Raw genomic sequence first — 113410 nt, 5'->3', positions numbered from 1 at the left:
AGATGCAGCCCGCCGTCGAGGCGGCTCTCGCCGCCCTCAACGGCGCCCTCGCCGGGCACCCCGTGCCATACGAGGTGCAGACCGGCGGGCGCAAGGGGCAGGTCATCGACTTCACCGCCTCCGGCGAGGTCGAATTGCCAAGCGGAGAGATCGCCCCGGCAAACGGCTTCATGGAATGGGAAATCCCCCGCGAGGCCCCCGACGGCTGGCCCGAGGCGGCGCAAGAGGCGCTCGCGGCCTTCTGGAAAGCGCGCATCGCCCGGCAGCGCGAAATCGACGCCAGCATCGCCGCGAAGGCCGATCACGAATACCTCTACGACAAGCCCTACGAGGACAAGAAGCGCGTCCGCGTCGCCGGGCCCTTCACGGTCGAGAGCCTATCGCCCCACCGCACCCAGGCGGTCAATGAGCATGGCGAGATCATCGACGAAACCGACGCCGCCGCTGGCCGCCGCAAGGCTGGCGAGCAGGAGGCCGAGAACTACCTCACCGCGATCCTCGAAAACCTGTCCAAGGCCGGGGTGCAGCAGGCCGGGCGGGAGGATCGCATTGATTTCACGTCCATTTCCGCCTGGCCCGGCGAATGGCTCGCCGCCGAAGGGCGCTACATGGAGGGCGAGACCGAGCGCCGCGCCGGCATCCTGATCGGCCCCGAATACGGCACCCTCCAGCGCGCCGACCTCGTGGCCGCCGCACGCGAGGCGGCGGATGCCGGGTTCGACCTTGTGATCGCTTGCGCCTTCAACTTCGACGCCCACACCGCCGAGTTCCAGAAGCTGGGACGCATCACAGTCCTGCAGGCCCGGATGAACGCCGACCTGCACATGGCAGGCGACCTGAAGGCTGGTGGTGGCAACCTCTTCGTGGTCTTCGGCGAGCCCGACATCGAGATCGTCGAAGACGGCGACCGGCTGCGCGTGCGCCTCCTGGGCGTCGACATCTTCCGCCCCGCGACCGGCGAGGTGTCGTCCTCGGACCCCGAGGACATTGCCTGCTGGTTCATCGACACGGATTACGACGAGCAGAGCTTCTTTGTCCGCCACGCCTATTTCCCGGGGGCCGAGATCCCCTACAAGCAGCTGAAAACGACGCTGAAGGCCGAGATCGACGAGGAGGCCTGGGAGAGCCTGAAACGGACGGAGTCGCGCGCTTTTGCCCGGCCGAAATCCGGCCGGATCGCGGTGAAGGTGATCAACCACCTGGGGGACGAGGTGATGAAGGTGGTGGGGGTTTGACGATGGGAAAAGGTAGCTATCTCGGCGGATCGACGATTATTCGGACCCGCCCAAAGCTGTCCAGACGGAAGGGCCCTCAGAAAGGAGCCCTCGAAGCCTGGACCGAAGACGCTTCCGCAGTAGGATTAGAAGTGCCCGAAGGTCTCAGGCTGGCACCAATTCAGCGATTTGAATCGCAAAAACGTAAGAAGAAAAGGAAGAAGTCTGCTTCCAAAAAGACAATTGTGTCTTCGAAGAAGAGCACTCAGATAAAGCGTGCCACTCGCAAACCGAATGAGCCCTTGACGGAGTATGCCGAGCTCGTTGCAGCCCTTCGATCCAAATACTCGAAATGACCTTCCGCATCGCCGACACCTTCTCTGACGCGCTCACCAAGCTTTCTGGCCAAGAACAGAAGGCAGCCAAGACTGCCGCCTTCGACGCGCAGATGAACCCGGATAATCCGGGCCTCCAGATGCACCGGGTCGAACGGGCCAAGGACCCGCATTTCTGGACTGCGCGGGTGAACCGCGACGTTCGGCTTGTCTTGCACAAAAAGGACGGCGCCACGCTGCTTGCTTGGGTCGGCCACCATGATGACGCCTACCGCTGGGCTGAGCGACGTCGGATCGATGTTCACCCCCGGACCGGTGCGGCGCAGATCGTCGAGATCCGCGAGACCGTCGAGGATGTAATTATCCAGCGCTACGTCGAGGAAGCGGTGAAGAAACCCCGTCTCTTCGCCGACGAGGCCGACGATGCGCTGCTGTCCTGGGGCGTGCCTGAGGATTGGCTGGACACGGTGCGCGATGCCACCGAGGACACGCTGCTGGACATCGCCGGCCACCTTCCAGCGGAAGCCGGCGAGGCGCTGTTGCAGGCGGCCACGGGCGAGCGCCCCGCGCCTGCGCCGCAGGCCGAGGATCCCTACGAGCACCCCGATGCCGTGCGCCGCTTCCGCCTCACGACAACAGAAGCCGACCTTGCCGCTGCACTCGAGGCGCCATGGGAGAGATGGGCTGTCTGGCTGCACCCGGCCCAGAAGGAATTCGTGGACCGGGACTTCAACGGCCCGGCCCGAGTGATAGGTTCGGCCGGGACCGGCAAGACGGTCGTTGCCCTGCACCGGGCGGCCCGTCTGGCCCGCGAAGATGCCGAGGCGCGCATCTTGCTCACCACCTTCAACCGGCGGCTCGCCGATGGCCTTTCGGCGAAGCTTCCCATGCTGCTGCCGGACACGGCAGTTCGAGACCGTGTCACGACCCGCGCGTTGGGGCCTCTGGCGCACGATCTTTACGGCGAAGCCTTCAGCCCGGTCGAGGAGGCAACGTCCGATGATGTCGCCAAGGCACTGGCCGACGCCGCCGCGGCGGCAGATGTGAGCGTGGACCTTGGCTTCCTAAATGACGAATGGCGTCTCGTCGTGGACGCCTGGGCGGTGACCGACCGAGATGCATACCGAGATCTGCCGCGCCTGGGTCGGCTCACGCGCATGGCGGCGTCGCGCCGGGATGCGCTGTGGGACGTCTTCTCCGATGCGCGCGCCGCGCTGGAGACACGGGGCAAGCGAACACGCGCCCAGATGCTCCACGCTCTCGCGGTCCATTATCGTGAAGGCGCGCGGCGGCCGTTTACCCATGCGGTGGTGGACGAGGCACAAGACATTTCTGTTCCGGAACTGCATTTTCTGGCCGCCATTGCCGGAGACCGGTCGAACGGCCTCTTCTTCGCCGGTGACATCGGCCAGCGGATCTTCCGTGCGCCATTCCCGTGGAAGGCTGCCGGGGTGGACGTGCGGGGACGATCACGCAGCCTGAAGGTCAATTACCGGACGTCTCAACAGATTCGTAGCCAGTCCGACCGCCTGCTGCCCCCCAGCTTGACCGAGGCAGACGGCAACGAGGATAGGCGCACCGGCGTCGTGTCGCTTTTCGACGGACCGGCACCGGAAATCGCTGAATTCCCTGATGCCGATGCAGAGATCAAGGCTGTCGCCGGCTGGCTCGCCGACTTGGCTTCACAAGGTTTCGAGGCTTCAGAGATTGCACTCCTGGTTCGCAGCAAGGATGAGATCCCACGTGCCAGCGCGGTCAGAGACGCATTCCGATCGCTGACAGGAAGCGGCGCAGAACCAGAGATCCGTATAATGCACGACGCAAAGGGAGCCGAGTATCGTGCGGTCGCGGTAATGGCATGTGATGAAGATGCAATTCCCAAAGAAGAGCGCCTTCTCGAGGCTCGCGACGAGGCGATGATTGGGGAGATTATGGCAACAGAGCGTCATCTTCTCTACGTTGCTGCGACAAGGGCGAGGGAACGCTTATGGGTGTCGGGTGCTGGCCGGGTTTCAGAGTTCCTTGAAGACCTCGTTTAGCACGTAGGGCTTCGCGTCTATCCTTCGCTTCAATACGATATTTGGTAAGCGCCCCGTTGAGACCGCAGGTTATGCGGCTTGACTGTCCGTCACAGATACCAGTGGTGCCCAATGCCAAGGCAGCAGTTCATCCAGCCGGTTGATCTTGTGATCATGGATGCGGTCGAGGGTGTCAGCGAGATATGCCAGCGGGTCGAGGCCGTTAAGTTTAGCGGTCTCGATGATGGTCATGGCGCGGGACAGGGTTTCCGCACCGGTGTCGGCCCCTGCGAATAACCAATTCTTACGTCCTATTCCAATCGGGCGCAGGGCGCGCTCAGCGGGGTTATTGTCGATGGCCACACGCCCATCGGTCAGGAACAGGCTGAAGGCCTCCTGCCGACTGAGGCCATAGCGGAAGGCCTTGGCCAGATCGCTTTTGCCTGGAATGCGCAGGAGTTGCTGTTCGGACCAGGCAAAGAAGGCCTCGACTTGCGGGCGGCTCAACTTTTGCCGCGCCGCATGACGCACGTCATCGGGTTGACCGTTGATGTCGCGCTCGACATCGTAGAACTTGCCGATCCGGTCGAGCGCCTCGCGAGCGATCTCGGACTTGGTCGAGATCCAGAAGTCGTGGAAGTCTCGGCGCAGGTGCGCCCAACAGGCCGCTTCGCGCAAACGGGGTGTGCCGTCGGGAGCAGGCTCATAAAGCTTGCCGTAGCCTGTGTAGCCGTCCGCTTGGAGGATGCCGCGGGCGTTGGCCAGGTGGCTCAGGACATGCTCTTTCTTCCAGTCTGGCGCGAACCGATAAACAGCACCTGGCGGCGATGCCCCCGTCCAAGGGCGTTGATCGCGCACATAGGCCCAGATCCGCCCTTGTTTGACCCCTTTGCCAAGTCCCTTGTCGCGCAATGACCGGTCCAGCACCCGGATCGGCGTGTCATCTGCGTGCAACAGGTCGCTGGCCATGATGTCCGCCTCGATCCGCTCGATAAGCGGCTGTAGGGTTTTCATGGCGCGGCCACACCAGCCCACCAGCGTGCTTTCTGGGATGTCTGCCCCCATGCGTTCGAAGATCTCGTGCTGGCGATACAAAGGCAGGTGATCGTCGAACTTTGAGACCAGCACATGCGCCAGCAGGTTCGGGCCTGCCATGCTGCCCGGGATCGGGCGGCTGGGGGCCGGTTCCTGCACCATCCGCTCACAGCGGCGGCAGGATTTCTTGATGCGAGCGACTTGGATCACCTTCATCTGGGCAGCAATCATGTCCAGCAATTCGCTGACATCCTCACCTACCACGCGCAGGTCACCACCACAGTCAGGGCAGCAGGCACCAGGATCAAGCTCGCGGCGCTCGCGCGGCGTCGCATCCGAGACACGTGGCCGACGCCGCAACGTGGGTGCATCAGAAGTCTCCGGCGACGGTTCGCTCGGACCTTCGTCGATGGGGGCTTCATCGTCTTCAGCCACCGCGACCAATAGGTCTTCCAGCGCCAGTTCCAGCTGTTCGATCTCACGCTCAATCTTTTCCGAGGATTTGCCGAAGGCCAGTTTCTGGAGCTTGGCGATCCGCAGGCGTCACGCCAGAGGCGTGCGTTCAAGCTGCGCACCTTTGGTGCGACGCCTGAACCAGCTGATCATGAACCCGCAATGTCACCGACATCTTGGCGTTCTCTGCCTCGATCCGGGCATTTTCTGCCTGCAACGCCGCAATCATCGCTCTCAATTCGGCGGGATCATCGGGGAGGTTTTCGGCAGGTTTCGACATGCGCCTGACTACCAAAAATCAGCCTGAAGCACCATATAAATAACGCATATTTGGACGCAAAATTACCCCACGCGCACCGGTGGCGCTCCCCAATCTGGACGCCGCCAGTCGATCCCCTCCCAAAGCATCGCAAGCTGTGCCGAAGTCAGCCGTACCGACCCATCCGCCGCACTCGGCCAAGGGAAGCGCCCTCGTTCAAGAACCTTGTAGTAAAGGCAAAATCCCTGACCATCCCAATACAGCAACTTGATCCGGTCCCCGCGCCGTCCCCGGAACGCAAATACCGCACCACTGGCGGGCTTCTGATGCAGAACATCCTGGGCAAGCGCCGCCAATCCCGCGATCCCTTTGCGCATATCCGTGACACCACAGGCTAGATACACGCGAACTCCGGTGCCAGGGCCGATCATGCGGCCTCCACGGCGCGGATGAGTGCCGTCAGGGCGACCGGCTCCACTGCACTGTCAAAGTGCAAACTGCGCCCACCCCGCAGGCGCAATTCAACCGCAATCGCTGGAGGCGCCTCAGCAGCCGCCACTGGCATGTCCAACGGAAAGAAAAGGGCCCCGGCATCAGGCGACCACAGACCCTTCTTCTTCAGCTCATGCCGCCATTTGTAAATCTGCTGCCGGGTCACCTCGTGGCGTTGCGCCACCTGCGTCACTGTCGCCCCGCCAACCCCAACCGACAGGACCATCTCGAGCTTGTCCTCATCACGCCAAAGTCGCCGCCGCTCAATCCCCAGAATTTCGCCCCGCATCGCTGATCCCCCATAAGACACGTCGCAAGCGACGTCGCTAAACACGTGTCTTAGAGCAGGACGCCAAGGTCAGGCAGGCGGTGCCAATGGCGCGGTTACGATATTTGTTATGGTTGACTATGATCGTCATCGCGTTGACTGATGCTCACAAGCAATCCTGCGCCACGGTGGCGATGCTCTCGACCCTCATTGACAAGGTTTCAGCCGAAGGACGACCAACAACTTTGTCGGCTCTATGTCGGTTGTGCCAAGAGGTTTTTTATGTAGTTATGTTAGTGGTTTAGAAAATTCCTGTCGGTCATCGTTTCCGCGCGGAAATCGACGGAAGCACTTCGTGTCTGCATCACAGGCAGAAGAGACCATGACCACATCATCAAAGCAACACGACACCGCAGACCACGTTCTTCTTGGCGAATTGACCGTGAAGACCCCGCAGGGAACACGCCGCCTTACAAGGGCCGAATGCGAAGACGCGATCCAGCTTTTCGCCGTCAAGGCAAACGCGCAGACCTTCGATATCCGTAACCTGATCTCGCGCGGGAGCATCCTTGATCTTATAGCGCGACATTTTGAGGACACGGACATCTCCCACGCGTTGCCGATCATGCAGATCGTCATGATTGCCGCGTCGTATCTGACCCAGAATGGAGCGACGTTACGAATTCCTGGGGTAGGAGAAATCTGTCCGACACTCTGGCTGGTGGGGCTTGCCGGTTCGGGATCCTCAAAAACCTTTGCTTCAGAAGAGATTGATCGGATCATTTCGAGAGGAACCACCGACACGGTCACCAGACTTGCAACCGGATGCACGGATGCGCAATGGATCGTCGAGTTGCACGAAAACAACGGCGCGTTCTGGTTTCAGGATGAAGTCGGAAAGACATTCAATAAGATTCTGACACAGGGCAGCTACGTCCGGATCAAGGAATGGGTTCTGAACGCCTATTCATACAATGCCATTGCAAACCGGCTGAAGAGCGAGAAAAACAAGCTGGTCATCGAAAATCCGCATTTTACGTTTCACGGCCTCTCCGTCGATGAGACCTGGCATGATGATATCGATCTCACCAGCATGCTTGATGGCTTCTGTCAGAGGTTCAGTTACTATATCGCCAATCCCCGCCAGGACACCGACATGTTCGACCATTTTCTTTATTTCGAGGGAGAGGAGGTCGAGGAACGCCGCCACCGTCTGGCTGACACATGGGATGCGCTTTGCACGCAGAAGGAGGCCTGTGGCCAATATACCCTGAACGATGATGTTCTGCCCTATCTGAAAGCATGGTGGAGCAGCCTGAGGGAATCCTGGGGAAAGACGGCTCTGCCGAAATCTTTTATCAGGAGAATCGGGTTTTCAGTGCTGCGTTATCTCATGGTGCTGCATTTTCTCCTCGGGAAATCGCGCAGGCCGATAGACCTTGAAACCGCCGAACTTGCGACGCGTTTTGCAGAGTACCATTTTCTTTCCGCCCTCCATGTGGTCCAGCAATACGATCGCAAAAACACATCTCGCATCCAAATCATCGCGGCCGCCGTCCGTCGGCTGTCCGACGCAGGCAAACCCGTCACTGGCCGTGAAATCAGTCGCATGCTGAGCAAGAAGCAGCGCGATCAATTCGTGCGCGGAGAAATCGCTGAGATCCTGCAGATTATTCAGAAGATCGAGGAGACGCCTGGACTTTTCGAAGATCCCAGCAATGAAAGTCAGAACCGGTTCGAGATGCAGGGGACCCGGGAAAAAATCCAGGCGCGACTTCTTCTCAACGAGCGCAAGCGAAACGAGCGGCGCTTGCGTGAGCTCCGCCGCGGCGCCGCACAGGATCCATCACGCAGCGGCGATCATGGCTCTTTGCAGGATCAGGACGACAACGTGGTTCAGATCATTCTGCCGATGACCGGGACAAGTTGAACCAAGGCGCTTTTTTTGCGTGTGTCCGGCAAGCAAGACCGCCGCAGAACATTATCTGCGGCGGCTTTTTGGATCTTCCGGTCATGTCCCTATTTCCGGTCATGCCGAACAAGGAGAGCCCGGAAATGGCACGAAAAATCTTTACGACAGAGGATCTTGCAAAGCGGTTTCATTGCACGCCGCGGTGCATCACCGACTGGATACGGCATGGCTGCCCCACAGGAGAGGGGAGGGTGACGCTCCCCGCGCGCAAGCTCGGCAGACGGTGGTTTGCGACCGAAGAAGATGTCGTCCTCTTCGAGCATCGATCCCGGCCTTCTGATGATGGAAGGCCGGATCTCGAGCTCGATGACGAGTGACGGTCGCAGAACTGCCATCAGGAGTGACCATGACCGTTCAAGACGAATTGCAAGCCCATATTTCGGAGACAGGTGAGTCCAGGCGCTCGCTGTCCCTGAGAGCCGGTCTCAGTGCCAAGGCTGTCTCCGACATCCTCTGCATCGAGGGCCTGAAGCCGCGATACACGACGCTTGTCGCCCTTTCAGAGGCTACAGGCAGGGATCTCCTGCGTGCCGCAAGTGGTGGGAAGCCTTTGACCTTCGGAGAGCTGGTCGAGAAACTCGAAAAGTCTGAGAAAGAGACCCAGGCAAGCCGGATCCGCTGGATTATGCGCAAGGCCAACTGGTACGATAACAAAATTGTCTGCCGACACGATGTCATCGACTTCTTCGCGCGTCACAATCCAGTAAGCCTTGGCATCTCGAAGGGAAGCCGGTCGACATACAAGAGCGACATCCTTTCGGCAATTGACCGCCATGGCGTGAGAAATCGCCCTCATGGTGTGGCTGACATCGGCGGTATCTGGGCTGATGCATACAAAGCCGCAAAAGAAGCAGATATTCCTGAGGATTGCAGGCTGAAAGCTGGGCCGTTCTTCGTCTTTATCCATGATCGTGGGCTCAAACCTGAGCAGGTGACGAGCGCGACCCTGGCGGACTACTACGCTCACCGGCTCGAAACCGGTACGGTGACGGAAGCAAAGTGTCGCAAGCATGTTGCCAACGTCGTCACGCTTCTTCGCCATCTCGGAACCAATCCGTCCACCACGCATCTCGGGTTTGCTGCCGTGGCCTCGCCACTCTCCGACCGCCGTGATAAATTTGGCGTTGGCACAGAACAGTTGGCGGATCTCCTCCACGAGTTCGACACCCGAGTCGTCCCCTGGGCGGCGGGAGAGATCTCCCGCGATGGATTGACCTACAACGCCTTCCTCGAAGCTTTGGATCGAGAAGAGAGGCAGGACGCGGATCAGCTTTCCGAGATTAAGGCCAAGCTTCAAAAGAGCATTGCCGAAAAGTCAAAGTTGCCTGGGCAATCCTCCAAGGCGGAGCGCGTGGAGCGCCGGGAATCCAAGATGCGGGAATACGGGTTCCTGACCGCGGATGACCGCTGGTCCCGCGATACCATCGCGACCCGCCGCGGCTATGTCATCTCCTTGGCAAAGGCGCTGGCAGCGTCGCACGACATCGTCGTGCCCGACATTCGTACTCTCACGGATTACCAGGTCTTGCAGGCGGCGGCCGCAGCTCTCTTCGAAGCCAACGGGGGGCGAAAGGACACCGGCTATCTCGTTTCCTTGCTCAAAGCGATGAAGAAGATCGCCGTCGGCTATGCCGCCGCTTCCGAGCAGGACGTCGAGGACATCCGTGCGCTGATCCGGTTCTACGAAACGGGCCGCCGAGGGATTGCGCCTAAGAACAAGACGAAGCTGCGGGAATTCACCGAGCCGCGTATCCAGGCGACGATTGATCTGTCTGGCACCGTGATGACGGGGATCAACGCCGAGATTGACCGGCGGCGGAAGGCAAAGAGGAAGAAGACCGGGATCCTGCCGGATCGCCTCGACGCAATCGACCTTGAATTGGCCCGCGACATCGCGGCCGTGCTGGCCCATGACATCCTGCTCACGCGCGCGCCGCGCAGCTCGAATGTCATCGAGGCGCGGCTCGACTGGATTGCGTTCCAGGACGGCAAGGCGGTTCTTTCGATTCCTGCGCCAGAGGTGAAAGGGCGGAAAGCGGGCGATCCGGACTACGTCGTTCGGCTGGGCGAACGCGCCACCCGGCTTATGCGAAATTATATCGAGAAGATCCGTCCGAAGCTCGTCCACCCTGACGACAAGGAAAATCCACACCTGTTTCCGCGTCAGGAGGGCGGCATGTTCGAGATCAACGCTCCGTATCGCGGGATCCTGAAACGGGTCACACGCCTGCTGCATCAGCATGTCGGGGTGCAGATCCATCCGCATCTCTACCGGCACCTCATTGGATGGATCTGGTTGAAGGAAAGCATGGACAACCTGCCGCGTGTCCAGCGCCTTCTGGGCCACAAGAGCCTGCAAACGACCGTCGAATACTATGCCGAGCTCGACGAGACACTCGTGATGGACGGGTGGCAGGCCTACCTCGAGATCGGGACGAAGACGGCCGCGTGAGCGGCCGTCCCGCGCTCAAGAAAATCATCGGAGAAAACATGTTGAACGACCATCTTGCACTGCTGCGCAAGCTTCGCGGAGCATCTCCCCTCGACCCGGTTCCCTCACGGGAGGCGTTGGCCGGCCATCTGGCGGCGCGTATGGATCAGGTCGGCGACACGGCCTTTGCGGAGTTCGCCTATCTTCAACGGGTAGCCGCCAAGGTCTGGGGCGCCGAAAAGACCGCGCATTTCGCACGCGTCCTGAGGGACGCAAAGGTTGCACCGAAGAAGCGCGACCGGTGCCCTTGGCAGATCGCGGAGCGCCTTGCCGGATCGCTGCCCGTCGAGTGGCGAGCGCCGCTGCTGGAACAGATCTCCATCTCGAGGACGGGGCAGGCGGTTCTCGGCAGGACGCTCTGGAGCGTCGAATACACGAAGTCGGTTCTGGCTGCGCTCGGGCGCTGGACCGCATACTGCGCGTCCCAAAGGCAGGACAGTCTCCCGACGGCCGCCTCGCTCCACACCTACGCCCTGAACCTCGTGCAGCCGAGTTCCGATGTACCGCCGACGACAACGGGGACGGCCGCGAACTACCTCCAGCGCATCATGACAGGTCTTGCGGTCGCCACAGGCGGGCGATTTCGATCCGATGCCTGCGATTTTGTTGTTGCGGACTGGCGCGAGCGGGGAAGAGCGGAGGGGGCCTCCACGAAGACTGGCAGCCAGCTGGTCGGTGCCAGCGCGCTCTACGCGTTCGGGTTTTCCTTGATGGCCGAGGCGCACGCGCGGCCCATGCGCGGCGTGGAAGCCGCCAAGATCTTCCGGAATGGGCTCATCCTTGCGCTCGGCTCCGCCCTCCCGGAACGGGCCCGCGCGCTGACTTGGCTCGAATTCGACCGGACGCTGACCTTGATCGACCGGACGCACATCCATGTGGAGCTGCCAGGGAAAGCCCTGAAATATCCGGAAGCGCGCAAGGTGCAGGAAGGCTATGACGTGATTTTCCAGAACAAGGGTCTCGCGGAGGCATTGCACGCCTATCGCAGGGACTTCCGACCTATCTTCGACGACGGTCTTCATCTCTTTGCCTCGGTCCATGGCAAGCCAGAATCCATCCAGGCCAGCCAGCTGGGGGTGTTGACCGGCAATTTGACAGAGCGTGAATTCGGGGTTCGGATTCCGATTCACCGGCTCCGAGACAACGTCGCGACCGAAGCATCGGAAAACATGATCGGTGGAGCATATGCCGCGAAGACACTTCTGCGCCATGTGGATGAGAGTATCACGCGGCGGCATTATGATCATTCGGAAGGGCTGAAGGCTGCTGCGGACTTCGAAGATTTCATCGAGACACGTCGCACCGTCCACGCGGAACTGATCCGCTGATCGTGTTCTGCCCACTTCCGCCCCTTGCCGTGTTTTCGCCTGTTTCCGTCGCCTGTTGAGAACGGGGCACCATCATCCGCACGGGATGGAATGGTCCCTTTTTCAACAATTTCCGCGGGCTGCTTCAATTTCTTTCAACCGCTGTCAAAATTGCTTCTGAGCATCAATTGAGCAATCTGTAGGTGTCCATCCGTGCGGGAAACCTTTCTACAATCCGCGTCGACGTCACTCAGCCCTGGGTTGGAAAAGCCTATTGGCCTTCGAGGTCCAGGCCGCATAAATGATAATCTGGAGCGGCACTAAAGCGTGACAGATCCAACCCGCCAGAAAAGGAGCACATGAAATGGGCGCCCGCGTCTTCATCTCTTACAGCCACGCCGACGAGGGCCTTCGGGACGAGCTCGAAGTCCACCTTGCGATGCTCAAGCGGCAGGGCCTCGTGGATGTCTGGCACGACAGGCGCCTGCTCGCCGGGGACCACCTGGATTGGACGATCTCGAAAGAACTCGATGAGTCAGATGTCATTCTGCTTCTTGTCAGCCCGAACTTTCTGGCCTCGGACTACTGCTATAAGATCGAGAAGGGCCGTGCCTTGGAGCGGCACCACGAAGGAACGGCACGGCTGATCTCCGTCATCCTCCGGCCTTGCGACTGGACGAATACCGATCTGGCGCAGTTCCTGGTCACACCCACGGATGGAAAGCCGCTTACCCAATGGCCGGACCGTGATGAGGCCTTTTTGGATGTCACGCGACAAATCCGCCGCGCGATTGAGGCACTGGAAGTCGCAGGAGAACCCAACGTCGTCCACAACTTCATCGAGGCCGCAGAAACCGAGATTGTCGAAGAGGCCCCGGAACCTCCGGCAATGCCCAGATCATCGAATCTCCGCCTCAAGAAGGAATTCTCGCAAGCTGACCGCGACACCTTCTTGTTTGAGACATTCAATTTTCTGGCGAAGTTCTTCAAGGGTTCTCTGGAGGAGCTCCAAGCCCGAAACGAGGGCATAGAAACTCGCTTTCGCAGGGTCAATGGCGACTGTTTCACCGCCACGATCTACCGCCATGGCGCCAAGGTAGCCGGGGGGACTGTCCGGGTCGGCAGCATAACCGGTACTGAAATCACATGGCTGGCCGAGGACAACCCATCATCAGGTTCTTACAATGAGAGCCTGTCTGTCGGAAACGACGATCAGAAGCTCTTCCTTTCGCCCATGGGGATGCCGTTCGGCGGCCCCGCTCGGGATGCGAGCCTTACCCAGGAAGGCGCCGCAGAGTATCTCTGGGAGCTTCTGATCAGTCCGCTACAGGGGTCGTAAAGGAGGGTCGTCTGTAGTCTACGACCCACGTTGGCCGCATTACCACTCCCGGTATAGATGAGAACGGGTATCCCGTACTCATCAAATACAAGCGCACGCATACCGAAAAAGTCATCAACAGAGGCCTGTTCGACCTGGCTGGTTCATGGGCCACCGGGGAGACTTCGAGCTTCTTGTGCGTGACGCTGTACCCATCGTCGGTCATGAATGGACACCATAGGAACCCAACCGCGCCTGAAATTGCGCCGGCAAGGTTCCCAGCTGTCTGATATCTGCTATACCTCGGGAAAGACTGGCAATTCGGTGCACATGAATCTCGCCTCAAAATCCTTCTTGGGGTTTCTCGTTGACCCTCTCGGCCGACATCCAAGGTCCCTGACCCTGCAAGAAGGGGGGATTGCGGCGCGCGGGGCGGGTTCGCCTTGGATAGGACTTGAAGCTATCGCGACGCGTCCATCTGTGAGGAAGGGCGTTCTCTCGTCTTCTCTGTGCCTCGATCTCGAGGGCGATCGAAACCTGTCATTGCCAGCGGTGAACGCGTCTGCGGCCAGAATCTTCGCAGACGCGGCTACGACCGCCTGGACGGAATTCAATCGGGCCGAGCTGGAAAAGGAGGAGGCCGCGGTCCGGCGCATCTTGCAAGCGCTCGATGCGCTCATGGTGCCGGATGCTTACCCCGCCGCATGCCACGTGGCCCCGCTGGCGCACGACGCTGTCTCTCTGAATAGCCGGGTGCTGTCCAAGCTTAACCCGGAGGCCGTCGGCGACAAGGTGATGTCACGAATTGCGCCGATCACGGCGTTTGCATCCGATCCGAATGCCGCCCGTGACGCGTCAATCGAGGCATTCGTGGAAGCTCAGCTGCTTCGATGGAAGGATTTCTTCGACACGGTCGAGTCCATGCCACTGACGCAGGAACAGCGGCTGTCGGTCGTCGTCGACGAAGACGCGACGCTGGTTCTGGCCGGGGCGGGATCGGGCAAGACCAGCGTGATCACCGCCAAGGCCGCCTACCTCGTGAAAGCGGGGATCAGAAAACCGAGCGAGCTCCTCCTGCTGGCCTTCGCGAAAGATGCCGCAACCGAGATGTCCGAGCGGATCGAGGCCAGGTGCGGAGTCCCCGTGACGGCACGCACCTTTCACGCGCTGGCCTACGAGATCATCGGGGAAGTTGAGGGAGAGAAGCCGCCCTTGGCGCCGACCGCGACAGACGACAAAGCATTCTTGTCGCTCATGAAGCAGATCCTGCGGCACGTCGTGGCGACTGCCAGTGACATCGCGCAGACGGTGATTGGCTGGTTCGCCGGTTTCTTCGACGACTTCCCATTAGAGTGGGACTTCAAGACGAAGCATGAATGGTACGCGCAGATCGAAAGCCGCAACCTGCGGACGCTGCAAGGCGAGACGGTGAACAGCTTCGAAGAACTGCTGATCGCCAACTGGCTGTTCCGGAACGGCATCGCCTACGAATATGAGCCGAGCTACGAGCACAAGCTCCAGAAGACCGGGCGCCGCGTCTACACGCCCGATTTCCGGCTGACAGAGAGCGGCGTCTACATCGAGCATTTCGGCGTGCGCAAGAAACGCGGCAGGGACGGCAAGGAGGAGCTGACGACGGCCCCTTACGTCGATCGTGAGGAATACCTCGAGAGCATGGACTGGAAACGGCAGGTCCATGCCGAGCACGGGACGGTGCTGGTCGAAACCTACAGCTGGGAGCGTGAAGAGGGCCGGCTGCTCGACGCACTTGCCGAGAAACTCGAGCCACACGTCACGCTGCGGCCGATCCCCGATATCGAGATCTACGATCGCGTCGCCGAGGTCGGGGTGGTGGACAGATTCACCTCGCTGATGGGCACCTTCCTGCGTCACTTCAAGAACGGCGGCTACCGGGTCGAGGACTGCTCCGACAAGGCGCAAACGCTGAAGATGGGCAAACGGGCAGAGGCGTTCATGACGATCTTCGGGGCCGTCTTCCGAGAGTACCAGTCCCGCCTGGGCGACCGGATCGACTTCGAGGACATGGTGAATCGCGCCACGTCTCTCGTCGAAAGTGGACGCTACCAGAGCCCGTTCCGGCATATCCTCGTGGATGAGTTCCAGGACATATCCACCGGACGGGCGAAGCTGATCCAGGCCCTCAAACGCCAACATTCCGACGCCAAGGTGTTTGCCGTAGGCGACGACTGGCAGTCGATCTACCGCTTCGCCGGGTCGGACATCCATATCATGCGCAACTTCGGCGCGGAGTTCGGCGGCACCTATGCAGGAGCCACCGGCGTTCATCGGATCGTTGATCTCGGTCGGACTTTCCGTTCGGTGGACAAAATCGCTCTGGCTGCCCGTCGCTTTGTTCTCCGCAACCCGGCACAGATCACCAAGACGGTAATACCGGCGGGCGAGGCGGACGAGCCTTCGATCAGGATCGCCTGGACGCGCCGCGACACCGGTGAGACGGTTTTGAACGACGCCGTGACTGCTATTGCCGCCACAGAAGGCAAGGGGGGCGGGAAACCGTCAATCCTGATCCTGGGTCGATATCGGTTCCTGAGGCCCGATGTCGGGCGGCTTCAGCGTCAGAACTCCGGGGCGACGATCACCTTCAAGACCATCCATGCCTCGAAAGGCCTCGAGGCTGATCACGTCATCATCCTCGGTGCCGACAACGCCAAGATGGGCTTCCCCTCGATGATCGTCGACGACCCCCTGCTCAGCATGGTATCGCCCGAGGCGGAACCATATCCGAATGCCGAAGAACGGCGCGTCATGTATGTGGCCGTGACCCGGGCCCGGCGGACCGTGACCATACTTGCATCCGAAGCGCGCCCCTCCGTCTTCGTCGAGGAGCTGATAAAAGAGCCCGAATTCGGCGTGGCCGTGCCCTTGGAGGCTCAGAAGCACACGCACACCTGTCCGGGTTGCGGCGGGCGTTTGCTCCACATGGCTGGAAAGGACGGTCGCGACTGGTATCGCTGTGAGCATGTGAAGCTGTGCGGCAGTCGCATGCCGGCTTGTCCGGCCTGTGGCGTCGGCCTTCCGGTCCGTTCCCGCACCAGTGGAGATCTGGTTTGCGGAGATTGCGGCGACGCCCAGCGGGCCTGTCCCAGGTGCGAAGCAGGATGGCTCGTCGAGCGCCGCGGCCGCTACGGCGCATTCCTCAGCTGTGTCCGCTTCCCAGACTGTGATGGCAAAGCCAAGCTGCAGAAAAGCGCATGACATAATTCAATCGCGCGACCCAGCCGCCATTGGTACGACCTGCGATGAACGCCCGCGGGCAGCACATTCCGTGCATTTATAAGCGCCACGACGAATGGTAGGTCCCCGCGCTGCTTTCTTCCGATGGTCGTGGCGGTCGCTGCAAAACTGAGTGCTCTCGGCGGAACAGGCAAAAATGTCCACCAAGCCGACCTATGGTGCAAGCGGCTCTCAAATATATCTTCGGGTTGCGTGTTTTGACAGGTCGTCATGCCTGCAATCAGTTCCGCCGCGAACTGCATCACGAATTGGAAAGGGCTGTTGGCCTGGCCGATGGTCCTTTTCGCACTGTGAGATAGCGAGCGGTATCACGATCTGCAACCAAGCGGTTGAGACGTCCGGATCTGCATTCGCTCGGTTCTTTGGAGTGGTGCTGATTAACAACGATAGCCGATTCATGAATCCTGCTGCCACAGGGTGTGGTCCGCGCGCTCTTCTTCGTGAGCGCGCGCGGACCACACGTCGCGGCGCTTGCCCGGACTGCCGGCGGATTTCCAATCCTGTTGCTGTCACGACAGCCGGTGGTCCCCTATCCCCGCCAACACATGAAAGGAGGCCATGGCGGGCTGACACTGCCACGAAGGGCAGGTCGATAGGAGACACATGATCGACACCCACTCAGACACAACAGGAGCCCGCACACGTGAGCAGGAGTTCCTGTCAGATCTGCGCGACTTCCTCGAGGAACACGGGGTCGCGCTCGAAAACGCCGCCGGCTTTCTGGGCGGGCCGAGATGGGCACGACGCGTGATGCAGCTTCGCTATGACATGTCCATCGGCGCATTGTCGCCGCGTGCCTGTCATCGCGAGATTACAGCGGTCCTCGTGCTTCTGCATGCTCACGTTGCGTGTGTCACGGAGCTTTGCGCGTCGCGCCGATGCCTGCACACGGATGGGTCGGATCCTCACGCAGAGGACATTCGGCAGCTTAACAACCGTCTGCAGTCCCTCGTCGGATCGGTCTCTTGCGCCGACAACTCACTGTTCCGCAACCCGGCATGATCGATGCCCCCGGCTCCCGCTTTAAAGCCAGGTCTGACGGCCGGGCATTCCGCCCGGCCATACTTGAAGGAACCGATCATGAATACACAGGACACGACTCTCGAAGACCTTCTCACCGAGGCCACAAGCCGGGCGCGACGGCTTTGCGCGGCCGCCCTTGGCATCGATTGCGGCAGTACCGCGCAAGAGGCCGCAACGGCGACGCGCATCCTTCAGGCGCTGCAGACTGGCAACATTCTGCGCGACGACCTCAATGGCGGCCTGCAGACGCTCCAGGCGCAACTCGAGGCGGCAATCCTGTCGGAGACCGTCGGGTATCGCCGCTGCTTCGAGGGTCACCACGATCCCGAAGCCGGGGATGTGGGCATTGTCCGCGAAATCCCGGTCCTGAGCGACCGTGGAGTTGTCCTGCACGAGGTGATCTCACTCCTCGAGGCGTTGCTTGCCGTGCGCGAGGAAGCACGTGATCGTCTCCGGGCCGAGCAAACCTTGCGCAGGCTCCTTTGAAGGAGGAACCGTGGGACGGCAGTTCTGCCGTCGCACGGCATCATCCCTCGCCGACGAGCCTAAGCCCATGCTCCTCGGCGCGTTTCCGCGTCTCGGAGGGGGCCGACGCGAACGGGCTCTTGATCATCGAGATGTCGATCTCGACATCGCAGATCCGTTCGTAGAGCACCTGGAGGCCAAGACCCTGGTCGTAGCTCCGGGCGCCCTCATCGCGCGCCTCGTGGCCCATGAGGCGGCACCGGATCTCGTCCGACTTGTCCCGGTTCATGAGATCGCCGTTGAAGGTGGTCCGGAAGGCGTGGAAATCGAGGCCGGGCCAGTAGCACTCGTTGGTCTGGCGGTAATAAGTGAAGGTCTTCGAGAAATTCTCGGAGAACTTGCCCTTGGTCTTGCCGCGCGTCATGTGCGGGAAGAGGCGGCTCTGGCCCTGCCGGCGGCGCATCTCGACCAGCTCGAGCAGCCCGAGCTCGAGCAGCTGCGGGTGGACAGGGATCCGGCGTTGGGACTCCTCGGTCTTGACGTGATTGGCATCGGTGCATTTCACGTCGATGAAGTGGATCCCGCGGTCGCTTCCGAAATCATCGGGCGACAACTGCGCCGCTTCCTCCTCGCGCAGCCCCATGAGCCGCGCAAGCAGCGGGAGCCAAAAGAGGGGTTCGCCGGGCTCCTCAATCTTGCCCTGGAAGACTGGCGAGGTGAACAGAGTGTAAATCCTGTCGTCCCAGACGGTCCGGGCCCGCTTCTCTTCGGAGGCCGCCATGCGCTTCTTGTCAACGTTCGAGACCGAGAGGATCTCGAACGGGTTCTTGTCCGCGAGTTGCAGCTCCATGCACATTGTGCCCACGGAGAGCAGGAACCGGCGATGCTTGATCTGCGTTTCCGCCCGCAGACGCTTTTGAAGTGCCTTACGCCGCGCATCTTCGCGATCTGCCTCGGTCACATCCGTGCGCGCCGCGAGCGCCTCAAGATTGATAATTGTATCGGATTCCTCTTCCGAGTCGATGCGTTCGACAAGCTCTTGGTAGCCGTTATCGGCGAGGTATTTCGCCTGGCCCTTGCCGTGCTTGGCGGGGATGCGCGGCAGAAGAGCCAAGGCGTCGCGGAGATCATTCTTTGCGATTTGCTCCACCGGGCCGGTGCCGAGGAACTCTGGCCAGAATGAGCGCGCGAATTTCGGCTTGCTGCCACTGTCGCGTTCCCAATTCCTTCCGGCTGCCGGGTCGGCCACCTGTTCCCTGGTGAAATCAGAGCCGTAGCCCGCGCATTTGAGTTCGCAGAAGAGGTCGATGGCCTCCTCCAGCGTGATCCCGCGGGGTTTCTCCAGGGCCTTCCGGCTTTTCTCGCTGAGAATCCGCAGGTCGATGTTCTCGAGGCGCGGCGGGCGCATTTCGACGCGGCGCGCGGTGTCCGCGTCGAGGCCGGTCCATCCGGCTGCCTCGTAGACCTGCGCGCCGTCCGGATCGGATGTCGGGACCGAGGTCGAGGCTTTCTGCATGTCGGACGTGGCAGCGGATCGCGTCGCCGCAACCGGGGTCGGCTGGAGCGGCATCGCGGGTGCGTCTGCCGCACAGTGATGATGCGCGGCGCTGGGGCTGCCGGACGTCGAACCATCGGTGCGGCGTGTGTGCGTATGTGTGGTGAATTCCATCGTTTTATCCTTTCCTGATGGGGTGAATGCAGATGCGGGTGCACAAGGCGCGCCCCGCGTGATCTCTGCGAGGGGCGCTGCAGCCGGTGCGGCTGCCGCGGAAGCCATCGCGCTCGTGACCGGGGCGGGGGCCGCCAGCGTCGAGGTCGTCTCGGCCGGGGCATGTGTGCCCTGCAGGCGCGTCGCGGTGGTGCGGGCCGAGATGAAGATGGGGCTTGGCGTCTCGAACTGTCCGAGTTCCTGGCGTTCGCGCTCCCGGCTCACATCGAGCAGGACCCGCGTGGCCTCGAAGGCCAGGACGCGCCAGTTGTCGCAGGACTCGTCGAGCGTGACACCGAGCTGCGCGGCCATGGCCCGCAGCGGGTCGCGTGCGATCTCGCAGTCGCCGGTGGCCAGTGCGCGGCGCAGGAGATCCTGTGTGGCCTGCTGGCTTGCGGCGGCCTGCCGGGCCGCCTGCTCCGACCGCGGCGCCGCGAGTGCGCGCGCGGCAGCGTGCGCCTCGACCTCGAACCGGGCCAGGTGTTCCAGCAGGCGGATCTCGGTGTCGCCCAGGTGCTGCATGTCCGTCTCCATCGCCAGGGCGAAGGTGAAATCGCAGAGCGCCGTCAGGCGGCTTGCGAGAGCCTTCGCGTCGGCGGGGACATGCGTTCGCAGAGAGACACACAGGCAGAATCCCGGACTGGTGTTGCGTGACGGGGATAAACTCCCGGCGTTTCGGGCGGTTGAGCGCAACAGACGCCCGGGGATGCGGCGCCGGTAGAGAAACCCGGGCTTGCGATGCTCGAGATAGGGGACATGTGCGATTCCGGTCATGGGCGGACGGCCTCCGATGCGATTGCAGGGCATCGTGGAGTCGGGCATGAACCGGGTCGTGCACGGGTCTGTGCACCGATTTGTGCACCATTTCGTGCACTAACCGGGCAGCAGAGGCGGAACCTGCGACTCCGCTTCTGGATTTCCCAATGAAATCAAGGGTGATTTTGGATATTGGCTCCGGCGGTAGGGATCGAACCTACGACCAATTGATTAACAGGCGATTTTTGACGACTGAATCAAGGCCCTGAAAAGGTGACAAATTTAGGAAATTCATCCCAGAAAGTATCATGTTTATAACGACATAACACGCAGACCAATTGACAGTTGACGACACAAGCTGCCATGCGCTACCTGTTCAAACAGTGACAAATCCGGTGACAAATGGTGACAAATCCGGTGACAAGCTTTTGACGGGCGACCAATTGCAAGGCCGAAGGTAGGGGAGGCCAAGGCGACCAACCCGACCCGAAAAACCGCCTGTTTCTGGATTTGTCACCGGATTTGTCACCTAAAGGGGGCTTAAATGGCAAAAATCACTGACGGAAACCGGGGCACGATTGCCAAGGCGGAACCGCCCGCCAAAGGGCAACGCCTGATCTTTGACGATCACCGGGACGCGCCGCGCGGCTTTGGCCTGCGCATCACCGCTGCCGGGGGCAAAGCCTTCATTCTGAAATACACCATCGACGGGCGCGAACGCCGCAAGACGATAGGCGACTGGCCGACATGGACCCTTGAAGCGGCAAGGGCCGAGGCGCGCGAACTGGCCCGCGACATTGCCCAAGGCAAAGACCCATTGGAAGCCAAGCGGCGCAGGCGCGAGGAACCGCTGCTGAAAGACCTTGCGGGGGAATGGCTGGACAAGCACGCATCCGGGCTGGCGAGCGAAAAGGCAATTCGCGGATACATTAACAACGATCTTGTGCCTGCCATTGGCAACATGAAGGTTTCCGACATACGCCGCCGCGACGTGATTGAGGTTGTCGAGGCCAAGGCCGAAAAGACGCCACGCGCCGCCGCTCAGGTATTGCTATACGCCCGCCGCCTGATGGATTACGCGACCGACCGCGATTATATTCCGGCGAACCCGCTGGCCGGGTTGAAACCGTCCAGTATCACCGTGAAGGGCAAGCGCGACCCGCTCAAAGCCAAGGTGCGGGGCCGCGTGCTGGATTATGACGAAATCCGCGCTTTCTGGACCAATGCCGAAACCTGCGATCTGCACCGGCTGACCGCCCTTGCCCTTAAACTGGTGCTGGTGACAGGGCAAAGGCCGGGCGAGGTTGCCGGGATGCGCGAGGATGAAATCTCGGGCCGCTGGTGGACCATTCCAGCCGACCGGCGCGGCAAGACTGATTCCGCGCATACCGTCTACCTGACCGATACCGCCTTGCAGATCATCACGGAGGCCAAGGCCGAGATTGACCGCTTGTCACGGCGTAGGGATGAACCTTGGCGCGGTTTCATATTCGAGGCCAGACCGGGCAGGGCGATCACAAACGCCGCCTTGTGCCGTGCGGTTGACCGCCAAAACGTCGCACTAGGCGCAAAGGTAGTGCAGCCTTGGGGGCGGTGGACCCCGCACGATCTGCGCCGCACGATGCGCACCGGGCTTTCCGCTTGTCGTGTGAGGCCGGACATTGCCGAAATGACTATCGGGCATGTGAAGGGCGGGATCATCGCCGTTTACGATCACCACAGTTTCGACGCCGAACGACAGGCCGCATGGGAGGCATGGGAGGCCCGCTTGTCGCGGATCGTGGCGGGGCAAGACCCGGACGCGGCGCAGGCCGACAACGTGGTGAAGCTGGAAGGGGCGAGGGCATGAAGGCCGGATGGGCAAGAGCACCGAGCGGATGGGCCGAACCCGTCAAGCTGACCGATGAACAGCGCGACATGATCCGTAACGAATTGTCAAACCGGCGGCTTGCGGTTTTCAAGGATCGAGACCGACAGGACGCTTTTCTAAAGCGGATCGAGGGGGCGCTGACCTACCTGAGCACGCGGAAGGACGCGCGCCCGGACCCGCACAGATCACAAGAGCGCATCGGGGCGCTACACAACGCGCTGATCGAGGCCGAGCGGGCGCTGAATTTGATGGAACAGCCCGAGCGCGCCGCAATCGAGCATGGGCGCAGCGGGCAGCTTGCCGCTTTCGCGCAGGACGTGAAGCAGGTGCGAGAACAAGCCGAGAGTGCGGCGGATGCTTTGAAAATGCCGCGCGGCGGGCACGATCCGCGACCGGGCGGACACGCGCGCTTTCTTGTGCATCATATGGCCGAAGGCTGGCACCGCATTTTCGAACGCAGGCCGAGCGCGAAAGAGGATGGCGCGTTTTTCGCCGTGGTCAACATTGCGCTGGGGCAGACCGACAAACCCGAGATAGGCAAGGACGCCCTGCGCACGATCCTAAAAGGGGCGGGTTTCAAGGGCTGATTTTCTGGAAATGCCCACCCGCTTCAAACCCCACCATTAAACGACATTCACCTCACTAACCCCGCAACCGGCGGCACAGTGAGGCCACAGAACGACAAGCCTCACTTGCCCCGCCACAAGTGAAAGTGAGGCATTGAATGACCATTCAAGACCTGATTACGGAAGCAGATTACGCCGCTGCGCGTGGCGTTTCCCTTCGCACGGTGCAGCGCGAGCGCGCGCAGCGCATCGGCCCGCCCTTCATCAAGCTGGGCCGCATGATCTACTACCGCCCGGCGGCAATCGAGCAATGGCTGCTGGCGCAGGAAAAAGCGCAACCCCGCGCAAAGCAGGGGGCCGCATGATGACCACAAATATCCCCCAGCACGTTCGCCACAATTACGAGGCAACCGACCACCTGCTATTTCAAACGCGCGCCATGCTGCGTGCGGTGGAAGCGATGGCCGAAGCCGCAAACCTGCCGAACTCGCCCGAAATCGAAAGCCTGTTTGTGCTCATCACGGCAACGCAAAGCAAGCTGATTGAAGCCGAAAAGGCGCACGGTTTGGAATGGGTGGGACATGGCGGCGAAAGCACCAGCGTAACACCCGAGGAAATCGCCGCCGCGCGCGGTGAAGCTGGGGAGGCGGCGCAATGAACTGGGAAAAACAGATCGTGCGCCGCACGCTGGAAGGCGCAGGCGACTTTCCGGGTATCCAGCTTCAATTCCTCTTGCAGCGTTTGGAGGCGCATCCCGAGGCCGTGCCCGCGATTGTCGACGCGATCCGCGATATGGGCGGCTGGTTTGAACAGCACGCGAAGGAACTGGAAGCGGAAGGCCGACGCCGCAACGGCGGGGCCGAGATCATCGAACTGGAAAAATAAAACCCGCCCGCGACAGGCACGCGGACGGGGCAGTTTTGGGGTAAGAAGCGGGGAAGCTTCAACCTTAAAGATAGCACCGCCGCGTGCCTCGGGCAAGAACCGAGGTAAGAGCGAATGTCACAATCCAAACGGCAGGCCCGCCGGGCATGGGCCGCAGCACGCCGCAAACATATCAAGCGCGGTCACGTCTATCACGTCCAATTCCATCACGATCCGGCCTGCGCGATCTACTCACAAGAGCGCATTTGCTGCTGCAATCCCGACCGCATCCTGATGGATGACCGGGGCCGCGTTCTGGCCCGCGTCCAAGGGGCGGGCTTTTACGATCCGCTTGAACTGGTGGAGGGCGCGCAATGAGGCAGCTTCAAATCAAATTCCTGATGCACCGCTACGGACTGACCGAAGGTCAGGCCCGGATCGTGGCCGCTTTGTTCTGGGGGGCGTCATGAACATGCAAGAAACCATTCTCACCCCTGACCTCGCCATGATCCGGCAGCACCTTGCCGCATGGGCCGCGCCCTACATCGGAACCGAATACGAGGACGGGCTTTGCGAGATTGCCTATACCGCACCGGGCGGCGCAGCACCCGACCGCGCCCGGATGTTCGCCCTTGATGACCTCGACGACGCCGCCAACTTCGCCGCGCAAGAGAACGCCCGAGGCGCAAATATCTACATCGGCGCGGCCCTGCGTGCGCCGGATGCAAACCCGCACAAGCGCGGCGCGACGCTCGACTTCTACGCCGCCGCCTTCGCGGGGTGCGAGGCGGACGAACACGCGGACAAGGTGGCCGAGCGGATCGAAGCGGCTGACCTGAAAGGCGCGATCCGCGTCAGGACGGGCCAGCAACCCGAAAAGCGCGTGCATCACTGGTTGCCGCTGCGCGAACTTTGCGACGATCCGGACGCCTATACCGAAGCCCTGGGCGCGCTGGTGGCGCATGTAGGGGCCGACGCGAAGGTAAGGGACAGTGCCCGCGTGCTGCGCCTAGGCGGCACGGTCAACTGGATCACCGACCCGGCAAAGCACGCGAAGGGTTACATTGACGAGCTGACCGCCGTCATAACTGAGGATGTGCCCGCCGCAGACCTTGACCGCCTCGCGCGCCTCGCCCCCATGCCGGGCTGGCAACCGGCACACAAAGGCGGCAAGGGCGGCAATGGCGGACCGGGCGAGATCATCCGCAACGCCGCCGGGCTGGTCACGGATGGCCGCGAAGCCTTCTGGCGACAGATCGTGATTGCCGAACTCGCAAAGTATCAGCGCAAGACAGGAGCGGACCCGACCGCAGAGGAAATCTTTGACGCCGCCTATTCGGGCTTTTGTCATAAGACCGAAGGCGATGATCGCTGGACCTCTGAGCGGGGGCAGCGGGAATTGCGCAAGCGCGTGCAGAACACGTTGCGCCGCCTGCGCCTCGGGCACCTCGCCCGGCATGGTCTCTATTCGGTCGAGACAGGGACGGGCCGCGACGAAGCCGAGCGCGTGCAATGGGAGCGCGACCAGAACCGCCTAGACCGCGCGGACCCAACGCCCCTGATACGCGAAATGCCCGAGGCCGGACCCTATCCGGTGGCGGCGCTGGGGCCGTTGCGCGAACCGGCAGAGGCCATTGCCCGCGCGACCGAGGCACCCGTTGCCATGTGCGCGGCTTCGGTTCTCGCTTCGGCGGCGCTGGCCGCGCAGGGGCATCGGGACGCAGAGACATTGAACGGCACCGCGCCTGCAAGCCTGTTTCTGCTGACGGTGGCCGAGAGCGGCGAACGCAAATCAACGGCTGACCGCCTCGCCATGCGGGGCGTGCGCGACTTTGAGGCTGAATTGCGCACAGACTACGATATTGAGCGCGATCATTGGCGCGATGCGCATGAAGTCTACAAGGCAACGCGGGCAAAGATCGTCGCGGATAAGAAAGCCGACAGCGCGGCAAAACGGGCTGACCTGCAAGCCCTTGGACAAGAACCGCCTGCGCCGCTGAAGCCGCATATCGTGGCATCCTCGCCTACTATAGAGGGGATCGTGAAGCACTTGCCCGAACTGCGCGCCAGCATAGGCATAATGACCGAGGAAGGTGGCGCGCTAATCGGCGGGCATAGCATGAAGGCCGAAAACCGCCTCGCCACCTGCGCCAGCTTCAGCGCCATGTGGGACGGATCACCGCTGGACAGATGGCGCGCAGGCGATGGCGTCGAAAGCTACACCGGGCGCAGGTTCTCAGCACATATCCTTGTGCAGCCGGTCGCCGCCGAGGCGTTGCTATCTGATCCGATGGCGAACGGGCAAGGGCTTCTCGCCCGCTTCCTGACGTGCCGCCCCGCCTCGCGCATCGGGACGCGCCTGCGCATGGAAAAGGACGCCGCCGCCGATGCTGAGATTGCCCGCTTCGCCGCGCGCATCCGTTCGCTTCTGTCTCGCGATCTGCCTCTTGCGGAGGGCACCCGAAACGAACTTGCGCCGCCGGTCCTACCCTTGTCGGCAGAAGCGCGGGACGTGCTGACCGACTTTGCGCGCGAGGTTGAAACAGCGCAGGCACCGGGCGGACCTTTCGAGGATGCGCGCGCCTTCGCCAGCAAGACCGCAGAGCACGCGGCGCGCCTTGCGGCGGTGCTGACGATCTACGCGGACCCGGATGCACACGAGGTAACGGGCGAGACAATGGCCGGTGCAACGGAGATTGCGACCTTCTACGCGAACGAGGCAGCGCGCCTCGCGGATGCTGCAATCGTGCCGCCCGAGGTGGCCGACGCCGAGCGGATACGCCTTTGGCTTCTGCGCTCATGGGGCGAGCCGTGCATATCGGCCCGCGCGGCGGCGCAGCGTGGCCCGTTCAAGGTGACAGATCGCGCACGCAAGGCGCTGCGCAAGCTGGAATCGCACGGCTGGTTGATCGAGGCGAACGGCGCAGAGGTGGAAGGCAAGCCGCGCCGCGAAGCGTGGCTGATCGTGCGCGAGGTGCAGTCATGACCGGCTTTGCTTTCGACGCAAAGGCGGCGCTGCATCAAGCGCGGAAATGCCGGGGCCTTCCTACACCTCCTACACTTCCTACAGATCACCCCGCCGGGACCGAAAAAGTAGGAACTGTAGGAAAAGTAGGAACGGTGCGCGCTTCCGATCATGAAGTTACGCCCGAGGAACTCGCCCGCGACCTTGCCTTCCATAAAGCCCGCATCGCCGCGCTGGCAGACCCGGACGGGGTAGCGCGGACGCCGGAAGCGATTGAAGCCGTCTGGGATCACGCCGAGGCGATGGCAGGGGGTGGGTCAGAAGGCTGAGGCCGTGGCTACTGAAATCGACCGCCCCGCTCAATTCACGCATCCGCAATTCAGAAATTTGAAACCACCACGAAAGGACCACGACATGACCGACACAACGCAAAATGAAATCCGCGCGCATCTCGCCGCCCGGCTCATGGAAACCGCAAACGGACTGAGCCGGGGCGATGTTCTGCCCGAGGCCGAAATTGCGACCGCTTTCGTGATGACAGGGGCAACGATTGCCGCCTGCCACAACGGCGCGGTTGGTGCAGCGGAATGGCTGCGCGATCTGGCAGACGCAATCGAACAAGGCGAGAAATCCTTGAACGGGCCAATGCAATGAGGTATTATGATACCACCAAGGCGCACGCAGGACGCTGCGCCTTGATCCCGTCACCGGAGGCACGCAGGACGCTGCCATTGATGACGAGGCTTGATTCGACAAGCGGCCCGCGCCGCGTCTGCCGTAGCGACAAAGCGCGCCCGTCAAATGCAAGATCAAGCGAAGCGCCTGCCGTAGCGGCGTCTAAATCCCAAAATCACAACGCCCCTCGGGGCATCATATGAGGTGTTCAGATGAAACATGAACGCAAAATCCGTGGGATTATGGCCGTGCGCGCTAACGCGTCGGGCGATCCCAAGCAAGTCCTGGCCGAAATGACCAACGCTTTCAGCCAATTCAAACAAGACCACAAGGCCGAGGTCCGCGAATTGCAGACCGGGCTGGATGAAGTCAACCAAACCCTTTCGGCGCTTCGCATCGGCGGCGGTGGCCCGGCATCGGGCGGCGCTTCTGAACGTGACCGCACCGAGGTCAACAGCGCCCTGCGCAAGCTGATCCGCGACGGTGACGATGCACCGCTGGCGTCGCTGCACACCGGGATCAACGCGGGCATGAGCACGGACAGCAACCCGGACGGCGGGTTTACCGTGGTGCCGTATCTATCGCCGGTGATGACCGAGCGCCTGCACGCGATTTCGCCCATGCGTCAACTGGCTCGAACCGAGGTTATCGCCACGGATGTTTTCGAGGAAATCGCAGACACGAGCTTATCCGGGGCCGAGTGGGTAACGGAACGCGAGGCGCGCGGCGATACGGCAAGCCCGACGCTGCATAAGCTTTCGGTGCCGGTGCATGAAATCAGCGCCATGCCGAAGGTCACGCAAAAATTGTTGGATGACTCTACATTTGATCTGGCAACTTGGCTGACCGGCAATATCTCGCAAAGCTTCGCGCGAAAGGAAGGCAACGCCTTTATCAACGGCGATGGCATCAACAAGCCGCGTGGCATCCTGTCCTATGACGTGTCTGACGACGACGACGATACACGGGACTGGGGCACGTTGCAGACCATCGCAAGTGGCGAGGCGGCGGACATTGACGAGGATTCCCTCATCAGTCTGATTTACGCGATCAAGCCCGAGTATCGCGCGGGCGCGTCGTGGATCATGAATCGCAAGACTGCCGCAACGGTGCGCAAGCTGAAAGACGGGCAAGGCCGCTTTCTCTGGGCCGAATCCCTCGCAGCCGGTGAACCGCCGCGCCTGCTGGGCTTCCCGGTCGCGCTGGACGAGGAAATGCCGGACATCGGCGCAGGCGAACGGCCCATTGCCTTCGGTGACTTCGCATCAGGCTACATCATTGTTGACCGGATCGGGCTGCGCCTGCTGCGCGACCCCTACACCGACAAGCCGAACGTGAGGTTCTACACCACAAAACGCGTCGGCGGCGCCCTCTACAACAGCGAAGCGATCAAGCTTCTGAGGGTTGGCACCTAATGAGAATTCGGGCGGCAGTCTTTCCATCTTGCTCTTGCCGTCCGGGCGCTGATCGTGCGCGGGCAATCTCCGCCCATGCGATCCGGTTTCAGTCGGGCAGTCACGTTAGCAACCCCGACACGGCACGGCGAACCTTGACCGGATCGCGCGGTGCCGACCTTCCCCACACCATAAGGGGAGGGGGCGGATCAGACTTCACAAAGTGCAATGCAGGAACCGGCGGTCCACGTTTAAGTTTGCCGATGCTGAAACCGAAGGAAAAAAGCCCATGCCACGAAAGCCGAAACCGACGCACCTAAAGGCCGTGACCGGCACAACGCGCGGTAAGGCCACACAGGCCACACAAGCGCGCCTGAGCGGCACAATGCCGCCCGCCTTTGTCTCGGATCGTGCAAGGGAACATTGGCCCGAACTGGCTGACCTGCTGACCGATATGAACGTAATCACCGATGGCGACAAAATCGCCTTGGGGCTGCTTTGTGAAACCTTGGCCGAATGGATCGAGGCCCGCGACACGGTGGCGGCGCAGGGCGCGACCTATGAGGCTACGACAGAGGCCGGGGCGGTGATGTATCGCGCGCATCCGGCGGTTGCGCAGCGCAATGATGCAGCCCGCCGTGTTCAATCGCTCTTGTCTGAATTTGGCCTGACACCATCGGCCCGCGCCAAGGTGCAGGGCTTGCCCGATCTGCCCGGCGATGATGCAGCGAAGGAATATTTCAAATGAATGACCACCTGCCACCCGACGCCCGCGCCGCGCATGATGCGATGCTAGACGCATGGGACGCGCTCACAGACAGCATTGTGAAGCGTGAAGGCGCGGCGATGGAGGCCAAGGCCCGCGCCGAAGGCAAGAGCGCCACAGAGGCCGCACAAGCGGCGCAGGATCACGTCAAAGGCCTGCTGATCCAGATGACCCGCGAACGTGCCCGGCTGGAAGCTGAGGGGGCGCGGCGGCAATGAGCGACTGCCCCGACTCCGCTATTGCCAAAATCGAAACGGAGCTTCGCGCGGACTTTGGTGCTACAAATGGCGACGGATTTTATCTGATATCACTTCCACCTGCGGCATTACCGAAAAACTCAAACTGGAAAATTCCGCGTTGGAAGTCGAGTGTAAGCACACCGGTTCGTAAAAAGTTCATGCCAAGTAAAAACGAGTAAGGCTGTCCACTGAAATCCGCCTTAAACGCCGGAACTTTGATCGCGTGTTTGGAATCAATAAGGAAAATTTGTGTGTCCATATCATATGTCTCACGGGTTCCAGTAACACCCCGATTTGAGACTACCTTGCCGCTGCTGTTTGTCAGATTCAAATGATCCGCAAGACCCGAGTCCACCAAGCAGTTATCTGCGCCCGTATCGATCAAAGCGAGTGATTTTCTTCTTTCATCGCCCCCCCAACAGAATCTCGTTCCCTCCGGGGTAGTTTCCGAGGAATGCGGATAGGCTATGCGGACAACAGGCTTCAATTGACCGGCTGGGGGCGTTGCCAGCACATCGCCGTTCTCGTGTCGGAATAGTATTTGCGTTACGTGCATTAAGAACCTCATGCAAACTGAGTAGAGAGACATCTCATATCGTAATCACCCTCCGCGCGTGGTCGGGCCGTTGGATGCACAAATTCTGATTCTGGCCCACTGAAATGCAGCACGAAATCCGGTGACAAATCCGGTGACAAGGCCAAAATTCCCCCAAGAGCCTCAACGCGACGAGGTTGTAACTTGTTGATTTTCTTGGGGTTTTTGGCTCCGGCGGTAGGGATCGAACCTACGACCAATTGATTAACAGTCAACTGCTCTACCGCTGAGCTACGCCGGAACACTGTGCGGTGCGATGTAGCAAAAGGGATTCCGCTCGTCCAGAGGGATTTGGTGATTTTTTCGGTTTTCATTGGGCGCACTAACCGTTCAGCGTGAAAACCGCCTTTTGCGACAGGGGCCCCGCCGGTGTGACGGCGCTTTTTTGAACGAGGTCAACAAGATGGGCAAAGACGTTCCGCTCGGCGGCGGGCAAGAGGGCTGCCGGCGTGTCGGTGTAGATCGCGCGTGTCAGCGTGGCGGGGTCAGTGGGGCCATCCGCCAGCGCGGCCAGAATCGCGGCCTCGCGCATGCGTCGGTGGCCCAGAAGCCAGTCGATCCGGGCTGCCGGATCGGCCACCGGGCTGCCGTGGCCCGCATGCAGCACGGCGCAGCCCTCGGCGCGCAGCCGCTCGCAAGAGGTCATGAAATCGGTCAGGTCGCCATCGGGTGGCGAGACGAGCGAGCTGGCCCAGCCCATCACCAGGTCGCCGGAAAACCCCGCGTCACCCCAGATGAAGGACAGGTGATTGCCGAAATGCCCCGGGGTCCAAAGCGCGCGCATCTGCCAGCCATCGCCCGCGACCACGTCGCCATCGGCAAGCATGATATCGGGCGTGAACGCAGTATCGACACCTTCACCGCCCCCGGCCAATCCCTGCGCGGCCAGCATGTCCATCACACGGCTGCGGCCCGCGCGTGCATCGCCGTAAGCAAGAACCGGCGCGCCGCTGGCCTGCGCAAGCGGGCGCGCCAGGGGGGAATGATCCAGGTGCGCGTGGGTGACAAGGATATGCGTGATGCGCTGGCCCGGGCCAATGGCCGACAAAATTGCCTGCAGATGCGCCGGGTCATCGGGCCCGGGGTCGATCACCGCGATTGCGCTGTCACCCACGAGGTAGGTGTTTGTCCCGCGCCATGTCATGGGCGACGGATTGGGTGCCACGATGCGGCGCAGCCCCGGGGCCAGCCTTTCGGCCACGCCGATGGGCGGGTCAAACTGTTCGGGCAGGTCCATGGCGCTTCCTCTTTTGCTCGGTCAAGGATAGGTTTAGCGCATGTCGTTCCAATGGCTCAAACCCTATATGCCGCGTGGCCTTTATGGCCGTGCCGCTCTGATCCTGGTGCTGCCGGTCGTGGTGGTGCAGCTTGTCGTGTCGGTCGTGTTCATTCAGCGCCATTTCGAGGACGTGTCGATCCAGATGACGCGAGAGGTGGCGCGCGAAATCCGTTTGTTGATGGCGCAGCCGCCCGGCCCGGCGCGCGAGGCCATGGCCGAGGCGTTGGAGTTCAGCCTGGCGCCGGCCGCACCCGAGCCCGTCGACGGGGCGCTGGTCTGGTATGACCTGACCGCGCCCATTGTCCGCCGCGCGCTTTACGATGCGCTGCCCGGGCTCGTGGCCGTGGCGCTGCCCGACACCAGCCAGGCGATACTGACGCTGCGGCCCGAGGAGGGCGGCCAGGCGGCGGTCGAGATCACGCTGCGCCGGGCGCGGCTGTCTGCCCGCAACCCCCACCAACTGTTCGTGAACATGGTGTTTTTCGGCGGGCTGATGACTTTGATCGCCTTCATCTACCTGCGCAACCAGTTGCGCCCGATCACGCGGCTGGCGAAGGCGGCGCAGGCCTTTGGGCGGGGGCGACATGTCGAATACCATCCATCGGGCGCGCAAGAGGTGCGGGCCGCCGGCAATGCCTTTCTCGACATGCGCGCCCGGATCGAGCGGCAAATCGAGCAGCGCACGCTGATGTTGTCCGGGGTCAGCCATGATCTGCGTACCCCTTTGACGCGGTTGAAACTGGGGTTGTCGTTTCTCGATGATGACGAGCGCGAACCGCTGGAGCGCGATGTCGAGGACATGCAGCGCATGATCGACGAATTCCTGTCTTTTGCCAAGGGTATCGCCGAGGGCGAGGCCGAGCCGACCGACCCGATTTCGCTGGTGCGCGATCTTGTCGACGATCACCGGCGCAATGGCGCGCCGGTCACGCTGATCGCGGCAGAAGGGCAGGGCGAAGTGGCGCTACGCCCGGTGGCGTTGCGGCGCGCGGTCGACAACCTGGTTTCGAACGCGGTGCGGTATGGTGACAGGGCCGAGGTCTCGGTCACGCTGTCCGACAAGTCGCTGCGCATTCGCGTCGAGGATGACGGCCCCGGTATTCCCGCCGACCAGCGGGGCGACGCGATCCGGCCCTTCACACGACTCGACAGCGCGCGCAATCAGAATCGCGGCTCGGGCGTGGGGCTGGGCCTGGCCATAGCCGCCGATATCGCGCGGGCCCATGGCGGTGTGTTGCGGCTGGGTGTAAGCGACCGGTTGGGTGGGTTGCGCGCCGATATCGTGATCGCGCGGTAACTTCTGCGGAGCTTGATTCATTGCGACATGACGGGGCCGCGCGGACGCGTCACCCACGGGTGGTTTCCTGGCGAGGTGGTAGGCCCGGAGGGACTCGAACCCCCAACCAAAGCGTTATGAGCGCTCTGCTCTAACCAATTGAGCTACAGGCCCGGCCTGCCGCTTTCGTATCAGGAAGCAGGCAGGCGTCAAGGCTTTGCCGTTGCCTTGGTCGCGGTGATGGATTACCTCGCGCTCAAACGGCAACAGGGGGGCATCCCATGACCAGTGGCAAGAATGGCATCACCTATGCGCAGGCGGGCGTCGATATCGACGCGGGCAATGAGCTGGTCGAGCGGATCAAACCCGCGGCAAGGCGCACCGCGCGCCCCGGTGTGATGGCAGGGCTGGGCGGTTTCGGTGCCCTGTTCGACCTCAAGGCCGCGGGCTACACCGACCCGGTGCTGGTGGCCGCAACCGACGGTGTGGGCACCAAACTGCGGATCGCCATCGACACCGGCCATTTCGCAACCATCGGGGTCGACCTCGTGGCCATGTGCGTCAACGACCTTGTCTGCCAGGGGGCCGAACCGCTGTTCTTCCTGGATTACTTTGCCACCGGCAAGCTGGAACTGGACGCCGCGGCAGACATCATTACGGGCATCGCACAGGGCTGCGAGCTGTCGGGCTGCGCCCTGATCGGCGGCGAGACGGCGGAAATGCCGGGCATGTATTCCGACGGTGATTTCGATCTTGCAGGCTTTGCCGTGGGCGCGATGGAGCGCGGCGCCGACCTGCCCGCGGGCGTGGCGACGGGCGATGTATTGCTGGGGCTGGCAAGCAGTGGCGTGCACTCCAACGGTTACAGCCTCGTGCGCAAGCTGGTCGAGCTGTCGGGCCTCGGGTGGGATGCCGACTGCCCCTGGGGCGAGGGGGCGCTTGGGTCGGCGCTTTTGGCGCCGACGCGCCTGTACGTGAAGCAGGCGCTGGCGGCGGTACGGTCCGGCGGCGTTCACGCGTTGGCGCATATCACCGGCGGTGGCCTGACCGAGAACCTGCCGCGCGTCCTGCCCGAGGGTATGGGCGCCGAGATCGACCTTGGCGCGTGGGAACTGCCGGGCGTGTTCCGTTGGCTTATGCAGACGGGCGACATGGACCAGGCCGAGATGCTGAAAACCTTCAACTGTGGCGTCGGCATGGTGCTGGCCGTGGCGCCCGACCGGGCCGAGTCGCTGGCGGCCCAACTGACCGAGATGGGCGAAGCCGTTTACACGCTGGGCCACGTACGCGCGGGCTCGGGCGTGACCTATAGCGGGGCGCTTGCGTGACGAAACGCGTTGCCATCCTGATTTCCGGCGGCGGCTCCAACATGGTCAAGCTGGTGGATAGCATGGTGGGTGACCACCCGGCGCGGCCCTGCCTGGTGTTGTCGAACGTGGCGGGCGCGGGCGGGCTGGCCCGCGCGCAGGCGTTGGGTGTGCCGACCGAGGTGGTCGATCATCGTGACTTCAAGGGCGATCGGGAAGGCTTTGAAAAGACGTTGATTTCGCGAATTGACGGCCATGCACCCGACATTATCGCGCTGGCCGGTTTCATGCGCATCCTGACGCCTTTGTTCATCGACCATTTCGCGGGCCGGATGTTGAATATCCACCCATCGCTTTTGCCGAAATATCGCGGGCTCAACACCCATGCCCGCGCGATCGAGGCGCGCGACGCCGAGGCCGGCTGCACGGTGCACGAGGTCACCGCCGAGCTGGATGGCGGCCCGATCCTTGGACAGGCGCGCGTGCCAGTGCTGCCCGATGACACGCCCGACAGTCTTGCCGCGCGCGTGCTGGAGCAGGAACACCGCCTTTACCCGGCCGTCCTGCGCCGCTTCGCCCAGGGTGAACGCGGCCTTTTGCAACTTTAGAAGGCACGGGTTTCCATTCCGACCCGGCTGTCCTATATGGACCCATCCAATCTGGCAGGGCGCGGATGACCCGCGCGACAGTATCGAGCGCGACATATGAAAACAATCACCACCACCGAAGACCTCGCCGCATTTTGCCAAGAGGCTGTACGCCACGATTACGTGACCGTGGACACCGAGTTTCTGCGTGAGCGGACATATTACTCGAAGCTGTGCCTGATCCAGCTGGCCATGCCCGGCGAGGGCGATGACAACGCGGTTCTGGTGGACCCGATCGAAGGCGCCGACATGTCGCTGGAGCCGCTTTACACGCTGTTTCGCGATGAGAACGTGGTCAAGGTGTTCCATGCCGCGCGGCAGGACCTGGAAATCTTTTACGTTGATGCGGAGGTCTTTCCGGTGCCGCTGTTCGATACCCAGGTTGCGGCGATGGTTTGCGGCTTTGGCGAGCAGGTGGGGTACGAAACGCTGGTGCGCAAGATCGCCCGCGAAAGCCTGGACAAATCCAGCCGATTCACCGACTGGTCGCGCCGCCCGCTGAGCGAGGCGCAAAAGACCTACGCATTGGCCGATGTGACGCATCTGCGCAAGATTTACGAGTTCCTGGCCGCCGAGCTTGAGAAAAAGGGCCGCGCGCCGTGGGTTGCCGAGGAACTGACCATGCTGACAAACCCCGAAACCTACAAGTCCCACCCCGAAGACGCTTGGCAACGGATCAAGACGCGCACGAATTCGGGCAAGTTCCTGGCCGTCCTGCGCGAATTGGCGCGGTTCCGCGAAGAATACGCGCAGGCGCGCAATATTCCGCGCAACCGTGTGTTCAAGGATGATGCCGCGGTCGAGCTGGCCTCGACCAAGCCGCGCAACCTTGGCGATCTGGCCAAATCGCGGCTGTTGCTGCGCGAGGCCCGCAAGGGCGATATCGCCGAGGGGATTATTGCCGCGGTCGAGGCGGGTGTGAATTGCCGCCCCGAGGATTACCCCGAGGCGCCCAAGGGCCGTGAAAAGCTGCAGGTCAACCCGGCGCTTGCAGATTTGTTGCGCGTGCTGTTGAAGGCCAAGACCGAACGGTCCGGCGTCGCGGCCAAGCTGATAGCCAGTGCGGCAGATCTCGATGCGATGGCCGCGGGCGAACGCGATGTGCCGGCGCTGCACGGGTGGCGGCGCGAGGTGTTCGGCGCCGACGCCGAGCGGCTGTGCAATGGGGAAATCGGTCTGACGGCCAAGGGCCAGTCGGTCAAGATCCTGCGGCTCGACGCCTGACAACAAGCCTTGATGCGTGTCGCCGCCGGGTGGCGCGCGCTGCGCCCCGTTCATGACCGTTGGTGAAAACGCGCGATCCGCTTGCTGGTATGACCCCGGTGCCTAGCGGCGGGTTTCGCGCGCGTTGCTGGCGGCGCTGACGCGGATACGGCGGATGCCGGCCAGGTCTTGCGTGGTCAGGTGTTCGGCCACCGTCACCGGGCGCGGCAGGCGCGCGGTGCTGCGTGTCATCTCGGGAAAGGCCCCCTGCAATTCAAAGTGCAGCTCGTCGGCCCGTTCGGTCGGCTGAGGCACGAGGCGAATGTCATAGGCATCGGCGCGTTGCGCCATGCCCTGCACCCGGACGATCGCCCCATCCGACACGCGCTCGATGCTGAGCGCGGTTACCTGCTCCAGCGGGGTGCCGACGAATTCCGCTTCGGGGCGACGCAGAAGATTGCGCCGCTGGGGAATCAGCGGGTTGGTGCTTTCCTGCGCCTGTGCGGGCACTTCGCGGCTGGCGCCGAACCAGTTGAACGGGTTGAGCCGCGACTCGCGCACCGTGCCGCAGGCGCTGAGGGTCAGGGTCAGGGTCAGGGCCAAAAGGGCCACGAGAGGTTTGCGCATGGGTCTGCCTATCCTTGCCTTGTCCCGGGTTTAGAGCATACGCGGCAGGTTGAAAAGCCGCATCACGTCTGGACCTTTTGCAGTTGGCAGCCTACCTGTCGGAAAACAACGCGAAATGACAGAGGGCAGCATGGCCACGCAAGCATTCGAAGAGATCGTGGAAGATTTCGAATTCCTGGAAGACTGGGAAGACCGCTATCGCCATGTGATCGAGTTGGGCAAGGCAATGGCGCCATTGGACGACGCGTTGAAAGTGCCTGCCACCAAGGTGGATGGCTGCGCCAGCCAGGTCTGGTTGCATATCACGCCGAAGGACGGAAAGTTCCATTTCGATGGTGACAGCGACGCGCTGATCGTGCGTGGGCTGATCGCCGTTTTGCGCGCGCTTTACAACGATGTGCCCATGCAGGATGTGGCGCGCATCGACGCTCAGGCCGAACTGGGCCGCCTGGGGCTGCAAGACCACCTGTCCGCGCAGCGGTCGAACGGGGTCAAGGCCATGATCCAGCGCATCCGCGAAACGGCCGCCGCCTGATCATTCGGCGCGATCGGCCTTGGCCTGGTAATGGGCCAGAACATACAGCCGAATGGCCGTGCCCAAACCTGTTCCGGGTGTGCGGGCGGCATCTATTTCCGCGGCCAGCGTGTTGACGGGTTTTCCCTTTTCGCGGGCGATGTCGCGGAAGGCTTGCCAAAACGGCTCTTCAAGCGACACACTAGTGCGATGCCCCTGCAACGTCACCGAGCGTTTTATGGGCCGGTCGCTCATTCGTCGCGCTTATGTGCGTCAAGCCGCTGGGCGTCACGTGCCGATTGAGCCGTGTCGCGCTGCTTCGCGGCCTTGCTGCGACCGTATTTCACCGCGTTTTCATCGGCCAGCGCCTTTTTGCGCGACTTGTCGCGTGCCTTGCGCGCCTTGTTGAGATTCACGACCTGCTTCATGGCGCCAGAGTGACGAAAAGCGCGCGCGCCGTCCAGTGGCACGCGCGCTGAGCGGGTGTCATCCCGCCATTGGGGCTCAGTCCTTGGGGCCGATCATCTGGTCTGGGCGCACGACACGGTCGAATGTTTCCGCATCGACAAAACCCAGCGCAATCGCCTCTTGCTTGAGGGTGGTCCCGTTCTTGTGGGCGGTCTTGGCCACCTTGGTGGCGTTGTCATAGCCGATTTCGGGCGCCAGCGCGGTGACCAGCATCAGCGATTCCCGCATGAGCTTTTCAATCCGGGGCTCGTTGGCCTCGATCCCCTTCAGCATCCGCTCGGTAAAGCTGTCGGCCGCATCCCCCAAAAGCTGGATGGATTGCAGCAGGTTGTAGGACATCATCGGGTTATAGACGTTCAGTTCGAAATGGCCCTGGCTGCCCGCAAACTTTATGGCAGCATCGTTGCCCATCACATGCGCTGCGACCTGCGTCAGCGCCTCGGCCTGCGTGGGGTTGACCTTGCCCGGCATGATCGAGCTGCCCGGCTCGTTCTCCGGCAGGATCAGCTCGCCCAGCCCCGAGCGCGGCCCCGAGCCGAGAAAACGGATGTCGTTGGCGATCTTGTAGCAGGCGCCGGCAACGGTGGAGAGCGCCCCCGACATGAATACCATCGCGTCATGGGCGGCCAGCGCCTCGAACTTGTTGGGCGCGGTGACGAAGGGCAGGCCGGTGATCTCGGCCATGTTGGCGGCGACCATTTCACCCCAGCCCTTTTTCGTGTTCAGGCCGGTGCCAACGGCGGTGCCGCCCTGGGCAAGTTCGTAGATGCCGGGCAGGGCGGTCTTGACCCGCGCGATACCCTGCCGAATCTGGTGGGCATAGCCCGAAAATTCCTGGCCCAAGGTCAATGGCGTGGCATCCTGCGTGTGGGTGCGGCCGATCTTGATGATGTCCTTGAACTCGTCCGATTTCTTTTCCAGCGTCTCGGCAAGCTTTTCCAGCCCCGGCAGCAGCACGTCACGCACACTCATCGCGGTGGCGATATGCATGGCGGTCGGGAACGTGTCGTTCGACGACTGGCCCATGTTGCAGTGGTCGTTGGGGTGCACCGGGTCCTTGGTGCCGATGGTGCCGCCAAGGATCTCGATCGCGCGGTTGGCGATCACCTCGTTGGCATTCATGTTCGACTGCGTGCCTGATCCGGTTTGCCAGACGACCAGCGGGAAATTGTCGTCGAACTTGCCTTCGACCACTTCGCCCGCGGCTTGGATGATGGCATCGGCCAGCGTGGCATCAAGGTTGCCCAGTTGCTTGTTGGCCTGCGCGCAGGCCATCTTGATCACGCCAAGCGCACGCACGATGGCCGTGGGCTGCTTTTCCCATCCGATGGGAAAGTTCATCAGGCTGCGCTGGGTCTGGGCGCCCCAATACTTGTCGGCGGGCACCTCTAGCGGGCCGAAGCTGTCGGATTCGCTGCGGGTCTGGGTCATGGAACGGCTCTCCTTTTCGGGTTTGGCTTCTCATACCTGACCGAACGGAAAGTTCAATGATGTATGCCGTGGGGTACCGCCCTGCGCCCGCGAGGGGCATGTCTACTTGCGGAAACTGTCCAGGCTGACGACCTCGGCATCGTGGGGTGCCTCTTCCGGGGTGTCCAGCGATGTGCCGTCGTCGGGGCCCGGATCGTCGTCTTCCTCGTCGGAATGGGAATCAAAGCGCAGGCCGAATTCAACGGACGGATCGACGAAGGTCTGGATCGCGTCGTAGGGGATGTACAGCGGTTCGGGGCTGTCGCCGAAATTCAACGTCACGGCAAACCCGTCATCGGTGACCTCCAGCCCATCGTACCAATGCTGGATCACAACGGTCATTTCTGTCGGATACCTGTCACGCAACCAGTCGGCCAACTGGGCCTCGGGGTGGGTGGTGTCAAAGGTGATGAAAAAATGATGCGCTCCGGGCAGGCCATGGGCCTGAACATCGCCCAGGACCTCCTGGATAAGGCCGCGCATGGCGCGGTGCATCAATCTGCCATAATCGATGGTATCGGACATCGGCGGTTCTTTCCTCGCTTACCGAGGATCATAGGGGATTCGGGGCGAAACAAAAGGGGGGGCTTGCGTGGAATGATGCCAGTCACGCCAGCGTGCTTGCCAGCCCGGCGGCGGCCATCGCGGCAAGGACCAAGGGCAGGGGCAGGCGCGCCAGTATCAAAAGAACCGCCGCCAGCGCGGTCAGCGCCGTCGCGGCGGGGTTGATGCTGGCCCAGTCGGGCAGGGGGCCGAATGCCGTGGTGGTGACCTGCGCGAAAAGCACATGCAGTGCAAACCACAGCGATAGCGACAGGATGACGCCTACGACGGCTGCGGTGATCGCCTTGAGCGCGCCGGACAGGCGCGGCAACGCGGCAAGCCACTCGATGTAGGGCGCGCCCGCAAAGATCCACAGGAAGCAGGGTACAAAGGTCATCCAGAGCGTCACGAGCCCCGCGGCGATGGCCAGGCCCCAGCCGCCCGCGCCATGCCCGGCCAGTATCCCCGCGAATTGCGTCACCAGGATCAGCGGCCCCGGCGTAGTTTCGGCCAGCCCAAGCGCGTCGATCATCTGGGCGGTGGTCAGCCAGCCATGATCGGTCACGATGGTTTGGGTCATGTAGGCCAGAACCGCGTAAGCGCCGCCAAATGTCACCACGGCCAACTGCGAAAAGAACAGCGCAAGCTGGGTCAGGAACGCGGCGCCCGACAGCCATAACGCGGCCAGCGGCAGCAGCCAGATGGCGCCCCAGATCAAAACCGTGCGCAGCGTGTCACGATGCGCCACTGCCGCGGGCGGCGCGGCCCGTGTCTCTTGCGAGGTGGCAAAACCCCACAATGCCGCCACCGCGATGACCAGTGGAAATGGCAGCCCAAACGCAAAGATCGCCACGAAAGCACCGGCTGCCAGCACCCATTTGTCGGGCGCGGTCAGCGTGCGGCGCGACAGGGTAATCAGTGCGTTCAGCACGACCACAAGAACCGTCGCCTTGATGCCCAGAAACATCGCCTGCGCCCAATCCTGGGCGCCGAAAAGGATGTAAAGCGCTGCCAATGCCGCGATGACCAGCGCACCGGGCAACACGAACAGTCCGCCGGCAATCAACCCGCCAAGCGTGCCGCGCAGCCGCCAGCCTGCGTAGGTGGCCAGTTGCATCGCCTCGGGGCCGGGTAGCATCATGCAGAAACTCAGCGCGCGCAGATAGGTCTGTTCATCCAGCCAGTCGCGCGTTTCGACCAGTTCACGGTGCATCAACCCGATTTGCGCGGCGGGCCCGCCAAAGGACAGCATGCCGATGCGGCCAAAGACGCGTGCAAGCTCGCTCATGCTCGGAGTGGCGGGCATCGGGTGCTCCTGGTTGGGTAGGGCCGCGCGAAAAGTAAGCCACGGGCGCTCAAGGACAAGCGCGGATCAGGCGTTTTCCAGCGCGGCGATGATCGGGCCGAAATCCGCGGCGGTCAGACTGGCCCCGCCCACCAGCGCGCCGTCGACATTCGATACCTGAAATATCTGCGCGGCGTTATCCGGCTTGACCGACCCGCCGTAAAGCAGCCGGGCGGACCGGCCCACGCCCGCGCCAAAGCGCCGTTCCAGCCGTGCGCGGATGAAATCATGCACTTCGCCGATCTGGTCGGGGCCGGGAACGTGCCCGGTGCCAATGGCCCATATCGGCTCGTAGGCAATAACCAGGTTTTCGCCCGTGGCCGTGTCGGGCACCGACGAGGACAATTGCCCATCGATGATGTCCAAAGTGTTCAGCGCCTCGCGCTGTGCCAGGCTTTCGCCCACGCAGATCACCGTCATCAACCCCGCCTCATGCGCGGCGCGGGCCTTGGCCCGTACCGTTTCGCTGTCTTCGGCATGGTCTACGCGGCGTTCGGAATGGCCCAGGATCACCGCGCGCGCGCCGGCATCGGCCAGTTGCCCGGCCGAGATGTCGCCGGTATGCGCGCCGGATTGCGATGAATGGCAATCCTGCCCGCCGATCATCATGGGGTGGGGCTGCGCCCGCGATGCGGCTGACTGGATCAAAGTGGCCGGCGGACACAGCAGCAAATCAACCTGCGGGTCGGGATGCGCGGCCATCAGCGCATCCACTTGCGCCAGGTCCGCCATAAGCCCGTTCATCTTCCAGTTGCCAGCCGCCAGTTTGCGCCTCATGCCGATCGTCCCCGCGTGATATTTTCGTTTCGGCGCATAATCGGCATAAGTTCGCAGCGGTCAAGCCGAAGGCTTGGATGCCTTCGATCTGTACCGTCGGACATGAACGGCCGGGGGCGCAGGGGGCCTATTGCTGGGCTTCGCGCTCGGCCTGCAAGTCGTCGACATCCTTGAACTTGATCGACTCGCCGCAGCCGCAGGCATCTTCGACATTGGGGTTGTTGAACTTGAACCCCGATTCCAGCAGCGACACCTCGTAGTCGATCTGGGTGCCGAACAGAAACATCTGTGCCATGGGCGCGATCATCACGCGCGCACCGTCCTGCTCCACGACCTCGTCATGGGGGTCGATCTCGGCGGCGTAATCCATGGTATATTCCATGCCCGCGCAACCGCCCTTCTTCACGCCGATGCGCAGGCCCTTGTGGCTGTCGCGCTCCATCAGCTTGCGAATCTGCGCCGCAGCCTTGTCGGTCATTGTCACGGCCTGTTTGCCGGGGATCGAGAACATGGGTGGCACTCCTTTCGCCTCTGGTACAAACCTAGGGCAGATGGGGCATGATCTCAAGCCGGGGCAGGGCCGAAAGCAGGGCCTGCGTCGCATAACTTGCCGTGATCGCCCAACCGAACGAGGCCAGCGTGCCGATGATCACGTATTCGGCGGTGCGCTGATCGCGTGTCGCGGTGCCAAAGCGCAGGATGGATTTTGCCCCCACCAGGAAACCCACGCCCAGCGGCTGGCCCAGCCCGATCAGCAGGAATATCAGCCCGCGTTCCAGCATCCCGATCAACCGCCCGCCATCGCGAAGCCCGTTGTTGCGCACCCGCGCGCCATGGGGGCGCATCAAAAGGCCCACGGCATGTTGGCCGGCGGTGATCGTCACGATCAGTCCGGCCGCCAGCGCCATCAGCGGCAACGCCCAATCATGGGCCGCATAAAACCCGGTTTTCCACAGGGTTGGCGCGTAAAGCGATACCGCCCCAAGCGTTGCCAGATGCGCCGCCTGGTCGGCCGAGAAGCCAACGATCCGGTCAAACCCACCCATGGTCTTGACTGTATCAATGGCAATATGCGCGGCCGCGAGGGCCAGCAATTCGGGCGCGGCCACCTGTCCCGTGGTGGCTTGCGCCGAGACCAGGACGATGGCGCCATGCAGCACCGTCATGGGCGCAGAGCGCCTCAGATGCATCATGGCGCGGGTTTGGAAAACGAAATCGGCCAGCACATGGGCGAAAAGCAGGGCGGTAAAGGTTTCAATCACGCTGGGCGTCATGCTGACGCCTTTTGCCAGATGACCCCGAGATCATTTTCGTAAACCGCCACGGCATCGCGTATCGCGGCCAACCCGGTGCCTGCAAGCCGCAGTTGTATGGCCTGACGGGACACCCCAAATTCCTGCGCGATCTCTTCCTGTGTCGGCGGGCTGCTGCGCAACGCGTCGTAAAGGGCCTGCGCCTGTGGCGCGGACCAATGCCGGGATTGCCAGTCCAGCAATCCGATCATCGCGGGGATACAGGGGCCGGTGCGCGCGTCGATGACGATATTGCGCTGCCGTTCCATGCTGTCCAGGAGGTCGCCCGATGCGACAAAGGCCGGCCCGTCGGCGGCGCCCAGGTCACCGCTGCCCGGCAGGTGCACAGCCCCGATACCGATGGCGATGCGGGTGGCTGGCCCGTCTTGCGCGGCCAGGGCGGCGGTGATGCGCAAAGCGGCGCGCAGGGCTGTTTCGGCCCTTGGCAGGACGATCTGCCACCCATCACCACGGTGGCGGTCAAAATGCACGGATGTCTTGCAGTCACGCCCGATGTCACGGGCGGCGTCGACGATATGCCGCATCGTCGCGGCCAACCTGCCTGACCCCAGCTTGCGCGAGTTGCGCAAGTCGCCCGTCAGCACGGCGGCGAATTCGTGGTCGATCGTGTCGGCCTGCATCTCAGACCCCCGGGCTTGTAACTGCCTAATGCAAGCTTAAGGGCTTGCTAATGGCAAAAGCAAGCCAAAAGGCCTGCCTTACATGAAGCCAAGCTCAAGCCGCGCCTCGTCCGACATCATGTCCATGCCCCAGATCGGCTCCCAGGTCAGCTCGACATCGACCTGCTTGACGCCATCGACGGGTTCGACGGCGTCGGCGACCCAGCCGGGCATCTCGCCGGCCACGGGACAGCCCGGCGCGGTCAGCGTCATGATGATATGCACCGCGTTTTCATCGTCGATCTCGATCGTGTAGATCAGCCCCAGATCGTAGATATTGACCGGGATTTCAGGGTCATAGACGCTGCGGCAGGCCTCGACGATCTTGTCATACAGAGGATGCTCGGTGCTGGACGGCTTGATAAGCGGTGCGCCTTCCATCTGTTCGGCGGTATTGGTCATGATGATCCTGCCTTCGATCCTGCGGATTTCCTGACTGAACATATAGGAAATGCCAGGCCCTACGTCCAGCCCCGCGCCCGGCATGAGGTCAGGATTTGAGCCCGGCCTTGCCCTCGCGCTCGGCTTTCAGCCGGGCTTCGTCCATGAAATGGTCGATCATCACGGGCGTGGCCAGGTCGTAGGCCTCTTCCAGCGACAAGGGCAGATGCGCGTCAAGCGCGGCCTTGCCCGCCCGGACAGGGGCAGGGTTGCGGCTGGCCAGCGTTGCGGCAAAGGCCAGTGTCTCGGCCTCCAGCGAGTGTGCGGAAAAGGCGCGGTTGACCAGCCCCGCGCGCAGGCCCCAGTCAATATCCAGCGGTTCGGCTGACAACGCCAGTTCCATTACGTGGTTGCGGGCGACGGCGCGCGACACACCCACGGCGGGCGTTGTGCAAAAGCCGCCATTCTTGACGCCAGGCAGGCAGAACGTTGCCCTGTAAGAGGCGAATACCAGGTCACACGAGGCGGCCAGTTGCAGCCCGGCCGCGGTGGCGATCCCGTCGACCATGGCGATCGTGGGCTTGGGGTGACGGGCCAGCGACAGCATCATGCGCGCGCAGGCTTCGAACAGGTCGGTCAGGAAGGCGCGGCCGCCGTCATCATCGTCGCGGTGGCGGGCGATTTCCTTGAGATCGTGACCCGCGCAAAAGATATGCCCCGGTCCGTCGATCACCAGGACGCGGGTGGCGTCATCGGTGGCGGCGTCTTGCAATTCCGCGTCAAGTGCGGCGATCACCTGCGACGAGAGCGGATGCGCGGGCGGGCGACCCAGCACGATCCGGCGCACGCCATCGGAAAGCGTGTGGGTGACAAGCGGCTCTGTCTGCATCTGGTTCATGGTATCTCCTCCGTTTGGGGCAGTGTGCCGCTGCCGGGGCGCCACGGCAAGCCTTGGCATTGGCCCCCGCGCGGCATAGAAGGAGGCCAAACAGCGAAAGGTCGGCCATGTCCGGTGTCACATTCGAATTGCAGGCCACCGATGGCCGGGCGCGCCGGGGCGTGATCCGCACCGCGCGCGGCGACATCCGCACACCCGCCTTCATGCCAGTGGGCACGGCTGCCACGGTCAAGGCCATGATGCCCGAAAGCGTGGCGGCCACCGGCGCCGATATCCTGCTGGGCAATACCTATCACCTGATGCTGCGCCCAGGCGCCGAGCGGGTGGCCCGGCTGGGCGGGCTGCATCGTTTCATGAACTGGGACAAGCCGATCCTGACCGATAGCGGCGGTTTCCAGGTGATGAGCCTGGCCGAGCTGCGCAAGCTGACCGAAAAGGGCGTGACGTTCCGCAGCCACGTCGATGGCTCGAAACACGAGTTGACGCCGGAACGCAGCATGGAAATCCAACGGCTGCTGGGCAGCGACATCGTGATGTGTTTCGACGAATGTCCCGCCCTGCCGGCCGACCGCAAGCGGATCGCCGAGTCGATGCGCCTGTCGATGCGGTGGGCCGAGCGTTCGAAAGAGGCGTTCGGCGACAGGCCGGGTCATGCGCTTTTCGGCATCCAGCAGGGCGGGTTGGAGCCCGACCTGCGCGAGGAATCGGCCGAGGCATTGCGGCAGATCGGTTTTGACGGCTACGCCATCGGCGGCCTGGCCGTGGGCGAGGGGCAGGAAGCGATGTTTGCCTGCCTCGATTTCGCGCCCGAGCAATTGCCCGCCGACAGGCCCCGCTACCTGATGGGAGTGGGCAAGCCCGACGATATAGTAGGCGCGGTCAAGCGTGGCGTGGACATGATGGATTGCGTGCTGCCTTCGCGAAGCGGCCGCACCGGGCAGGCCTGGACGCGGCGGGGGCAGGTCAACATCAAGAACGCCCGCCACGCCGACGACCCCCGCCCGCTGGACGCGCAATGCACCTGCCCGGCCTGCCGCAATTACAGCCGCGCCTACCTGCACCACGTGTTCCGCGCGGGCGAGATGATCAGCGGCATGCTCCTGACCTGGCACAACCTCCATTATTACCAGGAAATCATGGCCGGCATGCGCGTAGCCATCTCACAGGGGCGCTTTGCCGCGTGGGAGGCCGATTTTCACGCCATGCGCGCGCAGGGGGATATCGACCCGTTGTAATGCCCCGCCTTGGTGTCGCGGTCAGAGGGCGCGGTGCCGCGTCTATATGGTTGAAACCCCGGCGGGTGTGCCCCAAATATACCGTGAACCCAAGGAGACGGGCGCGCCGCCGCGAACGGGGCGCGCATCGCCTGCCGCAATAAAGGACCGAGCATGTCAGATTTGAACCCTTCCTATCCTGTTCTTCCGCTGCGCGACATCGTGGTTTTTCCACATATGATCGTGCCGCTTTTCGTGGGCCGTGAGAAATCGGTGCGCGCGCTGGAAGAGGTGATGCAGGATGACAAGCAGATCTTGTTGTCCAGCCAGATCGACGCCAGCGCCGATGATCCGGATGCCGACGGCATCTATCGCAACGGCGTGCTGGCCAATGTTCTGCAATTGCTCAAGCTGCCCGATGGCACCGTCAAGGTGCTGGTCGAAGGGCAAAGCCGCGTGCGGATCACCGAGTTCCTTGAAAACGACTCGTTCTTCGAGGCATCGGTCGAGCCGCTTGAGGAAACCGAGGGCGACACCGCCGTGATCGAGGCGCTGTTGCGCTCGACCGCGGAAGAGTTCGAGCGGTATGCCAAGGTCAAGAAGAACATCCCCGAAGAGGCGCTGGTGGCCGTGTCGGAAACCACCGACGCCGCCAAGCTGGCCGACCTGATCGCCGGGCATCTTGGCATCGAGGTCGCGCAAAAGCAGGAATTGCTGGAAACGCTCAGCGTCAGCGAACGGCTGGAAAAAATCTATGGCATGATGCAGGGCGAAATCAGCGTTCTGCAGGTCGAGAAGAAGATAAAGACCCGCGTCAAGAGCCAGATGGAGAAGACCCAGCGCGAATATTACCTGAATGAGCAGATGAAGGCCATTCAGAAGGAACTGGGTGACGGCGAAGACGGCGAAGGCGAGATTGCCGAGCTGGAAGAGCGCCTCAACGCCACAAAGCTGTCCAAGGAAGCGCGCGAAAAGGCCGAGGCCGAGTTGAAAAAGCTCAAGAACATGAGCCCGATGAGCGCCGAGGCCACGGTTGTGCGCAACTACCTTGACTGGATGCTGTCGATTCCGTGGAACGTCAAAAGCCGCACCAAGAAAGACCTGTCAAAGGCGCAGGGCGTGCTGGATGACGATCACTACGGGCTTGAAAAGGTCAAGGAACGGATCGTCGAATACCTGGCTGTGCAACAGCGGTCGAAAAAGCTGAAGGGCCCGATCATGTGCCTTGTGGGCCCGCCGGGCGTTGGCAAGACGAGCCTTGGCAAATCGGTGGCTCGCGCCACCGGGCGGGAGTTCATCCGCATCTCGCTTGGCGGGGTGCGCGATGAAAGCGAAATTCGCGGCCACCGCCGAACCTATATCGGTTCGATGCCGGGCAAGATCATCCAGGCGATGAAGAAGGCGAAAACCAACAACCCGCTGATCCTGCTCGATGAAATCGACAAGATGGGCCAGGATTTCCGGGGCGACCCGGCCAGTGCCATGCTCGAGGTGCTCGACCCCGAGCAGAACAGCACCTTCGTCGATCATTACCTCGAAGTCGAATACGACCTGTCGAACGTGATGTTCCTGACCACGGCGAACTCTTACAACATGCCGGGGCCGCTTTTGGACCGGATGGAGATCATTACGCTGGCGGGTTACACCGAGGATGAAAAGCGCGAGATCGCGAAACAGCACCTCGTGCGCAAGCAGATCAAGAACCACGGTCTGCGCAAGGGCGAGTTCTCGATCAGCGACGATGCGCTGGACGAGATGATCCGCCGTTACACCCGCGAGGCGGGCGTGCGGAACCTTGAGCGCGAGCTGGCCAAGGTCGCCCGCAAGGCCGTGACCCAGATCGTGAGGGGCAAGGTCAAGTCGGTCGATGTGACGGCCGAGAACCTGGATGAATTCCTGGGGGTCAAGAAATACCGTTATGGCCTGGCCGAGAAAGAAGACCAGGTGGGCGTCGTGACCGGCTTGGCGTACACGTCGGTTGGCGGTGACCTGTTGCAGATCGAGGCGTTGCGCCTGCCGGGCAAGGGCCGGATGAAAACCACCGGCACGCTGGGCGACGTGATGAAGGAATCGATCGACGCGGCCAGCAGCTACGTTCGCTCGATCGCGCCCAGGATCGGGGTCAAGCCGCCGCGCATGGACAAGTGGGACATCCACGTGCACGTGCCCGACGGTGCCACGCCCAAGGATGGGCCTTCGGCCGGTCTTGCGATGGTCACGGCCATCGTGTCGACCCTGACACAGATCCCGGTGCGCAAGGATATCGCCATGACCGGCGAGGTCACGTTGCGTGGCAACGCCACCGCCATCGGCGGGCTCAAGGAAAAGCTGCTGGCGGCGCTGCGTGGGGGCATCACCACGGTCCTGATCCCTGAAGAGAACGAAAAGGACTTGGCCGAGATCCCCGACAACGTGAAAGAGGGACTGGATATCATCCCCGTCACCCACGTGTCCGAGGTTCTGGAACGGGCACTGGTGCGTCAGCCGACCCCTGTTGAATGGGACGAGGCTGCCGAGGAAGAAGCGGCCGCCGCCCGCGCCGCCGCCGGTGCCGGCGATGCCCACGGGGCCGTCGCACACTGACAGGTGGCCAGACGAACAGGCAAGGCGCGCCCTCGGGCGCGCCTTTTTCTTTGCACGATCACGCCCGCCCCGTGATCGTCGGTGCGCACCGGCCAGGCCCGTCAAATGCTTGTTTTCCGGGCACGCCGCCCCCCGAAGGTGGAACAGTGCGGCCACGTTTCCGGGCAAATGCCGGTCTCACCCAAGAGATTCCTAGAGTTGTGGGGCCTGTCGGGTTAGGGTGTTGCCAATTGTAGTAAACTTGAAAGGCAGTACAGGCGATGGCCACCACAACCGGCAAAACCGCATCAAAGTCTTCTGCGACGCCCCGCAAGAGCACAACGAAAACCACCAGCGCACGCAAAACCAGCGCGACGAAAGCCGCCGAGGCACAAAAATCGGCAGCGATCGCCTCGGCGGAAAGGGCCGCCCCGACGCCCACGGTGGTAACCTCGGAGGCGCCCAAGCTGACATCGCCCGAGTTGAAGAAGAAAGAGCTGATCGACACGGTGGTGACCCGCTCGGGCATCAAGAAGAAAGACGCCAAGCCAGTGATCGAGGCGATGCTGGCAGTTCTGGGCGAAGAGCTGTCCGACGGGCGCGAGATGAACCTGCATCCGCTTGGAAAGATCAAGATCAACCGCATCAAGCAGATGTCGAATGCGCGGGTGGTCATGTGCAAATTGCGGCAGAATCAGCCCGATGAAAAACCTGGCAAAGACCCTCTTGCGGATGCGGCCGAGTAAGTCTAAATACGCCCGCACCGGGTGATTAGCTCAGTGGTAGAGCGCTTCGTTCACATCGAAGATGTCAGGAGTTCGAATCTCTTATCACCCACCAGATTTCCGGGCGCGTCGGCAGGATCGACGCGCCTTTTTCATGTCAGGGGCAGCCCATGCTTCCACCGCTTTACCTGTTGCGCCATGGCCAGACCGACTGGAACCGCGACCGGCGCATCCAGGGCCAGCTTGAATCAGACCTGACCGAGGCTGGCCGCGCCCATGCCGCGCGCCAGGGGCAGATCTTGGCGGAGCTGGATCTGCCGGCCGAGGTGGAGGCTTGGTGTTCACCCCAGCGGCGCACCCGCCAGACCGCCGAGATCGCCCTGCCTTGCGCAGGCCTGGTGCCCCGGTTCGATGACCGTCTGAAGGAGGTTTTCCTGGGCGATTGGGAAGGCCGGTATTACGCCGATCTTGCAGAGAATGACCCCGAAGGGTTCGGGGGCAAATCGGTGTTCGAACTGTGCATGTCGGGGCCGGGCGAAACGGCCGACGATCTTTTCGTGCGGCTGCGTGCCTTTCTGAACGATCTGACAGGGCCGGCGGTGATCGTCAGCCACGGTGTTTCCCTCACGGTGCTGCGCGGGCTGGTGCTGGAGGTCGGCATGCCCGAGATGGAGGCAATGAGCCGCGCGCAGGGCGAGGTGTGGGAGCTGCGCGGCGGTCGCGAGATCATCCACCGCTGACCGCTCAAAGCCGCATCAGGTATTGCTGTTCGCCTTCAACGACTTGCACGCCGTCCTGGTTGTGAATCGTCACCTTCAGCGTCATCACGCCGGTCGTGGCCTGGGCGAACAGGTCGGTGATTTCGAAGGTAGGGTAAAGCGTGTCCCCGCAATAGACCGGGGCAAGGAACCGGCTCGATTGCGCGATGAAGCCGATCAGCGCCTCGCCCATCTCGTGCGCCAGGGGGCTTGCGCCGATCGCCGCCTGGATCAGTGTTTGATAGCCATGCGCCATAAGGTCGGCGTGGCCCAGCCGTTTCAGGTAGGCCCGGTCGTAATGGATGGGGTGATTGTCGCCGCTGGCGGCCTGGAAGGCGGTGAATACACCTTCGGTCATCGTGCGCGAGGGCGCGCGGAATACTTCGCCCACGCAGAAATCGGCAAAACGACGGGGCGCAAACATGGCGTGGCTGGTCGGATCAAAGGTCAAGGGCACTCTCCTTTTTTCCGGCCATCAGTGCCTTTGGGCTTGCGCATGTCAATCCCGGCTTGCAAGCCGCGCGCTCTTTGGCTAAATCCGCGCAGCAGGGGTGATTAGCTCAGTTGGTAGAGCGCTTCGTTTACACCGAAGATGTCGGGAGTTCGAGTCTCTCATCACCCACCAATCCCTTCCGTCGGACCATGACCGTACCGCTTGCGGGCCTTGGCCGCGCAGGCTAGGCCAGCGCGCGTGCATGTATGAAAAGGGGGGCAAGGCCCATGATCGACCGTATCGAAACCGGCGCTCGGATGAGCAAGATCGTCAAGCATAACGGCGTGGCCTACCTGTGTGGTCAGGTCGGCGCGGGCGACAGCGTGGCCGAGCAGACGAAAGATTGCCTGGCCCGCGTCGAGGCGCTGCTGGAGCAGGCAGGCAGCACCCCCGAGCGGATGTTGCAGGCGGTGATCTGGCTGGCCGACATGGCCGATTTCGACGAAATGAACGCTGTCTGGGACGCCTGGGTGCCCGTGGGCCACGCACCGGCCCGCGCTTGCGGCGAGGCCCGTCTGGCACGCCCCGAGCTGAAGGTCGAGATCATCGTGACCGCCGCATGTGATTGATCCGCGTCATGGCCCTTGACCTTCCCGTGACTGGAAGCCCTATATCATGGGCAACCTTGAAAGGAGGCCGCCATGTCGTTCCAGACAACTTTGCAGATTTCGGGCATGACCTGCGGGGGCTGCGCAGCCCGCGTTGACCGCGCGCTGTCCGACAACGATGCCGTGCAGGAGGCCAGCGTCAACCTCGCCGGGGAATCGGCCCATGTCACCTTGGGCGACAGCGCGGACCTGCCGCTGGTTGTGCAGACGCTGGACAGCGCCGGGTATCCTGCGCGGACATCCGAGGCGACATTGCAGATCGACGGCATGCATTGCGGCTCTTGCGTTGGGCGCGTGGAAAACGCGCTTACGGCGGTGCCCGGCGTGGTATCGGCCAGCGTGAACCTGGCTGCCGAAACCGCGCATGTCCGCTATCTTGACGGGGTGGTGGCACCGGCCGCGCTGGCGCGCGCCGTGACCGACGCGGGGTATCCTGCCCAAGCCGGGCAGGATGACACACGGCGCGATCGCGGCGCTGAAAAGGCGGCCGAGTCACGCGCGCTGGCACGCGACACGATGATCGCCGGAGCGCTGACGCTGCCGGTTTTCGTGCTGGCGATGGGCGCGCATATGGTGCCCGGCATGCACGAATTGATCATGCGCACGATCGGGATGCAGACCAGTTGGCTGATCCAGTTCGGTCTGACCACGGCCGTTCTGGTCTGGCCGGGGCGGCGGTTCTATCGCATCGGTATTCCGGCGCTGCTCAAGGGCGCGCCTGACATGAACAGCCTTGTCGCGCTGGGTACCGCTGCGGCCTATCTCTATTCGGTGGTGGCCACCTTTGCCCCGGCGCTTTTGCCCGCGGCCAACCGCGCGGTGTATTTCGAGGCGGCGGCGGTGATCGTCACCTTGATCCTGCTGGGCCGCTGGCTGGAGGCGCGCGCCAAGGGGCGCACCGGCGCGGCGATCCGCTCCTTGCTGGATATGCAAGTGCGCACCGCCCGCGTCGAGCGTGAGGGCGCGCTGGTCGAAGTGGCCACCGATGCTCTCCAAGCCGGCGACGTGATCGTTGTCCGCCCGGGCGAACGCGTGCCTGCGGACGGCACGGTGCTGGAGGGTGACAGTTATATCGACGAAAGCATGTTGACGGGCGAGCCCGACCCGATGGCCAAGACAAGCGGTGACACGGTGACGGGCGGCACGGTCAACGGCGCGGGCAGCCTGCGTATCCAGGCCACCGCCGTGGGTGCCGACACCACGTTGTCGCAGATCATCCGCATGGTCGAGGACGCACAGGGCGCCAAGCTGCCCATCCAGGGGCTGGTCGACCGGATCACCCTGTGGTTTGTGCCCGCCGTGATGACAGCCGCGGCGCTGACGGTGCTTGTCTGGCTGGTGCTTGGCCCCAGCCCGGCGCTGACGCTGGCGCTGGTGGCCGGTGTGTCCGTGCTTATCATTGCTTGCCCCTGCGCGATGGGCCTGGCCACGCCCACCTCGATCATGGTGGGGATGGGGCGCGCGGCCCAGATGGGTGTGCTGTTTCGCAAGGGCGACGCGCTGCAACGATTGGCGGCCGTGGATGTCGTGGCGCTCGACAAGACCGGCACCGTTACCGAGGGGCGTCCCGAATTGACCGAGCTGGAGCTGTTCGGCGACGTGTCGCGGGCCCGTATGCTCGCCCTGCTGGCCGGGGCCGAGGGCCGCAGCGAGCACCCGATTGCGGCCGCTATCCTGCGTGCCGCGACATCCGAGGGCGTGACACCTGCCGAGGTGACGGCTTTTGACACCATCACCGGCGCGGGCCTGCGCGCCACCGTGGACGGGGCAGACCTGCTGATCGGGACAGAGGCGTTGATGCGCGATCATGACGTGAGCGTCGGACAAGAGGGCGAGATTGCCCGCGCATTGGCCGAACGCGGACGCACCGCGCTGTTTGCGGCCATCGACGGGAAGCTTGCCGCCGTGATCGGCGTTGCCGACCCGGTGAAACCGGGCAGCGTTGCGGCCATCGAAGCGCTGCACAAGCGCGGGCTGAAAGTGGCGATGATCACCGGCGACCGGGCGGAAACAGCGCAGGCCATAGCCCGCGAAACCGGCATTGACCACGTGATCGCGGGCGTGCTGCCCGATGGCAAGCTGTCGGCCATCGACGACTTGCGCGCAGGCGGCGCTACCGTGGCCTTCGTGGGCGACGGCATCAACGACGCCCCGGCGCTGGCGCAGGCCGATATCGGTGTGGCCATCGGCACCGGCACCGACGTGGCGATCGAGGCGGCAGACGTCGTGCTGATCTCGGGCGACCTGGGCGGCGTGGTGAATGCCCACGAAGTTTCGCGTCGCACCATGCGCAACATTCGGCAGAACCTGTTCTGGGCCTTTGGCTATAACGTGGCGCTGATCCCGGTGGCGGCGGGTGTTCTGTACCCGCTGACGGGGTTGATGCTGTCGCCGATGCTGGCGGCGGGGGCAATGGCGCTGTCATCGGTCTTCGTGCTGTCGAACGCGCTGCGCCTGCGGGGGTTGCGCCCGGCCTTGCAGGAAAAGCCCGGCGCCTCGACGCGGCCAACCCCGCGGCCCGTCGCGGCCCCGGCGGAATAGGGGGCGGCGATGAACATCGGAGAGGTCGCCCGCCGCGCGGGCCTGCCGCCCAAGACAATCCGCTACTACGAGGAAATCGGCCTGATTTGCCCCGACCGGCGTGACAATGGCTATCGTGACTTTGCCGAAACCCACCTGCACAAGCTGGCTTTTATCGGGCGGGCGCGGGCGCTTGGGTTCACCATCGACGAATGTCGCACCCTGTTGGCGCTATACGAGGATGAGGGCCGCGAAAGCGCCGAGGTCAAGCAACTGGCGCAAGATCACCTGGCGCGGATCGACGCCAAGATTGCCGAGTTGCAGGATATGCGTGCCACGCTGGCCCACCTGGTGCGGGCCTGCGCCGGCGACGAGCGGCCCGACTGCCCCATTCTTGCGGGGCTGGCGCATACGGCACTTTCGCAAGGCTGAAACAGGGCTACGGGCAGCCGGGCATTAAAAAAAGGCCCCGCGGGATCGCTCCCGCGGGGCCTTTGTGGTCGTGAACCGGGCGCTTACGCGGCCAGGTCGAAGCGGTCGGCGTTCATCACCTTGGTCCAGGCGTCAACGAAATCCTTCACGAATTTCTCCTGGCTGTCGTCCTGGGCGTAGACCTCGGCATAGGCCCGCAGGATCGAGTTCGAACCGAACACCAGGTCAACGCGCGTGGCGGTCCACTTGGTGTCGCCCGAGGCCCGATCGACGATGGCATAGCTGTTCTTGCCGGTCGGCTCCCACTTGTTGGCCATGTCGGTCAGGTTGACGAAGAAATCGTTGGTCAACGCGCCTTCGCGGTCGGTGAAGACACCATGCTTGGTGCCGCCGTGATTGGTGCCCATGACCCGCATCCCGCCGACCAGGCAGGTCATTTCCGGGGCGGTCAGCCCCATAAGCTGGGCACGGTCGAGCAGCATTTCCTCGGCCGAAACGACATAGTCCTTCTTCAGCCAGTTGCGGAACCCGTCGGCCAGCGGCTCGAGCACGTCAAAGCTGTCGGCGTCGGTCATCTCGTCCGTGGCGTCGCCACGGCCCGGTGCAAAGGGCACCTCGATGTCGAAACCTGCGGTCTTTGCGGCCTGCTCGACGCCCAGGTTGCCGGCCAGAACGATCACGTCGGCCAGGCTGGCGCCGGTGTCTGCGGCGATGCCTTCCAGCACCCCCAGAACGCGCGCCAGGCGCTCGGGCTCGTTGCCCTCCCAGTCCTTCTGCGGGGCCAGGCGGATGCGCGCGCCATTGGCACCGCCGCGCAGGTCAGAGCCGCGGAAGGTGCGGGCGCTGTCCCATGCGGTTGCCACCATCTCTGCCTGCGACAGGCCGCTTTCGGCGATCTTGGCCTTTACGGCGGCCACGTCGTAATCGGTCGAGCCCGCCGGGATCGGATCTTGCCAGATCAGGTCTTCCTGCGGCACTTCGGGGCCGAAATAGTTCGCCTTGGGGCCCATGTCGCGGTGGGTCAGCTTGAACCATGCGCGCGCAAAGGCATCGTCGAATTCCTCGGGGTTGTTGTAGAACCGCTCGGAAATCTCGCGATACTTGGGGTCCATCTTCATGGCCATGTCGGCATCGGTCATGATCGGGTTGAGGCGGATCGACGGGTCTTCGACGTCAACCGGCTTGTCCTCTTCCTTGATGTCGACGGGTTCCCACTGCCATGCACCGGCGGGGCTTTTCTTCAGCTCCCACTCGTAATTCAGCAGCAGGTGGAAATAGCCGTTGTCCCACTTGGTGGGGTGGGTGGTCCAGGCGCCTTCGATGCCGCTGGTCACGGTGTCACGGCCAACGCCGCGCTTTGTGTGGTTCATCCAGCCCAGGCCCTGTTCCTCGACATCCGCTGCCTCGGGCTCGGGTCCAAGAATGCTTGCATCGCCATTGCCGTGGCATTTGCCGACGGTGTGGCCGCCTGCGGTCAGGGCAACGGTTTCCTCGTCGTTCATCGCCATGCGCGCAAAGGTTTCGCGCACTTGCTCGCCCGTTTTCAACGGGTCGGGGGTGCCGTTCACGCCTTCGGGGTTCACGTAGATCAGGCCCATCTGTACGGCGGCCAGCGGGTTTTCCATCGTGGCGGGGTTGTCGACGTCGGTGTAACGCTCGTCCGACGGTGCCAGCCATTCCTTTTCCGCGCCCCAGTAGGTGTCCAGCTCGGGGTGCCAGATGTCTTCGCGGCCAAACGAGAACCCAAAGGTTTTGAAGCCCATCGACTCGTAGGCCACGTTGCCTGCCAGCAGGATCAGGTCCGCCCAGCTGATCTTGTTGCCGTATTTCTTCTTGATCGGCCACAGCAAGCGGCGGGCCTTGTCGAGGTTGGCGTTATCCGGCCACGAGTTCAGCGGCGCGAAACGCTGGTTGCCGGTGCCGCCACCACCGCGGCCATCGGCCAGGCGGTACGAGCCGGCGGCGTGCCATGCCATGCGGATCATCAGGCCGCCGTAATGGCCCCAATCGGCCGGCCACCAGTCCTGGCTGTCGGTCATCAGGGCATGCAGGTCTTTCTTGAGCGCGTCAACGTCCAGCTTTTTCAGCTCTTCGCGGTAGTTGAAATCTGGGCCCATCGGGTTGGTCTTGGAATCGTGCTGGTGCAGGATTTCCAGGTTCAGGGCGTTGGGCCACCATTCCATGTTCGAATTGCCGGTTGCCGTGTTTCCACCGTGCATGACCGGGCATTTGCCTTGGGGCGTATCATTGCCATCCATCTGGCTCTCCTTTTCTTGGCTGTTGTTCGGTTCAAACTGTCAAATTAGGCCGGGCGGGGTGCGCGCGAACAGTGCTGCGTCCCCGATTCCTCCTCGATCTGAGGGGACATTAGCATTGCATTGCATTAGAAAGAATTTGGAAAATGTAATAGTTTTGATAAGGCTGGATTATGAACGGTTTGTCCATGAAACACCTGCGCTATTTCGCGGCGCTGGCCCGGCATCGCCATTTCGGCCATGCCGCCGAGTCCTGTTCGATCTCGCAACCGGCCCTGTCGGTGCAGATGAAAGAGCTTGAGGCGTTGGTGGGCGCCCCGCTGATCGAGCGCAAGACACGCGCGATCCGTCTGACTCGCCTGGGCGAGGCGCTGGCCGAACGGGCAGAGGATATCCTGCGCCAGGTCGACGCGATCGAGGATCTGGCCCGCGCGGCGCAGGACATGATGTCGGGCCGGCTGCGCATCGGGGTGATCCCGACCATCGCGCCTTACCTGTTGCCCGTGCTGATCCAGGACCTGGCCGTGCGCTTTCCGGGGCTGGATATTCGCCCGCGCGAGGCGGTGACCCAGACGCTGGTCGAAGAATTGCTGGATGTGCGGCTGGATGTGGCGGTGGTGGCGCTTCCGGTGTCCGAGGCCGGGCTGCACGAAGAGGCGCTGTTCGACGAGGATTTTGTGCTGGTGCGCCCGTTGACCGATGCCGACAAGCCGGTTCCGCCGGCCGAGCAATTGCGCGAAATGCGCCTGCTCTTGCTGGAAGAAGGGCACTGCTTCCGCGACCAGGCGCTGTCCTATTGCAATATCGGCCAATCCACCCCGCGCGACCTTATGGAAGGCAGCACGCTGGCCACGCTGGTGCAGATGGTGGGCGTGGGGATCGGCGTGACGCTGATCCCCGAAATGGCGGTGGCGACCGAAACGCCCTCGGCCCGGGTGGCGGTGGCGCGCTTGCCCGCGCCACGACCCAAGCGGCGTATCGGCATGGTGTGGCGCCAGAAGTCACCCCTGGCGCCCTACCTTGCACAGATGGCCCAGGCCCTGCGCGACCTGCACGCCGCAGGGCGGATCGGTGGCGGGGGTCAGCCCGCCGGGACAGGGCGCAGCGATATGGTTTCGACCGTGGCCTCGGCCACCGCGTCCTCGGAATAGCACATCGGCACATAGTCGCCGCGCGCCCAGCTCTGGGTCAGGTCGTCGTAATGGCGGCTGCCGGGCACGCCCGACTGGCCGGGGGCATTGATCCAGCGGCTGTTGTCCCACGCGCCCACGTCGACCACCATCCGCACCGACGCGCCGTGACGCACGCGGTAATCCGACGCCTCGTAGGCCGCCAGCATAACGGTGGTGTTGCTGCCGCCCTTGTCGAACGGCCCCACGTCAAAGTCCGATGTCACCGGCGTGGCGGCATGATCGAACCAACCCTTGTGCAGGTCGCCCCAGCGCCAATGCGCGGGATCGGGGCCAAACCGCGCGGTGGCGTCGTCCCATGCCGCGGCCAGGGTTTCGGATAAAAATGCAGCGCGGGTCGTTTCATCATCAAGCCCCGCGCGGCGGGCAAGGCCGGGATGCGCCCCTTCGAGCAGTCGCACCGTGGTGGCGATATGGCCGGGGCCGAACATGCGGCGCAGGCCCGCGTCAGGGGCGACCCGCGCCAGCAGGGTCGGGCGCAGGTGGCTGCTGAGCCACAGTTCGGCCAGCAACGCGGCGGTGCTGTCGGGGCCGGCGAACCCGTCCCAGTGTCGCAGCAGGTCGCGCGGCGCGGCGGGGGCGTCGTCGGGGATCTGGGCCACGAGCCGGCTGGCGTAATCGGAAAACGTATCCGTTTGCAGCGCGCACGAGGCGGCCACGTCTTGCGCCTTGTCCGATCCCAGCACGTTGGCGATGCGGTGCGCGCGGCGATCTTCCAGCCATTCGAACCCCACGGGCTGTGCGGCGTGGTCCCAGGTGTCGGGCAGGTTCATCTCGTTGGCGGAGTAGACGAACCCATCCTTTGGGTTCTCGATGCATGGCAGGTCGGCGGCGGTCATGTAGCCCGCCCATTCGAACCGCCCGTCGCCCGAAACGGGCGTCAGCCCGCGCCAGCCCGTGCGGCGGGGCACATAGGCTGCGGCCTGCCAGCAGATGTCGCCCGCGGTGTCGGCATAGACCATGTTGACCGTGGGCGCTCCCCAGGTTGTCAGGCTGTCGCGAAAGCTGGCCATGTCGGTCGTGCGCATGGATTTCAGGCTGGCCATGTAGGGCGCGCTGCCCGGATCGGTGAACACGGTGCGCACGGCCAGCGCCAGGTTGCGTGCCTGTTCCTGCCAGACGACCGGCCCGTGCCGGGTAAAGTACAGCGGCAGAACCTGGTCAGCGGCACCCTTTACGGCAAACACCTCGTCCACGCGCGTCATATCCTCGGTTGCGCCGCGGTAGCGATAGGTCCGCGGTGCGTCCGGCAGGGTATCATAGACCATGACGTCTTCCTGGTCCGCGCAAAAGATCGTCAGGCTGAAGGCGGCCGTGCCGTTATGGCCGGCCATGATGCCGGGCGATGATGGCTCGCCCGCGCCGATCAGGTTCATCCCCGGTGCGGTCATGTGCACCATGTAGCGCAGCGACGGCGCGGCATGGGCGCGGTGCGGGTCGCTGGCCATGATGGCGCGGCCCGTGTCGGTCTTGCCCGGCGCGATGGCCCAGTTGTTCGATCCGTCGGGCATGTCGCGCGCGATCACCGCCTTGCGCGCATCGACGGCCGACCAGCGGGCGGCGTCCTCCAGCGTGGCCGACAGGCGCTCGGGCGAAAAGGTAACGGGCGCGGTGGCCAGTTCATACACGGCCAGTGCGTCCGGCGGCAGGTCGGCAGGGTGGGTCACGGCCCATTCGTCGTCGGGCACGTCCGGGGAAAGCGGTGCGCGCAGCAGGTCTGTTTCAGGGTCGGCCAGGCCCAGCACGATCTTGCGCGCCAGTTCCGATGCCGCGTTGCGCGACAGGCAATGGGTGCGGATGCGCACCACGTCCTCGGGCGCCCAATGGGCCGGTTTGGTGCCCAACTCGGCGAATTCGGGGGGCAAGGGCAGGTCACCGGCCAACACCATGTCGATGCCGGCGTTGATGCCGGCCGCGAATGCGGTGCAGATGTCCTGGGAATCCGCGCCATAGGCGGCCCATTCCGGTGCCATGTCGCCGCGATACAGGAACAGCCGCGCGGCGCGGTCCTGCATCAGGTAGCCGGGGCCGAAATCGGCCGCCAGCAGGCCCAGGCCCCGCTTGCGCCACAGGTCAATCTGCCACAGCCGGTCACGCGCAGCGTTGAAGCCTTGCACGAAGAACGCGTCACGCGCACTGGCGGCGCCGATATGCGGCAGCCCCCAGCGATCGACACGGATCGTGGCGGGCTCATGCAGGCCGGGCAGGGTGATATGAGTCATGGGGTCTCCTTCGAGGGTCAATATTGGCTGATGGCGCGCGCTGCCTCGGAGGCAAGCGGCACGAAACGGTTGGTAAAATCCGCAGGCGTCCATTCCGACTGGCTGCCGGCGACGTGGATAGCGGCCACCGGCGCACCATCTGCATCGAGCACGGGAAAGCCGACGGCGATCTCGCCGGTCAGGATCTGGCCGACGGCCAGCGAGTATCCTTGCTCGCGCGTTTCGGCGATCTTTTCCATGAGCGCCGGAACGTCGGTGATCGTCTCGGGCGTGAACGGACGCCGGTCGGAGCGGTCGAGTATGTCGCGCACCCGGTCTTCGGGCAGCTTCGACAGAATCGCCCAGCCGCCCGAGCTGCAAAAGGTCGGAACGCTGTGCCCGACAAGCGTGGTGTAGAATGTTTGTCGCTTACTTTGCAGGCGAACCGCGTAAACAACGCGCAAGTCATCGAATAGCGAAAGATCGACCCGCTCGCGCACGGTCTTGCGCAATTCCTGCAATACGGGTGTCGCGCGGCGCACCAGATGGTTGAGTCGCAGGAAATCGAGCGTGTGGTCGAGAATGCGAATTCCGGGCACGAAACCGCGCCCCATATCGTCGCGCTCGATATAGCCAAGGACGCGCAGTGTATGGACCATACGCTGCGCCGCGCTGCGATCGACCCCGGCGGCTTCGGCAATCTGTGAAAGCGACATCGGTTGATCGGCATGGTTGAAAGCCGACAAGACCTGCATCGCTCGTTCGATCGAGCGCACGAATAAGGGGTCGGCGCGCTGGTCTTCGTTCAGGTCGCGTAATCCGGGTTCGGCGCGGGTGGTGTTTCGGGCCATGAATAAATTTCCGCAAGGTAAAGGGCGTTGACAGAGTATGAAGTGCGGCTCTAGTTTGACGTTACAATGCAAGCGTATCGCAATGCAATACATTCGACTTGCTGAAGATCAATTGGAAGCGGGCGGCGCCGTATGGGCCGGCCGATAAAAAGCGGGGACGGGGGATGACGCGCAAGGTCGCGATGGCAGGCTTTCTGCACGAGACGAACACGTTTGCACCGACACGGGCGCAGATGTCGGATTTCGAGCAGGGCGGTGGATATATGCCGATGGCGCGTGGTGCCGATGTGCTGAACCGTGGACGGGGTATCAACCTGGGTATCGGTGGCGCTGTTCTGCACGGCGAATCGGCCGGCTGGGACATGGTCCCGCTGGTCTGGGCAGGGGCGATCCCCTCGGCTCATGTCGCGCAAGACGCCTATGACACCATCACCGACGAGATCGTCCAGGCGCTGCGCGATGCCGGGCCTGTGGATGGGGTTTTCCTTGATCTGCACGGCGCGATGGTGGCCGAGCACGTGGATGATGGCGAAGGTGATTTCCTGGCCCGCGTTCGCGAGGTTGTCGGCCCGGACGTGCCGATTGCCTGCGCCCTAGACCTGCATGGCAACATCACCCAGAAAATGGTCGATGCGGCCGATGTGCTGGTGGGCTTTCGCACCTATCCGCATGTCGACATGGGCGAGACAGGCCGCCGCGCCGCGGTGCAGCTTGATCGGCTGATGGAACGCGGTGCGCCTTTTGCAAAGGCATTCCGGCGTATTCCGTTCCTGGTGCCGATCGCCTGGCAAAGCACCCGGGCCGAGCCCGCACGCGGCCTTTACGACCTGGTCTCGGGTCTGGAAGAGGGCGGCGTCAGCTCGACCTCTTTCTTCTTCGGTTTCCCGGCTGCCGATTTCCCGGGCTGCGGTCCGACCGTGATATGCTATGGTGACACGCAAGCCGATGCCGACGCAGCGGCTGACAGTATCGAAGCCGCGGTACTGGCCGCCGAGGCTGATTTCGCCGGCAAGACATACGACCCCGATTCAGGCGTGAAAGAGGCCATGCGCCTTTCGCAAACCGCCAGCAAGCCCATCGTTATCGCCGACACGCAGGATAACCCGGGCGCAGGTGGCGATAGCAATACCACCGGCATGTTGCGCGCGATGGTCGCCAACAACGCCCACGGCGCGATGGGCAACATGGTTGACCCAAAGGCTGCGGCCGCCGCACACGCGGCGGGGCAGGGCGCCGAGATCGAGATAGAGCTGGGCGGGTTTTCCGGAGTGGCCGGGGATGCCCCCTTTGCCGGGCGTTTCACGGTCGAAACCCTGTCTGACGGTCACTTGGTGGCGACGGGCCCTTTTTACGGGGGCGCACCGCTGGACATGGGGCCGTCGGCCTGCCTGCGTATCGGTGATGTGCGCGTGGTCGTGACCACGAACAAGGCGCAGATGGCCGACCAGGAAATGTATCGTTTCGTCGGGATCGAACCGACCGAACAGCCGATCCTGGTAAACAAGAGTTCTGTTCACTTTCGGGCCGATTTCGACAGCATTGCCGAAACCATCCTGACTTGCGTGGCGCCCGGGCCGATGCCCGTCAGCCCCGCAAGCCTGCCCTTTACGCGGCTGGCACCCGGAATGCGGCTGGAGCCGCTGGGCGCGGTCTTCGATCCGGAAAAATCGACCGGAGGCGCTGCCACGCAGACCGCGTAAAATCATTGGACCCGCGCATCCGTGTGGTCCACAACAATATAACCCGCGCCATAAAAGGGTGACAAGCCCGGCGCACCCCAAGCAACCAACGGGAGTTGAAGAATGACAAAACCACTTGATCTAGTAAAATGGCCGGTCTCGCTTGGCCGCGTCATGCGCACTTCGGTCATGACCGCCTCGGTCCTGGCCTTTGCCGCGATGGCCGCGCCTGTAAGCGCACAAACGATTATCGCGTCAAAGCACTCGGCACTGCGCGTGCTCGACCCGATCCTGACCACCGCCTACATGAGCCGTAACCACGGCTACATGATCTATGACACCCTGTTCGCGCTGGACGAAGACGTGACGCCGCAGCCGCAGATGGTGGATACGTGGGAAGTGTCGGATGATGGCCTGACCTATACCTTCACCCTGCGTGACGGGCTGATGTTCCACGATGGCGCACCCGTGACTGGCGAAGATGTCGCCGCGTCGATCGCCCGCTGGGGCGAGCGCGATTCCATGGGCCAGGTGCTGATGGAATATGTCGACACGATGAGCGGATCGTCCGACGATCCCAACCTGTTCATCATCCAGTTGAAAGAGCCTTACGGCCTGGTGATCGACAGCCTGGCCAAGCCGTCGTCGAACGTGCCCTTCATCATGCCCAAGCGGCTGGCCGAGACTCCCTCGACCGAGCCGGTGCCCGAGCAGATCGGGTCGGGCCCGTTCAAGTGGGTGGCCGATGAATTCCAGCCCGGCGTCAAGGCTGTCTACGAGAAGTTCGAGGACTACGTGCCGCGCGACGAACCCGCCAGCTGGGCCGCCGGTGGCAAGGTCGTCAAGGTCGATCGCGTCGAATGGGTTGTGTTCCCCGATGACCAGACCACGCTGAACGCGATCCAGTCGGGCGAACTCGACTACTGGGAGCAACCGCCTATCGACCTGCTTCCGATCCTCGAGGCGAACCCCGACGTGACCGTGCGCAATACCAACACGCTGGGCTATCAGACGATCATTCGCCCCAACGCGCTGAATGCGCCGATGGATGACCCGTTGATCCGCAAGGCGGCCATCGCTTCGATCTATCAAAAGAACGTGCTGGATGCCCTGATCGGCAACCCCGAGTATTATGAACTCTGCGGTGCCATGTTCGTCTGCGGCACGCCGCTGGCCACTGATGTCGGCTCGGAGACGCTGACCGAAGGCAACGGCCAGGACCTGGCCCGGGAACTGCTGGAAGAGGCAGGGTATGACGGCACGCCCATCGTGCTGATGCACCCCACCGATGTCGGCACCCTGCGCACGCAGCCCGTTGTCGTGGCGCAAGCCATGCGCGACGTTGGCTTCGAGGTCGACCTGCAAGCGATGGATTGGCAAACCCTTGTGGGCCGCCGTGCAAGCCAGGCACCGGTCGACGAAGGCGGTTGGCACATGTTCGCGACCAACTGGGTCGGTGCCGACGTGTTCAACCCGCTGGTCAACAACATGGTGAACGGCAAGGGCCCGGATGGCGGCTGGTTTGGCTGGCCCGAGGTGCCCGAGATCGAGGAACTGCGGACGGCCTATGCCACTGCCGAGACCCTCGAAGAGCAAAAAGAGATCGCCGCGCAGATCCAGGAACTCGCCTATGACGAAGGCATGTACGCGCCCATCGGGCAGTACTTCGTGCCCTCCGCCTGGACGAGCAACCTGGAAGGTGTTCTCGACGGGCCGGCGCCGTATTTCTGGAACATCTCCAAGAACTGATCGCCTGTCACGGGTTCCGCGCCGCTTGCGGCGCGGAACCGCACTGATTCAACGAAAAACCGCGCGAGTCCAAACCGCGCATTGAAAGGTCGTCACGATGGTTGGCTACATCATCCAGCGCATCCTTGCCGCCATACCGGTGATGGGGTTCGTCGCGCTGTTCGTCTTCCTTATGCTGCGGCTGACACCGGGTGACCCGGCGGCGATCATCGCCGGTGACACGGCGACGCCCGAACAGCTGGACCGGATTCGGGAAGCACTTGGCCTGAATGACCCGCTGCATATCCAGTTCATTACCTGGATCGGCAACCTGTTGCAGGGCGAATTCGGCACTTCGGTGATTTCCGGCAAGCCGGTAATCGAACTTATCCAAGCCCGGATGGAACCCACGATCAGCCTGGCGCTGACAACCATCATCCTTTCCGTGTTGATCGCGGTGCCGCTCGGTGTGATCGCTGCGTGGAAACACGGCACGCTGATCGACCGGTTCGTCATGCTGATCTCGGTTCTGGGCTTTTCCGTTCCGGTCTTCGTGATCGGCTACCTGATGATTTCGCTGTTTTCGATGCAACTCAACTGGTTCCCGGTGCAGGGCTTCCGCCCCATCGGCGACGGGCTGGGCGAGTTCCTGCACCGTATCGCGCTGCCCACCTTCACGCTGACGCTGCTCTATATCGCGCTTATCGCGCGGATCACGCGCACCTCGATGCTGGAGATCCTGGGCGATGATTACATTCGTACCGCACGTGCCAAGGGCCTGCCCGAGGCGCGGGTGCTGATGCGGCACGCGCTGCGCAACTGCTCGGTGCCCATCATCACGGTGATCGGCATCGGTTTCGCGCTGATCATTTCCGGCGTTGTGGTGACCGAAAGCGTGTTCAACCTGCCGGGGCTGGGCCGCCTGACCGTGGATGCGGTGCTGGCGCGCGACTACCCGGTGATCCAGGCGGTGATCCTGCTTGCCTCGCTGATCTACGTCGTCGTCAACCTTTTGATCGACATTGCCTATGTGCTGCTTGACCCGAGGATCCGTTACTCATGACCGATCAAACCAACACGGCGCCGGGTCCGGCGCACCCAACAGCCTTGACCAAGGTCCGCGAGGTCGTGTTTTCCAGCCCTATCGCTCTCATCGCGACAGTGCTGGTGACGATCATCGTTCTGGCGGCGATCTTCGCGCCTGTCGTGTCTCCGCATGACCCGGTGCGCCTGACACCGTCCGAGCGTTTGAAACCGCCAAGCGAGCTTTATTGGCTGGGCACCGACGCTTATGGCCGCGACCTGGTTTCGCGCATCATCTACGGCGGGCGCATCTCGCTGGTCGTGGGCGTGGGCGCGGCCGTGTTTGCCGTGCTGTCTGGGCTGTTCCTGGGCCTGATGGCGGGTTATATCCGCTGGCTTGACGCCGTGCTGATGCGCATGGTCGACGGCTTGATGGCCATTCCCAACATCCTGCTGGCCATTGCGATCGTGTCGCTTTGGGGGGCCGGTCTGTGGACGGTGCTGATCGCCATCACGATTCCCGAGGTGCCGCGCGTGGTTCGCCTGGTGCGCTCGGTCGTGCTGTCGGCCCGCGAAGAACCTTATGTCGAGGCGGCAATCGCCGCGGGTTCGTCGACCTTTCTGATCATGCGCCGGCACCTGCTGCCCAACACCATCGCGCCGCTGATTATCCAGGGCACCTATATCTGCGCATCGGCCATCCTGGTCGAGGCAATCCTGTCCTTCCTCGGCGCGGGCATCAATCCCGAGACCCCGAGCTGGGGCAACATCATGGCCGAGGGCCGGATCTACTTCCAGATCAACCCCGGCATCGTCTTGTGGCCCGGTCTGGTCGTGTCCGTCACGATCCTGGCCATCAACCTTCTGGGCGACGCAGTGCGCGACGCACTGGATCCGCGCATGGCAAAACGGGGGATCGACCGGTGAGCGACCAACTTCTGGAAATCGAAAACCTGCGCATCGCGCTGGATGGCAACCCCGACCAACAGGTCGTCAAGGGGCTGAACCTGTCGATCCGTCCCGGGCAGACCACCTGTCTGGTGGGCGAAAGCGGCTCGGGGAAATCCCTGACGGCGCTGGCCACGATGGGGTTGCTGCCCAAGGTGCTGCAGACCATCGAAGGTTCGATCAAGATCAAGGGCGAAGAGGTGTTGACCGCTTCGCCGGGTCGGTTGCGCACCTTGCGCGCCACGGCCATGTCGATGATCTTTCAGGAACCGATGACCGCGCTGAACCCCGTTGCGCGCGTCGGCCAACAGATCGAAGAAGTGCTGGAGTTCCACTCCGACATGAGCCAGGGCGCCCGCAAGAAACGCACGCTGGAGATGATGGAGGCGGTGCATCTGCCCGACGTGGAAAAGATGTATCGCTCTTTCCCGCACCAATTGTCGGGGGGGCAGCGCCAGCGCATCATGATCGCCATGGCGCTGATCATGCGTCCGCAATTGTTGATCGCCGACGAACCCACCACCGCTCTGGACGTGACAACGCAGGCTCAGATCCTGTCGCTGATCCGCGAACTGCGCGAGCAGCAGGGCACGGCGGTGTTGTTCATCACCCATGACATGGGGGTGGTGTCCGAGATCGCCGATGACGTGACCGTGCTGAAACTGGGCGAGGTGATGGAAACCCAGCAGGTGGAGCAATTGCTGCGCCATCCGCAAACCGATTACACGCGCGACCTGTTGCGCTCGGTGCCCAGCCAAGTGCCACGCCCGCCCAGCCCCGCCGCCTCGGACGAGGTGGTGCTGCGCACAGAGGACCTGTGCAAGACCTATGGCGGCACCGGCCTGATCAGAAAAGGGCGCGAGGTGCGCGCGGCGCAGGATGTGAACCTGACGCTGACCCATGGCCGCACGCTGGGTATCGTGGGCGAAAGTGGCTCGGGCAAGTCCACCGTGGCACGCTGCATCATGCGCCTGATCGACCCGACATCGGGCAAGATCATGGTGGGCGACGAAGATATCGCCGTGATGAAGCAAAGCGACCTGAAAGCGCGGCGCAAGAAATTCCAGATCGTGTTCCAGGACCCGATGCGCTCGCTCAACCCGCGGCGCGAGATCGGCGAGTCGATCATCGAGGGTCCGCTGAATTTCGGCGTGTCGCGCGCCGAGGCAATGGAGCGTGCGCGCGACTTGCTGGAGCTTGTGGGCCTTCCCGGCAGCGCGATCGACCGCTTTCCGCACCAATTCTCGGGCGGTCAGCGTCAGCGTGTCGCCATTGCGCGTGCCCTTGCGATGGACCCGGATATCCTGGTCGCGGACGAGGCCGTTTCGGCGCTTGACGTCAGCGTGCAGGCGCAGGTGCTTGATCTGCTGGCCGATCTCCAGGAGCGGTTTGGCCTTGGCATCCTGTTCATCACCCACGACCTGGGCGTCGCCGCGCAGATCTGTGACGAGGTGATGGTGATGCAGACCGGCAAGGTGATCGAATACGGCCCCGCGGGCGAGGTGCTGGGCAATCCGAAGCAAGACTATACCAAGGCGCTGATCGCTGCGGCGCCGGGGCGGCACTGGGATTTCGCCAATTTCCGCCCGTTTTCCGAGGCTCCCGCATCCGCGGCGACCCCGGCCAATCAAAGTTGAAAGGATAATACATGCCTGTTCTTCCCGTTATCGAAGACAGCACCGACGAACTGACCGAGATCTTCAAGGATCTGCACGCAAACCCCGAGATCGGGTTCACCGAAAAGCGCACAGCGCAGGTGGTGGCCGAGAAACTGCGCGCCTATGGCGTCGACGAGGTACACACCGACATCGCCAAGACTGGCGTCGTGGGGATCATCAAGGGCAAGGGCGGTGGCAGTCGCCGGATCGGGCTGCGCGCCGACATGGATGCGCTGCCTATCCAGGAATTGACCAACCTTGCTTACGCGTCGAAAAACGATGGCGTCATGCATGCCTGCGGCCATGACGGCCATACAACCATGCTGCTGGGTGCAGCCAAGCACCTGGCCGCCACGCGCGATTTCGACGGCACCGCTGTGCTGATCTTTCAGCCGGCCGAAGAGGGTCTGGGCGGCGCGCGCGGAATGTTGGCCGAGGGGCTGTTCGACAAGTTCCCCTGCGACGAGGTCTATGGCATGCACAATTCGCCCAATGGCGAGCCGGGCACCGTGGGCATCTGCAAGGGCGCGGCAATGGCCGGGGCGTCGTTCTTCGACATCACGATCCAGGGCAAGGGCAGCCACGCGGCCATGCCGCAGCAATCGCGCGATCCGCTGGTGGTCGCCTCGATGCTGGTGGCCCAGATCCAGACCATCGTGGCGCGCAACGTGGCCCCGCTGGATGCCTGCGTGTTCTCGGTGACGCAGATACATGCCGGGTCGGCCTATAACGTGGTGCCCGATACCGCGACGCTGGCCGGGACCATTCGCTATTTCAAGGACGAGGTCTGCGAACTGGCCGAAAGCCGCCTGCGCGAGCTGTGCGAGGGGATCGGCCAGGCCTATGGCGTGGAAATCACCGTCGATCTGCGCAACATCTTCGACGTGCTGATGAACAACGACGAACTGTCGGACGCCTATCTCGAGGCTGCCGCCGACATCGTGGGCAAGGAAAACATCAATGACGCCGAAGAGCCGGCCACCGGCTCCGAGGATTTTGCCGACATGCTCAAAGTGGTGCCGGGCGCCTATTGCCGGGTGGGCCACGCGGGCACGTTGCCGCTGCACAACCCCGGATTCGTGCTGGACCCGGGTATCTTGCCGGTGGGCGCGTCGATCATGGCGCGTATCGTGGAACGGCGGATGCCGGTTGGAGGAATGTGAACGATGGATCCCTTGAAACTGCCTTTCGATGCAGACGAAATGTTGGCCGGTCTGCGCCCCTGGATCGAATGTGAAAGCCCCACCCATGACGCGGCCGCCGTTGACCGGATGATGGACCTGGCGGCCTATGACCTGGCACAGATGGCCGAGATAGAGCGCATCCCCGGCCGGATGGGTTTCGGCGGGTGCCTTCGCGCCCGGTTTCCGCATCCCAAGCAAGGGGAACCGGGAATCCTGATCCTGGGTCACATGGATACGGTGCACCCGGTCGGCACGCTGGCCAAACTGCCCTTCAAGCGCGAGGGCGACATTTGCTATGGCCCCGGCATCATGGACATGAAGGGCGGCAACTATGCCGCCGTCGACGCGGTGCGGCAATTGCTGCGCGCAGGCGCAGAAACGCCACTGCCGGTAACAGTTCTGTTCACGCCCGACGAAGAGGTTGGCACGCCCTCGACCCGCGAACTGATCGAGGCCGAGGCCGCGCGCAACAAGTACGTGCTGGTGCCCGAACCCTCGCACCAGGACGGGGGCGCGACGATTGGCCGATATGCCATCGCACGGTTCAACCTGGTGGCCGAGGGCCAGCCCAGCCACGCGGGCGCACGCCTGTCGGAAGGGCGCAGCGCGATCGCCATGATGGCGCGCAAGCTGTTGGAGATCGAGGGCATGACCGGCGATGACTGCACGTTCTCGGTGGGCGTCGTCAATGGCGGCCAATGGGTGAACTGCGTGTCGTCGCTATGCGAGGGCCAGGCGCTGAGCATGGCCAAGCGGCAAGAGGATCTCGACGACGGCGTGGCACGGATGCTGGCGCTTGCAGGCGAGGAAAATGGCGTTGAATTCCGCATCACCCGCGGCGTGACCCGCCCGGTCTGGGAACCCGACCAACCCGGCACCATGGCGATGTTCGATATTGCCAAGGATATTGCAGGCGATCTTGGCTTTGAGTTGAAAGGCGCAAGCGCGGGCGGCGGATCGGACGGCAATTTCACCGGCGCAATGGGTATTCCGACGCTGGACGGGCTTGGCGTGCGCGGCAACGGCCTGCACACCCTGACCGAGCATATCCAGGTCGATAGCCTGCCCGAGCGGGGCAAGTTGCTGGCCGCGCTGCTTATGCGGCTGACCTGATCCGGGGTGAGGGGGCTTTGCCCCCTCGGCCTCCGTCCTGGCGCTTACCGGGCAAGAACGCAGGATCAGACCAGGCGCCGGTCGCGCGCCTGCGTGCTGAGCGTGGACGGATCTATCCGCCCAACCTCTTCAAGATCGACGACAAGCAAGGCGGGGCCGCGCCCCGCGCTGGCAAGTGGCCGGGCGTCGGGGCCGACCACCACGGATCTGCCGCCATAGCGCAGCCGGTTTTCGCTGCCGCACAGGTTGGCATAGGCGATGGTCATCGCGGTTTCTGCCGCGCGGGCGGGCACCATGGCATCGGGCACGGCGTCGAACCCGGCCGGGTTGGCGGTTGGCACCAGCAGCAAGGTTGCGCCCGCATCGGCCAGCGCATGCACATGATGGGCGAATTCGATATCATAACATATGAGCAGCGCGCATCTGTGGCCCGCGAAATCGAACAGCGCGTAGGCGTCGCCGGGGGTAAAGATCTCGGCTTCGGACTGTCCGAAAAGCTGTATCTTCCGGTAGTGGGCCAATACCGTGCCGGTATCATCAAGCGATGTTGCGGTGTTGTATATCGTGTCGCCCGCGCGCTCGGCCCAGCCAATGGTCAACCCGCAGCCATGCCTGCGGCAAAGCTGCGCCAGCCGCGCCTGCCATTCGCCGTCGCATGGTTGGGCAAGGGTGGCCATGGCATCTGTCTGGTTGTAGCCGGGCAGGAAAAGTTCGGGCATTATGGCCATGCGCGCGCCGGACGCCGCGGCGGCCGCAAGCGTGGTGTCTATCGTCGCAAAGGCCGCGGCGGTATCGCCGGCGGGCGACGGCCCCTGGTACAGTGCGAGTTTCATGGCGCTTCCTTGCGGGCTGTGCGGCGGGATAGCCATCTGTTCACGCCGGTGGTCGATCTGGTCAATCACGAATTTCGGTTCATCCGGCCCCTTGCGTGATGCCTGGACAGGGGCCGCCTAAGCGGCGATGGCCGTGTCGATCGCCCGTGCGAGCTTGTCCACCAGTTCGTCGATCTGATCCTCGGAAATTATATAGGGCGGGGCCAGCAGCACGTGGTCGCCGTGTTTCCCGTCAACCGTTCCACCCGCCGGGTAGCAGATCAGCCCGTTTTCCATCGCCGCAGATTTCACCCGCGCGTTGATCTTGCGCGCCGGGTCGAACGTGGCCTTGGTGGCTCGATCCTCGACCAGTTCGACACCACGGAACAGGCCCCGGCCGCGGATATCGCCGACATGCGGGTGCTGCCCCAGCCGGGAGGTCAGCGCCTGTTGCAGCATCTCGCCCCGCGCACGCACCTGCGGCAGCAGATCGCGCCCCAGTATGGCGGTCAGAACCGCCCTTCCGGCAGCGGCAGCCAGCGGGTGGCCGTGATAGGTGTGCCCGTGCTGGAACGCGCCCGAGCCCTGAGCGATCGCGTCGTAAACTGTGCCGGTGCACAGCATGGCGCCGATGGGCATGTAACCCGCGCCCAGGCCCTTGGCTATGGTCACGATGTCGGGGGCCACGCCGTCGTGCTCGCTGGCAAACAACGTGCCTGTGCGCCCCATTCCGCACATGACTTCATCAAGGATCAGCAATATGCCGTTGGCATCGCAAATCTCGCGGATGCGGCGGAAATAGCCGTCAACCGCCGGAACCGCGCCCGCCGTGGCACCAACCACGGGCTCGGCGATGAAGGCCATGACGCTATCCGCGCCCAGCCGGTCGATCTCGGCCTGCAACTCGTTGGCGGCGCGCTGGCCATAGGCTTCGGCGGTTTCGCCGTCCTCGCGGAACCGGTATTCGTAACAGGGGGCGATATGGCTGGTTTCCACCAGCAGGGGGGCGTATTTCTCGCGCCGCCATGCGTTGCCGCCTGCCGCCAGCGCACCCAGCGTGTTGCCGTGATAGCTTTGCCGCCGCGCGATCACGCGATGCCGCCCCGGCTGACCGATTTCCAGGAAGTACTGCCGCGCAAGCTTTATCGCGGCCTCGACGGCCTCGGACCCACCGGAAAGCAGGTAGACCCGCTCGATCCCCTCGGGGGCGTTCGCGGCCAGAAGGTCGGCCAGATCCTCGGCCGGGTCCGAGGTGAAAAAGCCGGTATGCGCGAAAGCAAGCTGATCGAGCTGCGCATGGATCGCCGCGCGCACATCCGGGTCGGAATGGCCAAGGCACGACACAGCTGCGCCGCCAGACCCGTCCAGGTAGGCACGGCCCCGGGCATCGTGAATATAGCACCCTTCGCCGCGCACGGCCTTGGGCAGAGAGGCGCCGGAGCGCCCGAAAACATGGGTCATCGTCTTATTATTCTCCACGAACGACGAAAACGGATTGGCGCGCGTGGCGCACCACGCGCGCAGCGTTGGGCCCGAGCAGGTAATCTGCCAGCTCCGGTGTATGCGCCCCGATAACGATAGCGTCCACCTTCAGCTTGTCGGCTGCGGCAATGATCTGGTCATAGATGCGGCCATGCGTGACATGGGGGTGCACATCGACCTCGTCCGGCACGTTCTTGTTGACCCAGTCCGACAGGGCTTCGCCCACGTCGTGCAGGGCCTTCTTCTCGAAGCCCTTGTCGAAGTAGCTGCCCACCATGGACATTCCGAAATCGGGCAGCACGGTCATCACGTGAAGAACGATGTTCGGGCCGCCCAGTTGCAAGGCCGAGGGCAAGGCGCGTGCCCAGCTTTGCTCCGCTGACAGATCGACGGGCAGAAGGATCTTTTCATACATGTGCGGCACTCCTCAGAAAGCGGGCTTGGTCTGGCGGCGGCGCTGCAAGACGATCACAAGGCCCAAAAGCAGCAGCGCGGGGATATAGAATACCTGTTCGGGCATCCGGTCGCGTGGCATCTGCACGTTGGCAAGCCTCACGGGCGTGTCGGAATAGAAATCGAAACTCGACAGCTTCTCGGCCACGGGCGTGCCGAACATCGGCTCCTCCATCCGCACGGTATCGCCTTCCGGCAGCAGCATGAGGCCCGAGTTCTGGATACGCTCTTGCGCGCTGGCGCCCTCGACGGTCATCACCAGCGTGGTTTCGGTCATCGCGCCGGTGTTGAAGTCGGGGCCCGCGATCTGCAGGCGCAGTTCCTGGCCATTGGGCACGTCCGCCAGCACCTCTTCGAAGCGGGCCGGGTCAACCTGTACAAAAGGCGGTTGCACCATGTTCAGCCAGACATTCGGCACGAAAAGCGTAAAGGCCACCAAAAGCAGGGCCGCGCTTTCATGGATGCGCGACCGGGCCAGGAAATAGCCTTGCGTTGCGGCGGCGAACAAAAGCATGGCAAATGTCGCGATGACGAAGACGAAAACCGCCTGCAACACACCCGCCGTGGTGCCCAGATCGACACCGTAAAGGATAAGCGTCGGGTTGAAGATGAACAAGAAGGGCAGGGCGACCGTGCGCAGGCTGTAGAAAAAGGCGGTAAAGCCGGTGCGGATCGGGTCGCCCCCCGACACGGCGGCGGCGGCGAAACTGGCCAGCCCGACCGGCGGCGTCACATCGGCCATGATCCCGAAATAGAACACGAACAGGTGCGCCGCGATCAGTGGCACCACCAGCCCCTCTTGTGCGCCAAGCGACACCACGACCGAGGCCATCAGCGAACTGACGACGATGTAGTTGGCCGTTGTCGGCAACCCCATGCCCAGGATCAGGCTGAACAGCCCGACCAGGACCAGCATCACGAACAGGATGCCACCCGACAGTTGCTCGACCAGGCCGGCCAGTTCCGTGCCGATGGGGGTTTTCGTTACGGTGGCCACGATGATGCCGGCGGCGGCGGTCGCGACGCCAATGCCGATCATGTTGCGCGCGCCGGCGATCAGCCCCTGCACAAGGTCGCCCAACCCGGCGGCGAATTCGGACGCGAGCTGGCCTGCCTGGCCCCGGAACATCGCCTTGAGCGGGCGCTGCGTCACGATGATGAGAAGCATCAGCGAGGTCGCGTAGAACGCCGATTTCGCGGGGCTTTGGCGCTCGACCATCAGGAACCAGACCAGCACCACGATGGGCAGCACGTAATGCAACCCGGTGGCATAGACCTCGGCCACGGTGGGCAGCTTGATCTCGGGGTCGTTGGGGTCGTCTTCCTCCAGGTCGGGGCGGCGCGCGGCCACGGCGATCAGGAACAGGTAGACCGCGGCCAGTGCCAGCATCATGATCGGGCCGGTCAGGCCGGGCAGGACGGCCCGCAAGCCGTTGACAATGTATATCAGCGCGGTAAAGGCGGCGCCGGCCACCGCGAAACCGATGAACAACTTGACCAGCATCCCGACGAAGGACCGGGCCTCGCCCAATGCGGGCATGTCTTTCTTCAGCGCTTCAAGATGCACGATGTATACCAGCGCGATGTAGGAAATCGCCGCCGGGACGAAGGCGTGCTTGATCACCTCGACATAGGAAATGCCGATGAACTCGACCATCAGAAAGGCCGCCGCCCCCATGACGGGCGGCATGATCTGGCCATTCACCGAACTGGCCACCTCGACCGCGCCGGCCTTTTCGCTGGAAAACCCGACGCGTTTCATCAGCGGGATGGTGAAGGTGCCGGTGGTGACAACATTGGCGATGGACGAGCCGGAAATCAGGCCCGTCATCGCGCTGCCCACCACGGCTGCCTTGGCGGGCCCGCCGCGCAGGTGACCAAGCCCGGCAAAGGCCAGCTTGATGAAGTAATTGCCCGCCCCGGCCTTATCGAGAAGCGAGCCGAACAGGACGAAAAGGAAAACAAAGGCCGTGGACACGCCCAGCGGGATGCCGAATACGCCCGCCGTATCCAGCCATTGCGCGTTGATCAGCCCGGTGAAGGAAAGGCCCTCGTGCTCGATCAGTTCGGGGATCAGCCAGCCGCTGCCCATGTAGGCATACAGCAGGAAAAGCGAACCGACGATGGTCAAGGCCGGGCCAAGCGCGCGGCGGCTTGCCTCGAGCAGGATCAGGATTCCGGTGGCACCGATCCAGACCTGCGTTTGCGTGGGCAGGCCCGAACGGGCCGTCATCGCCAACTGGTCCGAGAAAAGGAAAATGTAAAAGGCACAAGAGCCGCCGATGATCAGCAGCGCCCAATCGACCAACGGAATGCGGTCGCGCGGCGAGGACTTGAAGGCGGGGTAGGCCAGAAAAGCCAGAACGATCGCGAATGTAAGGTGGATGGGCCGTGTCTGGGACGAATTAAGCGCGGGCAGATACTCGGCGAACCATAGCTGCGGTTGCGCGATCCATAGCTGGAACAACGACCACGCCAGGGCGAGCCCCGCGATAAGCCCCGCCACCAGTTTGTTGGATGGCGCGCGCGCGCCGCTATCGGTGCTGGCGACAAGATCCTGCAGGTCGTCGTCGCTGAATTGGCGCCCCTGGCGCTGATGGTCGTCCGACATGAAAAACAGCCCTTGCGCTACACATCCCCTGAAACCCGGGCGCGCGGGGCGCGCCCGGGAAAATGTCATGCCGTCAGGCGTGCCGGATCATTCGATCAGGCCGGCCTCGCGGAAATATTTCTCGGCGCCGCCGTGCAGCGGGGCCGACAGGCCGTCATTGGCCATTTCCGCCGGGTCGAGGTTGGCAAAGGCCGGGTGCAGGCTGCGGAACTGATCGATATTTTCGAACACGGCTTTCACCACTTCGTAGACCACGTCCTCGGAAACGTCGGTCGAGGTGACGAAAGTGGCGCCGACGCCAAAGGTCGTCGTGTCCTCGTCATTGCCGCGATACATGCCGCCGGGGATGGTCGCCACGCGGTAGAACGGGTTGGCTTCGACCAGCGCGGCAGTGGCGTCGTTCTCGACATTCACCAGCACGCTGTCACAGGCGGTTGTCGCTTCCTGGATCGATCCCGAGGGGTGGCCCACGGTGTAGATCATCGCGTCGATGTTGTTGTCGCACAACGCCTGGCTTTGTTCTGCGGCCTGCAATTCGCTGGCCACGGCGAAATCATCCATGGTCCAGCCCATTTCGGCCATCAGCACTTCCATCGTGCCCCGCTGGCCCGAGCCGGGGTTGCCGACATTCACGCGCTTGCCTTTCAGGTCTTCGAAATTCTCGATGCCTGCATCGGCCCGCGCAACCACGGTAAAGGGTTCGGGATGCACCGAGAATACCGCGCGCAGCCCTTCGAATGCGCCTTGCTCCTCGAAGCGCGAGGTGCCGTTATAGGCGTGGTACTGCCAGTCGGACTGGGCCACGCCGAATTCCAGCTCGCCGCCGCGAATGGCGTTGATGTTGAACACCGAGCCACCCGTCGACTCGACGCCGCAGCGAATGCCGTGCTCGCTCCGGCCACGGTTCACCAGGCGACAGATCGCGCCCCCGGTGGGATAATAGACGCCGGTCACGCCGCCGGTGCCGATGGAGATGAAGGTCTGCTCCTGTGCAATGGCGCCGGTGGCGCCAAACGCGGTGGCGGCGGCAACAAGCGCGCCAATGATTGGTTTGGTCATATTTTCACTCCCAGTAAAGACAACTTTCTTCGGTGACACATCCAGATGAAACAAGTCATTGCTTTTCGTCAAGCCGGCAATACAAATGTATCAAAGAAAACTCAGCCAGACCGGAGCTTGTCCTGCCCACCGCGTTTACCACCATCGACGACCTGCGCCGCACCTTATTGCAGCTTGCCGCCAATGCCTCGCCCCGTGTCTCCAGCCTGGCGCAATGGCTGGCCGGGCGCCCCGAGGAGCTGGCGTTCAACTCGGTACGCTCGCTGGCGCAACAGTCGGGCGCCAATGCCAACACGGTGGTCAGGCTGTCACGCACGCTGGGCTTTGCCGGATACGAAGAGTGCCGCCGCGCGGTTCAGGATGCCTTGCGAAATACGTCCGAGGTGTACGGGCAGCGCGCCAAGGCCCTGTCGCAAGGCGGGTGCGATGGCGTGTTGACCCGCATCCACGAGGCGGGGCGGCAGAATCTCGATGCCTTGTTCTCGGCGAACGGGCAGGCCGCGATCAATCGGGCGGCTGAACTCATGCTGGGTGCGCGGCATGTGCATGTCATCGGTGTGCGCAGCTGTTTCGCGGTTGCCGATTACATGCTCTACACGGCGCGCATGGCCTTTGACAATTTCGGCGAAAGGGCCGGCGCGCCGGGCGACATCCGTGACCGGATCGGCGCAACCACGCCCGAGGACGTGGTGATGTCGATCACCTTTCCCCATTACTCGGTCGAAACCATTGCCGCGCATGAATTGGCGCAGCGACGCGGCGCGCGCACGATCGCCGTCACCGATGGCCCGGCATCACCCATCGCCCTTGGCGCGGAGGTGCTGATCTGCCCGCAGATGCAAGGGCCGCAACATCTGCCCAGCCTGCTGACGGCCTTTGCCCTGACCGAGGCCATCGTCACCGCGATGGTGGCAAGGTCGGACAGCGCGCCGGACCGCATCATGAGCTTTGAAAAGCGGCTTCTGGAATCCGGTGCCTACAGGGCCTGAGCCGGGGTCGCGCGACACGCCCGCGTCAGGCCACGCGATGGCCGCGGCTCCAGACCCCACGCAGGAACTGCGTGTCGCCCACGCTGCATACCCTGAGCACGTCACCGCGCATCCCGCGTTCAAGGCGACCGCGATCGGCAAGCCCCGCGGCCTGTGCCGGGTTATGCGTCACGCAGCGGATCGCGGCGGGCAGGTCATCCCATATTTCGGCAAGTCGGAAGGCCGACAAGAGCAGCGCCGAGGGCACGTAATCGGACGAGATGATATCAAGCAGCCCCGCATGGGCCAGGTCCCCGGCCGCAACATTGCCCGAGTGAGAGCCGCCCCGGATCAGGTTCGGCGCCCCCATCATCACTGGGATACCCCGCGCGTGGGAGGCGCTCGCGGCCTCTTGCGTGGTGGGGAACTCGGCAAATCCCACGCCGTTCGCGAAAGATTGCTCAACCTGCGCGGCGGTGGTGTCATCATGGCTGGCCAGAACCGCGCCCAGGCGCCGGGCCTCGGCCACGGCGCCCTTTTCATGGGCGTCGCCATGGCGGGCCTGCATCGCCTTGAGATTGGCCACGTGTTCGGCAAACTCGGCGTCGTTCATGTTGCGCTTTTTCGTCACGTATGTCTTGAGCGCCGAGATGTCGCGGAACTGCCTTTGACCGGGCGTGTGGTCCATCAGGCTGACGATGCCGACACGGTCATCGGCATGAAAGGCGGCCATCTCTTGCAGCAGCGTTTCCGAGCATATCTCGGCGCGCAAATGCAGAAAGTGACTGATCTTGAAATGGCCCGAGGCGTTCAGGCCCAGCAACTCGTCGGCCAGTTTGCGCGCATAGGCACCATAGCCCGCCTTTGCACTGTGGATCGACCCGACGCGCAGCGCATCGAAGACTGTGGTGATCCCGGTCGAGGCCAACTCGGCGTCATGCGCCAGCAACGCGGGCACATGCGGCCAGTCGACCTTGGGGCGCGGCTCGATGTGCCGTTCGAGGTTGTCAGTATGCAGCTCGATCAGGCCCGGCATCACGTAATCGCCCTGGCAATCAAGCGCGCCACGCGGCACGTCGTCACCCTCGACGATGCTTTCGATTCGACCATCGGCTATGATGATCTGCCCGGTGATCACGCGATCGGGCAGCACCAACCGGGCATTGGCGAGGTGCAGAACCTCTGACATGGAAGTGTCATGGGCCTGTGCCACATGGGATGAAACGAAAGGAGAGTTCATGTCATTCACTCGCTATGCGATTTATTTTGTGCCGCCCGAGGGCGGGCTGGCGGATTTCGGTGCGCGGTGGCTGGGATGGGATGTGGGTACGGGCCGCGAGGCGCCGCAATTCAACCTGCCCGGACTTGATGACGTGACGATGACACCGCGCAAATACGGTTTTCATGCCACGCTCAAACCGCCATTTCGCCTGGCGCCTGGGCGCAGCTTGGTGGAATTGCGATCCGCCGTCGAGGCGCTGGCCACCACCACGGCCCCCGCATTGGCCGATGGTCTGGCCTTGTCGCGGCTGGGCCGGTTTCTTGCCCTGACGCTTGATGGCGATGCCAGCGCGGTGTCGCGTGTCGCCGCGCGATGCGTCGAGGCGCTGGATGATTTCCGCGCGCTCGCCGGTGCCGAGGACCTGGCGCGCCGGCGCAAGCCCGGCCTGTCGGCCCGCCAGGACGAGCTGTTGCTGCGCTGGGGCTACCCTTACGTGATGGAGGCATTCCGCTTTCACATGACCCTGACCGGGCGCCTGTCGCCCGACCAGGCTGCGCATTGGACACAGGCCGTGCAGGCGCATCTGCCCGACATGCCGCGCCCCTTCCGGTTGGACCAGATCGCCCTTGTGGGAGAGCGCGCGGACGGGATGTTCGAGCTTGTCCAACGTTACGACCTTCGCGGTTGAAGCGCGGCAAGCGCCCGGGCCACGGTGTCGTCCAGCGGGCCGTCATTGCGGATCGTGATGGCGGCAAGCCCGGCGGGCAGCGGTTTTTCCGCCTGTGCCAGGCGCGCGGCGATTTCGGCCTGCGGTTCACGCCCGCGCCCGGCCAGGCGGTGCGCCAGGGTGTCGGCCGAGGCGGTTATGTTCAGAACGCTCAACGCGGGAAACACCTGCACCGCGTCGGCCAGGGCCCCGCGTGAGAAATTGGCCAGGCAATCGGTGCCCGCGCGCACATCGTCAAGCACGTCGGCAGGTATGCCATAACGCAGCCCATGCGCCGACCAGTGCACGCAGAACGCGCCGGCGCGGGCCATGACGTCGAATGCCTCGGGGGTGACCGCGTCATATTCTTCGCCGCCCAGCCCGGGCGCGCGCGTGATGGTGCGGCGCACCAGCCGCAAGGCGGGGCAGGCACGGGCCAGCCCCGCCATCACGCTGTCCTTGCCGACACCGGATGGCCCGACGACCGCGATAAGACGCCCGCTGCTCATGCTGCCCGGGCCGGGGTAAAGCGGCTGACGTCCAGCTCGCGGTCGCAGACGCGCGCCCGCGCGGCCTCGTCGTGGAAAATCCCGATGATGGCGGCGCCGCGGGCCTTGGCCTGCTCTATCAGCGACAAGACCACCTCGCGGTTGGCGGCATCGAGGCTGGCGGTCGGCTCATCCAGCAGCATCGCGGGGTAGGGGTGGGCAAAGCCCCGCGCTATATTCACCCGCTGTTGTTCACCGCCCGAAAAGGTGGTCGGCGACAGCGCCCAAAGCGGCTCGGGAATGTTGAGCCCCGTCAAAAGCTCTTGCGCGCGGGCCCGCGCCGCCCGGGATGGCTGGCCCAGCATCCGCAGCGGTTCGGCCACCACGTCAAGCGTGGATACGCGGGGCACCACCCGCAGGAACTGGCTGACATAGCCCAGAACCTCGCGCCGGATGCGGATGACCTCGCGCGGTTCGGCTTGCACAAGGTCGACGCCGCCGACAACGATCGAACCGGATTGCGCCATGTAATTGCCGTAGATCATGCGCATCAGGGTTGATTTGCCCGCGCCCGAGGCGCCGGTGAGCGCGACGCATTCGCCCGGTTCCACCCGCAGGCAGACATCGTGAAGCACCTCTATCACGGCGCTGCCCTGATTGTGCAGGGTAAAGGTCTTGGAAACGTTGGAAAGGTCAATCATCGGATCACACCTGCAAGACAGAGCTGACAAGAAGTTGGGTATAGGCATGTTGCGGGTCGTCCAGCACGCGGTCGGTCAACCCGCTTTCGACCACGTGGCCCGATTTCATCACCATAAGCCGATCTGCCAGCAGGCGCACCACCGCCAGATCATGGGTAACGATGATGGCAGACAGCCCCATGTCGCGCACCAAGCCGCGCAACAGGTCGAGCAAGCGCGCCTGTACGCTTACATCAAGGCCGCCGGTCGGCTCGTCCATGAACACCAGCCGCGGCCCGGTGACCAGGTTGCGCGCGATCTGAAGGCGCTGCTGCATCCCGCCCGAGAACGTGGTCGGGCGGTCGTCGATGCGGTCCGTGTCGATCTCGACCCGGCCCAGCCAGTCAACGGCCTTTTCGCGGATGTCGCCATAATTCCGCGCGCCCACGGCCATCAAGCGTTCGCCCACATTGCCGCCCGCGCTGACCCCCATGCGCAGCCCGTCGCGGGCGTGCTGGTGGACGAAAGCCCAGTCGGTGCGCGACAGCATCCGCCGTTCGGGTTCGGACATGGTGACAGTGTCGCGCGGGCCGCGGTCTTGTTGTGTGTTGCCGTCATGGCTTGAGGGCGCGCGGGTATCAAAGACCACCGCACCTGCATCGGGCGCCAAGTGCCCGGCCAGGCAATTCAAGAGCGTCGACTTGCCCGAGCCGCTTTCGCCCACGATCCCCATCACCTCGCCGGGGTAGAGATCGAACGACACATCGGCGCAGCCGATATGCGCGCCGTAGCGTTTGGTGACGCCCTGAACAGAGAGAAGGGGTGTCATGCCGCATCCTTTCCGCGATGGCCCTGCGCCTGGCGCGCCTCGCAATAATCGGTGTCGGAACATACGAACATCCGCCCGCCGGCGTCGTCCACGATGACCTCGTCAAGATAGCTGTTGGTCGCACCGCACAACCCGCACGGATGATCGGCCTTGCTCGGGTCGAACGGGTGGTCCTCGAAATCGAGGCTGACAACCTGCGTATACGGGGGCAGGGCATAGATGCGCTGCTCGCGCCCGGCACCGAAAAGCTGGATCGCCGCGCAATCGCCAAGTTTCGGGTTGTCGAATTTCGGGATCGGCGACGGGTCCATCACGTAGCGCGCCTCGACCCTGACGGGATAGGCATAAGAGGTGGCGATATGGCCGTGGCGGCTGATATCTTCGTACAGCTTCACGTGCATCAGGCCGTATTCCTCAAGGCTGTGCATCTTGCGCGTTTCGCTTTCGCGCGGTTCAAGAAAGCGCAACGGTTCGGGGATCGGCACCTGGTAGACCAGGATCTGACCCTCGCGTAGCGGCACCTCGGGGATGCGGTGGCGCGTCTGGATCACGGTTGCCTCTTCGGTATGGGTGGTCGTCGCGACACCCGCCGTGCGTTCAAAAAAACCACGGATGGACACGGCGTTGGTGGTGTCATCCGCGCCCTGGTCGATCACCTTGAACCGATCTTCTGGGGTCAGCACCGCGGCCGAAACCTGCACGCCGCCGGTGCCCCAGCCATAGGGCATGGGCATTTCGCGGCTGGCAAAGGGCACCTGGTAGCCCGGTATCGCCAACCCCTTGAGGATGGCGCGGCGGATCATCCGCTTTGTCTGTTCGTCGAGATAGGCAAAATTGTATTCGGTCATGCTTGATCCTCCGACCACGAGCGGGTCATGCCCCGGCCTCGCGGCGCAGTTTGCGCACAAGTTCAAGTTCGGACTGGAAGTCCACGTAATGCGGCAGTTTTATGTGCTCCAGGAAACCTGTCGCCTGGATGTTGTCGGCGTGGTACAGCACGAATTCCGCATCTTGCGCGGGCGCGCCGACATCGTCTTCGCCCAGTTCCTGCCAGCGCAACGCACGGTCGACCAGCGCCATGGAAATGGCCTTTCGCTCGGTCTGGCCAAAGACCAGCCCATAGCCACGGGTGAATTGCGGGGGTTCGGTTTTCGAGCCGGTGAACTGGTTGACGGTTTCACATTCGGTCAACGTGATCTCGCCAATCTCGATGGCGAACCCAAGCTCGGGAATGTCCATTTCGACCGCGACCGCGCCGATCCGCAACTCGCCCACGAAAGCGTGGTTGCGCGCGTAGCCCCGTTGCGTCGAATAGGCGAGGCCCAGGATAAAGCCCTCGTCGGCGCGCGTTAGCGCCTGCAGGCGCAGCGCCCGGTCGGCAGGCATTTCCAGCGGCTCGCGCGTCAGGTCGGGCGGTGACGTGTCGTCGGGCACCGCCTCTTCGATCAGACCCTCGCGATTCAGAAAGGCCGTGACATGCGGAACCGCCTCTGGCGTGGCCGTGCGTTCGGGCGCTTCGGGCGCGTCACCTTCGGCGGCCAGTTTGAAGTCGAGCAGCCGGTGCGTGTAGTCGAATGTCGGGCCAAGGACCTGGCCGCCGGGCAAATCCTTGAACGTCGCCGATATGCGGCGATCACAGGCCATGGCGCCCGTATCCACGGGTTGCGACACTCCGAAACGGGGCAAAGTCGTGCGATAGGCCCGGATCAGGAAAATCGCCTCGATCAGATCGCCGCGCGCCTGCTTGATCGCCAGCGCGGCAAGGTCGGGGTCGTAAAGCGACCCTTCGGCCATCACGCGGTTGACCGCGAGGCTTTGCTGTTCGCGGATCTGCGCGACCGAGAGTTCGGCGATTGCGGTATCGCCGCGCCGCTCTTCGGCAAGCCAGGAATGGGCGTTCGCGATGGCGCGTTCGCCGCCTTTGACTGCAACATACATCAGCGCACCCGTGTTGTCCGTGGCAGGGCCGCGACGCGGTCCCCGCATGTGAAAAGGAAATCCAGCCCCAGTGGAAACCGCGCTGCGTTGTCGCGGAAGGCCTGGGGGTCGGGCAGAGATAGCGCGGCGCTGTCGCGGATGCCGGGGCCTGTCAGCGTGGCTCCCTTGGTGTCGAGCGTGTCGCATTCGACGATCAGGGTGGCCGAGCGGTCGGGATAGTCGGGCGTGCCGACGGGAAAGCCCGACAGCGGCGCCAGCGCCTGCCACGTGCCGATGGCAAAGGCGCAATTGGCTGCATCGGCCAGCGGGGCGCCGGTGTGAAAGGCCACCCAGGCGCGCACGGCGGCGCAATCGGCATCTCCGGCCAGGTAAAGCGGTGTTTCGGTGTCACACAGCGTCAGCAACACCGCACCGGCGGCAGCCGACAAGGGCGCGGGCGGTGTGGCGCCGGCCAATTGGTGCAACGTGCCCGGTCGTGCCATCGCCTCCATCACGCCGCGAAAGGCGTGGGCGGCATCTGCGGGCGGGTTGGCAAAGCCACCTTCAAGCGTTTGAGCCTGCATCAGTCTTCCCCCCGGACCATCGTGAAAAAATCGACCTTGGTCGCGGCGGCCTTGGCCGCGCGTGCGGCCCTGGCCTGCTGCATGTCGGCCTCTAACGGGGCCAGAACCCGCGCGCGCAGGTCATCGGCCGCGCCGGTCTGCATCAGCGCATCCACCAGCGCCGCGGCCTCGGCATCGGCTTTTCCGCGGCCCTGGACATAGCCGTGCCCAAGCGCGCCACCGTCAAGGGTCAGCGCGCAGCGCGTCACCGTCATCTCGCCCAGGTTGAAGGGGGCGCCCGTTCCGCCGGCGCGGCCTCGGACCATGACGCTGCCGGTTTCGGGCGCACGCAGCCAGGTGAAATCAGGCCGCGTCATCGCCGCATCGAGCAGCGCGGAAACCCGGCCCGGCGGCGCCTTTGCAATAAGGCTCATCCAGGCCTTGCGGTCACTTTCGTTCGTGTCGGTGGTATCTTTCATCTCGACAACTTCGCTTTATCCTATACAACTAGACTAATCATAGCAGATTCCTTTCGGGCCAACAGTGGAGATTTGTGAAACTTGCGTGACAATGCGAAAGCCGCGCGTGGGCGCACCCCGGTCTGGCAGGCCATCGCCGCTTCGCTGCGTGGCGATATTTCCGAAGGGCGCTACGTGGCGGGCGACAAGTTGCCGACCGAGGCGCAACTGGCCGCGCGCTTTGGCGTGAACCGGCACACCGTGCGCCATGCCTTGTCGCAGCTTGTGGCCGACGGGCTGGTGCGCACGCGGCGCGGGGCCGGGGCCTTTGTCGCCGCACGGCCCACCGATTACCCGATTGGCGAGCGGGTGCGGTTCCATGAAAACCTGCTTGCGGCAGGGCGTCGCCCCGACCGGCGTGTTCTCAATATCGAATGTCGCGCGGCAACCGCTGGCGAGGCGCGCGCGCTTGATATCGAAGAGGGCGCGCCGGTCTGCGCCTATCATGGGCTGTCACTGGCCGATGATGCGCCGATCGCGCTGTTCGAAAGCGTCTTTCCGCTGGACCGGGTGGCCGGAATCGACCGCCACTTAGGCGAAACCAGCAGCGTGACCGAGGCGCTGTCGCGGGCAGGAGTGGCCGATTACACCCGCGCCTCGACCAGGCTGACGGCGATGCGCGCCGATGTAACCCAGGCCTTGCATCTGCATCTGCGCGAGGGAGATCCGCTGTTGCGAACAACCAGCGTCAATGTCGATGCCGCGGGCCAGCCGGTAGAGTATGGCCGAACTTGGTTCGCGGGCGATCACGTGACCTTGACGCTTGAGCATTGAACGCCGCGCTATCGCTCGTAGCGTTCCAGGAACGTCTCGGCGTCGAGCTTGCGAAAATCGTCCAGTGCCGCGCGCAGCGCATCATGCGGCCAATCCCACCAGGCCAGCGCCACCAGGCGCGCCGCGATTTCGGGCGGTTGACGGTCGCGCAACGGGCGTGCCGGGTTGCCCGCGACGATGGTATAGGGCGCCACATCCTTGGTCACGACCGCCCCCGCGGCCACAACCGCGCCGTGGCCCAGCGTGACCTCGGGCTTGATCATGGCCGCATGGCCGATCCAGGTGTCATGCCCGATCCGCGCGCGCCGTGAGGTGCGATGCGCAAAGAAAGTCGCGTCGTTCTGCACGTCGTCCCAGTAATCGGCGGAGCGATAAAGGAAATGATGGCAAGCCGCCGTGTCCAGCGGGTGATCGGTGGCGCCGATGCGCACGAAACTGGCGATATTGGCGAATTTTCCGATCTCGGCATTGGCTATGTCGGCGTAGCGGTCGCAATAGCTGTAATCGCCGACCTGGCTGTGTGCGATGCGGCTGCCGGCGCCGATTTCGCAATAGGCGCCAAAGCGGCTTTCGGTGATGGTGCAGCCGTCATGTATGACCGGTGCGTCAGGTTTCAGCCGTGCCATTTCAGCCCCTTCGCCCGATCAAGCGGCCGCGCAGCCAGCCCGAGAACCAGTCCATCAACATGACCATGGCGATCACTAGCACGATGTAATACGAGACCTCCTCCCAGTCCTTCTGGGTCTGGATCGCCTGTGTCAGCATCAAGCCGATACCACCGCCCGTGATCGCCCCGATGACGGTGGCGCTGCGGGTGTTGGATTCGAGGAAATACAGCACCTGGCTGAGCAGAACCGGCATGACCTGCGGGATCACGCCGAAACGATAACGCTGTATCGGGTTGGCCCCGGTAGAGTTGATTCCTTCGATCTGCTTTTCGTCCACGTTTTCCAACGCTTCCGAGAAGATCTTGCCGAAGGTGCCGGTATCGGTCACCAGGATCGCCAGCGCGCCTGTCATCGGACCGGGGCCAAAGGCGCGCGCCAGGACCACCGTCCAGATCAGGGCATCGACCCCGCGCACGAAATCGAATACGCGGCGCACGGCAAAGCGGGTCGCGGCAAGGGGGGCAAAGCGCTTGGCAGCCAGAAAGGCCAGTGGCAAGGCCACGATGGCGGCGCCCATCGTGCCGAGAAACGCCATCAGGATCGTTTCGCCAATAGCCCAGGCCACGTCGGCATGGCGCCACATCGGGTTGGTCCAGAAATCCTGCCAGGCTCCGGCCAGGTTGCCGCGCTCGGGGTCGATGCGGTCGCCGAACAGGATCTGACCCAGGCCCTGCCCGTGATAGGGGCTATCAAGGCCGAACCAGAACAGTTCCCAGCCAAGCGAATAGCGGAAAACCTCGGTGCGGGCTTTCGTCACGATCACGCGGCCCGCATCTGTTGTGATGGTCACGCGCGCATTGCTGGCGTTGATCCAGTCGGGCACATCCTGGCCCGGCACTTGCAGGTCGATCCCGCTGCGCGCGGCGGTGATGGCGATCGTGCCATAGCCGGGCACATCAAAGCGGGTGTTGGGCCCGTCGATGCTTACCCGGTGCCCCTCTGGCAGATCGACAACCGCGCTTTCCGGGCCGGTCAGTTCAACCCAGTCGGGGGTTTTGCCTTCGGGGTATAGCCCCTTGTTTTCGCCTTCGACGGCGATGCGCATTCCGCCGTTGCGATTGTCACGGGTGACATGGGTCTTGTAGCTGTACGTGTCGGCGACCAGAACCGCGGCGTTGTCCATCCGGGCGCGTTCGGCCAGGCCGGGCACGTCGAAGGCAAAGAAGACGTAGACCATGTAGGCCAGGATGACGGCGGGAAAGCCGAAGGCGGCCCAGCGTTTGCCGGCGATGCGGCGCACCGCGCCTTGCTGCATGGCCGAGATGTCGGGGGCTGCGAGGGTGGCTGTCATGTCAGTGGCTCCCGGTCAGGCGGTTGCGGTAGTGGCTTGAAATCTGGTCGACCGCGACGATGGTCAGGAACAGCAGGATGAAAATCGCAGCCACCTCGTCATAGCGGCCCTGGCCCCAGCTGAAGGCGTTCTTGAGGTCGTACCCAATCCCGCCCGAGCCGACGAAACCAAGGATGGCCGAGGCGCGGATGTTGATCTCGAAACGCAGCAAGGCATAGCTGAGGTAATTCGGTGCTACCTGCGGTATCACGCCCAGGACCATGCGCTGCCCCCACGTGGCGCCCACCGATTCCAACCCTTCGACGGGCTTGAGAGAGGCGTTCTCGTTCACCTCGGAAAACAGTTTGCCAAGCGCCCCGGCGGTGTGAATCGCGATAGCGATCATGGCCGGAACCGGCCCGCCGCCAAGGACGAAGATCAGCACAAGCGCGATGACGATTTCCGGCACGGCGCGCGAAATATCCATCATCCGGCGAAACAGCCCTGTCAGTCGCGGCCAGCGGGCCAGCCCGCGCGTGGACAAGAGTGAAAGCAGGATGGCGGCCAGCGCCCCGATCAGCGTCGAGGCCGCCGCGATATTCAGGGTTTCGATCAGCGAGGGAAGGTAATTCACCATCAGGCCCGGAATATTCGCGCCGTTTTCGGCCGCTTCCGCGACCACTTCGGAGGGGAAGTCGAAGACATTGGTGATACCGTTCCAGAAACCACCGGCGTTGCGCCCGTCCGCGACAACGAAGCCCGACGCCATGAGCGCGACGAAAACGACCAGCAAGATACCGCCATACATGCGTTTGCGGTGGGTCATCTCCATGTAGGCGCTTTGGATATCGGCTGTCGTGCCGCCCCCGCCCAGTGAAACATCCGTCATGTCTGTCATCCCCTGCAAAAAAAACCGGCCCCCTTGCAGGGACCGGGTGAAATGGCCTGTGATCCGGCCTTACATCTTGGACTTGCGCGCCTCGATGATCGAGGTGTAGGCATCGTGGTCGATCGGCTGGAAGCCGAGCGCATCACCGGCCATGAAGTTATAGGCGCAATCCGGATCCATGTAGGGCAACGAGGCAGTCAGCGTGGTGATGTCCAGCTTGACGCGCTCGGGCAGGTCCTTGCGCAGCACGATCGGACCCTCGGGGATCGGCTTGGATTTCCAGATCTCCACCAGCTCGTTCATGTCGACGAGGCCGGCATCGCTGGCCTTGCGCAGCGCGCCCGAGTTATAGCCGTCTTCCCATGCGCCCATGCCGTCGGCCCATGTCACGCCGGCATCGACATCGCCGTTGTAGACGGCGACGATGGTCTGCTCATGCCCGCCGACGAACTTGACCTCACCAAAGTAATCGCCCGAGTCCATGCTGGCGTTGACTTCGCCGGGGATCTCGATCGAGGGGATCAGGTAGCCGCTGGTCGAGTTGGGGTCGCCGAAGGCAAAGACCTTGCCTTCCATGTCGGCCAGCGAGGTGATGCCGCTATCGGCCCGCGCGAAACCGATCGAATGGTAGCCGTAGGAGCCATCCATGTTGGTCTTGACCATGATGGGTTCGATCGACTCGGGGTCGGTCAGGTACGCCTTGGCATAGGCCGATGCACCCAGCCAGGCCATGTCGATGGTGCCGCCCAGCAGCCCCTGGATCACGCCGTCATAGTCGGCCGGGGTGAAAAGCTTGGTGGGAACGCCCAGCAGTTCTTCTGTCTTGGCGCGGAAACATTCGTTCGATGTCATCCGGTCCTGCGCGTTCTCGCCGCCCAGGATACCGATGCGGAATTCGCTTATTTCCTGTGCTTGGGCGGCCCCCACGAGGGCAGTTGTAGCGAGCGCCAGTGCAATGGTCTTTTTCATCAGTCTCTCCATTGGGTTCGATGAAAGGTTGATTTTCCGCCCCGTGGCGGAGGCTTCCCTGGATCAGGCCGGTGCGAGATCGCCCTGCTTGCCCAGCGTTTCGATTGCGGTGGAGGTAGCGGCCTCGGAAAAATCGGCGCCGGCACCGTAGATGTCGCGCGCGACACCGGTTGTCAGTTGCGCGGGCGTGCCATCGAACACGATGCGCCCGTCGCGCATGCCGATGACCCGGTCACAGTATCGCCGCGCGGTATCCAGCGTGTGCAGATTGGCGATCACCATGCGCCCGTCTTCTTCGTGGATGCGGCGCAGCGCATCCATAACGATCTGGGCGTTCATCGGGTCAAGCGAGGCGATCGGCTCATCCGCGAGGATGATCGCCGGGTCTTGCATCAGGGCCCGCGCGATGGCCACGCGCTGCTGTTGGCCACCCGACAGATCCTCGGCCCGCTTGGAGGCCTGCTCTGCGATGCCCAGCCGGTCGAGTATCTCGATCGCCTTGTGGATATCGCCTTGCGGGTAAAGGTTGAACATTGTCGCAAAAGTCGAGCGACGGTTCAGCGTGCCATGCAAGACGTTGGATACAACGTCCATTCGCGGCACCAGGTTGAACTGCTGAAAGATCATCGCGCAACGCGCTTGCCATGCGCGCCGGGCCGTGCCGGTGAGGCGCGTGACCTCGGTGCCTTCGTAAAGCATCTGTCCGTCGCTGGCATCGTTCAGACGGTTGAGCATGCGCAAAAGCGTCGATTTGCCAGCGCCCGATCGCCCGATGATGCCGATCATCTGCGGCTCGGTCACGGTGAAGGTGGCCGCGTCGACGGCGGTTTTGTCACCGAACCGTTTTGTCAGCGATTTGATCTCCAGCATCGTATTCCCCTTGTGTTGCAGCGGTGGCTACGGGGAAATTGCAAAGCTGGTGCGACAGTTTTGAATCGCTGATGCGAAGAAATGATTACAAAGTTGTGACAGGCGTCCGCGCGGTTCGGGCCGGAATTCGCGCGGTCGCGCTATGCCTTTGTCGTGACCGGATGCCAGGTGTCAGGCCCGTCCCGGCGCGCAATCGACACGCTCAAGCCGTTGGAATGGTCAGTTGCAGCACCTCGAAGGGCCGCAGGCTGATATCGATCCGGGGGTCGTCATAAGTGTAGTCGGTCAACTCGGCCTGCGTGTCATGCTCGGTCAGGTAATAGGGTTCACCGTCGATCTCGATAGATGCCGAGGGCTGAACTCCCTCACCGGGAACATAGGCCATGCCATCGGACGTGTCCGGGTCATAGCCGACCTGCACACCTGTTGCAGACTGGAAGTCAGCCACCAGGTCGCTGACATCAAGGGTAAAATCGTTCTTATCGAACACATAGCTCCGGATGTATATTATCAACTCTCCGTCACCTTCAAAGGCCACAAGGTCGGTGGAGTCGGGCAGGTCGTCGGTTTCGATCTCGACAAGCTCCTTGCCGGGCAGGTTGGTTGACATCAGGTCGAACATCGCGCCGCGCACGTTCTCGATCACGCGGCCCTGGTCGTCTGTCACAATCTCGGGGTCGTCGAAACTGCCACCGATATCGTTGATCGTGTTGTGGTTGATCGGCCAGACATGGCCCACGTCAACGTCCATCTCGACCATGTTTTCCACCAACTCGGTCATGATGGGCAGGCTGCGCAGGCCGTTGCACGTCGTGTTGGTGGTCTTCACGTTCCATTCGGTGATGTAAAGATCAAGCTCACGCTCGAACCGCTCTTCCCATACCTCGTAATCGGCATCGATGTGGCGCCTTTCAGCGGCATCGTGGTCGAACGGAAAATCGAAGTCGTTCCAATAATAATGCTCGATCACCCCGTCGACCTGCGTGCGCGAATCTTCGTCCAACTGGTCGATGATGGTGTTGTTGGCGTCTGTCAGACGGTCCATGTATCCACGATCATCGACGCTGGAGTGGAACTCTGACTGGCCGGTCGGCGTGGCCATCTGCACAAGGATGTCGGGGTCTCCCGCGTCAGCCGCGGAAATGCCGCTGGCCAGTTCTTGAATGGCGATATTGGCCTTCTGGCCATACTCGGTTTCGCCCATGCGCGCCCAGTATTCGTTGCCGATTTCAAAGGCGTCGATCTTGTCGCCGTACTCGTTCATGACCTTTTCGGCCCATTCCGACATGCCTTCGCCGTATTCTTCGACCGAAGCTCCGACTACCGGGAGAACGAGTGTCACGCCCCCTTCGATATTGTCCATGAAGTCGGTGAGCTCGGGGCGCAATTCGCCATCTTCGGTCAACTGCGTGATGTCGAGATAATCTTCGCCGTCAACTCCGTCAGGCTCAGCCTGGCCCGCCGGAAACCGGAACGTGTCTAGCTCGAACTCTTCGATCGAGCTTTCAAGCGTTTCGGTTGGCGTGCCTTGATCGGTGTTGACGCTGTAGATCGCATTTGCGCCGAAAAGGTCTTCCGACACGAAATGCCCCGTGCGCGTTATCGGGGACGCGGGGTCGGGGTCTTCATCAGAGTCGGGGTCAACCACGGGGTCGGGATCAGGATCAGGATCAGGATCGACCACCGGATCGGGGTCAGGCGTGGGATCAATGACGGGACCGGGGTCAGGGTCAACGCCAGGATCGGGGTTTGGGTCGACGACAGGGCCGGGGTCGGGGTCTTCGTCGGGAACAGGGTCTTCATCCGGCTCTTCATCATCATCGACCGATTCGGGGTCATCCGACCCCAGTGCCGTCAAACCGATGAGTGGTATCATCAGCAAAAGTAGATAAATCATGACGACACCCCTTCAGTTACTCGTCTTTAAGAAGTCCTCACACGGAAATAGTCGAGAAAATCCACGATCAAGGTACATGAGTATTACCACAGTTAAAATGGGCGCATTTAGGTTAAATTGTAGGCGAAAGTGAGATGCCGCCGGTTTTGGCAATTGGTGAACCGGGTTCCTTCAGGTGCCGAATTTTGCAAGGCAAGGCATGGAAAAAGCCGGTCTAAATCACATTTTAGGGGGATGCTGAAACGCGAGTCTAACCAGGCTCTCAGGTGGGCCGTATCCTGTTTGTCGCGCGGCGGAAGTATGAAAAAACATATATATTAAAGGGGCTATAGCCCTTATTTTACAGGGCGAGCAGACCTGGGCCGTGTCGGAATCGGCGCTTGGCGACATGCTTGGGGCTGTGGTAATTCAAGGCTTCTGGAGGTTGCGCATGTCGCGTCGTCGCGCGGCCCTTCGAGTGTCGATAGCCGGCTTCGAAACGTGTCTGCCGATTAAGTTTGTCAACAGTCGTTTTGATAGCATATATGCAAAAAACAGCATTAAATCACAAATCCGTGACACCCCAGGGTTGCTGAGGATGTGAGCAATCACATGAACGTGAATGATAATCACGAAATCGTGACACACATACCCAGGTTATGGCGATTTTTAATTCCACTGGGGGCCAAGACTCGCTGGAGGCGCCAAATGCATGCGGCGTTGCATGGCGCGGAGGGCGCTTGTGGGCGTAGCGTGCCAATACCCTGTCTTCATGGCGGGTTCAGGCCGCCCGGTGCAGGCCGCGATCTGCCTTGGCAAAACCGTTGGCCACATCCCCAGGAGCGGCCATTTGGCAAACATGTTGCACTTTGCCTTTGAACCTGTTTGATTCTGCACATCAAATGCCGCTCGCGCCCTTTGGATTGAGGCAACCGATCGGTTGCTACTTACCCTTCATGCTTTGCGTGGCGGCGACCGCTTCGCCTGAAGACCCCGGTTTCCCGGGTTCGAGGCGAGCACTGAAAGGGAGATTTGATATGAAACGTTACCTACTTGGAACCGCACTAGCAGCAAGCATGCCCATGGCCGCGGCCGCTGCCGAGGATTGCGGCGAAATCTCGATTGCCGAAATGAACTGGGCCTCCGCGCAGATCGTTGTCGCGGTCTCGGATTTCCTGCTGACCCAGGGCTATTCGTGCGACGTGACGGTGGTACCGTCGGACACGACCCCGGCGGTCACCTCGCTGTCCGAGAACAACGAACCCGACGTTGTGCCTGAAATGTGGCCCAACTCGGCCGGCGACGCCTACGAAAAGCTGAAGGAAAACGGTCGGATCGTTGAACTGACCAGCGTGCTTAACCCGGGCGGCGTCGAAGGCTGGTGGATTCCCACCTACCTGGTCGAGGAACACCCCGAACTGGCCACCATCGACGGTATCCTCGAAAACCCCGAGCTTGTTGGCAGCATGTTCAACAACTGCCCCGATGGCTGGGGCTGCCGGATCGTCAGCGACAACCTGGCGCGCGCCTACGATCTTGAAGGCAACGGGATCGAGGTGTTCAACCACGGTTCGGGCGAAACGCTGGCAACCTCGATGGCGTCGGCCTATGAAAGCGAAGAACCCTGGTTCGGTTACTATTGGGGCCCGACCACGCCGCTGGGCAAATTCGACATGACCAGCGTCGACCTGGGTGAATACGACGAAGCGGCCCATTCGGCCAACCAGAACGCCGACAACCCCGACCCGCAGCCGTCGGCCTTCCCGATCGCACCGATCCTGACTGTCATGACCAAGGATTACCATGACAGCCATCCCGAGATCGCCGATTTCTTCAGCAACGTCTCGTTCACGACCGACGAGATGAGCCAGCTTCTCGCCTGGCAGGATGCGAACAACGCATCGACCGAAGAAGCCGCCGTTTACTACCTCCAGAACAATACCGATACCTGGAGCGAGTGGTTGAACGACGACGCCCGCGCAAACCTGTCCAACCTGCTGGAGCAGTGACGACAGGTCCGGCGTGACATCGACAGGGGCGCCAAATGGCGCCCCTGAACCGCTTCACGCCATCCCGGCCAGCGGTTGTGATGCACGATTACCGTGGCATGCGTGACGATGGGCCATTTCCCTCGGCCAGGATGCACGCTTATCCATCTTGAGGTCGCGTCCTCTCCCTCGTCACGGTGCAACCAAGGGTCCAAGGAGCGATGATCATTCAGCCCGGCACGAACAGGGCGGTCCGACCCGCAAACGAGAAAGCGAAAGATGGCGAATTACGATTTTCTTTTCGATAATCTTGGCCTGCGTGGCTGGTGCGGCGAAGACGAGGGCGGCGGCCTCAGTTCGATGTCCGACCTCATGGGGCAGGCAGGCGAAGAAACGGAAGACACGTTATGGGATACGCCCTTTCCGTCGCTCGATGCCTTGCACGACTCTTGCAACACGATCCCGCAATCGCGCGATCTGACGCGTGGGCTTGAACGGGGCTTTCTGGACATCAAGGACAGCCTCAAGGTGGTTGTCGATCCGCTGACCCAACCGCTGAGCTGGGCGCTGGAAAACGCGCTCTGGATCATGCAGGCCGCGCCCTGGTGGATGATGATCCCGCTCCTGATGCTTGTTACCTGGGGCGTCGGCCGATCGGGCAAGCTGGTTGCACTGGTTGCCGCCTGTTTCAGCTTTCTCGCCTTCATAGACTTTTACGATCATACCATGCAGACGCTGGCGATCATCTTTGTCTGTGCCTTCATCTGCGTTTTGCTGGGCGTGCCCATAGGCATTGCCATGGCGCGCAATGACCGGGTTCAGAAATCGCTGATACCCATACTCGACATGCTTCAGACGCTGCCACCTTTCGTCTACCTCATTCCGCTGATCTTCCTGTTCTCGGTGACCGAGCCCAAGCTGTACGGTATCGCGATCATCCTTTACGCCATCGTGCCCGTGGTGCGCTTGACCGATCTTGGGATCCGGCTGGTGGACAAGGATGTGATCGAGGCCGCCGATGCCTTTGGCATGACCTCACGGCAGAAACTTTTCGGTGTCCAGATTCCGCTGGCCCTGCCGAACATCATGGCAGGTGTGAACCAGACGATCATGATGAGCCTCGCGATGGTCGTTATCGCCTCGCTGGTATCGGCGCCGGGTCTTGGCGTGCTGGTGCTGCGCGGTATCCGCAGCCTTGAACTGGGTGTCGGGCTGCTGTCCGGGCTGGGGATCGTGCTGCTTGCGATCATTCTTGACAGGGTCACCAAGGCCGCGCTGGCGCGGATCAACGCGGAGCAGAAATCATGAGTGATGATGTCAAGATTTCGGTACGCAACCTGTACAAGATTTTCGGCGGCAACCCCCAGGAAGCGCTGGAAAAGGTGCACGCTGGCATGGGCAAGGTGGAACTTCAGGCCGAAACGGGGCATGTTCTCGGCCTGAACGACATCAATATCGACATGCCGGCGGGCAAGACGACGGTGATCATGGGGTTGTCCGGCTCGGGGAAATCGACCCTGATCCGCCACCTCAACCGGCTGATCGAGCCGACCGCCGGCGAGGTTTATGTGAACGGCGAGAACATCCTCGACTATAACGAGCGACGCCTTCGAAGGTTGCGCCAGAAAGAAATGTCGATGGTCTTTCAAAAGTTCGCGCTTCTGCCGCACCGGACGGTGCTGGAGAACGCGGGCATGTCCTGGACGATCGAAGGCAAAAGCAAGCGCGCCTATGCCGAGGAGGCGACGAAGTGGCTTGATCGCGTCGGCCTTGAAGGACAGGCCGATCAATACCCTGCACAGCTTTCGGGCGGGATGCAGCAACGTGTCGGCATCGCGCGCGCGTTGACCTCGAACTCCGACATCATGCTGATGGACGAGGCGTTTTCGGCGCTGGACCCGTTGATCAGGACCGATATGCAAGACCTGTTGATCGAGCTGCAGGACGAATTGGCAAAGACCGTGGTCTTCATCACCCACGATCTTGACGAGGCGCTGAAGCTGGCCGACCATCTGGTGATCCTGAAAGATGGCTACGTCGTCCAGCAGGGCGAGCCGCAGAACATCTTGCTGCACCCGAAAGACCCGTACATCGAAGCCTTCGTGGGCGATATCAACCGCGCGCGGGTGTTGCGGGTTCGGTCGGTGATGCAAAAGACAAGCGAGAGGCCCGACAATGTCGGCGGCGAGGTCGATCATGACGACACGCTGGAAAACGTGATCGCGCTGTCCGAGGGTGACACGACCAAGAACTACATCGTGATGCGGAACGGGCAACAGATCGGCGTGCTGCACATGCGCGACCTGGTGCGCGCCCTTGTTCCGCGAAAACCGGGCGAAGCCGCCGCCGCTGGTTAAATAACCGGCCACGGCGCCAGTTGGCCTTGCACCCGGCACGTTCCATGCGTGCCGGGTGCATACCGCGCCCCAAGGCACGGCACCGCGAAACACGGTTTCGCCCCGGCATCCGCTGAATTACATGGCAATCAATTGAAATGCGCGTGCCCATCTGACCCAGATCAGGGTTTATGTCCCTCCGAATACGTATGACTTTGACATGGGGCGCCCGCTTGCCATTCTGGACAAGCGGAAGCCGCCCGAACTGGGGGTGATGGAAACTTGATGGACGCGAAAGAGAGCCAGCCCAAAGACCCGGTCACGCCGGCACCAGACGGGTCCGGCCTGCCGGCGCTGCGCCCATCGGCTCAATCCCCTGGCGCACCGGCCCGAGAGCGGCGGCGTATCTGGCCCTGGGCGATGGCATTTGCCCTTATCATCGCGGGCGGGGTCGGCCTCTATTTCCAACCGTGGTCAAATGCGCCTGTCCCCGTCATGGTGGAAACCGTCGAGCCGGGGCCTGCAACCCGAGTTCTGGCGGTCAACGGGCGCATCGCGGCGCTGCATTCCGTAGATATTCGCGCGCTTGTGGGGGGCAGCTTGCGCGATCTTCCGGTTGCCGAGGGCGACGCCGTTGAGCAAGACGAGGTTCTGGCCCGGATCGACGCGGCCAGCCAGCAAACCATCCTCCGGCAGGCGGTGGCCGGGCTCGACGCGGCGCTGGTGGCCGAGGCGCGGGCGCGCGACGCGTTGGAACGCGCCGAGGCACTGGGTGCCAACATTGCGCGCACCGAGCGCGATGCAGCCGAACGAGCGCTGTTGACTGCCGCACAAGAGGTGGCCCGCGCCACCGCGCAGGTCGATCAGGCGCAGGTGCAGCTGGACAACCACACGATGCGCGCACCGATGTCGGGCACGGTCCTTTCGCTGAACGTCGAGCCGGGCCAGACCATCGACGCCGCGACTGTCTTGATGACGGTCGCCGACCTCGATCAACTGATCGTCGAAACCGATGTGGACGAGGTCTATGCAACCCAGATCGCCGTGGGCCAACCCGCCGTTCTGCAACTGGCGGGCGAGGTCAAGTCGCGCGCGGGGCGGGTCAGCTTCGTGTCGCAGCGGGTCGATGCCGGCACCGGCGGTCTGGCGGTCGAGCTGTCCTTTGACACGCCGGTGCGCGCGCCTGTCGGGCTGACCGTGACAACAAACATAATCGTGGACCAGCAGGAGTCTGCCATCACCGCGCCACGGTCTGCCATAGATGGCGACGCGGTCTTTGTCGTGGTTGACGACACCGCCACGCGCCGCCCCGTGACCGTGATGGACTGGCCCGCCGCGCGGCTGATCGTGACCGAGGGGCTGGCACCCGGCGACATGCTGATCACCGACGCCGCGAGGTTGAGCGATGGGCAGGCGGTAAAGGTCGCGGGCCCCTGATGCTGTATGCGCTGAAGATCGCCACCCGCTACTTGACCGCAAGCAAGGCGCAGACCGCGCTTTTGGTGCTTGGCGTCGCGGTGGGGGTGTTCATCTTCATCTTCATGTCGGCGCTTATCGGGGGGTTGGCCGAGTTCATCCTGTCGCGCACCGTGGGCGACATCAGCCATGTCACGATCGAGGCCGAAGACCCGGACCCGGCCGTGCTGGTGGGCGGTGACGGGCACGTGCTGGCGGCCATCGAGCGTGGCCGCTTGCGAACCGCCACCCTGTCCGAGGCGGCAACCTATATCCCCCTGATCGAGGCCGTGCCCGGGGTCGTCGCCGTATCGCCCCAGATCAGCGGGGCAGGGTTCCTTGCGCGCGGTGCGCAGGTCGAACAGGTCAGCGTGACCGGGCTGGAGCCGGGCCGCGAATCCGCGATCCTGAACCTGCGGGGCTACATGGTCGAAGGGTCGGAAAGGGTTGGCTCGGGGGTGATCGTGCTGGGCGAAACACTGGCCGACGAGCTGTCGCTCAGGCTGGGGCAGACGGTCCGGCTGCAATCGTCCACCGGGGCCTTGGCGGTGCTGACGGTCGGGGGAATTTACGACACCGGCAACGGCATGATCGACGGCAGCAGCGTCTATGTCAGCCTGCCCACCGCCCGCACGCTGTTTGCCTTGCCACAGGGCGTGACGCGGATCGAGATAAAGCTGACCGACCTGAATGCCGCCGATGCCACCGCGCTGCGCATCGCGGCGCTGACGGGGCTGGATGCCGTGCCCTGGACCGATGGTGCCGAACAGTTGATGGAGGCACTCGATGCCCAGGCACAGACCGGGTATTTCCTGAAATCCTTTGCGCTTGTCACCATCGTGATCGGGGTCGCCTCGGCGCTTTTGCTTTCGACCTATCGCCGCCGCCCCGAAATCGGGATCATGCGAGCGATGGGTGCGGGACGGGGCTTTGTCATCTTTGTCTTCGTGACCCAGGGTGCCTTGGTGGGCTTGATGGGCGGGCTGTCGGGTGCGGCGCTGGGATACCTGGCACTATTGCCCTTCCCGTCGCGCGACGCGTTCGAGGCGGGCACGCTACCTATGGACATAACTCAAGGCTCTTACGGGTTGGCCATCACGCTGACGGTGATCGGGGCAATCCTCGCATCGATCCTGCCCGCGCGATCGGCGGCGCGGGTCGACCCGGTTACGGCGATCGGCCAATGACCGCGCTGTTGGAGGTTTCCGGTCTTTACAAGACCTTCGGCACGGGCGAGGCCGCAACCCGTGTGCTGCGCGGCCTGTCCCTGACGCTTGCGGAAGGCGAGATGGCAGCCCTTCTTGGCCCCTCGGGGTCGGGCAAGAGCACGCTTTTGACCATTCTGGGCACGCTGATGAAGCCGACATCGGGTAGCTATACCATGCTGGGGCAGGACCTGGTGGCGGCCGAGGACCGCGCGCTGACCGAGTTTCGCAACCGCCATATCGGATTCGTCTTCCAGTTTCACAATCTTCTGCCCGATTTCACGGCGCTGGAAAACGTGATCTTCCCGACGGCGGTGCGCGAGGGGCGCGAGACGGCAACGGCACGCGCGCGGGGGCGTGACCTTTTGGTGCGGATGGGGCTGGAGAACCGGGTGAACTTTCCGTCGGCCAACCTGTCGGGCGGGCAAAAACAGCGCGTGGCGGTGGCCCGCGCCCTGATGAATCAGCCCGAACTGGTGCTGGCGGATGAGCCAACCGGCAACCTTGACCGCGAGTCGGCCATGCAGGTGATGGAACTGATCGCCGAGATAAACCGCGACGAGGGCACGACTTTCCTGATCTCGACACATGATGAAAAGATCGCATCGCTCTGTCGCAGGCAAATCGTGGTGGGCGATGGGCTGGTGACCGGATGACCGGCCGGCGGCGGCACGGTGCTTTATTCGCACGGGCCTGCATGTGCCATTTGATCGAGATTAGCGGCGGGCCGTGTGCGATGTGATACAGTGTTTCAATTGGCCTGCCGAAAACGACCATGGGCATACGGTCGCAACATCGTTGACGATGCCCTTGTGCCCTCTTGCCGCAATGCGGCAGGGGTGAAGAAACGCAAGAATTTCAAATGAAAGGTGACCTGTCATGTCAACCGAAGACACGCTTTGGGAAATGGAAGAAAAGTTCTGGATACAGGGCGCCGACAGCGCGCGCACGATGACGGCCAAGGGGGCCGTCTTTGTCTTTCCCTACCCGGTAGGCATCTTGCGGGGCGACCAGATATGGCGCGAAGGCCTGGTGGCACAGCGGTGGCGGACAGTCGAATTTTCCGAACGGTGCTTCAATCAGGAAAAGGACATCGGCGTTCTGGCCTATCGCGTTTCGGCCGAGCGGGACGGCCAGCCGATTTACGAGGCGTATTGCACATCATCCTACCTGAATGACCAAGGAAAATGGCAGCGGATCCTGCACCAGCAGACGCCGGTCACCGAGACCGATCCGGCCTAGGGCAATCATCGCGATTGAGCGGCCGCCCGGCCCTTTGGCAGATACAAGTCATTGGGCCGGTTCCATGCCGCTTATTGGTTACTGGCCGCTTCCCGACCCGCCCGTGACCCCAAGCTGGATCAGCACGAACAACACCGCCAGGATGGTCAGGACGATGCTCCAGGGTATCGTGCGTGGCTTGTCCGGGGCGTCGGTGGTTGGCCGGGGTCGCACGCGCCCCTTGGGCAGCAACGAAGCCAGGCTCTGGGCGACGGCCTGATGATCCTGCCCAAGCGCGGGCACGTCGCGGCAGCGCGCCAGTAATTGATCCAGCCGTTGTTCTGCGGCGTCCCGGCTTAACGCGGCCAGGTCGGCGGCCTCCTCCCAGGGATCAAGTTTCAACCGTGCAAGCACGGACATCACGCTGACCGTGCTACCTCCGCGGTCTTCACCCACCGGGGCGTAGAGGAATTGCTCGAACTTTGGGTCGTGCGGCGCGTAGCTTGTCGATGCGGTCATGGTGTGTTCCTTCATCATGGACAGCAAGGCGCTGCGATCGGGCTTTTGGGCAGACCGAAAGACGCACCTGGCCTCGGGAGGGTTTGTCGACCATAGCCGTTTACGCGAAAGCGGCGCTGACCCAGATCAGCGGGCGGTTCAGGCGTAAAGCGTCCGCGCCTCGGCGAATGACAAGAGCTTGCCGCGCTTTTCGTCCCACAGGTGCAGGCGCGCGCAGCGGAAACTTTCCCAAAGGGTTATACGCTTGGATTGCGCCAGCAGGTCGTGGTCCCTGACCACCTCGCCGAGACGGTAGAACGGGATTCGACTGGCCAGGTGATGCACGTGGTGGACGCCGATATTGCCGGTGATCCAACGCAGGATACCGGGCAGGTCGTAATGCGAACTGCCGTGAAGGGCCGCATCCTGGATGTTCCACTCATCCTCGTGCTGCCAGCTTGTTTCCTCGAACTGGTGTTGGACGTAGAAGAACCACGTGCCGGCGATCGCGGCCAGAAGCATCGTCGGCAGGAACACGAACAGCAGGACATCCCAACCGCCCAGCCAGACGATCACCCCGAGGACCAGGGCGATGGCGGCATTCGTCGCCATCGCGCTTAGCCAGTAGCGCCAACCGGACCGCATCAGGTAGACCGGCAATCGGTGCTGAAGGAAAAACAGGTAGAACGGCACCACCCCGAACATGAAGACCGGATGGCGCAGAAGGCGATAAAGCGCCCGGCCGATCCATCCCTTTTCGCGGTATTCCCGGACCGTCAGGGTCGGGACATCCCCGACGCCGCGCCGGTCGAGGTTGCCGGTGGTGGAATGGTGAATCGAGTGGGTTCTGCGCCAGACGTCATAAGGCGTCAGCGTCAGGATACCCAGCCCGCGGCCTATCCAGTCGCAAAGGCGCCGGTCGCGGAACAGCGAGCCGTGCCCGCAATCGTGCTGGATGATGAACAGCCGAACCAGGAAGGCCGCGTTCGCAAACGCCAGGACCATGGCCAGCAGGGTGCTGATCGACAGCATCCACCAGGCCACCGCCCAAATCGCGACGAAGGGCACGAAGGTGACGACAAGTTCGAAAATGCTGCGGGCGGGAAGCGGCTGGCGATACTGCGCCAGCGTGCGCGTCCAGTCGGCCGCGCGCAGCGGGGGGCTGTCCTGCGTTGCTTCGGTTTCGCCGGCAGACAATGCGCCCGTGGCCGGCTGTTGTTGCGGCGCGTTCTGGGCCAGTTCCTGATCCTGAGGGGCGGTTCGGGCGGTCTGGCCTAGTGGCTGGGGCGATGAGAGAGCAGGTTTGGAAGGCAAGCGCTGGTCCTTTGTAGAGGGAAATTGGATCATGGCCTGCGGACAGAGTTGCCGCCAGAGATGATCCGGTTGATGAGTTCGGCCACGGCGCGGTGGGTTTCGGCGTCGGGGCCAGTGGTTTTCTCGTGGGTTTCCGCCGCATCGCGGAGAACGCCCATGATCTCGTGCTCGGGCAGCACGTCATGATCGTTCAGCGCCAGCAAAAGCGCTTCGCAAATCGAAAGTGCGGCCATGCCTGAATGGTCTGTCGGATTGGGCATCGTGGATATTCCTCGCTGCAAATTGGCGTGCATAGCCGTGGTGCGCCGTGTGATTGGCCACTTGTGTCAGCAAATGTGTTACAATGCACTGATCTAAAGCAGTCATCCGACGAGAGTTTCTCGGTATTGCCTGTACATGGAACTGCCAGCACTACGAGGGGGCCCATGAACAACGTGGCAAACGACCCGCTGACCCGCAAGCTTTCGACCTTTGTCGCGTTGTCAGAGGTCGAGCTTGCTGTGCTTGCACGTCTGCACGGACGCTGCCGTACCTTCAAGGCGGGGCGTGACATGGTGCACCAGGGGCAAGCGGAACGGGCCAGCTATATCCTGTCGGCGGGGTGGGTCTGTTCCTACAAGATTCAACCCGACGGAACGCGCCAGATCGTGGATTTCCAGGTGCCCGGCGATTTCCTTGGGTTGCGTAGCGTCCTGTTGCGCACCTCGGACCACAGTTTCGAGCCCATCGTGGATATCAAGGCCACCGAGGTGCTGACAAGCGATCTTCTGGATACTTTCGCGCGCGCACCGCGTCTTGCGACGGCCATTTTATGGGCCGCGTCGCGGGACGAGGCGATGGTCGTGGAGCATCTGGTCGGAATCGGTCGGCGCGACGCGGACGCGCGCATGGCGCATTTCCTGCTGGAAATGGGCGCGCGGCTTAGCTTGGTGGGGCTGGGCGACAAGCAGGGGTACGATTGCCCGTTGACGCAGTACCATTTGGCGGATGCGCTGGGGTTGAGCGCCGTTCACGTCAACCGCGTGTTGCGGCAGCTTCGCGAAGCGGGGCTGGTGACCTTTCGGGATGGTCACGTTACCTTTGAAGACTTCGATGGCCTTGTGAAGTTGGCCGAGTTCGACCCGGCCTATCTCGATCAGTCGGGCCCGCTCTTGAAATAGCGTGTGCCGCCCCCCGCGTGGCGAGGGGCGACCGATCATCCGCAGCAGGTCACGAAAGTTTTTCGCGCGCCGCGTTGAGTTCCTTGTTCGTCTCGGCGTCGTCATTGGCCTTGTGGGCCTTTTCGGCGGCCTGGTAATGTTTCAGTGCCGCGTCCTTCTTCGGGCCCGAGGGCGCCTTGTCCCAGTTGGCCTTGACGGATTTCATCTGTTCGGCGGTGTTTTCTTGTTCGACAGTCATTTGAAATGTCCTTTCATGGACGGTCCGAAACCAGGAAACATGGCGGCCTTTGGGGTATCAGAAAGCCGACATGTTTCTTGGCCACTCGGAACAATGTGCCGCCACACACTCGGCGGACTTTTATTGCCTATCCGAGTTGCAGCACCTCGACACTGACAAAGGTTAGCGTCGCCGCGCATATCGGGTGGCGTTGATTCCACGGCCTGCGAACGGGCGGTGCCGCCACCGCGTTTCAAGTGGGCTAACCTGCGTCAGCACCCGAAAGGCCACGCCGGTGTACAAGAGCGTAATCGTTTGATCGGCCCGGTGGCGGCGGTGACGCGGGATCTCTGCGATCGCGACTGTCAAGCATCGAACAGAGCGCCACGACGACCCCAAGACATTGGTTTCGCGTCACGACCACGACCAGACCCCTGGCGTGCTGACCACATGGAACCAGGCACGCACACGACCCGACACATTAAAGCGAGGCGGCGCTTTTTCCCGCTGGAGGACTTGAAATGAACACTCCCGAATGGCTCGCGCCGGGCATTTACGGTGCGCTGATCGGCGCCGCCTTTGTCGGCATTGTCGGCTTCACCTGGGGCGGCTGGGTAACCGGCAGCACCGCGCATGACAGGGCAATGTCCATGTCGCATGACGATGTCGTTGCCTCGATGGTGCCTGTCTGCCTCGACATGGCGCGGTCAGACCCGGCGCGCGCGGAAAAGCTTGAAACGATACGCGCCGTCTCGGCCTATAAAAGGCGCGACGCCCTGATGGAGGCCGGCTGGGCGACGATGCCCGGAAGCGATGCCCCGGATCGCGATATTGCCCGGGCCTGCCTGCAAGAACTGGATCTCTGAGCATCGGGCACCCCGCGGCGCGGCCTCTTGCCCTGCGAACAGCCATGGCATGGCAGGGCGCATTCGCCGCGCAAGACAACAGCCCGACACGCGCGACATCAAAGGAAACCACCAATGACCCTGACCAAGACCACGATTGCCACATTCGAACATCCCTTCAGCGTGCCGGGGTTCGACGAAATGCTTCCCGCGGGCGCCTACGAGATCGACACCGAACAATGTGCCCCCCCCGGTCGGCTGGACCCGGAGGCATGGAAAGCCTCGGTTTTCATGAAGCTCCATACGCGGGAAACACATCCCGGGCTTGCCAGGGTGTTGGCCGTCTCGCTTGCCGACCTCGACCGGGCACGCGCAAGGGACACGGCGACGGGAAAGGCGCTGACAGATACTTTTCTTGAAGAGATGCTTGGCGATCCGCTCGTCTTGCTGGTGATGCAGGCCGACGGTTTCAGCGCGGCGCAGATAAGGCACATCTATTCCGGTGCATTCAATGCACCTGACGGGGACGATGTGCGGGGGCTCGGGAAATCAACCAAGACCCGTCAATACGAGGCATCGGTCAGGGCTGCCGAGAACGAAGGCATGCCGGTCGCAACCTGACTGGATAACGCAAAGCCCATCGCGCCATCAGCCGCAACGGCCCGCGACGCGTCACCTGACGACACCGAGAAGGGGAACGGTCAATGCCATCCGATGACAATGGACCCGGCGATGCCGGGCCTTGGAAACAACAGCACAAACGCGGCCCGCCCGAGATCCACGCAATTCCTGGGCGCGGTCGCGCTGGGTTGAACGAAATGCTGCCAGGCGGTTCGCCGCAGGTGAAGCGGGTGGTGTTCGGGCTTTTGATCGCGCTTGTGGCCGTTGGGGCTTGGTCTTCCTATTCCACGGTGCCCAGTGATTACGTCGCCATCGTGCAGCGTTTCGGAAAATACTCGGCGGAAGTGCCGCCCGGATTGCATTTCAAGAATCCCATCGGGATCGACGCAACCACGCAGGTGCCGGTCAAACGCCAGTTCAAACAAGAGTTCGGTTTCACGACACCGGGTGCCACCGATCCCTACCAAAGCCCCACGGACGGGCGCCGCGAGTCCGAGATCGTCACAGCCGATCTTGACGCCGCGCTGGTGGAACGGGCCATGCAATCCCGGATTTCTGAACCCCGCAAACTTCTCTTCGAAGTGCGCGAGCCGAGCGTAACCCTGCGCTACGTGTCCGAATCCGTCATGCGCGCGGTGGTAGGGGAAAGAACGGTTGACGAGGTCATCACCGTCGGCCGTCAGGAAATCGAGCGCGAAGTCTTGCTCAAGATGCAGGAACTGACCACGAAATACGCGATGAGGATCGGCATCGACCAGGTGCAGTTGAAAAACATCAATCCGCCCCAACCCGTTCTGGCGTCGTTCAACGAGGCCGAGGGCTATGCGGCCGAGAACTGCGCGGGCGCCTCGATGTCGATGCGGTTTCCATGGAGTTCTATGACTTCACGCGGACCATGCAGGCCAATGACGACATGATCGGCGATGGCACGACACTCGTTTTGACGACGGATAGCGACCTTTTCGGATTTCTTCGTGGAATGCGGACCGAACCCAGCGCGTTCGGTGATCCCACCACGCTGGGCAATGGCAGCAATGCGTCGGCACCGGACGAGCCGGTCAGATAGGGGAAATGGGGCAATCCATGTTCATGAACAAGGGGCGCTCGAAAGGCCCGCAGGGTGCAACAGGAATCGAGATGGGCGGCGACCAGCGCTCAAACAACGGGGCAGGGCGCAGCGAAAGGCTGTTTGCCCTGGGCCTGTTCCACATGATCGAACGGCTGCTTCTTGTGGTCATCGTGGTCATGACGCTTGTTGCAGTCGCCTTTGAAATAGTGGCCATATATCGGCTGGGGACGATCCTTCTGGCCGATATCCTGTTGATGTTTCTGTATCTCGAAGTGATCGGCATGGTCTCGGTTTACTATGCCAGGCACAATTCCGTTTTCGTCTATCCGATTTTCATTGCCATCACCGCGGTCGGACGCCTGGTGGTCTTGCAGGGCAAGGAAATGGCGCCGGTCAACATTCTTATCGAGGCGACCGCCATACTGTTCTTGTCATTTTCCGCGCTCGTGATCATCTGGGCTGTCAGCAGGCAGGCGAACCGATGACGTGCCGTTTCACACGGTTCCGATCAAGACGCCTTTCTGGCGGAATACGCCTTTATGTTTTGCAACATCCTAACCTGCGTCAGTAAACGCCCCCGGCCCGGATGATGAATAAACCGGATGATCGGCACCGTCCGCAGGCGATAGCCAACGTGCAATCGCGTGAACACCTGCCATCCGGGGTCGCATTTCCAAAACATGGAGGATGAAAAACCATGAAACCTGTCGAAAACAAGTCCAAGACGGCAGCCGAGCAGACCGACCTGGAACGGCGGGTGCTGGCCCATGAAAGGATATTGCAGGCCCTGATCGCCTACATGGCCCGAACCGAACCCCGGTTCATCAACCATTTGAAGGAAAGGTTCGTGGAACCGATGAACATGGTCCAGCACGAACACGACCACCGCGAGACCGATGATTACGCAGAGGCGTTCATTCGCGAGATCATGCTCCTTGACGAACCTTCTGCAACGCGGCCCAACGAACCGAAAGTGACCGGAGAGGCTTTCGGGCCGGCGCAAGGCGCCGAGGTTTCATCCGGTCCTACCGAAGACCCTTCGGCGCAGCCCGACAGGGTTCGGGTGATTGAAAGAAACGGTATTTGGGAGGTCAGGGATGATGACACCTTCCGGGGCGACTTTCACCAAAAGGAACACGCGCTTGCGGCAGCGGCCTTGCTTAGACTGCCCAAGTGATCTTCACCATAGGCGCGCATGTTCCGCGCGCGTGAACCGTTCATTGCCAGGCGCTTGCGCCACTCTGTCCAGCATGAAGGTTCGAACGGTCGGCGCATACCATCCCCAGGCAAGGGGGGCTTGTTTCGCCGGTGCGGTTGCACCTCTGATGATCGGGTGACGGTTCGACACCCCCCGCGGGAAAGCGGCCCGGATCAGTGGTGTTCAGGGCCCGTGGCGTTGGCCGGTTTTCGCGGCCGGATATCCTCCAGCGCCGCATAGAACGCGGGCAAGACCAGCAGGATCAGCACGGTGGCCGCCAGCAGCCCGAAAACGACCGACATCACCAGCGGCTTCAGCGATTGCGCCTGGGTCGATGTTTCCAGCAACAGGGGCGCCATGCCCATGATCGTGGTCGAAACCGATACGAAGATCGGGCGGAACCGGGCGCGTACGGCCTCGCCGGCGGCGTGCGCGGCCGACAGACCGTCGGCGCGTCGGGTATTGATGACACCCACCAGCAGGATCGCGTTGTTTACCACGATTCCCGCCAGCGAGGCCGCACCTACCAGCGATGGCATGGAAATGTTGTAGCCCATCAGGACGTGACCCCAGATAACCCCCAGGAATGCCAGCGGTATGGTGATCATCACGATCAGCGGCTCGACATAGCTGCGGAACTGGAAGCTGAGAACAAGGTAGATGCCCACCAACCCGATCAGGAAGCCACGCAAGATCGAGCCGACGGTTTCCGCCGAATTGGCGGCTTGCCCGCCGATTTCATGCGTGAGGCCAGGGGTGGCCGCCGCCAGATCGGGCAGAAAACCGGCTGCCAGCCGTGCCGTGATCGCGTCGGCATTGCCGACCCGCCCGTCGACATCCGCCGATATGGTCAGCGTACGCAAACCATTCCGCCGCGTGATACTGCCCCATCCGCGCGCCTCGGCGATGGTCGCGATGCTCGCCAGCGGCACGGTGTCGCCACCGGGCAGGGCGATTTCCAAGGCGCTCAGGTCGGCGCGGGCGGCACGGTCACCATCGGCCAGTCGCACCTCCAGATCCCACGCCAGGTCGCCGCGCCGGATTTCCGACAATTGCGTGCCAAGAAAGGCCGCGCGCAACTGCCCGGCCACATCCGTGGCGGTCAGCCCCAGCGCCTCGGCGCCCGGCGACAGGTTCAGCCGCAGCTCGGGCGCGCCCGGGCGCAGGTCGAGGATCGCGTTTCGCACGCCTGCATAGCTCTCCAACTCGGCCAGCGTGGCGCGGCCCGCCTCTTCCAGCGTGGCAAGGTCGGGATGGGCCAGGCGCAGTTCCACCGCGATGCCCTGCGGGCCGATCCCCGGCTCGGTCAGGATCAGCGAGGTGACGCCGGGCAGGGGGCCGATTTCCGCGCGCCACAGCGTCGCGATGTCGTCCAGTGTGCTGCTGCGCGTTTCGGCCCCCAGAAGGTCCACCGCCACGGTGGCGACATGGGCGCCGGTCTCGCCGGCGGAAAGGTTGCGGCCCAGCCGGGTGATGCGGCGGATGACAAGCGGTTGCGCTTCGGGTTGGTCGGGGGTCAGGCGGGCGTTCACGCGGTCGAGCGCCTCTTCGACCTGCGCGACCGCCTCTGTGGTGCGCGCCAGCGGTGTGCCCGCGGGCAGCAGGATCCGCGCCTCCAGCACGTCGCCGTCGATCTCGGGCATCGCCTCGCGCTTGACCACGCCGCCACCAAGGGCGCCCACGGTCAAGATCAGCGCGCCGATGGCCAGCCCCGCGACCAGCCAGCGCCAGCGGATCGCGAAATCGGCCAGACGACCGACGCCACGCTCGCGCAGGGCATCGAACCCTGTATCGAAACGAACGCGAAACCGTGACGGAGCGGCTTCCTTCATCCCGCCTTTCAGGTGGTGGGGCAGGATCAGGAACGCCTCGATCAACGAGGCGGCAAGTGCGGCCAGAAGGACAACCGGCAGAACCTCCAGCACCGCGCCCAGCTCGCCCGCCAGAAAGGCCAGAGGCAAGAATACCGCCAGCGTCGTCAGGAAGGAGGAGATCACGCCAGGCGCCACGGCGGCGACGCCCGCGGCCACGCTCTCCACCGTAGCCCGCTTGGCGGCATGCACCGCGATGGAATCCGCGATCACGATGGAATCGTCCATCACGATCCCGATCGCCATCAAAAGCGCCACGAGCGTCATCATGTTCAGGCTTAGCCCGGTCAACCCCATCCAGACGAAGGCGCCGGCAAAGGCCACGGGCAGCCCCATCGCGGCCCAGATCGCGAAACCGGGGCGGAAGAACAGGCTCATCACGGCGACGACCAGAACAAGGCCAATCACCCCGTTTTGCACCAGCATCAACAGCCGGTCGCGGATGATGGAGGTCACATCCTGCACCACTTCGACCGTGATCGTGTCGGGCAGGCGGGCCGTTTCCCCGGCCACCAGCGCCGCGACCCCGTCGAGCACGCGCAGCGCGTCGGCATCAAGCGCCTTGGACACGTCGATCAAGATGGCGGGTGTGCCATCGACAAAGGCGCGGTCCTGCGGCGGCTCGAAGCGTTCCTCGATCACCGCCACGTCGCCCAGCGTCAGGGTCGCGCCATTCGGCAGGACGAGCACGGGGATCGTGGCAAGCGCTGTGGCCGTGTCGCGTTCGGCGGTGAAGCGCAGCGTGATGTCAGCACCCGGCCCCTCCAGTGTGCCGGTGGGCAGGTCGATATTTTGTGCTGCGATGGCCGTGGCCAGGGCGGCGGCGGTCAGCCCGTGACTGTCGAGAACAGCACGATCCGCCGTGATTGACAGCGTCCTTGTGCCAAGGCCCCCGCGGGTTACGGTGGCGACACCGGGCAGGGCGGTCAGCCGGTCGGCCAGGTCGTCGGCGTAGCGATCAAGTTCGCCCAGCGGCAGTTCGCCCGAGATGGCGACCGACGTGACCGGATCGGAGCGGTGCAATTCACGCACGATGGCCGGGTCAGCACGGTCGGGAAAGCTGTCGATGGCCGACACTTCGGTGCGCAGCGAATTGACAAAACGCAGCGCGTCATTGCCGGGGGCCATGGTCGCCACGGCGCGGGCGCGGCCGGTCTGCGCGGTGCAGGTCAGTGTCTCCAGCCCCTCGACCACCTGAACCCCGTCCCAGAGCGGCGCGCAGATCGCGGCCTCCACATCCTCGGCGGCGGCGCCGCGATAGGGCACGGTGACCTCGGCCTCGACCGCGCGGAAATCGGGGAAGGTTTCGCGCAAGAGGCCCGGTGCGGCAAAAACGCCGGCGGCAAGGATCAACAGCAGCAGAAGGTTGCCCGCCGTCGGGTGGCCGGTGAACCAGTGGATCATTCCGGGGCCTCGACGGGCGTCAGCGCCATGCCGGGGATGGCCGGGGCGATGTCATCGAGCACCACGCGGTCGCCGGGGGCCAGCCCCTCGGCGATGATGACGCGACCCTCTTTGGCAAAACCGGCCGTAACGGGGCGCAATTCCAGCAGATCATCCTCGCCCGCCACACGCACCATCGTGCCATGCAGTGCTGCCTCGGGGATCGCGATGGCACCTGCCCGGGGCGCGCCCGAAAAGGAAAGCTGCACCTGCATGTTGGGCACCAGCGGCAGACGGCGGGGCGGGTCCGCGCCCTCGTACGGGTCATCGACCGTGACAACGACAGGCACAGTACGGGCGCGGGCATCCAGCCCGCCCTCGATCCGGGCCACGCGGGCAGGCCATTGTTGCGCGGGGTCCGACAGGGGGCTGAGCGTTACTGCGATCTGCGTTACGGGAAGGTCGCGCATCATGTCGGCAAGGGTGACACCCCCGGGCACATCGCCCACGAGGCGGCGAAAGTTTTCGATTGGCAGATGCGCGACGACCTCGGCCCGCGCGATACCGTCGGCCCGGATCAGAACCCGTCCGGGCGCGACATTCTGGAATTGTTCGGCGGATACCTCGGTCACGCGCAGGTCGAACGGGGTACGCAGCGCGGTGCGGTCAAGCGACCGGCGCGCGCGGTCTATGGCCGCTTGGGTCCGCGCGATTTGCGCCGTTATCCGCGCGGCGCGCGACGGGATCAGGGCCAACGTGTTTTCCAGTTCCGTCACCGTGCGGCGGGACAAAAGGGTCGCGCGTTCGGCCTCGTCGGCGCGGGCCTGCGGAACGGTGCCCTGTTCGGCCAGGTTGCGTGTGCGGTCCAGGTCGGCCTCGGCCAACGCCAACCGCGCGCGCTCAAGATCAAGAATACGGCCGGTATTGTCAGCCTCGGCACGCAATTGCGCGTCTTCGGCAGCAAGGGCGTCCAGGTCAGCCTCGGCCTGGGCCAGGGCCAGCTCGTAATCGGTTGGGTCGATGCGCAGCACTTCGGTCCCCGCCGGGATCAGGCGACCCGGCTCAAGATCGGGATGGCGCCAGACCACCTCGCCCTGCACCTCGGCCACGGCGATCCACGTGTCAGCGGCGCGCAGGTTTCCCCAGACGGTGGCGGTGGGGCGGATATCCTCTGCCGCGACGGTCATCACCCGGACGGGCAGGGCCGGTGCTGCCCCGTCAACCTGTGCGGGTCCGGGGGCCGATGCGATCATCCAGGCGGCCGCAGCAAGTCCGAGGGCGATGGGCGGCAGCGCGAGAAGGGGGGCCAGGCGCATGGGCTTAGCCCCGTGCCCGGCGCAGCCACGCCAGCGGGCTGTCGGGCAGGTAAACCGGATCAAGCGGGGAGGGCGCCGCGTTTGGTCGGCCGGTCCCACTGTTACGGGCTGCCAACCTGGCGTCGTTTAATACGGTCTGCCCCGCGATCTGCAAGCGGGAAAAAGCGGTTGGGGCAATTTTGGCGGGCATGACGCTGATCCTTTGGGCCGGTGGGTCGCGACTCGGCTTTGAAGTTGCGGTTAAGTGGATATTAGGTTAGTGAGTTATCACTAACAAGAGATGTTACATGTCTGGTCGTCAAAACGCGAAGCAAAGAAAGGCGCAGATCGTCGCCGTGGTGCTGCGGCTGGCCGATGAGATCGGGCCTGACCGCCTCAGCACGACGGATGTCGCGCGGGCCGTGGGGCTCAGCCAGCCCGCGGTGTTCCGGCACTTTCCCACCAAGGGCGCGCTCTGGCTGGCTGTTGCGCAGGATATCTCCGCGCGGTTGCAGGATGGTTGGGCTGCCGCCGAAAACGCGGCCAGCGGACCGCAAGCCCGGCTCAAGGCGCTGATCCGGGCGCAGCTTGCTGCCATCGCGGAAACGCCCGCCTTGCCGTCGATCCTGTTTTCGCGCGAGTTGCAGGTGGATAACCCGGCGCTGCGTGACGTGTTTCGGGGGGTGCTGGGCGCCTACCAGTCACGCCTTGTTGCGGCGATACGCGACCTGCAGGCAGCGCGGACGCTTCGCTCGGATACGGAGGCGGCGGACGTAGCTGTTTTGCTGACATCACTGGTGCAGGGCGTCGCGATCCGCTGGAGCCTGGGCGCGCGTAGCCATTCGCTGGTGCAAGAGGGCCTTCGGTTGTTCGATGTGCAAATGGCGTTGCTGACCGCCCAGGGGGGCAGGGTGGATGGAAAAACCAGGTAAGACAGGTCGCGTCGCGGGGGGCTTGCGATCGTCTTTGGGGTGCTGACCGTGGTTTCGGGCGGCAGACCCCTGCTTGGTCTTTGCCGGGTTTGGCCTGCACGTCGCCCGTGGCGGCGCGTTCGAGATGCGCACGGCCTTTGCCATGGCGCTGCGTAACGCCGTCTGGGGCACCATCGGGCTGGTTGCGCGTCAGGCGTTATGCGGCCAATGGACGCAATCGGCCAGCCGGGTCTTCAACCGGCAATGCGGAACTTTCCGACAAGATCGGTAACCGTGAAGGCTTGGCCCGGTTCGCCTGCCATGATCATCAGCACGTGCAGCCCGTAATCGGTGAAAGAGGTGAGGCGCATGGTCGCGCTACTGATTAGGCATTTGTAATGCGTATTACCACGGCTTATTCGGTATTTAAAATGCTAATTCCAGTCGCCCCGCGAAACCCGCACAGCAAGGCCGGCTTTCAAATGAGCACAGGGCAGCAAACAGCGCCGACGGTCCATTTACTGGCGGCGGCGTTGTATCGCGCCTGGCCCGTGGCGCGGTCCAACCGATGCTTTCACGCGTCGTGCGTGGTTGAGTGGGTCAACCGCGTTTGGCAACGGGTTCTATCATGGCCAGGCCGGCAATCGCCCGATCGTAATGACGGCGCCGGCCTGACCGATTGAAGGAGAACGACAATGACCTCGACCAGCGAACAGATGCGGGCCTGGACGGGCCCCGCGCTCCTGACATTAGGATTTCGCCCGTTCTTTTTCGGCGCGGCGGTCTGGGCCGTGCTGGCCATGGTTCTGTGGGTGCCGATGCTGTCGGGGCACCTGATGCTGCCCACGGCCTTTGATCCGGTAAGCTGGCATGCGCATGAATTCCTGTTTGGCTATCTGGGCGCCGTGGTTGCCGGCTTCCTGCTGACGGCGGTGCCGAACTGGACGGGGCGCTTGCCCATCGTCGGTTGGCGGCTGGGGATGCTGGCACTCTTGTGGCTGGTGGGCCGTGTGGGGGTTGCCATCT

106 protein-coding genes, 4 tRNA genes and 1 pseudogene (2 of these 111 cut by a window edge) are annotated in these 113410 nt (G+C 63.0%); 62 read left to right on the top strand and 49 right to left on the bottom strand.

What is annotated here, in order from left to right; genetic code table 11:
• Together M8744_RS04375 and M8744_RS04370 are read left to right on the top strand one after the other, a co-directional pair.
• Nucleotides 1-1235: the 3' portion of a DNA methyltransferase gene (locus M8744_RS04375; RefSeq protein WP_251409959.1), read on the top strand. The gene continues 499 nt to the left of window position 1, outside the view; only the last 1235 of its 1734 coding nucleotides appear in the window; its start codon lies beyond the left edge, outside the window; its stop codon occupies nt 1233-1235.
• 331 nt (nt 1236-1566) lie between these two features.
• A complete protein-coding gene (locus M8744_RS04370; protein ID WP_251409957.1) occupies nt 1567-3588 on the top strand; it encodes a 3'-5' exonuclease in 2022 nt (673 codons plus the stop codon).
• 69 nt (nt 3589-3657) lie between these two features.
• Here the strand turns inward: M8744_RS04370 and tnpC are convergent.
• From tnpC to tnpA, 3 genes and pseudogenes are all read right to left on the bottom strand, one after another.
• Nucleotides 3658-5335: pseudogene (gene tnpC, locus M8744_RS04365) on the bottom strand (IS66 family transposase).
• 62 nt (nt 5336-5397) lie between these two features.
• Nucleotides 5398-5745 (bottom strand): IS66 family insertion sequence element accessory protein TnpB, encoded by a 348-nt coding sequence (gene tnpB, locus M8744_RS04360; RefSeq protein ID WP_251409954.1) that lies wholly within the window; start codon nt 5743-5745, stop codon nt 5398-5400.
• Nucleotides 5742-6095: an IS66-like element accessory protein TnpA gene (tnpA, locus tag M8744_RS04355; RefSeq protein WP_251409951.1), complete on the bottom strand. Its 354-nt coding sequence runs from the start codon at nt 6093-6095 to the stop codon at nt 5742-5744. The genes tnpB and tnpA overlap by 4 nt, the downstream gene beginning before the upstream one ends.
• A 361-nt stretch (nt 6096-6456) precedes the next feature.
• Here tnpA and M8744_RS04350 point away from each other — a divergent pair, with 361 nt between their 5' ends.
• The 7 genes from M8744_RS04350 to M8744_RS04320 all read left to right on the top strand — a co-directional run bounded on the left by M8744_RS04350 (nt 6457) and on the right by M8744_RS04320 (nt 17947).
• Complete coding sequence (locus M8744_RS04350; RefSeq protein ID WP_251409948.1) at nt 6457-8004, top strand: DUF3987 domain-containing protein; 1548 nt, start codon at nt 6457-6459, stop codon at nt 8002-8004.
• A 388-nt stretch (nt 8005-8392) separates the two neighbouring features.
• Complete coding sequence (locus tag M8744_RS04345) at nt 8393-10498, top strand: tyrosine-type recombinase/integrase (RefSeq protein WP_251409946.1); 2106 nt, start codon at nt 8393-8395, stop codon at nt 10496-10498.
• Nucleotides 10495-11865, top strand: coding sequence for a hypothetical protein (locus tag M8744_RS04340; RefSeq protein WP_251409943.1), 1371 nt, complete (start codon nt 10495-10497; stop codon nt 11863-11865). Before M8744_RS04345 ends, M8744_RS04340 begins: the two co-directional genes overlap by 4 nt.
• Before the next feature lie 343 nt (nt 11866-12208).
• The gene (locus tag M8744_RS04335; protein ID WP_251409940.1) at nt 12209-13183 is read left to right on the top strand and encodes a toll/interleukin-1 receptor domain-containing protein; all 975 of its coding nucleotides are present in this window, start codon (nt 12209-12211) and stop codon (nt 13181-13183) included.
• A gap of 531 nt (nt 13184-13714) precedes the next feature.
• Entirely contained in the window at nt 13715-16399 is a 2685-nt protein-coding gene (locus M8744_RS04330; protein ID WP_251410050.1) for a UvrD-helicase domain-containing protein, read from the top strand.
• A 642-nt stretch (nt 16400-17041) separates the two neighbouring features.
• Nucleotides 17042-17440 (top strand): hypothetical protein, encoded by a 399-nt coding sequence (locus tag M8744_RS04325; RefSeq protein WP_251409937.1) that lies wholly within the window; start codon nt 17042-17044, stop codon nt 17438-17440.
• A 78-nt stretch (nt 17441-17518) separates the two neighbouring features.
• The gene (locus tag M8744_RS04320) at nt 17519-17947 is read left to right on the top strand and encodes a hypothetical protein (protein WP_251409934.1); all 429 of its coding nucleotides are present in this window, start codon (nt 17519-17521) and stop codon (nt 17945-17947) included.
• Between the two features lie 40 nt (nt 17948-17987).
• Here the strand turns inward: M8744_RS04320 and M8744_RS04315 are convergent, their stop codons facing one another.
• A complete protein-coding gene (locus tag M8744_RS04315; RefSeq protein WP_251409930.1) occupies nt 17988-20408 on the bottom strand; it encodes a site-specific integrase in 2421 nt (806 codons plus the stop codon).
• A 526-nt stretch (nt 20409-20934) separates the two neighbouring features.
• On the opposite strand from M8744_RS04315, the gene M8744_RS04310 reads away from it, so the two are divergent.
• The 12 genes from M8744_RS04310 (at nt 20935) to M8744_RS04255 (ending at nt 29708) form a co-directional block, all read left to right on the top strand.
• Nucleotides 20935-22239: a tyrosine-type recombinase/integrase gene (locus tag M8744_RS04310; RefSeq protein ID WP_251409928.1), complete on the top strand. Its 1305-nt coding sequence runs from the start codon at nt 20935-20937 to the stop codon at nt 22237-22239.
• Nucleotides 22236-22847 carry an Atg14 domain-containing protein gene (locus M8744_RS04305; RefSeq protein ID WP_251409925.1) on the top strand — a complete coding sequence of 204 codons (612 nt, stop codon included), beginning with the start codon at nt 22236-22238 and terminating at the stop codon, nt 22845-22847. The genes M8744_RS04310 and M8744_RS04305 overlap by 4 nt, the downstream gene beginning before the upstream one ends.
• Before the next feature lie 137 nt (nt 22848-22984).
• Nucleotides 22985-23191, top strand: a complete 207-nt coding sequence (locus M8744_RS04300; protein WP_251409922.1) for a helix-turn-helix transcriptional regulator — start codon at nt 22985-22987, stop codon at nt 23189-23191.
• Nucleotides 23188-23484 (top strand): hypothetical protein, encoded by a 297-nt coding sequence (locus M8744_RS04295; protein WP_251409919.1) that lies wholly within the window; start codon nt 23188-23190, stop codon nt 23482-23484. Before M8744_RS04300 ends, M8744_RS04295 begins: the two co-directional genes overlap by 4 nt.
• On the top strand, nt 23481-23711 hold the full coding sequence (locus tag M8744_RS04290) for a hypothetical protein (protein ID WP_251409917.1): 231 nt from the start codon (nt 23481-23483) through the stop codon (nt 23709-23711). Before M8744_RS04295 ends, M8744_RS04290 begins: the two co-directional genes overlap by 4 nt.
• 114 nt (nt 23712-23825) lie before the next feature.
• Nucleotides 23826-24068, top strand: a complete 243-nt coding sequence (locus tag M8744_RS04285) for a hypothetical protein (protein WP_251409914.1) — start codon at nt 23826-23828, stop codon at nt 24066-24068.
• Nucleotides 24069-24156: 88 nt separating this feature from the next.
• Nucleotides 24157-26676, top strand: a complete 2520-nt coding sequence (locus M8744_RS04280; RefSeq protein WP_251409911.1) for a YfjI family protein — start codon at nt 24157-24159, stop codon at nt 26674-26676.
• Complete coding sequence (locus M8744_RS04275) at nt 26673-26984, top strand: hypothetical protein (RefSeq protein WP_251409909.1); 312 nt, start codon at nt 26673-26675, stop codon at nt 26982-26984. The genes M8744_RS04280 and M8744_RS04275 overlap by 4 nt, the downstream gene beginning before the upstream one ends.
• An 85-nt stretch (nt 26985-27069) precedes the next feature.
• Complete coding sequence (locus M8744_RS04270) at nt 27070-27309, top strand: hypothetical protein (RefSeq protein ID WP_251409906.1); 240 nt, start codon at nt 27070-27072, stop codon at nt 27307-27309.
• A 233-nt stretch (nt 27310-27542) separates the two neighbouring features.
• Nucleotides 27543-28745, top strand: coding sequence for a phage major capsid protein (locus M8744_RS04265; RefSeq protein ID WP_251409903.1), 1203 nt, complete (start codon nt 27543-27545; stop codon nt 28743-28745).
• A gap of 268 nt (nt 28746-29013) precedes the next feature.
• Nucleotides 29014-29472 (top strand): phage terminase small subunit P27 family, encoded by a 459-nt coding sequence (locus M8744_RS04260; RefSeq protein WP_251409901.1) that lies wholly within the window; start codon nt 29014-29016, stop codon nt 29470-29472.
• Complete coding sequence (locus M8744_RS04255) at nt 29469-29708, top strand: hypothetical protein (RefSeq protein ID WP_251409898.1); 240 nt, start codon at nt 29469-29471, stop codon at nt 29706-29708. The genes M8744_RS04260 and M8744_RS04255 overlap by 4 nt, the downstream gene beginning before the upstream one ends.
• A 79-nt stretch (nt 29709-29787) precedes the next feature.
• On the opposite strand, the gene M8744_RS04250 is transcribed toward M8744_RS04255, so the two are convergent.
• The 3 genes from M8744_RS04250 to M8744_RS04240 all read right to left on the bottom strand — a co-directional run bounded on the left by M8744_RS04250 (nt 29788) and on the right by M8744_RS04240 (nt 31561).
• Nucleotides 29788-30285 carry a retroviral-like aspartic protease family protein gene (locus M8744_RS04250; protein WP_251409895.1) on the bottom strand — a complete coding sequence of 166 codons (498 nt, stop codon included), beginning with the start codon at nt 30283-30285 and terminating at the stop codon, nt 29788-29790.
• A gap of 205 nt (nt 30286-30490) precedes the next feature.
• Nucleotides 30491-30565, bottom strand: a tRNA-Asn gene (locus M8744_RS04245).
• A gap of 81 nt (nt 30566-30646) precedes the next feature.
• The gene (locus M8744_RS04240) at nt 30647-31561 is read right to left on the bottom strand and encodes an MBL fold metallo-hydrolase (protein WP_251409892.1); all 915 of its coding nucleotides are present in this window, start codon (nt 31559-31561) and stop codon (nt 30647-30649) included.
• A gap of 40 nt (nt 31562-31601) precedes the next feature.
• Here M8744_RS04240 and M8744_RS04235 point away from each other — a divergent pair, with 40 nt between their 5' ends.
• On the top strand, nt 31602-32900 hold the full coding sequence (locus tag M8744_RS04235; RefSeq protein ID WP_251409889.1) for an ATP-binding protein: 1299 nt from the start codon (nt 31602-31604) through the stop codon (nt 32898-32900).
• Between the two features lie 76 nt (nt 32901-32976).
• On the opposite strand, the gene M8744_RS04230 is transcribed toward M8744_RS04235, so the two are convergent.
• Nucleotides 32977-33053, bottom strand: a tRNA-Ile gene (locus M8744_RS04230).
• A 107-nt stretch (nt 33054-33160) separates the two neighbouring features.
• On the opposite strand from M8744_RS04230, the gene purM reads away from it, so the two are divergent.
• The 3 genes from purM (at nt 33161) to rnd (ending at nt 36057) form a co-directional block, all read left to right on the top strand.
• Nucleotides 33161-34207: a phosphoribosylformylglycinamidine cyclo-ligase gene (purM, locus tag M8744_RS04225; RefSeq protein WP_251409886.1), complete on the top strand. Its 1047-nt coding sequence runs from the start codon at nt 33161-33163 to the stop codon at nt 34205-34207.
• Nucleotides 34204-34794: a phosphoribosylglycinamide formyltransferase gene (gene purN, locus M8744_RS04220; RefSeq protein ID WP_251409883.1), complete on the top strand. Its 591-nt coding sequence runs from the start codon at nt 34204-34206 to the stop codon at nt 34792-34794. The genes purM and purN overlap by 4 nt, the downstream gene beginning before the upstream one ends.
• Before the next feature lie 96 nt (nt 34795-34890).
• Complete coding sequence (gene rnd / locus M8744_RS04215; RefSeq protein ID WP_251409880.1) at nt 34891-36057, top strand: ribonuclease D; 1167 nt, start codon at nt 34891-34893, stop codon at nt 36055-36057.
• Between the two features lie 102 nt (nt 36058-36159).
• Here rnd and M8744_RS04210 read toward each other — a convergent pair whose 3' ends face one another.
• On the bottom strand, nt 36160-36663 hold the full coding sequence (locus M8744_RS04210) for a DUF1131 domain-containing protein (RefSeq protein ID WP_251409877.1): 504 nt from the start codon (nt 36661-36663) through the stop codon (nt 36160-36162).
• 130 nt (nt 36664-36793) lie between these two features.
• Here M8744_RS04210 and M8744_RS04205 point away from each other — a divergent pair, with 130 nt between their 5' ends.
• Entirely contained in the window at nt 36794-37198 is a 405-nt protein-coding gene (locus M8744_RS04205; protein WP_251409874.1) for a SufE family protein, read from the top strand.
• Here M8744_RS04205 and M8744_RS04200 read toward each other — a convergent pair whose 3' ends face one another.
• From M8744_RS04200 to M8744_RS04150, 11 genes are all read right to left on the bottom strand, one after another.
• The gene (locus M8744_RS04200) at nt 37199-37432 is read right to left on the bottom strand and encodes a ribbon-helix-helix domain-containing protein (protein WP_251409872.1); all 234 of its coding nucleotides are present in this window, start codon (nt 37430-37432) and stop codon (nt 37199-37201) included.
• Nucleotides 37429-37605, bottom strand: a complete 177-nt coding sequence (locus M8744_RS04195; RefSeq protein WP_251409869.1) for a DUF4169 family protein — start codon at nt 37603-37605, stop codon at nt 37429-37431. Before M8744_RS04195 ends, M8744_RS04200 begins: the two co-directional genes overlap by 4 nt.
• A gap of 76 nt (nt 37606-37681) precedes the next feature.
• Nucleotides 37682-39076: a class II fumarate hydratase gene (fumC, locus tag M8744_RS04190; protein ID WP_251409865.1), complete on the bottom strand. Its 1395-nt coding sequence runs from the start codon at nt 39074-39076 to the stop codon at nt 37682-37684.
• Nucleotides 39077-39178: 102 nt separating this feature from the next.
• Nucleotides 39179-39640, bottom strand: coding sequence for an SspB family protein (locus M8744_RS04185; RefSeq protein WP_251409862.1), 462 nt, complete (start codon nt 39638-39640; stop codon nt 39179-39181).
• 82 nt (nt 39641-39722) lie between these two features.
• Nucleotides 39723-40964 carry a chromate efflux transporter gene (gene chrA / locus M8744_RS04180; RefSeq protein WP_251409859.1) on the bottom strand — a complete coding sequence of 414 codons (1242 nt, stop codon included), beginning with the start codon at nt 40962-40964 and terminating at the stop codon, nt 39723-39725.
• Between the two features lie 66 nt (nt 40965-41030).
• Entirely contained in the window at nt 41031-41780 is a 750-nt protein-coding gene (tpiA, locus tag M8744_RS04175) for a triose-phosphate isomerase (protein WP_251409857.1), read from the bottom strand.
• A 127-nt stretch (nt 41781-41907) separates the two neighbouring features.
• On the bottom strand, nt 41908-42291 hold the full coding sequence (locus M8744_RS04170) for a HesB/IscA family protein (protein WP_251409854.1): 384 nt from the start codon (nt 42289-42291) through the stop codon (nt 41908-41910).
• Between the two features lie 31 nt (nt 42292-42322).
• Nucleotides 42323-43054, bottom strand: coding sequence for a DUF3307 domain-containing protein (locus M8744_RS04165; RefSeq protein WP_251409851.1), 732 nt, complete (start codon nt 43052-43054; stop codon nt 42323-42325).
• Nucleotides 43051-43713: a hypothetical protein gene (locus tag M8744_RS04160; protein WP_251409848.1), complete on the bottom strand. Its 663-nt coding sequence runs from the start codon at nt 43711-43713 to the stop codon at nt 43051-43053. The genes M8744_RS04165 and M8744_RS04160 overlap by 4 nt, the downstream gene beginning before the upstream one ends.
• Nucleotides 43714-43791: 78 nt before the next feature.
• On the bottom strand, nt 43792-44154 hold the full coding sequence (locus M8744_RS04155) for an SUF system Fe-S cluster assembly protein (RefSeq protein ID WP_251409845.1): 363 nt from the start codon (nt 44152-44154) through the stop codon (nt 43792-43794).
• An 88-nt stretch (nt 44155-44242) separates the two neighbouring features.
• Entirely contained in the window at nt 44243-45031 is a 789-nt protein-coding gene (locus tag M8744_RS04150; protein ID WP_251409842.1) for an enoyl-CoA hydratase-related protein, read from the bottom strand.
• A 107-nt stretch (nt 45032-45138) separates the two neighbouring features.
• Between M8744_RS04150 and tgt the strand changes: the two genes are divergently transcribed.
• From tgt to M8744_RS04125, 5 genes are all read left to right on the top strand, one after another.
• Nucleotides 45139-46266 carry a tRNA guanosine(34) transglycosylase Tgt gene (tgt, locus tag M8744_RS04145; RefSeq protein ID WP_251409839.1) on the top strand — a complete coding sequence of 376 codons (1128 nt, stop codon included), beginning with the start codon at nt 45139-45141 and terminating at the stop codon, nt 46264-46266.
• 153 nt (nt 46267-46419) lie between these two features.
• Nucleotides 46420-48828: an endopeptidase La gene (gene lon / locus M8744_RS04140; protein WP_251409836.1), complete on the top strand. Its 2409-nt coding sequence runs from the start codon at nt 46420-46422 to the stop codon at nt 48826-48828.
• A gap of 260 nt (nt 48829-49088) precedes the next feature.
• Entirely contained in the window at nt 49089-49553 is a 465-nt protein-coding gene (locus M8744_RS04135) for an HU family DNA-binding protein (protein WP_251409833.1), read from the top strand.
• A 19-nt stretch (nt 49554-49572) separates the two neighbouring features.
• Nucleotides 49573-49647, top strand: a tRNA-Val gene (locus tag M8744_RS04130).
• Nucleotides 49648-49702: 55 nt separating this feature from the next.
• Nucleotides 49703-50272, top strand: a complete 570-nt coding sequence (locus tag M8744_RS04125) for a histidine phosphatase family protein (RefSeq protein WP_251409830.1) — start codon at nt 49703-49705, stop codon at nt 50270-50272.
• A 4-nt stretch (nt 50273-50276) separates the two neighbouring features.
• On the opposite strand, the gene M8744_RS04120 is transcribed toward M8744_RS04125, so the two are convergent.
• Nucleotides 50277-50741 (bottom strand): MaoC family dehydratase, encoded by a 465-nt coding sequence (locus tag M8744_RS04120; RefSeq protein ID WP_251409827.1) that lies wholly within the window; start codon nt 50739-50741, stop codon nt 50277-50279.
• 98 nt (nt 50742-50839) lie between these two features.
• Between M8744_RS04120 and M8744_RS04115 the strand changes: the two genes are divergently transcribed.
• From M8744_RS04115 to cueR, 4 genes are all read left to right on the top strand, one after another.
• Nucleotides 50840-50915: transfer RNA gene (locus tag M8744_RS04115), tRNA-Val, on the top strand.
• 95 nt (nt 50916-51010) lie between these two features.
• Entirely contained in the window at nt 51011-51352 is a 342-nt protein-coding gene (locus M8744_RS04110; protein WP_251409824.1) for a RidA family protein, read from the top strand.
• 72 nt (nt 51353-51424) lie between these two features.
• Nucleotides 51425-53932: a heavy metal translocating P-type ATPase gene (locus M8744_RS04105; protein WP_251409820.1), complete on the top strand. Its 2508-nt coding sequence runs from the start codon at nt 51425-51427 to the stop codon at nt 53930-53932.
• A 9-nt stretch (nt 53933-53941) separates the two neighbouring features.
• On the top strand, nt 53942-54343 hold the full coding sequence (cueR, locus tag M8744_RS04100) for a Cu(I)-responsive transcriptional regulator (RefSeq protein WP_251409817.1): 402 nt from the start codon (nt 53942-53944) through the stop codon (nt 54341-54343).
• An 83-nt stretch (nt 54344-54426) separates the two neighbouring features.
• Here cueR and katG read toward each other — a convergent pair whose 3' ends face one another.
• On the bottom strand, nt 54427-56601 hold the full coding sequence (gene katG, locus M8744_RS04095) for a catalase/peroxidase HPI (RefSeq protein WP_251409814.1): 2175 nt from the start codon (nt 56599-56601) through the stop codon (nt 54427-54429).
• Between the two features lie 170 nt (nt 56602-56771).
• Between katG and M8744_RS04090 the strand changes: the two genes are divergently transcribed.
• Complete coding sequence (locus tag M8744_RS04090; RefSeq protein ID WP_251409811.1) at nt 56772-57749, top strand: hydrogen peroxide-inducible genes activator; 978 nt, start codon at nt 56772-56774, stop codon at nt 57747-57749.
• On the opposite strand, the gene M8744_RS04085 is transcribed toward M8744_RS04090, so the two are convergent.
• Nucleotides 57680-60010, bottom strand: a complete 2331-nt coding sequence (locus M8744_RS04085) for a penicillin acylase family protein (RefSeq protein ID WP_251409809.1) — start codon at nt 60008-60010, stop codon at nt 57680-57682. The two genes, M8744_RS04090 and M8744_RS04085, sit on opposite strands and share 70 nt — an antisense overlap.
• Nucleotides 60011-60027: 17 nt before the next feature.
• Entirely contained in the window at nt 60028-60840 is an 813-nt protein-coding gene (locus M8744_RS04080; protein ID WP_251409806.1) for an IclR family transcriptional regulator, read from the bottom strand.
• Nucleotides 60841-61004: 164 nt separating this feature from the next.
• On the opposite strand from M8744_RS04080, the gene M8744_RS04075 reads away from it, so the two are divergent.
• From M8744_RS04075 to M8744_RS04045, 7 genes are all read left to right on the top strand, one after another.
• A complete protein-coding gene (locus M8744_RS04075) occupies nt 61005-62540 on the top strand; it encodes a M81 family metallopeptidase (RefSeq protein WP_251409802.1) in 1536 nt (511 codons plus the stop codon).
• Between the two features lie 102 nt (nt 62541-62642).
• Complete coding sequence (locus M8744_RS04070; RefSeq protein WP_251409799.1) at nt 62643-64268, top strand: ABC transporter substrate-binding protein; 1626 nt, start codon at nt 62643-62645, stop codon at nt 64266-64268.
• Nucleotides 64269-64365: 97 nt separating this feature from the next.
• A complete protein-coding gene (locus M8744_RS04065) occupies nt 64366-65310 on the top strand; it encodes an ABC transporter permease (protein WP_251409796.1) in 945 nt (314 codons plus the stop codon).
• Nucleotides 65307-66197 (top strand): ABC transporter permease, encoded by an 891-nt coding sequence (locus M8744_RS04060; RefSeq protein WP_251409793.1) that lies wholly within the window; start codon nt 65307-65309, stop codon nt 66195-66197. Before M8744_RS04065 ends, M8744_RS04060 begins: the two co-directional genes overlap by 4 nt.
• Nucleotides 66194-67855: an ABC transporter ATP-binding protein gene (locus M8744_RS04055; protein ID WP_251409790.1), complete on the top strand. Its 1662-nt coding sequence runs from the start codon at nt 66194-66196 to the stop codon at nt 67853-67855. Before M8744_RS04060 ends, M8744_RS04055 begins: the two co-directional genes overlap by 4 nt.
• Nucleotides 67856-67866: 11 nt before the next feature.
• Nucleotides 67867-69039 (top strand): M20 aminoacylase family protein, encoded by a 1173-nt coding sequence (locus tag M8744_RS04050; RefSeq protein WP_251409787.1) that lies wholly within the window; start codon nt 67867-67869, stop codon nt 69037-69039.
• A gap of 3 nt (nt 69040-69042) precedes the next feature.
• Nucleotides 69043-70173 carry a M20/M25/M40 family metallo-hydrolase gene (locus M8744_RS04045; RefSeq protein ID WP_251409784.1) on the top strand — a complete coding sequence of 377 codons (1131 nt, stop codon included), beginning with the start codon at nt 69043-69045 and terminating at the stop codon, nt 70171-70173.
• Nucleotides 70174-70238: 65 nt separating this feature from the next.
• Here the strand turns inward: M8744_RS04045 and M8744_RS04040 are convergent, their stop codons facing one another.
• The 5 genes from M8744_RS04040 to M8744_RS04020 all read right to left on the bottom strand — a co-directional run bounded on the left by M8744_RS04040 (nt 70239) and on the right by M8744_RS04020 (nt 76590).
• Nucleotides 70239-71006: a carbon-nitrogen hydrolase family protein gene (locus tag M8744_RS04040; protein WP_251409781.1), complete on the bottom strand. Its 768-nt coding sequence runs from the start codon at nt 71004-71006 to the stop codon at nt 70239-70241.
• Nucleotides 71007-71123: 117 nt separating this feature from the next.
• Nucleotides 71124-72446, bottom strand: a complete 1323-nt coding sequence (locus M8744_RS04035; protein WP_251409778.1) for an aspartate aminotransferase family protein — start codon at nt 72444-72446, stop codon at nt 71124-71126.
• Nucleotides 72447-72453: 7 nt separating this feature from the next.
• The gene (locus tag M8744_RS04030) at nt 72454-72882 is read right to left on the bottom strand and encodes a universal stress protein (protein WP_251409776.1); all 429 of its coding nucleotides are present in this window, start codon (nt 72880-72882) and stop codon (nt 72454-72456) included.
• Nucleotides 72883-72894: 12 nt separating this feature from the next.
• Nucleotides 72895-75531: a TRAP transporter permease gene (locus tag M8744_RS04025; protein WP_251409773.1), complete on the bottom strand. Its 2637-nt coding sequence runs from the start codon at nt 75529-75531 to the stop codon at nt 72895-72897.
• 87 nt (nt 75532-75618) lie between these two features.
• On the bottom strand, nt 75619-76590 hold the full coding sequence (locus M8744_RS04020; RefSeq protein WP_251409770.1) for a TAXI family TRAP transporter solute-binding subunit: 972 nt from the start codon (nt 76588-76590) through the stop codon (nt 75619-75621).
• Between the two features lie 167 nt (nt 76591-76757).
• Between M8744_RS04020 and M8744_RS04015 the strand changes: the two genes are divergently transcribed.
• The gene (locus M8744_RS04015) at nt 76758-77579 is read left to right on the top strand and encodes a MurR/RpiR family transcriptional regulator (RefSeq protein WP_251409767.1); all 822 of its coding nucleotides are present in this window, start codon (nt 76758-76760) and stop codon (nt 77577-77579) included.
• Between the two features lie 25 nt (nt 77580-77604).
• Here the strand turns inward: M8744_RS04015 and M8744_RS04010 are convergent, their stop codons facing one another.
• Nucleotides 77605-78747 carry an alpha-D-ribose 1-methylphosphonate 5-triphosphate diphosphatase gene (locus M8744_RS04010; protein ID WP_251409765.1) on the bottom strand — a complete coding sequence of 381 codons (1143 nt, stop codon included), beginning with the start codon at nt 78745-78747 and terminating at the stop codon, nt 77605-77607.
• A 49-nt stretch (nt 78748-78796) separates the two neighbouring features.
• On the opposite strand from M8744_RS04010, the gene M8744_RS04005 reads away from it, so the two are divergent.
• Entirely contained in the window at nt 78797-79468 is a 672-nt protein-coding gene (locus M8744_RS04005; RefSeq protein WP_251409762.1) for a DUF1045 domain-containing protein, read from the top strand.
• On the opposite strand, the gene phnN is transcribed toward M8744_RS04005, so the two are convergent.
• From phnN to phnG, 7 genes are read right to left on the bottom strand one after another with little or no spacing between them, the layout of a single operon-like run.
• On the bottom strand, nt 79450-79995 hold the full coding sequence (gene phnN, locus M8744_RS04000; protein WP_251409758.1) for a phosphonate metabolism protein/1,5-bisphosphokinase (PRPP-forming) PhnN: 546 nt from the start codon (nt 79993-79995) through the stop codon (nt 79450-79452). The genes M8744_RS04005 and phnN overlap by 19 nt on opposite strands.
• The gene (gene phnL, locus M8744_RS03995) at nt 79992-80675 is read right to left on the bottom strand and encodes a phosphonate C-P lyase system protein PhnL (protein WP_251409755.1); all 684 of its coding nucleotides are present in this window, start codon (nt 80673-80675) and stop codon (nt 79992-79994) included. Before phnL ends, phnN begins: the two co-directional genes overlap by 4 nt.
• 4 nt (nt 80676-80679) lie before the next feature.
• A complete protein-coding gene (phnK, locus tag M8744_RS03990) occupies nt 80680-81483 on the bottom strand; it encodes a phosphonate C-P lyase system protein PhnK (RefSeq protein WP_251409753.1) in 804 nt (267 codons plus the stop codon).
• Entirely contained in the window at nt 81480-82331 is an 852-nt protein-coding gene (locus M8744_RS03985; RefSeq protein ID WP_251409750.1) for an alpha-D-ribose 1-methylphosphonate 5-phosphate C-P-lyase PhnJ, read from the bottom strand. The genes phnK and M8744_RS03985 overlap by 4 nt, the downstream gene beginning before the upstream one ends.
• 25 nt (nt 82332-82356) lie before the next feature.
• On the bottom strand, nt 82357-83421 hold the full coding sequence (locus M8744_RS03980; protein ID WP_251409747.1) for a carbon-phosphorus lyase complex subunit: 1065 nt from the start codon (nt 83419-83421) through the stop codon (nt 82357-82359).
• Nucleotides 83421-83984 (bottom strand): phosphonate C-P lyase system protein PhnH, encoded by a 564-nt coding sequence (phnH, locus tag M8744_RS03975; protein WP_251409744.1) that lies wholly within the window; start codon nt 83982-83984, stop codon nt 83421-83423. Before phnH ends, M8744_RS03980 begins: the two co-directional genes overlap by 1 nt.
• On the bottom strand, nt 83984-84442 hold the full coding sequence (gene phnG / locus M8744_RS03970; protein WP_251409740.1) for a phosphonate C-P lyase system protein PhnG: 459 nt from the start codon (nt 84440-84442) through the stop codon (nt 83984-83986). Before phnG ends, phnH begins: the two co-directional genes overlap by 1 nt.
• 81 nt (nt 84443-84523) lie before the next feature.
• Between phnG and phnF the strand changes: the two genes are divergently transcribed.
• The gene (gene phnF, locus M8744_RS03965) at nt 84524-85255 is read left to right on the top strand and encodes a phosphonate metabolism transcriptional regulator PhnF (RefSeq protein WP_251409735.1); all 732 of its coding nucleotides are present in this window, start codon (nt 84524-84526) and stop codon (nt 85253-85255) included.
• 8 nt (nt 85256-85263) lie between these two features.
• Here the strand turns inward: phnF and M8744_RS03960 are convergent, their stop codons facing one another.
• The 6 genes from M8744_RS03960 to M8744_RS03935 form a co-directional block, all read right to left on the bottom strand.
• Nucleotides 85264-85881 (bottom strand): LbetaH domain-containing protein, encoded by a 618-nt coding sequence (locus M8744_RS03960; protein WP_251409732.1) that lies wholly within the window; start codon nt 85879-85881, stop codon nt 85264-85266.
• Between the two features lies 1 nt (nt 85882).
• Nucleotides 85883-87178, bottom strand: a complete 1296-nt coding sequence (phnE, locus tag M8744_RS03955) for a phosphonate ABC transporter, permease protein PhnE (RefSeq protein ID WP_251410047.1) — start codon at nt 87176-87178, stop codon at nt 85883-85885.
• A 37-nt stretch (nt 87179-87215) separates the two neighbouring features.
• Nucleotides 87216-88082, bottom strand: coding sequence for a phosphonate ABC transporter, permease protein PhnE (gene phnE, locus M8744_RS03950; RefSeq protein WP_251409729.1), 867 nt, complete (start codon nt 88080-88082; stop codon nt 87216-87218).
• Nucleotides 88083-88151: 69 nt separating this feature from the next.
• A complete protein-coding gene (gene phnD, locus M8744_RS03945) occupies nt 88152-89051 on the bottom strand; it encodes a phosphonate ABC transporter substrate-binding protein (RefSeq protein ID WP_251409726.1) in 900 nt (299 codons plus the stop codon).
• A gap of 63 nt (nt 89052-89114) precedes the next feature.
• On the bottom strand, nt 89115-89921 hold the full coding sequence (phnC, locus tag M8744_RS03940) for a phosphonate ABC transporter ATP-binding protein (protein WP_251409723.1): 807 nt from the start codon (nt 89919-89921) through the stop codon (nt 89115-89117).
• Nucleotides 89922-90123: 202 nt separating this feature from the next.
• Nucleotides 90124-91818: a hypothetical protein gene (locus M8744_RS03935; RefSeq protein WP_251409720.1), complete on the bottom strand. Its 1695-nt coding sequence runs from the start codon at nt 91816-91818 to the stop codon at nt 90124-90126.
• 1016 nt (nt 91819-92834) lie between these two features.
• Between M8744_RS03935 and M8744_RS03930 the strand changes: the two genes are divergently transcribed.
• The 7 genes from M8744_RS03930 to M8744_RS03900 all read left to right on the top strand — a co-directional run bounded on the left by M8744_RS03930 (nt 92835) and on the right by M8744_RS03900 (nt 100023).
• Nucleotides 92835-93806: an ABC transporter substrate-binding protein gene (locus M8744_RS03930; RefSeq protein WP_251409717.1), complete on the top strand. Its 972-nt coding sequence runs from the start codon at nt 92835-92837 to the stop codon at nt 93804-93806.
• Nucleotides 93807-94064: 258 nt separating this feature from the next.
• Nucleotides 94065-95093 carry an ABC transporter permease gene (locus M8744_RS03925; protein ID WP_251409714.1) on the top strand — a complete coding sequence of 343 codons (1029 nt, stop codon included), beginning with the start codon at nt 94065-94067 and terminating at the stop codon, nt 95091-95093.
• Nucleotides 95090-96142: a quaternary amine ABC transporter ATP-binding protein gene (locus tag M8744_RS03920; RefSeq protein ID WP_251409712.1), complete on the top strand. Its 1053-nt coding sequence runs from the start codon at nt 95090-95092 to the stop codon at nt 96140-96142. The genes M8744_RS03925 and M8744_RS03920 overlap by 4 nt, the downstream gene beginning before the upstream one ends.
• Nucleotides 96143-96406: 264 nt before the next feature.
• Nucleotides 96407-97558, top strand: a complete 1152-nt coding sequence (locus M8744_RS03915) for an efflux RND transporter periplasmic adaptor subunit (protein ID WP_251409709.1) — start codon at nt 96407-96409, stop codon at nt 97556-97558.
• A complete protein-coding gene (locus tag M8744_RS03910) occupies nt 97558-98763 on the top strand; it encodes an ABC transporter permease (protein ID WP_251409705.1) in 1206 nt (401 codons plus the stop codon). The genes M8744_RS03915 and M8744_RS03910 overlap by 1 nt, the downstream gene beginning before the upstream one ends.
• A complete protein-coding gene (locus tag M8744_RS03905) occupies nt 98760-99437 on the top strand; it encodes an ABC transporter ATP-binding protein (RefSeq protein ID WP_251409703.1) in 678 nt (225 codons plus the stop codon). Before M8744_RS03910 ends, M8744_RS03905 begins: the two co-directional genes overlap by 4 nt.
• 223 nt (nt 99438-99660) lie before the next feature.
• Nucleotides 99661-100023 carry a hypothetical protein gene (locus M8744_RS03900; protein WP_251409701.1) on the top strand — a complete coding sequence of 121 codons (363 nt, stop codon included), beginning with the start codon at nt 99661-99663 and terminating at the stop codon, nt 100021-100023.
• Nucleotides 100024-100101: 78 nt separating this feature from the next.
• On the opposite strand, the gene M8744_RS03895 is transcribed toward M8744_RS03900, so the two are convergent.
• From M8744_RS03895 to M8744_RS03885, 3 genes are all read right to left on the bottom strand, one after another.
• Nucleotides 100102-100521 carry a hypothetical protein gene (locus M8744_RS03895; protein ID WP_251409699.1) on the bottom strand — a complete coding sequence of 140 codons (420 nt, stop codon included), beginning with the start codon at nt 100519-100521 and terminating at the stop codon, nt 100102-100104.
• Nucleotides 100522-100659: 138 nt separating this feature from the next.
• Nucleotides 100660-101814, bottom strand: a complete 1155-nt coding sequence (locus M8744_RS03890) for a fatty acid desaturase (protein ID WP_434481342.1) — start codon at nt 101812-101814, stop codon at nt 100660-100662.
• A 29-nt stretch (nt 101815-101843) separates the two neighbouring features.
• The gene (locus tag M8744_RS03885) at nt 101844-102074 is read right to left on the bottom strand and encodes a hypothetical protein (protein ID WP_251409696.1); all 231 of its coding nucleotides are present in this window, start codon (nt 102072-102074) and stop codon (nt 101844-101846) included.
• 165 nt (nt 102075-102239) lie between these two features.
• Here M8744_RS03885 and M8744_RS03880 point away from each other — a divergent pair, with 165 nt between their 5' ends.
• Nucleotides 102240-102974, top strand: a complete 735-nt coding sequence (locus tag M8744_RS03880) for a Crp/Fnr family transcriptional regulator (protein ID WP_251409693.1) — start codon at nt 102240-102242, stop codon at nt 102972-102974.
• 49 nt (nt 102975-103023) lie between these two features.
• Here M8744_RS03880 and M8744_RS03875 read toward each other — a convergent pair whose 3' ends face one another.
• Nucleotides 103024-103212: a hypothetical protein gene (locus M8744_RS03875; protein ID WP_251409690.1), complete on the bottom strand. Its 189-nt coding sequence runs from the start codon at nt 103210-103212 to the stop codon at nt 103024-103026.
• A 500-nt stretch (nt 103213-103712) separates the two neighbouring features.
• On the opposite strand from M8744_RS03875, the gene M8744_RS03870 reads away from it, so the two are divergent.
• The 6 genes from M8744_RS03870 to M8744_RS03845 all read left to right on the top strand — a co-directional run bounded on the left by M8744_RS03870 (nt 103713) and on the right by M8744_RS03845 (nt 106903).
• Entirely contained in the window at nt 103713-104057 is a 345-nt protein-coding gene (locus M8744_RS03870; RefSeq protein ID WP_251409687.1) for a hypothetical protein, read from the top strand.
• A gap of 114 nt (nt 104058-104171) precedes the next feature.
• On the top strand, nt 104172-104657 hold the full coding sequence (locus M8744_RS03865; RefSeq protein WP_251409685.1) for a hypothetical protein: 486 nt from the start codon (nt 104172-104174) through the stop codon (nt 104655-104657).
• Between the two features lie 83 nt (nt 104658-104740).
• Nucleotides 104741-105574, top strand: a complete 834-nt coding sequence (hflK, locus tag M8744_RS03860) for a protease modulator HflK (protein ID WP_251409681.1) — start codon at nt 104741-104743, stop codon at nt 105572-105574.
• Nucleotides 105553-105723: a hypothetical protein gene (locus M8744_RS03855; protein ID WP_251409678.1), complete on the top strand. Its 171-nt coding sequence runs from the start codon at nt 105553-105555 to the stop codon at nt 105721-105723. Before hflK ends, M8744_RS03855 begins: the two co-directional genes overlap by 22 nt.
• Nucleotides 105724-105740: 17 nt before the next feature.
• Nucleotides 105741-106211 carry a phosphate-starvation-inducible protein PsiE gene (locus tag M8744_RS03850; protein ID WP_251409675.1) on the top strand — a complete coding sequence of 157 codons (471 nt, stop codon included), beginning with the start codon at nt 105741-105743 and terminating at the stop codon, nt 106209-106211.
• A gap of 212 nt (nt 106212-106423) precedes the next feature.
• Nucleotides 106424-106903, top strand: coding sequence for a hypothetical protein (locus M8744_RS03845; protein ID WP_251409670.1), 480 nt, complete (start codon nt 106424-106426; stop codon nt 106901-106903).
• 194 nt (nt 106904-107097) lie between these two features.
• On the opposite strand, the gene M8744_RS03840 is transcribed toward M8744_RS03845, so the two are convergent.
• Together M8744_RS03840 and M8744_RS03835 are read right to left on the bottom strand one after the other, a co-directional pair.
• Nucleotides 107098-110199: an efflux RND transporter permease subunit gene (locus M8744_RS03840; RefSeq protein WP_251409667.1), complete on the bottom strand. Its 3102-nt coding sequence runs from the start codon at nt 110197-110199 to the stop codon at nt 107098-107100.
• Nucleotides 110196-111494, bottom strand: coding sequence for an efflux RND transporter periplasmic adaptor subunit (locus tag M8744_RS03835; protein WP_251409664.1), 1299 nt, complete (start codon nt 111492-111494; stop codon nt 110196-110198). Before M8744_RS03835 ends, M8744_RS03840 begins: the two co-directional genes overlap by 4 nt.
• A 287-nt stretch (nt 111495-111781) precedes the next feature.
• Between M8744_RS03835 and M8744_RS03830 the strand changes: the two genes are divergently transcribed.
• Together M8744_RS03830 and M8744_RS03825 are read left to right on the top strand one after the other, a co-directional pair.
• A complete protein-coding gene (locus M8744_RS03830; protein ID WP_251409662.1) occupies nt 111782-112405 on the top strand; it encodes a TetR/AcrR family transcriptional regulator in 624 nt (207 codons plus the stop codon).
• Between the two features lie 674 nt (nt 112406-113079).
• Nucleotides 113080-113410, top strand: partial view of an NnrS family protein gene (locus tag M8744_RS03825; protein ID WP_251409659.1) — the 5' end (the start) only. It continues 875 nt past the right edge of the window; 331 of the gene's 1206 nt are visible here — the first part of the coding sequence; it begins with the start codon at nt 113080-113082; its stop codon lies off the right edge, out of view.

The sequence above is a fragment of the Lutimaribacter degradans genome (assembly GCF_023703375.1).
Taxonomy (GTDB): Bacteria; Pseudomonadota; Alphaproteobacteria; order Rhodobacterales; family Rhodobacteraceae; genus Lutimaribacter; species Lutimaribacter degradans.
Note: the sequence above shows the minus strand (reverse complement) of the source record. Positions and strands in the feature narration are given on the sequence as shown.

What these genes read in the sequence shown, in the direction of transcription:
- M8744_RS04370 (WP_251409957.1), top strand. Translation starts at nt 1,567, where the DNA reads ATGACCTTCCGCATCGCCGACACCTTCTCTGACGCGCTCACCAAGCTT.
- tnpB (WP_251409954.1), bottom strand. Translation starts at nt 5,745, where the DNA reads ATGATCGGCCCTGGCACCGGAGTTCGCGTGTATCTAGCCTGTGGTGTC.
- tnpA (WP_251409951.1), bottom strand. Translation starts at nt 6,095, where the DNA reads ATGCGGGGCGAAATTCTGGGGATTGAGCGGCGGCGACTTTGGCGTGAT.
- M8744_RS04350 (WP_251409948.1), top strand. Translation starts at nt 6,457, where the DNA reads ATGACCACATCATCAAAGCAACACGACACCGCAGACCACGTTCTTCTT.
- M8744_RS04345 (WP_251409946.1), top strand. Translation starts at nt 8,393, where the DNA reads ATGACCGTTCAAGACGAATTGCAAGCCCATATTTCGGAGACAGGTGAG.
- M8744_RS04335 (WP_251409940.1), top strand. Translation starts at nt 12,209, where the DNA reads ATGGGCGCCCGCGTCTTCATCTCTTACAGCCACGCCGACGAGGGCCTT.
- M8744_RS04325 (WP_251409937.1), top strand. Translation starts at nt 17,042, where the DNA reads ATGATCGACACCCACTCAGACACAACAGGAGCCCGCACACGTGAGCAG.
- M8744_RS04320 (WP_251409934.1), top strand. Translation starts at nt 17,519, where the DNA reads ATGAATACACAGGACACGACTCTCGAAGACCTTCTCACCGAGGCCACA.
- M8744_RS04315 (WP_251409930.1), bottom strand. Translation starts at nt 20,408, where the DNA reads ATGACCGGAATCGCACATGTCCCCTATCTCGAGCATCGCAAGCCCGGG.
- M8744_RS04310 (WP_251409928.1), top strand. Translation starts at nt 20,935, where the DNA reads ATGGCAAAAATCACTGACGGAAACCGGGGCACGATTGCCAAGGCGGAA.
- M8744_RS04305 (WP_251409925.1), top strand. Translation starts at nt 22,236, where the DNA reads ATGAAGGCCGGATGGGCAAGAGCACCGAGCGGATGGGCCGAACCCGTC.
- M8744_RS04300 (WP_251409922.1), top strand. Translation starts at nt 22,985, where the DNA reads ATGACCATTCAAGACCTGATTACGGAAGCAGATTACGCCGCTGCGCGT.
- M8744_RS04295 (WP_251409919.1), top strand. Translation starts at nt 23,188, where the DNA reads ATGATGACCACAAATATCCCCCAGCACGTTCGCCACAATTACGAGGCA.
- M8744_RS04290 (WP_251409917.1), top strand. Translation starts at nt 23,481, where the DNA reads ATGAACTGGGAAAAACAGATCGTGCGCCGCACGCTGGAAGGCGCAGGC.
- M8744_RS04285 (WP_251409914.1), top strand. Translation starts at nt 23,826, where the DNA reads ATGTCACAATCCAAACGGCAGGCCCGCCGGGCATGGGCCGCAGCACGC.
- M8744_RS04280 (WP_251409911.1), top strand. Translation starts at nt 24,157, where the DNA reads ATGAACATGCAAGAAACCATTCTCACCCCTGACCTCGCCATGATCCGG.
- M8744_RS04275 (WP_251409909.1), top strand. Translation starts at nt 26,673, where the DNA reads ATGACCGGCTTTGCTTTCGACGCAAAGGCGGCGCTGCATCAAGCGCGG.
- M8744_RS04270 (WP_251409906.1), top strand. Translation starts at nt 27,070, where the DNA reads ATGACCGACACAACGCAAAATGAAATCCGCGCGCATCTCGCCGCCCGG.
- M8744_RS04265 (WP_251409903.1), top strand. Translation starts at nt 27,543, where the DNA reads ATGAAACATGAACGCAAAATCCGTGGGATTATGGCCGTGCGCGCTAAC.
- M8744_RS04260 (WP_251409901.1), top strand. Translation starts at nt 29,014, where the DNA reads ATGCCACGAAAGCCGAAACCGACGCACCTAAAGGCCGTGACCGGCACA.
- M8744_RS04255 (WP_251409898.1), top strand. Translation starts at nt 29,469, where the DNA reads ATGAATGACCACCTGCCACCCGACGCCCGCGCCGCGCATGATGCGATG.
- M8744_RS04250 (WP_251409895.1), bottom strand. Translation starts at nt 30,285, where the DNA reads ATGCACGTAACGCAAATACTATTCCGACACGAGAACGGCGATGTGCTG.
- M8744_RS04240 (WP_251409892.1), bottom strand. Translation starts at nt 31,561, where the DNA reads ATGGACCTGCCCGAACAGTTTGACCCGCCCATCGGCGTGGCCGAAAGG.
- M8744_RS04235 (WP_251409889.1), top strand. Translation starts at nt 31,602, where the DNA reads ATGTCGTTCCAATGGCTCAAACCCTATATGCCGCGTGGCCTTTATGGC.
- purM (WP_251409886.1), top strand. Translation starts at nt 33,161, where the DNA reads ATGACCAGTGGCAAGAATGGCATCACCTATGCGCAGGCGGGCGTCGAT.
- rnd (WP_251409880.1), top strand. Translation starts at nt 34,891, where the DNA reads ATGAAAACAATCACCACCACCGAAGACCTCGCCGCATTTTGCCAAGAG.
- M8744_RS04210 (WP_251409877.1), bottom strand. Translation starts at nt 36,663, where the DNA reads ATGCGCAAACCTCTCGTGGCCCTTTTGGCCCTGACCCTGACCCTGACC.
- M8744_RS04205 (WP_251409874.1), top strand. Translation starts at nt 36,794, where the DNA reads ATGGCCACGCAAGCATTCGAAGAGATCGTGGAAGATTTCGAATTCCTG.
- M8744_RS04200 (WP_251409872.1), bottom strand. Translation starts at nt 37,432, where the DNA reads ATGAGCGACCGGCCCATAAAACGCTCGGTGACGTTGCAGGGGCATCGC.
- M8744_RS04195 (WP_251409869.1), bottom strand. Translation starts at nt 37,605, where the DNA reads ATGAAGCAGGTCGTGAATCTCAACAAGGCGCGCAAGGCACGCGACAAG.
- fumC (WP_251409865.1), bottom strand. Translation starts at nt 39,076, where the DNA reads ATGACCCAGACCCGCAGCGAATCCGACAGCTTCGGCCCGCTAGAGGTG.
- M8744_RS04185 (WP_251409862.1), bottom strand. Translation starts at nt 39,640, where the DNA reads ATGTCCGATACCATCGATTATGGCAGATTGATGCACCGCGCCATGCGC.
- chrA (WP_251409859.1), bottom strand. Translation starts at nt 40,964, where the DNA reads ATGCCCGCCACTCCGAGCATGAGCGAGCTTGCACGCGTCTTTGGCCGC.
- tpiA (WP_251409857.1), bottom strand. Translation starts at nt 41,780, where the DNA reads ATGAGGCGCAAACTGGCGGCTGGCAACTGGAAGATGAACGGGCTTATG.
- M8744_RS04170 (WP_251409854.1), bottom strand. Translation starts at nt 42,291, where the DNA reads ATGTTCTCGATCCCCGGCAAACAGGCCGTGACAATGACCGACAAGGCT.
- M8744_RS04165 (WP_251409851.1), bottom strand. Translation starts at nt 43,054, where the DNA reads ATGACGCCCAGCGTGATTGAAACCTTTACCGCCCTGCTTTTCGCCCAT.
- M8744_RS04160 (WP_251409848.1), bottom strand. Translation starts at nt 43,713, where the DNA reads ATGCAGGCCGACACGATCGACCACGAATTCGCCGCCGTGCTGACGGGC.
- M8744_RS04155 (WP_251409845.1), bottom strand. Translation starts at nt 44,154, where the DNA reads ATGACCAATACCGCCGAACAGATGGAAGGCGCACCGCTTATCAAGCCG.
- M8744_RS04150 (WP_251409842.1), bottom strand. Translation starts at nt 45,031, where the DNA reads ATGAACCAGATGCAGACAGAGCCGCTTGTCACCCACACGCTTTCCGAT.
- tgt (WP_251409839.1), top strand. Translation starts at nt 45,139, where the DNA reads ATGTCCGGTGTCACATTCGAATTGCAGGCCACCGATGGCCGGGCGCGC.
- lon (WP_251409836.1), top strand. Translation starts at nt 46,420, where the DNA reads ATGTCAGATTTGAACCCTTCCTATCCTGTTCTTCCGCTGCGCGACATC.
- M8744_RS04135 (WP_251409833.1), top strand. Translation starts at nt 49,089, where the DNA reads ATGGCCACCACAACCGGCAAAACCGCATCAAAGTCTTCTGCGACGCCC.
- M8744_RS04125 (WP_251409830.1), top strand. Translation starts at nt 49,703, where the DNA reads ATGCTTCCACCGCTTTACCTGTTGCGCCATGGCCAGACCGACTGGAAC.
- M8744_RS04110 (WP_251409824.1), top strand. Translation starts at nt 51,011, where the DNA reads ATGATCGACCGTATCGAAACCGGCGCTCGGATGAGCAAGATCGTCAAG.
- M8744_RS04105 (WP_251409820.1), top strand. Translation starts at nt 51,425, where the DNA reads ATGTCGTTCCAGACAACTTTGCAGATTTCGGGCATGACCTGCGGGGGC.
- cueR (WP_251409817.1), top strand. Translation starts at nt 53,942, where the DNA reads ATGAACATCGGAGAGGTCGCCCGCCGCGCGGGCCTGCCGCCCAAGACA.
- katG (WP_251409814.1), bottom strand. Translation starts at nt 56,601, where the DNA reads ATGGATGGCAATGATACGCCCCAAGGCAAATGCCCGGTCATGCACGGT.
- M8744_RS04090 (WP_251409811.1), top strand. Translation starts at nt 56,772, where the DNA reads ATGAACGGTTTGTCCATGAAACACCTGCGCTATTTCGCGGCGCTGGCC.
- M8744_RS04085 (WP_251409809.1), bottom strand. Translation starts at nt 60,010, where the DNA reads ATGACTCATATCACCCTGCCCGGCCTGCATGAGCCCGCCACGATCCGT.
- M8744_RS04080 (WP_251409806.1), bottom strand. Translation starts at nt 60,840, where the DNA reads ATGGCCCGAAACACCACCCGCGCCGAACCCGGATTACGCGACCTGAAC.
- M8744_RS04075 (WP_251409802.1), top strand. Translation starts at nt 61,005, where the DNA reads ATGACGCGCAAGGTCGCGATGGCAGGCTTTCTGCACGAGACGAACACG.
- M8744_RS04070 (WP_251409799.1), top strand. Translation starts at nt 62,643, where the DNA reads ATGACAAAACCACTTGATCTAGTAAAATGGCCGGTCTCGCTTGGCCGC.
- M8744_RS04065 (WP_251409796.1), top strand. Translation starts at nt 64,366, where the DNA reads ATGGTTGGCTACATCATCCAGCGCATCCTTGCCGCCATACCGGTGATG.
- M8744_RS04060 (WP_251409793.1), top strand. Translation starts at nt 65,307, where the DNA reads ATGACCGATCAAACCAACACGGCGCCGGGTCCGGCGCACCCAACAGCC.
- M8744_RS04050 (WP_251409787.1), top strand. Translation starts at nt 67,867, where the DNA reads ATGCCTGTTCTTCCCGTTATCGAAGACAGCACCGACGAACTGACCGAG.
- M8744_RS04045 (WP_251409784.1), top strand. Translation starts at nt 69,043, where the DNA reads ATGGATCCCTTGAAACTGCCTTTCGATGCAGACGAAATGTTGGCCGGT.
- M8744_RS04040 (WP_251409781.1), bottom strand. Translation starts at nt 71,006, where the DNA reads ATGAAACTCGCACTGTACCAGGGGCCGTCGCCCGCCGGCGATACCGCC.
- M8744_RS04035 (WP_251409778.1), bottom strand. Translation starts at nt 72,446, where the DNA reads ATGACCCATGTTTTCGGGCGCTCCGGCGCCTCTCTGCCCAAGGCCGTG.
- M8744_RS04030 (WP_251409776.1), bottom strand. Translation starts at nt 72,882, where the DNA reads ATGTATGAAAAGATCCTTCTGCCCGTCGATCTGTCAGCGGAGCAAAGC.
- M8744_RS04025 (WP_251409773.1), bottom strand. Translation starts at nt 75,531, where the DNA reads ATGTCGGACGACCATCAGCGCCAGGGGCGCCAATTCAGCGACGACGAC.
- M8744_RS04020 (WP_251409770.1), bottom strand. Translation starts at nt 76,590, where the DNA reads ATGACCAAACCAATCATTGGCGCGCTTGTTGCCGCCGCCACCGCGTTT.
- M8744_RS04010 (WP_251409765.1), bottom strand. Translation starts at nt 78,747, where the DNA reads ATGTCAGAGGTTCTGCACCTCGCCAATGCCCGGTTGGTGCTGCCCGAT.
- M8744_RS04005 (WP_251409762.1), top strand. Translation starts at nt 78,797, where the DNA reads ATGTCATTCACTCGCTATGCGATTTATTTTGTGCCGCCCGAGGGCGGG.
- phnN (WP_251409758.1), bottom strand. Translation starts at nt 79,995, where the DNA reads ATGAGCAGCGGGCGTCTTATCGCGGTCGTCGGGCCATCCGGTGTCGGC.
- phnL (WP_251409755.1), bottom strand. Translation starts at nt 80,675, where the DNA reads ATGATTGACCTTTCCAACGTTTCCAAGACCTTTACCCTGCACAATCAG.
- phnK (WP_251409753.1), bottom strand. Translation starts at nt 81,483, where the DNA reads ATGACACCCCTTCTCTCTGTTCAGGGCGTCACCAAACGCTACGGCGCG.
- M8744_RS03985 (WP_251409750.1), bottom strand. Translation starts at nt 82,331, where the DNA reads ATGACCGAATACAATTTTGCCTATCTCGACGAACAGACAAAGCGGATG.
- M8744_RS03980 (WP_251409747.1), bottom strand. Translation starts at nt 83,421, where the DNA reads ATGTATGTTGCAGTCAAAGGCGGCGAACGCGCCATCGCGAACGCCCAT.
- phnH (WP_251409744.1), bottom strand. Translation starts at nt 83,984, where the DNA reads ATGCAGGCTCAAACGCTTGAAGGTGGCTTTGCCAACCCGCCCGCAGAT.
- phnG (WP_251409740.1), bottom strand. Translation starts at nt 84,442, where the DNA reads ATGAAAGATACCACCGACACGAACGAAAGTGACCGCAAGGCCTGGATG.
- M8744_RS03960 (WP_251409732.1), bottom strand. Translation starts at nt 85,881, where the DNA reads ATGGCACGGCTGAAACCTGACGCACCGGTCATACATGACGGCTGCACC.
- phnE (WP_251410047.1), bottom strand. Translation starts at nt 87,178, where the DNA reads ATGCAGCAAGGCGCGGTGCGCCGCATCGCCGGCAAACGCTGGGCCGCC.
- phnE (WP_251409729.1), bottom strand. Translation starts at nt 88,082, where the DNA reads ATGACGGATGTTTCACTGGGCGGGGGCGGCACGACAGCCGATATCCAA.
- phnD (WP_251409726.1), bottom strand. Translation starts at nt 89,051, where the DNA reads ATGAAAAAGACCATTGCACTGGCGCTCGCTACAACTGCCCTCGTGGGG.
- phnC (WP_251409723.1), bottom strand. Translation starts at nt 89,921, where the DNA reads ATGCTGGAGATCAAATCGCTGACAAAACGGTTCGGTGACAAAACCGCC.
- M8744_RS03935 (WP_251409720.1), bottom strand. Translation starts at nt 91,818, where the DNA reads ATGATTTATCTACTTTTGCTGATGATACCACTCATCGGTTTGACGGCA.
- M8744_RS03930 (WP_251409717.1), top strand. Translation starts at nt 92,835, where the DNA reads ATGAAACGTTACCTACTTGGAACCGCACTAGCAGCAAGCATGCCCATG.
- M8744_RS03925 (WP_251409714.1), top strand. Translation starts at nt 94,065, where the DNA reads ATGGCGAATTACGATTTTCTTTTCGATAATCTTGGCCTGCGTGGCTGG.
- M8744_RS03920 (WP_251409712.1), top strand. Translation starts at nt 95,090, where the DNA reads ATGAGTGATGATGTCAAGATTTCGGTACGCAACCTGTACAAGATTTTC.
- M8744_RS03915 (WP_251409709.1), top strand. Translation starts at nt 96,407, where the DNA reads ATGGACGCGAAAGAGAGCCAGCCCAAAGACCCGGTCACGCCGGCACCA.
- M8744_RS03910 (WP_251409705.1), top strand. Translation starts at nt 97,558, where the DNA reads ATGCTGTATGCGCTGAAGATCGCCACCCGCTACTTGACCGCAAGCAAG.
- M8744_RS03905 (WP_251409703.1), top strand. Translation starts at nt 98,760, where the DNA reads ATGACCGCGCTGTTGGAGGTTTCCGGTCTTTACAAGACCTTCGGCACG.
- M8744_RS03900 (WP_251409701.1), top strand. Translation starts at nt 99,661, where the DNA reads ATGTCAACCGAAGACACGCTTTGGGAAATGGAAGAAAAGTTCTGGATA.
- M8744_RS03895 (WP_251409699.1), bottom strand. Translation starts at nt 100,521, where the DNA reads ATGACCGCATCGACAAGCTACGCGCCGCACGACCCAAAGTTCGAGCAA.
- M8744_RS03885 (WP_251409696.1), bottom strand. Translation starts at nt 102,074, where the DNA reads ATGCCCAATCCGACAGACCATTCAGGCATGGCCGCACTTTCGATTTGC.
- M8744_RS03880 (WP_251409693.1), top strand. Translation starts at nt 102,240, where the DNA reads ATGAACAACGTGGCAAACGACCCGCTGACCCGCAAGCTTTCGACCTTT.
- M8744_RS03875 (WP_251409690.1), bottom strand. Translation starts at nt 103,212, where the DNA reads ATGACTGTCGAACAAGAAAACACCGCCGAACAGATGAAATCCGTCAAG.
- M8744_RS03870 (WP_251409687.1), top strand. Translation starts at nt 103,713, where the DNA reads ATGAACACTCCCGAATGGCTCGCGCCGGGCATTTACGGTGCGCTGATC.
- M8744_RS03865 (WP_251409685.1), top strand. Translation starts at nt 104,172, where the DNA reads ATGACCCTGACCAAGACCACGATTGCCACATTCGAACATCCCTTCAGC.
- hflK (WP_251409681.1), top strand. Translation starts at nt 104,741, where the DNA reads ATGCCATCCGATGACAATGGACCCGGCGATGCCGGGCCTTGGAAACAA.
- M8744_RS03855 (WP_251409678.1), top strand. Translation starts at nt 105,553, where the DNA reads ATGCAGGCCAATGACGACATGATCGGCGATGGCACGACACTCGTTTTG.
- M8744_RS03850 (WP_251409675.1), top strand. Translation starts at nt 105,741, where the DNA reads ATGTTCATGAACAAGGGGCGCTCGAAAGGCCCGCAGGGTGCAACAGGA.
- M8744_RS03845 (WP_251409670.1), top strand. Translation starts at nt 106,424, where the DNA reads ATGAAACCTGTCGAAAACAAGTCCAAGACGGCAGCCGAGCAGACCGAC.
- M8744_RS03840 (WP_251409667.1), bottom strand. Translation starts at nt 110,199, where the DNA reads ATGATCCACTGGTTCACCGGCCACCCGACGGCGGGCAACCTTCTGCTG.
- M8744_RS03835 (WP_251409664.1), bottom strand. Translation starts at nt 111,494, where the DNA reads ATGCGCCTGGCCCCCCTTCTCGCGCTGCCGCCCATCGCCCTCGGACTT.
- M8744_RS03830 (WP_251409662.1), top strand. Translation starts at nt 111,782, where the DNA reads ATGTCTGGTCGTCAAAACGCGAAGCAAAGAAAGGCGCAGATCGTCGCC.